The sequence below is a fragment of the Clostridium neonatale genome, from assembly GCF_001458595.1.
Lineage (GTDB): Bacteria > Bacillota > Clostridia > Clostridiales > Clostridiaceae > Clostridium > Clostridium neonatale.
Window position 1 is genome coordinate 1 of the sequence record NZ_LN890328.1, and the last position, 115,343, is coordinate 115,343.

Annotated in this window: 108 protein-coding genes, 2 rRNA genes, 1 pseudogene, 1 riboswitch and 2 other annotated features (1 of these 114 running past the window's edge); of the genes and pseudogenes, 77 read left to right on the forward strand and 34 right to left on the reverse strand. The window is 28.3% G+C overall.

Annotated elements, in window-relative coordinates; genetic code table 11:
• Positions 1 to 107, forward strand: a 23S ribosomal RNA gene (locus tag BN2920_RS07060); the annotation flags it as partial.
• 241 nt (positions 108 to 348) lie between these two features.
• Positions 349 to 465 (forward strand): 5S ribosomal RNA (rrf, locus tag BN2920_RS07065).
• Between the two features lie 266 nt (positions 466 to 731).
• Here rrf and BN2920_RS07070 read toward each other — a convergent pair.
• A complete protein-coding gene (locus BN2920_RS07070; RefSeq protein WP_058294331.1) occupies positions 732 to 1,196 on the reverse strand; it encodes a peroxiredoxin in 465 nt (154 codons plus the stop codon).
• Between the two features lie 300 nt (positions 1,197 to 1,496).
• Between BN2920_RS07070 and BN2920_RS07075 the strand changes: the two genes are divergently transcribed.
• Positions 1,497 to 2,432 carry a ComEC/Rec2 family competence protein gene (locus tag BN2920_RS07075; protein ID WP_058294332.1) on the forward strand — a complete coding sequence of 312 codons (936 nt, stop codon included), beginning with the start codon at positions 1,497 to 1,499 and terminating at the stop codon, positions 2,430 to 2,432.
• Positions 2,433 to 2,731: 299 nt separating this feature from the next.
• Positions 2,732 to 3,997 carry an Nramp family divalent metal transporter gene (locus BN2920_RS07080; RefSeq protein ID WP_058294333.1) on the forward strand — a complete coding sequence of 422 codons (1,266 nt, stop codon included), beginning with the start codon at positions 2,732 to 2,734 and terminating at the stop codon, positions 3,995 to 3,997.
• Between the two features lie 158 nt (positions 3,998 to 4,155).
• Here the strand turns inward: BN2920_RS07080 and BN2920_RS22580 are convergent, their stop codons facing one another.
• Entirely contained in the window at positions 4,156 to 4,356 is a 201-nt protein-coding gene (locus BN2920_RS22580) for a multicopper oxidase domain-containing protein (RefSeq protein WP_083498892.1), read from the reverse strand.
• 51 nt (positions 4,357 to 4,407) lie between these two features.
• A riboswitch (SAM riboswitch) is annotated at positions 4,408 to 4,524 on the forward strand.
• Positions 4,525 to 4,746: 222 nt separating this feature from the next.
• On the opposite strand from BN2920_RS22580, the gene BN2920_RS07085 reads away from it, so the two are divergent.
• The 4 genes from BN2920_RS07085 (at position 4,747) to BN2920_RS07100 (ending at position 8,786) form a co-directional block, all read left to right on the forward strand.
• Positions 4,747 to 6,045, forward strand: coding sequence for an O-acetylhomoserine aminocarboxypropyltransferase/cysteine synthase family protein (locus BN2920_RS07085; RefSeq protein WP_058294334.1), 1,299 nt, complete (start codon positions 4,747 to 4,749; stop codon positions 6,043 to 6,045).
• A 531-nt stretch (positions 6,046 to 6,576) separates the two neighbouring features.
• Positions 6,577 to 6,903 carry an ArsR/SmtB family transcription factor gene (locus BN2920_RS07090; RefSeq protein ID WP_242868332.1) on the forward strand — a complete coding sequence of 109 codons (327 nt, stop codon included), beginning with the start codon at positions 6,577 to 6,579 and terminating at the stop codon, positions 6,901 to 6,903.
• 95 nt (positions 6,904 to 6,998) lie between these two features.
• On the forward strand, positions 6,999 to 7,769 hold the full coding sequence (locus BN2920_RS07095; protein WP_058294336.1) for an SDR family NAD(P)-dependent oxidoreductase: 771 nt from the start codon (positions 6,999 to 7,001) through the stop codon (positions 7,767 to 7,769).
• Between the two features lie 258 nt (positions 7,770 to 8,027).
• Entirely contained in the window at positions 8,028 to 8,786 is a 759-nt protein-coding gene (locus BN2920_RS07100) for an EFR1 family ferrodoxin (protein WP_058294337.1), read from the forward strand.
• Between the two features lie 180 nt (positions 8,787 to 8,966).
• Here BN2920_RS07100 and BN2920_RS07105 read toward each other — a convergent pair whose 3' ends face one another.
• Genes BN2920_RS07105 through BN2920_RS07115 form a run of 3 tightly spaced genes read right to left on the reverse strand, consistent with a single transcriptional unit; the run spans position 8,967 to position 12,999 of the window.
• Complete coding sequence (locus BN2920_RS07105; protein ID WP_058294338.1) at positions 8,967 to 9,656, reverse strand: DUF624 domain-containing protein; 690 nt, start codon at positions 9,654 to 9,656, stop codon at positions 8,967 to 8,969.
• Between the two features lie 17 nt (positions 9,657 to 9,673).
• Entirely contained in the window at positions 9,674 to 11,464 is a 1,791-nt protein-coding gene (locus tag BN2920_RS07110) for a sensor histidine kinase (RefSeq protein ID WP_058294339.1), read from the reverse strand.
• Positions 11,461 to 12,999: a response regulator transcription factor gene (locus BN2920_RS07115; RefSeq protein WP_058294340.1), complete on the reverse strand. Its 1,539-nt coding sequence runs from the start codon at positions 12,997 to 12,999 to the stop codon at positions 11,461 to 11,463. Before BN2920_RS07115 ends, BN2920_RS07110 begins: the two co-directional genes overlap by 4 nt.
• 243 nt (positions 13,000 to 13,242) lie before the next feature.
• Between BN2920_RS07115 and BN2920_RS07120 the strand changes: the two genes are divergently transcribed.
• From BN2920_RS07120 to BN2920_RS07135, 4 genes are all read left to right on the forward strand, one after another.
• Positions 13,243 to 14,223 carry an ABC transporter permease gene (locus tag BN2920_RS07120; RefSeq protein WP_083498742.1) on the forward strand — a complete coding sequence of 327 codons (981 nt, stop codon included), beginning with the start codon at positions 13,243 to 13,245 and terminating at the stop codon, positions 14,221 to 14,223.
• Between the two features lie 16 nt (positions 14,224 to 14,239).
• Positions 14,240 to 15,130: a carbohydrate ABC transporter permease gene (locus BN2920_RS07125; protein WP_058294341.1), complete on the forward strand. Its 891-nt coding sequence runs from the start codon at positions 14,240 to 14,242 to the stop codon at positions 15,128 to 15,130.
• 235 nt (positions 15,131 to 15,365) lie between these two features.
• On the forward strand, positions 15,366 to 16,910 hold the full coding sequence (locus BN2920_RS07130) for an ABC transporter substrate-binding protein (protein WP_058294342.1): 1,545 nt from the start codon (positions 15,366 to 15,368) through the stop codon (positions 16,908 to 16,910).
• A gap of 122 nt (positions 16,911 to 17,032) precedes the next feature.
• Positions 17,033 to 19,105 carry a beta-galactosidase gene (locus tag BN2920_RS07135; protein WP_058294343.1) on the forward strand — a complete coding sequence of 691 codons (2,073 nt, stop codon included), beginning with the start codon at positions 17,033 to 17,035 and terminating at the stop codon, positions 19,103 to 19,105.
• 197 nt (positions 19,106 to 19,302) lie between these two features.
• Here BN2920_RS07135 and BN2920_RS07140 read toward each other — a convergent pair whose 3' ends face one another.
• The gene (locus BN2920_RS07140; protein ID WP_058296869.1) at positions 19,303 to 19,716 is read right to left on the reverse strand and encodes an EamA family transporter; all 414 of its coding nucleotides are present in this window, start codon (positions 19,714 to 19,716) and stop codon (positions 19,303 to 19,305) included.
• A gap of 255 nt (positions 19,717 to 19,971) precedes the next feature.
• Here BN2920_RS07140 and BN2920_RS07145 point away from each other — a divergent pair, with 255 nt between their 5' ends.
• The 5 genes from BN2920_RS07145 to BN2920_RS07165 all read left to right on the forward strand — a co-directional run bounded on the left by BN2920_RS07145 (position 19,972) and on the right by BN2920_RS07165 (position 24,117).
• Positions 19,972 to 20,724: a hypothetical protein gene (locus tag BN2920_RS07145; protein WP_058294344.1), complete on the forward strand. Its 753-nt coding sequence runs from the start codon at positions 19,972 to 19,974 to the stop codon at positions 20,722 to 20,724.
• Between the two features lie 395 nt (positions 20,725 to 21,119).
• Positions 21,120 to 21,431 carry a thioredoxin gene (gene trxA / locus BN2920_RS07150; RefSeq protein WP_058294345.1) on the forward strand — a complete coding sequence of 104 codons (312 nt, stop codon included), beginning with the start codon at positions 21,120 to 21,122 and terminating at the stop codon, positions 21,429 to 21,431.
• Positions 21,432 to 21,742: 311 nt separating this feature from the next.
• Positions 21,743 to 22,606 (forward strand): NAD(P)/FAD-dependent oxidoreductase, encoded by an 864-nt coding sequence (locus BN2920_RS07155; protein ID WP_058294346.1) that lies wholly within the window; start codon positions 21,743 to 21,745, stop codon positions 22,604 to 22,606.
• A gap of 18 nt (positions 22,607 to 22,624) precedes the next feature.
• Positions 22,625 to 23,056: a MarR family winged helix-turn-helix transcriptional regulator gene (locus BN2920_RS07160; protein WP_058294347.1), complete on the forward strand. Its 432-nt coding sequence runs from the start codon at positions 22,625 to 22,627 to the stop codon at positions 23,054 to 23,056.
• A 170-nt stretch (positions 23,057 to 23,226) separates the two neighbouring features.
• A complete protein-coding gene (locus BN2920_RS07165) occupies positions 23,227 to 24,117 on the forward strand; it encodes a hypothetical protein (RefSeq protein ID WP_058294348.1) in 891 nt (296 codons plus the stop codon).
• 208 nt (positions 24,118 to 24,325) lie between these two features.
• Here the strand turns inward: BN2920_RS07165 and BN2920_RS07170 are convergent, their stop codons facing one another.
• Both BN2920_RS07170 and ade read right to left on the reverse strand, forming a co-directional pair.
• Positions 24,326 to 25,525 (reverse strand): IS110 family RNA-guided transposase, encoded by a 1,200-nt coding sequence (locus BN2920_RS07170; RefSeq protein ID WP_058293047.1) that lies wholly within the window; start codon positions 25,523 to 25,525, stop codon positions 24,326 to 24,328.
• A 1,099-nt stretch (positions 25,526 to 26,624) separates the two neighbouring features.
• A complete protein-coding gene (gene ade, locus BN2920_RS07175; protein ID WP_058294349.1) occupies positions 26,625 to 28,379 on the reverse strand; it encodes an adenine deaminase in 1,755 nt (584 codons plus the stop codon).
• 248 nt (positions 28,380 to 28,627) lie between these two features.
• Between ade and gpmA the strand changes: the two genes are divergently transcribed.
• Positions 28,628 to 29,362: a 2,3-diphosphoglycerate-dependent phosphoglycerate mutase gene (gene gpmA, locus BN2920_RS07180; protein WP_058294350.1), complete on the forward strand. Its 735-nt coding sequence runs from the start codon at positions 28,628 to 28,630 to the stop codon at positions 29,360 to 29,362.
• 20 nt (positions 29,363 to 29,382) lie between these two features.
• Here the strand turns inward: gpmA and BN2920_RS07185 are convergent, their stop codons facing one another.
• Positions 29,383 to 30,162, reverse strand: a complete 780-nt coding sequence (locus tag BN2920_RS07185) for a DeoR/GlpR family DNA-binding transcription regulator (RefSeq protein WP_058294351.1) — start codon at positions 30,160 to 30,162, stop codon at positions 29,383 to 29,385.
• A 313-nt stretch (positions 30,163 to 30,475) separates the two neighbouring features.
• On the opposite strand from BN2920_RS07185, the gene deoC reads away from it, so the two are divergent.
• Both deoC and BN2920_RS07195 read left to right on the forward strand, forming a co-directional pair.
• Complete coding sequence (deoC, locus tag BN2920_RS07190; RefSeq protein ID WP_058294352.1) at positions 30,476 to 31,138, forward strand: deoxyribose-phosphate aldolase; 663 nt, start codon at positions 30,476 to 30,478, stop codon at positions 31,136 to 31,138.
• Between the two features lie 324 nt (positions 31,139 to 31,462).
• The gene (locus tag BN2920_RS07195; protein WP_058294353.1) at positions 31,463 to 32,764 is read left to right on the forward strand and encodes a pyrimidine-nucleoside phosphorylase; all 1,302 of its coding nucleotides are present in this window, start codon (positions 31,463 to 31,465) and stop codon (positions 32,762 to 32,764) included.
• Positions 32,765 to 32,901: 137 nt separating this feature from the next.
• On the opposite strand, the gene BN2920_RS07200 is transcribed toward BN2920_RS07195, so the two are convergent.
• Entirely contained in the window at positions 32,902 to 33,441 is a 540-nt protein-coding gene (locus BN2920_RS07200) for a 50S ribosomal protein L25 (RefSeq protein ID WP_058294354.1), read from the reverse strand.
• Between the two features lie 655 nt (positions 33,442 to 34,096).
• Between BN2920_RS07200 and BN2920_RS07205 the strand changes: the two genes are divergently transcribed.
• From BN2920_RS07205 to tyrS, 10 genes are all read left to right on the forward strand, one after another.
• Positions 34,097 to 35,032 (forward strand): AAA family ATPase, encoded by a 936-nt coding sequence (locus BN2920_RS07205; protein WP_058294355.1) that lies wholly within the window; start codon positions 34,097 to 34,099, stop codon positions 35,030 to 35,032.
• 23 nt (positions 35,033 to 35,055) lie between these two features.
• On the forward strand, positions 35,056 to 36,216 hold the full coding sequence (locus BN2920_RS07210) for a DUF58 domain-containing protein (protein ID WP_058294356.1): 1,161 nt from the start codon (positions 35,056 to 35,058) through the stop codon (positions 36,214 to 36,216).
• 2 nt (positions 36,217 to 36,218) lie between these two features.
• The gene (locus tag BN2920_RS07215; protein WP_058294357.1) at positions 36,219 to 38,540 is read left to right on the forward strand and encodes a transglutaminase domain-containing protein; all 2,322 of its coding nucleotides are present in this window, start codon (positions 36,219 to 36,221) and stop codon (positions 38,538 to 38,540) included.
• Positions 38,541 to 38,798: 258 nt separating this feature from the next.
• A complete protein-coding gene (locus BN2920_RS07220) occupies positions 38,799 to 39,575 on the forward strand; it encodes an FAD-binding oxidoreductase (protein ID WP_242868334.1) in 777 nt (258 codons plus the stop codon).
• A gap of 71 nt (positions 39,576 to 39,646) precedes the next feature.
• Entirely contained in the window at positions 39,647 to 41,104 is a 1,458-nt protein-coding gene (locus tag BN2920_RS07225; RefSeq protein WP_058294359.1) for an NADP-dependent glyceraldehyde-3-phosphate dehydrogenase, read from the forward strand.
• Positions 41,105 to 41,434: 330 nt separating this feature from the next.
• Complete coding sequence (locus tag BN2920_RS07230; protein ID WP_058294360.1) at positions 41,435 to 41,983, forward strand: hemerythrin domain-containing protein; 549 nt, start codon at positions 41,435 to 41,437, stop codon at positions 41,981 to 41,983.
• 96 nt (positions 41,984 to 42,079) lie between these two features.
• A complete protein-coding gene (locus BN2920_RS07235) occupies positions 42,080 to 42,781 on the forward strand; it encodes a Crp/Fnr family transcriptional regulator (protein ID WP_058294361.1) in 702 nt (233 codons plus the stop codon).
• Between the two features lie 169 nt (positions 42,782 to 42,950).
• Positions 42,951 to 43,301 carry a DUF805 domain-containing protein gene (locus BN2920_RS07240; RefSeq protein WP_058294362.1) on the forward strand — a complete coding sequence of 117 codons (351 nt, stop codon included), beginning with the start codon at positions 42,951 to 42,953 and terminating at the stop codon, positions 43,299 to 43,301.
• A 271-nt stretch (positions 43,302 to 43,572) separates the two neighbouring features.
• Positions 43,573 to 44,211 (forward strand): hypothetical protein, encoded by a 639-nt coding sequence (locus tag BN2920_RS07245; RefSeq protein ID WP_058294363.1) that lies wholly within the window; start codon positions 43,573 to 43,575, stop codon positions 44,209 to 44,211.
• Positions 44,212 to 44,313: 102 nt separating this feature from the next.
• Positions 44,314 to 44,576: a binding site (T-box leader), on the forward strand.
• A gap of 217 nt (positions 44,577 to 44,793) precedes the next feature.
• Complete coding sequence (gene tyrS, locus BN2920_RS07250) at positions 44,794 to 46,002, forward strand: tyrosine--tRNA ligase (protein WP_058294364.1); 1,209 nt, start codon at positions 44,794 to 44,796, stop codon at positions 46,000 to 46,002.
• Positions 46,003 to 46,110: 108 nt separating this feature from the next.
• On the opposite strand, the gene BN2920_RS07255 is transcribed toward tyrS, so the two are convergent.
• The 4 genes from BN2920_RS07255 to BN2920_RS07270 form a co-directional block, all read right to left on the reverse strand.
• Positions 46,111 to 46,416, reverse strand: a complete 306-nt coding sequence (locus BN2920_RS07255; protein ID WP_058294365.1) for a hypothetical protein — start codon at positions 46,414 to 46,416, stop codon at positions 46,111 to 46,113.
• A gap of 92 nt (positions 46,417 to 46,508) precedes the next feature.
• Positions 46,509 to 47,321 carry a hypothetical protein gene (locus BN2920_RS07260; RefSeq protein WP_058294366.1) on the reverse strand — a complete coding sequence of 271 codons (813 nt, stop codon included), beginning with the start codon at positions 47,319 to 47,321 and terminating at the stop codon, positions 46,509 to 46,511.
• Positions 47,315 to 48,064, reverse strand: coding sequence for an ABC transporter ATP-binding protein (locus BN2920_RS07265; RefSeq protein WP_058294367.1), 750 nt, complete (start codon positions 48,062 to 48,064; stop codon positions 47,315 to 47,317). Before BN2920_RS07265 ends, BN2920_RS07260 begins: the two co-directional genes overlap by 7 nt.
• 2 nt (positions 48,065 to 48,066) lie before the next feature.
• On the reverse strand, positions 48,067 to 48,435 hold the full coding sequence (locus tag BN2920_RS07270) for a GntR family transcriptional regulator (protein WP_058294368.1): 369 nt from the start codon (positions 48,433 to 48,435) through the stop codon (positions 48,067 to 48,069).
• 380 nt (positions 48,436 to 48,815) lie between these two features.
• Here BN2920_RS07270 and BN2920_RS07275 point away from each other — a divergent pair, with 380 nt between their 5' ends.
• From BN2920_RS07275 to clpA, 5 genes are all read left to right on the forward strand, one after another.
• Positions 48,816 to 49,193 carry a RidA family protein gene (locus BN2920_RS07275; RefSeq protein ID WP_058294369.1) on the forward strand — a complete coding sequence of 126 codons (378 nt, stop codon included), beginning with the start codon at positions 48,816 to 48,818 and terminating at the stop codon, positions 49,191 to 49,193.
• A 346-nt stretch (positions 49,194 to 49,539) separates the two neighbouring features.
• Positions 49,540 to 50,391 (forward strand): transposase-like zinc-binding domain-containing protein, encoded by an 852-nt coding sequence (locus BN2920_RS07280; protein ID WP_058294370.1) that lies wholly within the window; start codon positions 49,540 to 49,542, stop codon positions 50,389 to 50,391.
• Positions 50,392 to 50,852: 461 nt separating this feature from the next.
• Positions 50,853 to 52,190, forward strand: coding sequence for a CoA-disulfide reductase (locus BN2920_RS07285; protein WP_058294371.1), 1,338 nt, complete (start codon positions 50,853 to 50,855; stop codon positions 52,188 to 52,190).
• Between the two features lie 296 nt (positions 52,191 to 52,486).
• Positions 52,487 to 52,792 (forward strand): ATP-dependent Clp protease adaptor ClpS, encoded by a 306-nt coding sequence (locus BN2920_RS07290; RefSeq protein WP_058294372.1) that lies wholly within the window; start codon positions 52,487 to 52,489, stop codon positions 52,790 to 52,792.
• A 2-nt stretch (positions 52,793 to 52,794) separates the two neighbouring features.
• Positions 52,795 to 55,056, forward strand: coding sequence for an ATP-dependent Clp protease ATP-binding subunit ClpA (clpA, locus tag BN2920_RS07295; RefSeq protein WP_058294373.1), 2,262 nt, complete (start codon positions 52,795 to 52,797; stop codon positions 55,054 to 55,056).
• A gap of 58 nt (positions 55,057 to 55,114) precedes the next feature.
• On the opposite strand, the gene BN2920_RS07300 is transcribed toward clpA, so the two are convergent.
• The gene (locus BN2920_RS07300; RefSeq protein ID WP_058294374.1) at positions 55,115 to 57,094 is read right to left on the reverse strand and encodes a DUF342 domain-containing protein; all 1,980 of its coding nucleotides are present in this window, start codon (positions 57,092 to 57,094) and stop codon (positions 55,115 to 55,117) included.
• A gap of 212 nt (positions 57,095 to 57,306) precedes the next feature.
• On the opposite strand from BN2920_RS07300, the gene BN2920_RS07305 reads away from it, so the two are divergent.
• The 3 genes from BN2920_RS07305 (at position 57,307) to BN2920_RS07315 (ending at position 60,109) form a co-directional block, all read left to right on the forward strand.
• On the forward strand, positions 57,307 to 57,852 hold the full coding sequence (locus tag BN2920_RS07305; RefSeq protein ID WP_058294375.1) for a late competence development ComFB family protein: 546 nt from the start codon (positions 57,307 to 57,309) through the stop codon (positions 57,850 to 57,852).
• A 301-nt stretch (positions 57,853 to 58,153) separates the two neighbouring features.
• Positions 58,154 to 58,406 (forward strand) — a binding site (T-box leader).
• 54 nt (positions 58,407 to 58,460) lie between these two features.
• Complete coding sequence (locus BN2920_RS07310; RefSeq protein WP_058294376.1) at positions 58,461 to 58,940, forward strand: Lrp/AsnC family transcriptional regulator; 480 nt, start codon at positions 58,461 to 58,463, stop codon at positions 58,938 to 58,940.
• Complete coding sequence (locus tag BN2920_RS07315) at positions 58,937 to 60,109, forward strand: aminotransferase class I/II-fold pyridoxal phosphate-dependent enzyme (RefSeq protein ID WP_058294377.1); 1,173 nt, start codon at positions 58,937 to 58,939, stop codon at positions 60,107 to 60,109. The genes BN2920_RS07310 and BN2920_RS07315 overlap by 4 nt, the downstream gene beginning before the upstream one ends.
• A gap of 340 nt (positions 60,110 to 60,449) precedes the next feature.
• Here the strand turns inward: BN2920_RS07315 and BN2920_RS07320 are convergent, their stop codons facing one another.
• On the reverse strand, positions 60,450 to 61,268 hold the full coding sequence (locus BN2920_RS07320) for a Cof-type HAD-IIB family hydrolase (protein WP_058294378.1): 819 nt from the start codon (positions 61,266 to 61,268) through the stop codon (positions 60,450 to 60,452).
• A 344-nt stretch (positions 61,269 to 61,612) separates the two neighbouring features.
• Here BN2920_RS07320 and BN2920_RS07325 point away from each other — a divergent pair, with 344 nt between their 5' ends.
• The 10 genes from BN2920_RS07325 (at position 61,613) to deoD (ending at position 72,759) form a co-directional block, all read left to right on the forward strand.
• Positions 61,613 to 62,338 (forward strand): GntR family transcriptional regulator, encoded by a 726-nt coding sequence (locus tag BN2920_RS07325; protein WP_058294379.1) that lies wholly within the window; start codon positions 61,613 to 61,615, stop codon positions 62,336 to 62,338.
• 291 nt (positions 62,339 to 62,629) lie between these two features.
• Positions 62,630 to 63,718 carry a BMP family lipoprotein gene (locus tag BN2920_RS07330; RefSeq protein WP_058294380.1) on the forward strand — a complete coding sequence of 363 codons (1,089 nt, stop codon included), beginning with the start codon at positions 62,630 to 62,632 and terminating at the stop codon, positions 63,716 to 63,718.
• A gap of 77 nt (positions 63,719 to 63,795) precedes the next feature.
• Positions 63,796 to 64,884, forward strand: a complete 1,089-nt coding sequence (locus BN2920_RS07335) for a BMP family lipoprotein (protein ID WP_058294381.1) — start codon at positions 63,796 to 63,798, stop codon at positions 64,882 to 64,884.
• 268 nt (positions 64,885 to 65,152) lie between these two features.
• The gene (locus tag BN2920_RS07340) at positions 65,153 to 66,166 is read left to right on the forward strand and encodes a LacI family DNA-binding transcriptional regulator (protein ID WP_058294382.1); all 1,014 of its coding nucleotides are present in this window, start codon (positions 65,153 to 65,155) and stop codon (positions 66,164 to 66,166) included.
• A gap of 180 nt (positions 66,167 to 66,346) precedes the next feature.
• Entirely contained in the window at positions 66,347 to 67,459 is a 1,113-nt protein-coding gene (locus BN2920_RS07345) for a BMP family lipoprotein (RefSeq protein ID WP_058294383.1), read from the forward strand.
• Positions 67,460 to 67,864: 405 nt separating this feature from the next.
• On the forward strand, positions 67,865 to 69,391 hold the full coding sequence (locus tag BN2920_RS07350; protein WP_058294384.1) for an ABC transporter ATP-binding protein: 1,527 nt from the start codon (positions 67,865 to 67,867) through the stop codon (positions 69,389 to 69,391).
• Entirely contained in the window at positions 69,384 to 70,532 is a 1,149-nt protein-coding gene (locus BN2920_RS07355; protein ID WP_058294385.1) for an ABC transporter permease, read from the forward strand. The genes BN2920_RS07350 and BN2920_RS07355 overlap by 8 nt, the downstream gene beginning before the upstream one ends.
• Before the next feature lies 1 nt (position 70,533).
• A complete protein-coding gene (locus BN2920_RS07360) occupies positions 70,534 to 71,487 on the forward strand; it encodes an ABC transporter permease (RefSeq protein ID WP_058294386.1) in 954 nt (317 codons plus the stop codon).
• A gap of 132 nt (positions 71,488 to 71,619) precedes the next feature.
• The gene (locus BN2920_RS07365) at positions 71,620 to 72,015 is read left to right on the forward strand and encodes a cytidine deaminase (RefSeq protein WP_058296870.1); all 396 of its coding nucleotides are present in this window, start codon (positions 71,620 to 71,622) and stop codon (positions 72,013 to 72,015) included.
• A 30-nt stretch (positions 72,016 to 72,045) separates the two neighbouring features.
• Entirely contained in the window at positions 72,046 to 72,759 is a 714-nt protein-coding gene (gene deoD, locus BN2920_RS07370) for a purine-nucleoside phosphorylase (RefSeq protein WP_058294387.1), read from the forward strand.
• 97 nt (positions 72,760 to 72,856) lie between these two features.
• Here deoD and BN2920_RS07375 read toward each other — a convergent pair whose 3' ends face one another.
• A complete protein-coding gene (locus tag BN2920_RS07375; protein WP_058294388.1) occupies positions 72,857 to 73,210 on the reverse strand; it encodes a hypothetical protein in 354 nt (117 codons plus the stop codon).
• Between the two features lie 20 nt (positions 73,211 to 73,230).
• Entirely contained in the window at positions 73,231 to 73,461 is a 231-nt protein-coding gene (locus tag BN2920_RS07380; protein WP_058294389.1) for a hypothetical protein, read from the reverse strand.
• Between the two features lie 90 nt (positions 73,462 to 73,551).
• Between BN2920_RS07380 and BN2920_RS21680 the strand changes: the two genes are divergently transcribed.
• Positions 73,552 to 73,803, forward strand: a complete 252-nt coding sequence (locus BN2920_RS21680) for a hypothetical protein (protein WP_141443173.1) — start codon at positions 73,552 to 73,554, stop codon at positions 73,801 to 73,803.
• Between the two features lie 261 nt (positions 73,804 to 74,064).
• Positions 74,065 to 74,760: a membrane-attack complex/perforin family protein gene (locus tag BN2920_RS07385; RefSeq protein WP_058294390.1), complete on the forward strand. Its 696-nt coding sequence runs from the start codon at positions 74,065 to 74,067 to the stop codon at positions 74,758 to 74,760.
• Between the two features lie 112 nt (positions 74,761 to 74,872).
• Here the strand turns inward: BN2920_RS07385 and BN2920_RS07390 are convergent, their stop codons facing one another.
• The 3 genes from BN2920_RS07390 to BN2920_RS07400 form a co-directional block, all read right to left on the reverse strand.
• On the reverse strand, positions 74,873 to 75,751 hold the full coding sequence (locus tag BN2920_RS07390; protein WP_058294391.1) for a C40 family peptidase: 879 nt from the start codon (positions 75,749 to 75,751) through the stop codon (positions 74,873 to 74,875).
• A 119-nt stretch (positions 75,752 to 75,870) separates the two neighbouring features.
• Positions 75,871 to 76,092: a BhlA/UviB family holin-like peptide gene (locus tag BN2920_RS07395; protein WP_058294392.1), complete on the reverse strand. Its 222-nt coding sequence runs from the start codon at positions 76,090 to 76,092 to the stop codon at positions 75,871 to 75,873.
• Between the two features lie 17 nt (positions 76,093 to 76,109).
• On the reverse strand, positions 76,110 to 76,631 hold the full coding sequence (locus BN2920_RS07400; protein WP_058294393.1) for a sigma-70 family RNA polymerase sigma factor: 522 nt from the start codon (positions 76,629 to 76,631) through the stop codon (positions 76,110 to 76,112).
• A gap of 1,291 nt (positions 76,632 to 77,922) precedes the next feature.
• On the opposite strand from BN2920_RS07400, the gene BN2920_RS07405 reads away from it, so the two are divergent.
• Positions 77,923 to 78,549: a helix-turn-helix domain-containing protein gene (locus BN2920_RS07405; protein ID WP_058294394.1), complete on the forward strand. Its 627-nt coding sequence runs from the start codon at positions 77,923 to 77,925 to the stop codon at positions 78,547 to 78,549.
• A gap of 250 nt (positions 78,550 to 78,799) precedes the next feature.
• Complete coding sequence (locus BN2920_RS07410) at positions 78,800 to 80,791, forward strand: M13 family metallopeptidase (protein WP_058294395.1); 1,992 nt, start codon at positions 78,800 to 78,802, stop codon at positions 80,789 to 80,791.
• Positions 80,792 to 81,036: 245 nt separating this feature from the next.
• Here BN2920_RS07410 and BN2920_RS07415 read toward each other — a convergent pair whose 3' ends face one another.
• Entirely contained in the window at positions 81,037 to 81,678 is a 642-nt protein-coding gene (locus BN2920_RS07415) for a hypothetical protein (protein ID WP_058294396.1), read from the reverse strand.
• Between the two features lie 249 nt (positions 81,679 to 81,927).
• Here BN2920_RS07415 and BN2920_RS07420 point away from each other — a divergent pair, with 249 nt between their 5' ends.
• From BN2920_RS07420 to BN2920_RS07465, 12 genes are all read left to right on the forward strand, one after another.
• On the forward strand, positions 81,928 to 82,551 hold the full coding sequence (locus BN2920_RS07420) for a DUF5052 family protein (protein ID WP_230142187.1): 624 nt from the start codon (positions 81,928 to 81,930) through the stop codon (positions 82,549 to 82,551).
• A 22-nt stretch (positions 82,552 to 82,573) separates the two neighbouring features.
• Entirely contained in the window at positions 82,574 to 83,275 is a 702-nt protein-coding gene (locus BN2920_RS07425; RefSeq protein WP_058294397.1) for a histidine phosphatase family protein, read from the forward strand.
• Between the two features lie 23 nt (positions 83,276 to 83,298).
• Complete coding sequence (locus BN2920_RS21280; protein ID WP_157065765.1) at positions 83,299 to 83,439, forward strand: hypothetical protein; 141 nt, start codon at positions 83,299 to 83,301, stop codon at positions 83,437 to 83,439.
• A gap of 53 nt (positions 83,440 to 83,492) precedes the next feature.
• A complete protein-coding gene (locus tag BN2920_RS07430; RefSeq protein ID WP_058294398.1) occupies positions 83,493 to 83,783 on the forward strand; it encodes an aminoglycoside phosphotransferase family protein in 291 nt (96 codons plus the stop codon).
• 107 nt (positions 83,784 to 83,890) lie between these two features.
• The gene (locus BN2920_RS07435; RefSeq protein WP_058294399.1) at positions 83,891 to 84,475 is read left to right on the forward strand and encodes a DJ-1/PfpI family protein; all 585 of its coding nucleotides are present in this window, start codon (positions 83,891 to 83,893) and stop codon (positions 84,473 to 84,475) included.
• Between the two features lie 311 nt (positions 84,476 to 84,786).
• Positions 84,787 to 86,208, forward strand: coding sequence for an alpha/beta hydrolase-fold protein (locus tag BN2920_RS07440; RefSeq protein WP_058294400.1), 1,422 nt, complete (start codon positions 84,787 to 84,789; stop codon positions 86,206 to 86,208).
• A 110-nt stretch (positions 86,209 to 86,318) separates the two neighbouring features.
• Positions 86,319 to 86,792 carry a DUF2798 domain-containing protein gene (locus BN2920_RS07445; protein WP_058294401.1) on the forward strand — a complete coding sequence of 158 codons (474 nt, stop codon included), beginning with the start codon at positions 86,319 to 86,321 and terminating at the stop codon, positions 86,790 to 86,792.
• A gap of 5 nt (positions 86,793 to 86,797) precedes the next feature.
• Positions 86,798 to 87,016, forward strand: coding sequence for a DUF2798 domain-containing protein (locus tag BN2920_RS20925; protein ID WP_479680405.1), 219 nt, complete (start codon positions 86,798 to 86,800; stop codon positions 87,014 to 87,016).
• A 154-nt stretch (positions 87,017 to 87,170) separates the two neighbouring features.
• Positions 87,171 to 88,208 (forward strand): amidohydrolase family protein, encoded by a 1,038-nt coding sequence (locus tag BN2920_RS07450; RefSeq protein WP_058294402.1) that lies wholly within the window; start codon positions 87,171 to 87,173, stop codon positions 88,206 to 88,208.
• A 91-nt stretch (positions 88,209 to 88,299) separates the two neighbouring features.
• A complete protein-coding gene (locus tag BN2920_RS07455) occupies positions 88,300 to 89,580 on the forward strand; it encodes a neutral/alkaline non-lysosomal ceramidase N-terminal domain-containing protein (RefSeq protein WP_058294403.1) in 1,281 nt (426 codons plus the stop codon).
• 2 nt (positions 89,581 to 89,582) lie between these two features.
• The gene (locus BN2920_RS07460) at positions 89,583 to 90,815 is read left to right on the forward strand and encodes a neutral/alkaline non-lysosomal ceramidase N-terminal domain-containing protein (protein ID WP_058294404.1); all 1,233 of its coding nucleotides are present in this window, start codon (positions 89,583 to 89,585) and stop codon (positions 90,813 to 90,815) included.
• A 30-nt stretch (positions 90,816 to 90,845) separates the two neighbouring features.
• A complete protein-coding gene (locus BN2920_RS07465; protein ID WP_083498745.1) occupies positions 90,846 to 92,756 on the forward strand; it encodes a PTS sugar transporter subunit IIABC in 1,911 nt (636 codons plus the stop codon).
• Positions 92,757 to 92,860: 104 nt separating this feature from the next.
• On the opposite strand, the gene BN2920_RS07470 is transcribed toward BN2920_RS07465, so the two are convergent.
• The 3 genes from BN2920_RS07470 to BN2920_RS20930 form a co-directional block, all read right to left on the reverse strand.
• Positions 92,861 to 93,739, reverse strand: a complete 879-nt coding sequence (locus BN2920_RS07470) for a LysR family transcriptional regulator (protein WP_058294405.1) — start codon at positions 93,737 to 93,739, stop codon at positions 92,861 to 92,863.
• Positions 93,740 to 94,168: 429 nt separating this feature from the next.
• Positions 94,169 to 94,819 (reverse strand): ImmA/IrrE family metallo-endopeptidase, encoded by a 651-nt coding sequence (locus BN2920_RS07475; RefSeq protein ID WP_058294406.1) that lies wholly within the window; start codon positions 94,817 to 94,819, stop codon positions 94,169 to 94,171.
• A complete protein-coding gene (locus BN2920_RS20930; protein ID WP_083498746.1) occupies positions 94,800 to 95,174 on the reverse strand; it encodes a helix-turn-helix transcriptional regulator in 375 nt (124 codons plus the stop codon). The genes BN2920_RS07475 and BN2920_RS20930 overlap by 20 nt, the downstream gene beginning before the upstream one ends.
• Before the next feature lie 245 nt (positions 95,175 to 95,419).
• On the opposite strand from BN2920_RS20930, the gene BN2920_RS21285 reads away from it, so the two are divergent.
• Together BN2920_RS21285 and BN2920_RS07485 are read left to right on the forward strand one after the other, a co-directional pair.
• On the forward strand, positions 95,420 to 95,596 hold the full coding sequence (locus tag BN2920_RS21285; protein ID WP_157065766.1) for a hypothetical protein: 177 nt from the start codon (positions 95,420 to 95,422) through the stop codon (positions 95,594 to 95,596).
• A 33-nt stretch (positions 95,597 to 95,629) separates the two neighbouring features.
• The gene (locus BN2920_RS07485) at positions 95,630 to 96,178 is read left to right on the forward strand and encodes an ERCC4 domain-containing protein (protein WP_058294407.1); all 549 of its coding nucleotides are present in this window, start codon (positions 95,630 to 95,632) and stop codon (positions 96,176 to 96,178) included.
• 84 nt (positions 96,179 to 96,262) lie between these two features.
• Here BN2920_RS07485 and BN2920_RS07490 read toward each other — a convergent pair whose 3' ends face one another.
• Both BN2920_RS07490 and BN2920_RS07495 read right to left on the reverse strand, forming a co-directional pair.
• A complete protein-coding gene (locus tag BN2920_RS07490; RefSeq protein ID WP_058294408.1) occupies positions 96,263 to 96,481 on the reverse strand; it encodes a DUF2922 domain-containing protein in 219 nt (72 codons plus the stop codon).
• Between the two features lie 37 nt (positions 96,482 to 96,518).
• Positions 96,519 to 96,743 carry a DUF1659 domain-containing protein gene (locus BN2920_RS07495; RefSeq protein WP_058294409.1) on the reverse strand — a complete coding sequence of 75 codons (225 nt, stop codon included), beginning with the start codon at positions 96,741 to 96,743 and terminating at the stop codon, positions 96,519 to 96,521.
• A 210-nt stretch (positions 96,744 to 96,953) separates the two neighbouring features.
• Between BN2920_RS07495 and BN2920_RS07500 the strand changes: the two genes are divergently transcribed.
• From BN2920_RS07500 to BN2920_RS07510, 3 genes are all read left to right on the forward strand, one after another.
• Entirely contained in the window at positions 96,954 to 97,793 is an 840-nt protein-coding gene (locus BN2920_RS07500) for a glycosyltransferase family 8 protein (protein WP_058294410.1), read from the forward strand.
• A gap of 296 nt (positions 97,794 to 98,089) precedes the next feature.
• On the forward strand, positions 98,090 to 98,443 hold the full coding sequence (locus BN2920_RS20935) for a cytochrome b5 domain-containing protein (RefSeq protein ID WP_083498747.1): 354 nt from the start codon (positions 98,090 to 98,092) through the stop codon (positions 98,441 to 98,443).
• Positions 98,444 to 98,474: 31 nt separating this feature from the next.
• Complete coding sequence (locus BN2920_RS07510) at positions 98,475 to 99,002, forward strand: hypothetical protein (RefSeq protein ID WP_058294411.1); 528 nt, start codon at positions 98,475 to 98,477, stop codon at positions 99,000 to 99,002.
• Between the two features lie 146 nt (positions 99,003 to 99,148).
• Here BN2920_RS07510 and BN2920_RS07515 read toward each other — a convergent pair whose 3' ends face one another.
• Positions 99,149 to 99,547, reverse strand: coding sequence for a hypothetical protein (locus tag BN2920_RS07515; protein ID WP_058294412.1), 399 nt, complete (start codon positions 99,545 to 99,547; stop codon positions 99,149 to 99,151).
• Positions 99,548 to 99,951: 404 nt separating this feature from the next.
• Here BN2920_RS07515 and BN2920_RS07520 point away from each other — a divergent pair, with 404 nt between their 5' ends.
• Entirely contained in the window at positions 99,952 to 100,557 is a 606-nt protein-coding gene (locus BN2920_RS07520) for a 50S ribosomal protein L25 (protein WP_058294413.1), read from the forward strand.
• A gap of 109 nt (positions 100,558 to 100,666) precedes the next feature.
• Here the strand turns inward: BN2920_RS07520 and BN2920_RS07525 are convergent, their stop codons facing one another.
• Both BN2920_RS07525 and BN2920_RS07530 read right to left on the reverse strand, forming a co-directional pair.
• Positions 100,667 to 101,395, reverse strand: a complete 729-nt coding sequence (locus BN2920_RS07525; RefSeq protein WP_058294414.1) for a 3'-5' exonuclease — start codon at positions 101,393 to 101,395, stop codon at positions 100,667 to 100,669.
• Positions 101,396 to 101,706: 311 nt separating this feature from the next.
• Positions 101,707 to 102,057, reverse strand: coding sequence for a hypothetical protein (locus BN2920_RS07530; protein WP_058294415.1), 351 nt, complete (start codon positions 102,055 to 102,057; stop codon positions 101,707 to 101,709).
• 314 nt (positions 102,058 to 102,371) lie between these two features.
• Between BN2920_RS07530 and BN2920_RS07535 the strand changes: the two genes are divergently transcribed.
• The 4 genes from BN2920_RS07535 to BN2920_RS07550 all read left to right on the forward strand — a co-directional run bounded on the left by BN2920_RS07535 (position 102,372) and on the right by BN2920_RS07550 (position 106,832).
• Entirely contained in the window at positions 102,372 to 102,719 is a 348-nt protein-coding gene (locus BN2920_RS07535; RefSeq protein ID WP_058294416.1) for a TIGR04076 family protein, read from the forward strand.
• 310 nt (positions 102,720 to 103,029) lie between these two features.
• Positions 103,030 to 103,317, forward strand: a complete 288-nt coding sequence (locus BN2920_RS07540) for a YciI family protein (RefSeq protein WP_058294417.1) — start codon at positions 103,030 to 103,032, stop codon at positions 103,315 to 103,317.
• 325 nt (positions 103,318 to 103,642) lie between these two features.
• On the forward strand, positions 103,643 to 104,329 hold the full coding sequence (locus BN2920_RS07545; protein ID WP_058294418.1) for a YjjG family noncanonical pyrimidine nucleotidase: 687 nt from the start codon (positions 103,643 to 103,645) through the stop codon (positions 104,327 to 104,329).
• 409 nt (positions 104,330 to 104,738) lie between these two features.
• Entirely contained in the window at positions 104,739 to 106,832 is a 2,094-nt protein-coding gene (locus BN2920_RS07550) for a glutamine synthetase III family protein (RefSeq protein ID WP_058294419.1), read from the forward strand.
• A 60-nt stretch (positions 106,833 to 106,892) separates the two neighbouring features.
• Here the strand turns inward: BN2920_RS07550 and gltS are convergent, their stop codons facing one another.
• Both gltS and pknB read right to left on the reverse strand, forming a co-directional pair.
• Positions 106,893 to 108,095, reverse strand: a complete 1,203-nt coding sequence (gene gltS, locus BN2920_RS07555) for a sodium/glutamate symporter (protein WP_058294420.1) — start codon at positions 108,093 to 108,095, stop codon at positions 106,893 to 106,895.
• 152 nt (positions 108,096 to 108,247) lie between these two features.
• Positions 108,248 to 109,864, reverse strand: a complete 1,617-nt coding sequence (pknB, locus tag BN2920_RS07560) for a Stk1 family PASTA domain-containing Ser/Thr kinase (RefSeq protein WP_058294421.1) — start codon at positions 109,862 to 109,864, stop codon at positions 108,248 to 108,250.
• 252 nt (positions 109,865 to 110,116) lie between these two features.
• Between pknB and BN2920_RS07565 the strand changes: the two genes are divergently transcribed.
• The 3 genes from BN2920_RS07565 (at position 110,117) to BN2920_RS22015 (ending at position 113,592) form a co-directional block, all read left to right on the forward strand.
• Positions 110,117 to 111,685 carry a family 20 glycosylhydrolase gene (locus tag BN2920_RS07565; protein ID WP_058294422.1) on the forward strand — a complete coding sequence of 523 codons (1,569 nt, stop codon included), beginning with the start codon at positions 110,117 to 110,119 and terminating at the stop codon, positions 111,683 to 111,685.
• Positions 111,686 to 111,941: 256 nt separating this feature from the next.
• Positions 111,942 to 112,871 carry an exonuclease domain-containing protein gene (locus BN2920_RS07570; protein ID WP_058294423.1) on the forward strand — a complete coding sequence of 310 codons (930 nt, stop codon included), beginning with the start codon at positions 111,942 to 111,944 and terminating at the stop codon, positions 112,869 to 112,871.
• 424 nt (positions 112,872 to 113,295) lie between these two features.
• Positions 113,296 to 113,592 carry a hypothetical protein gene (locus BN2920_RS22015; RefSeq protein ID WP_230142281.1) on the forward strand — a complete coding sequence of 99 codons (297 nt, stop codon included), beginning with the start codon at positions 113,296 to 113,298 and terminating at the stop codon, positions 113,590 to 113,592.
• Between the two features lie 237 nt (positions 113,593 to 113,829).
• On the opposite strand, the pseudogene BN2920_RS22585 reads toward BN2920_RS22015, so the two are convergent.
• Both BN2920_RS22585 and BN2920_RS07590 read right to left on the reverse strand, forming a co-directional pair.
• Positions 113,830 to 114,607 (reverse strand): annotated as a pseudogene (locus BN2920_RS22585) (IS256 family transposase); the annotation flags it as partial.
• 408 nt (positions 114,608 to 115,015) lie between these two features.
• Positions 115,016 to 115,343 carry the 3' end of a LacI family DNA-binding transcriptional regulator gene (locus BN2920_RS07590; RefSeq protein ID WP_326998572.1) on the reverse strand. It continues 668 nt past the right edge of the window, so only the last 328 of its 996 coding nucleotides appear in the window; its start codon lies beyond the right edge, outside the window — the gene reads right to left on this strand; its stop codon occupies positions 115,016 to 115,018.

Below are 115,343 nucleotides of genomic sequence, written 5' to 3' on the forward strand. Positions count from 1 at the left end.
GCATAAGCTAGTAAGACCCCTTGAAGACTACAAGGTTGATAGGTCAGAGGTGTAAGTGCGGTAACGTATTTAGCTGACTGATACTAATAGGTCGAGGGCTTGACCAATAATTAAGTTGTAATACATTAGGAACTATGTGCAATTTTGAAAGAACATTAAGTTCTTTTATAGGAATTTGTTAAATCAAGATTTTAAGCAGATTAGATTTTCAAAAGGAAACTCGACTCGCGTTCGCTCGCTGAGTGCTAATTTGCAACAAAATCGAGATTTTGGGATTAAGGAAACTCAATCAGGCAAGCTGATGAGTACTAAATTTCAACGAAATCATAGATTTCGGAAATTTATGTATCTAGTGATGATGGCATAGAGGTAACACTCCTTCCCATTCCGAACAGGAAAGTTAAGGTCTATAGCGCCGATGGTACTGCATGGGAGACTGTGTGGGAGAGTAGGACGTTGCTAGGTAAGTTTAAGAGATAGTTAGAAATAACTATCTCTTTTTAGATTGCAAATAATTTTTATTTATTATTCTTTAGGTATGTTATATATAATATATAACTATACTTATCTAAACACTATCTATGTATTATCTACAAATATAATTTCATAAGCAAAATTGAGTCGCGTTTACTAGCTAGGTGCTAATTATGGGAAATTATGAATAAAGAATAAATTTATGCATAAAGAATAAAAAAGTTATCTTATGATATTAACATAAGATAACTTTTTTATTATAGTGAACATACAAGACCTTCAACATGTCCAGCAACTTTTACTTTTCTATATATTTTTTCAATAGTCATATCTTTTCCGATTACAAAAGTACTTCTTTCTATGCCGAAACATTTTTTACCAAACATGGTTTTTTCTTTTAATACTCCATATAGATTACAAACAACTTCTTCAGTATCAGAAAGTAATAAGAAAGGTAAATCATATTTTTCTATAAATTTATCATGAGATTTTAATGTGTCTCTACTTATACCTATTACTACAGCATCTTTTTCATTAATTTCATCTATATGAGCTTTGAAGTTTTGTGCTTCAAGTGAACATCCAGGAGTATTGTCTTTTGGATAGAAATATAATATAACTTTTTTGCCTGTATAATCACTTAACTTATGTTCCTTTTTATCAGATCCCATTAAAGTAAAATCAGGAGCCTTCATTCCTTCTTCTAAAATTATATTTTCCATAAATATTACCTCCATTCGTATACAATTATTATCTAACAATAATTTATATTTGTAAAGAGCTTTGCAAATTTAATGTTAAATAATGATGTTATGTGGAAATTCTATAGAATAGTTAATTTTCTGATTTTTATGATGTAAAGTAAGAAATTTAGATTAGTTTGTATAAATATAAATTATATAGAAGAAAAAGATTTATTTAATAGAAAAAATAAAGTATAATAAAATAGACACGAACACATGTTTTCATAAATATTACTAAACTTCTATTTAAAGTATATATTTGTGAGTAAGGGGGACTAGATGAGTAAAAATAACAAAAACTTAGAGAACGCTTTTAAGAAGACAATGAAAAAGCATAAAGGAAATAGAAAAGCACAAGTTATAACAATAATAGTGTTTGGCTTAATTGCTTTAGGAAGCTATTTATTTGGAAATGATTTTATAAGTAACAAAGAAATAGGACCAGTTACAGGACAGCTAGAGGTATCATATTTAGATGTTGGTCAAGGTGATGCAATTTATGTTAAAGTAAATGATTATGATATTTTAATAGATGCTGGTCCAAGAAGTGATGTAGAAAAGTTAATGTCACAACTTGAAGAAAAGAATATTGATGATTTTGAAATTGTAATAGCAACTCATCCACATGAAGATCATATAGGTGGAATGACGGATGTATTAAAGAAATATAATGTGGAAAACTTTTATATGCCTAAAGTAAGTAATACAACTAAGACATTCGAATATATGATAAATGCAATTTCTAATCAAGGGCTAAAAATAAAAACTATAAAAGATGGAACTAGCATTGATTTAGGAAGTGGGGCGCGAATAGATGTGTATTCGCCAATAGATGATGCTTATGATGATTTTAATGATTATTCTCCTATTATGAAATTGACTTATGGAGAAACAAAATTAATGTTCACAGGTGATGCGGAAGAATTAGCTGAAAAACAAGTTCTAGAGAAATATACTTCTTCTGAATTGAAATCTGATGTATTAAAATTTGGCCATCATGGTTCAAGTACATCATCAAGTGAGGAGTTTCTAAATGCTGTATCTCCAACATATGGAGTCATAAGTTGTGGTTTAGATAATAAATATGGACATCCACATAAAGAAACTTTAGAAAAAATAAAAAACCATAATATAGAAACATATAGAACTGACACTCAAGGGCAAATACAATTAACATCAGATGGTAAAAATATAGTTTTCAAGACTAAAAAATAATTTTTATTTATTGCTGTATAATAGAAAAATAATATTTTTTTGACCTCGTATATTAATAAATTTAACAATATACGAGGTCATTTACGTACAAAGTAATTGAATCACATAGTTGCATTTCGTTGCTAGAGTACTATAATAATAATGACTATAAAAATTGTTAATTAATAAAGATAATTGCATAATATAAATGAATTGCTAGTTAAACTATTAGTTAATTATCTTGTTAGATTAAATGGCTTTAATATTATTTTAAATAAATTGAAAAGAATATATTTAAGTAGTAAAGAAAGGAGGACTATATGGAGAAGAATATGAAGAATATAGAAAAAAAAATTTTTAATAAGAATGCTTCAAAATTTAATGGAAAGGAATTTTTAAAATATGTAGGACCAGGAATTTTGGTTACAGTTGGATTTATAGATCCAGGAAATTGGGCATCTAATATTGCAGCTGGATCTGATTACGGATATAAACTATTATGGATGATAACACTATCAACTATAATGTTAATAGTATTGCAACATAATGCTGCACATTTGGGAATAGTTACAGGCTTATGTATTTCAGAAGCAATAAGTGAGTATATAAGACCTACCATAGGTAAAATAATAACATCAACAGCAATACTAGCTGCAATTGGGACTGCAATGGCAGAAATTTTAGGGGTTGCTATAGCTTTAAAAATGCTTTTTAGTATTCCTATAAAATTTGGAGCTTTAATAGCAACAATTTTAATAATATATATGCTATTTTCAAATTCATATAGAAAAATAGAAAAAGTAATAATTGGTTTTGTATCAATAGTTGGAATTGCCTTTATATTTGAGGTGGCTTTAGTTAATGTTGATTGGGGAGAAGCTGCTAGAGGCTGGATAATTCCATCTATACCAAGTGGATCTATACCAGTAATAATGAGTGTGTTAGGTGCAGTGGTTATGCCACATAACTTGTTTTTACATTCAGAAGTAATTCAAAGTAGAAAATGGAATCTTCAAGATAAATCCATAATGGAGAGACAATTAAAATATGAATTTATGGATACATTGTTATCTATGATAATAGGATTTATTATAAATAGTGCAATGGTACTTTTATCAATAACATTTTTCAAAAATAATATTTCAGTAACAGAACTTGAACAAGCACAAGAATTATTGAAACCGCTACTAGGAAATTCTGCGGCAATAATATTTGCGATAGCATTACTTTTTTCAGGAATAGCATCAACTGTTACAGCTGGAATGGCAGGAGGATCAATATTTGCTGGAATGTTCAAAAAATCTTATGATATAGATGATAGAAATACAAAAATGGGTGTATTGATTACAGTTATTTCAGCTTTAATAATAATATTTTTTGTTAACAATCCATTTAATGGTTTATTATATTCACAAATGTTATTAAGCGTACAATTACCAATAACTATTTTTACACAAATTTATTTAACCTCATCTAAAAAAGTTATGGGAGAATATAAAAATACTTTAATTGAAAATATTATTTTATGGACTATTGGTTTGATAGTTACATTTTTAAATATTATGCTAATATTCAGTTATTTATAGAATATATATAACTGAATATTAGCATAATAGTGATATTTTAAGAATTATTATTATAAAAATAGATGAATATAGAAATTAGATTCATATGCAAATAAAATAATAAATGACTGATATTGGTTATACATCAATCAGTCATTTATTTTTTTAAATTTATAGTTTTATTCTACTGGAACAGAATTCTCGATAACTTTAAATGGTCTCATCATATCATTATCTTCATGCTCAAGTATATGACAATGATAAACTTTTAATATATTATATGTAGTAACATATAATATTGTGTTTTTGTAAAAAACATATAATGAGTAAAAAAATGAATAATATAGAAAAAAGTATTGACATATATGAATAAAGAATATATACTCATGTCATAGTAATTCAATAAGAATACTTTAATCGAATATTTAATTATTTTATCAAGAAAGACTGAGGGACTGGCCCTATGAAGTCTGGCAACCTGAATTATATATCATTAGTATAGTTTAAGGTGCTAAATCCTGCAGATATTTTTATCTGAGAGATAAGATTGTATAATAATAGAATTTATGCTACTTTCTTATCTTTGAAAGTAGCTTTTTATTATGCGATAAAGATCAGCTTAGTTTTACAAAAGACCATTGAAGATGAAGTTTCTGATTCGATAAAATTTAAATATAGTAGATATTAATTAACTTTTAAATGGATATCTTTATTGTAATAAATCATATTTATGTGGTTTAAAATATATTATTAAAACGGGGGTTATATCAATGAGTAGAGAAGAAAGAAAATTAAAATTTGAAACATTACAACTTCATGTAGGACAGGAAAATCCAGATCCAGCAACAGATTCAAGAGCAGTACCAATATATCAAACAACATCATATGTATTTAAAAATAGTGCACATGCAGCAGCAAGATTTGGACTAGCTGATGCTGGAAATATATATGGAAGATTAACTAATTCAACACAAGATGTATTTGAAAGCAGAGTAGCAGCACTTGAAGGAGGAATTGCAGGACTTGCAGTGGCATCAGGGGCAGCCGCAATAACTTATTCAATTCAAAATATAACAAAGGCAGGGGATCATGTAGTTGCAGCTAAAACTATATATGGAGGATCTTATAATTTACTAGCACATACACTTCCAGACTATGGAGTAACAACAACTTTTGTAGATGCAGATGAAGTAGAAAACTTTGAAAAAGCTATACAAGATAATACAAAAGCAATATTCATAGAAACACTAGGAAATCCAAATTCAAGTCTTATAGATGTGGATGCAGTAGCAGAAATTGCACATAAACATAAAATACCATTAATTGTTGATAATACATTTGCAACACCATATCTTTTCAGACCAATAGAACACGGTGCAGATATTGTTGTTCATTCAGCAACTAAATTTATTGGTGGACATGGAACATCATTAGGTGGAGTAATTGTAGATTCAGGAAAGTTTGACTGGATTGGATCAGGAAAATTCCCACAATTAACAGAAGCAGATCCAAGCTATCATGGAATAAAATTTGCAGAAGCTGTAGGTGCAGCAGCATATGTAACTAGAATAAGAGCAATTATATTAAGAGATACAGGTGCATGCATAAGCCCATTTAATGCATTCTTATTATTACAGGGGTTAGAAACACTATCGTTAAGAGTTGAAAGGCATGTTGAAAATACATTAAAAGTTGTAGAATTCTTAAAAGATCATCCACAAGTTGAAAGTGTTAATCATCCAGCATTAGAAGATAGTAAATATAATAAATTATATAAAGAATATTTCCCAAATGGAGCAGGTTCAATCTTCACTTTTGAAATTAAAGGTGGTGTAAAAGAAGCTCAAGAATTTATTGATAAATTGGAGATCTTCTCATTACTTGCTAATGTTGCAGATGTTAAATCTCTTGTAATTCATCCAGCAAGTACTACACATTCACAAATGAACGAAGAAGAATTAAGAGAAAGTGGAATTAAACCAAACACAATAAGATTATCAATTGGAACAGAACATATTGATGATATAATTTATGATTTAGAACAAGCGTTTAATAAAGATATTGTGTAGAATCAGAGTTTAGTGAGAAATAACCGAAATTCAATATATGATATGCTCGATTGTAGGGAAATTCCAGCTAAAAATTCTAATGGCAGAGGCTGCGCCCAAAAATGTTTGCTCCAAAAAGCAGGTTTTCGGACAAACAATTTTGGAACAGCCTCTGCCAAAGAATTTAAAAGCTGAAATTTCCAATACAATACTACGCATATTCATATATTGAATTTCTTTGTTTTCTCTAAAACCATAGATACCTAATTTATTTTTGTTATAATTTATGCTTGACTCAAAAAACAAATGTGTTTTTGACAGAATTAAGATGTTAATGTACGTTTATTACATTCTAAAAAAATTCTTGCTTCATTTTTTAAGCAAGCGAGCCCAATTTGAGAACTTTATTTCGGTTATTTCACTATAAACTTACTACATCCCTTATTTATGTTGTGCAATACATCTTTAAAGATTATTGACAGAGATAAAATAAAAGAATATTATAAAAATAACAATTCGATAAGTATCAAACTGTTATGCAAAGATAGAATTATGATGTACAATTTTTATGGAGGAACTATGGATTCAAAGGAATTAGCAAAAATATTTAAAGCATTGTCTAATGAAAATAGATTAGAAATATATTTAGAAATTTTGAAATGTAATGAAAAATCTTTTGAAGATGATGAATGTTGTGGGTGTTTTATTACAGATATAATTAATAAATTTAATATTGGTGCACCTACTATTTCGCATCATTTAAAAGAGCTTACAAATGCCGGACTTATTTTCACAGAAAAAAAAGGGAAATACCTTATTGCCAGGATAAATGAAGAGCTAGTAAATGAAGCTTGCAGTATGCTTAAAATAGACAAATAAGTAGGCCGAATTTTATTTAATATAAGGACAAATATAAATATATGATTCGATATATATAAAACTATAGAAATATATTCACAAGAGGTGAAAAGTAAATGAAAGAATATGTTTTAATAACAGGAGCAACTAGTGGAATAGGTTATGAATTTGCTAAAATATTTGCTGAGAATAAGTATAATCTTATACTTTCAGGAAGAAATATCAAAGTACTGGAAAACATGAAAGAAGACATGGAAGAAAAATATAAAATTATGGTCTATATTTTTGAGAAAGATTTAAGTAAAAAAGGTACTGCTGAAGAATTATATCAAGAAATAAAGAATAATAATATTAACGTAGACATCCTAATTAATAATGCAGGGTTTGGATATGTAAATGAATTTATTAATGAAGAAATAACAAAAGATTATGAGATGATGAATTTAAATATGAGTAGTTTAACCATATTAACTAAGCTTTGTGGAAGAGAAATGGCTAAAAGAAAACACGGGAAAATTTTAAATGTAGCATCAACAGGAGCTTATCATCCAGGACCATATACTGCTGTATATTATGCTAGCAAAGCATATGTACTATCATTAACTGAAGCGATTGCACACGAATTAAAGACATATAATGTTACTGTTACAGCACTTTGTCCAGGGGCTACTAAAACTAATTTTTGCAAACGTGAAGGTAAGGAGGATAATCCTAAAGCAAAAGATCCAGCCTTTGTTGCTAAAAAGGGATATGATGCTCTTATGAAAGGAAAAGGGAATGTAATACCTGGCATTGAAAATAAATTACTTGTTATGATTCCAAGAAAAATAGCTGCACCATTTATAGGTAAGTACCAAATGGGATTAAAAAAGAAAAGTAAGCAATAAACATTTCAGAATATATTTTTGAAAGAAACATATATAGTAAATAAAAGAGTTAACTTTGAGAGCAAATAGTATATTAGAAGCTCCTAGATTTAATTCTTAAAAATACAATTCGATGATTATCAAAATATAAAATTAAGTAGAGAAAGAAAATGAGTGAAAAGTACTGATTACAATTGCAACTAGTCGAATAGGAAATGAATATACAAAATTATTTTTAAATATAACAGAAAATATGATGAGATAAATCAAGGAGGAATTATGAAGATATTATATAATACAGCAACAGGAAATAGCTTATATGTAGCTAAAAAAATAAAATATGCATTTGAAAATTGTGAACTTATATCTATTCCAAAAGCTTTAAGAGAAGAAAGTTTTGAAATTGAAGATAAAATTATAGGATTCATTTATCCAATACACTATGCTGGTGTGCCAATAGTAATGTATGATTTTCTTTCAAAAGTAAAAATAAATTCAGATGCATATGTTTTTGCTATTGGAGTTTCCGGAGGAGGTGGTGCTAATACAAGCTTTTATCAAATTAATAAATTATTAGGAAGGAATATAAATAATTATCTTACAGTTAAATATATCTCAAATTATACAAAAATGGGAACCAATCCTACAGAAAAACGTGCAAAGAATGCAATAGCAAATTATGATAGTAAGATAGAAGAATTTATACAGTCTATATCAAAAAGAGAAGAAAAAGAAGCAGCATTTAAGTATGGAATAGGTTGCTTTGAATATAAAATTTTTAAAGATGTATTAAAAAATAAAGATAAGAATTTTAATGTGAATGAAAATTGTATTGGATGTAATATGTGTGAAAAAATATGCCCTGTAAATAATATTACAATTGAAAGCAATAAGGCAAAATGGAATGGAAAATGTGTAGATTGTATGGCATGTATAAATATATGTCCTAAAAAAGCTATTAATATTGGAAAAAGTACAATTAAGAAAAATAGATATAGAAATCCATATATAGAAGCTAGTGAGCTCATAAGTGATTAAATAAGTTACATTATAAAAGAATATGTAAAAAATGTATAAAGGGCTATTGTAAAATGTTTATGTATAAATTTTTATAAATAAAAACCATGCATATATTGATAATTTGCTCTATTTATGCATGATTTTTAGTTTATACAGGACTTTCATGCATTTGCAATGCCCACTATTTAAGTATATTGACTAAATAGATTTAATATTTGTTATGCTACGATTTTCAAGTTCTAAAATCATATTTTTATCATAATAAGAAAATATAAAACAAAGAATTACTGGAACAAATAATAAAAATATGACAGAAACATTTTTAAATAAATAGTATGTTAGAAATATTAATACGGCTTTTAATATTGTTGTTGGAAATTTTTTAATCATATAATAAAGAGAGGTTATAAGTAAATCTTTTATTTTAACTTCAAAGCGACAATTAATAGGAAAAACATATAAGCTTATTAAGCCTAAAAAGATTAGAAGTATTAAAAAAATTATATGTAGTCCACTATTAGGTTTTTGAAAATAGAAGAACTGAAAGTCCATAAATAAAATTATAAATAGTGATAGTAGGATTGTCCAAAGCTTCAAATTATTTAAAAAATTATTTTTATAAACTTTAAAATACTGAGAAGAAAAAAACATGTCTTTTTCTCTAAGTGATTTATTTATAACAGAATAAAGAGCACCTATTGAAGGTCCAAGTGGTATTAATGCAACAAATAGAAGCAGAATTGAAAAAGTATTTGGATTAATTGCAGTTAATATAAAATATAATATAAGTAACAGATTGCATATTGCAAAATGAATACTAGTCTGAACAAAACTAATTATATAATTTGAAATTGTGTAAATTGGTTTATCGTAGAATTCTTTTTTCATAATAAGACTCCTTAGTTTTATAAAATTTCATCATTTTCAGTTTTATTTATCAATGGAAGCTTTATTGTTACAGTAGTACCATAACCATAAGTGCTGTTAAAAGAAAGACCATAGGATTCCCCGTATAAAAGAGTTAAACGCTGATTTATATTTTTTAATCCATAACCACTACCATTAGTTTCTATTTCTTCAGATGATAAAAGCAATGGTAATTTTTCTTTCTCAATACCAATTCCATCATCATAAACATTTAAGTAGATTTCATCATTGAGTATGTCGCCAGATATGGTTATTTTACCATTAACATTTCCCTTAGCTAAAATACCATGACTTATTGAATTTTCCACTATAGGTTGAAGTGTTATTTTAGGAATTAAGTAGTTATTTATTTCTTCACTAATATTAATTTCTAAAGAAATTCTATTTCTATATCTCATGTTTTGAATTTTTACATATAGTGATACATGATCTAATTCATCGCCAATATAAGTAAGATCATTTCCTTTATTTAAAGATAGTTTGTAGAATTTTGCTAAACTTTTTACAGCAGTGCTGATTTCAGAATTCATATTTTTATATGACATCCAGTTTATCATATCTAATGTATTATATAAAAAATGAGGATTTATTTGTGATTGAAGAGCTTTAAGCTCGGCATTTTTTACTGCTTTACCATATTTATATTGATCTGAAACCAATTTAGACATTTTAGAAATCATATAATTATAGTTATTAATTAACTCACCTAATTCATCATCCTTATTATCTTCATCACTTTTTATAAAATTATCTAAATTATCTGCATGAACATCTCTCATTCCATTTATAACTTTTGATAAACGCTTAGTTATTGAACCAAAAAATTTATATCCAACAAAGAGTGCAGTACCTCCAAATATCAATACAATAAAAATAAGATAGATCCTCTGATTAGTAATTTTAGAGTTTATTGTGCTATATGGAACAATATTTATAATGCGCCAATCCGTTTTATCTATATAAGTACTTTGAATATAGATATCATTAAATTTTAAATTCAGCTTTTTTAAGGATGTATTATCACTAGGATATGTTGAATTTATAATATTTTTATATTTTAAACATAAATCCATATTAGATGTAGCAATAACATCATTAAATGAATTAACTATACAACTAAAACTTTGAGGGTTAGAATTAATTTTATTCAGAATATCTTCTAAATCACTTTTATTAAATTTTATAAACAAATATCCTATTATATCAGTATAGTCTCCAGGATTTATAATTGATTTACCTAGTGCAACAAAATTAGTATCATTACTAGAAATGTAACTATAAGGCGTCCAAAAATAGCGCATGTTACGATCTTTAATAGTAGCAAGCCATTTTGAATTATCAAGGGCGCTTATAGGATAAATATTTTTTTTATCATTAGAATAAATAAAATCATCATTTAAATATATTTCAATATCAGAAATATCTATATTATGTTGATAAGAATAAGCATATGTTCTTAAAATCTCCATGTCCTGAATTTGATTAGGCAACGGATAATTGTCTGGATCTTTTAAAAGTATTGAAGTTAAATTGTTATCTATTACTAATGAATTTGAGGTATTATATAATCTGCCAATTTTATAAGAAATAAAAGAAGTAGATTGATTAAAAGCTTGTTCAGTAGATGCAAGTATATTTTCTCGTATCATTGAAGACATTTTTGTATAAGTATATCCAAAAAGAATTATAAGCGGTATCAGTATTAAAATTGAAAATATCAAAAAGAATTGAGTTACTAATTTTAACTTTAATTTTAATTTCAATTTCATCTTGTAAAAAGCCTCCTATATTCAGAAGGTGTATAGTTAGTTGCTTTTCTAAAGATTTTAGAAAAATAATTTGGATCATTATAACCAACTTTTTCAGCAACATCACTCATTTTTATATTAGTATCCTTAAGAAAGCTTTTTGCTTTTTCAGTTCTATATTCTGTTATATATTTATTAACTGTTTTTGATGTATGCTCTTTAAAGATAACACATATATATGTTGGTGTTAAAAAAGTATTTTTGCTTATTTCTTCAAGGCATAAGCTTGGACTAGAATAGTTTTGGTGTATATAATCTAAAACAGCAACAACAGGAGCACTTTTTTTAGAAGTATCTTCTAATGCTGCAAATATTTCTTCTATAAAATCTATAAATAGTTTTTCTAAAACAAATATATTAGGGCACTCTAAAATTAATTCAAATATATCTCCATGATTTGTATGCTTGGTAAACGATATATTTCGCGTGTTTGCAAAATTAGATACAAGCAGAATTAATTTATAATAAGTATCTTTAACTGATGATATAGGAGTAGATCTATATTTGTTAAATTCTAATGTTAATTGCTTTATAAATAAAATTAGATTATATTTGTCTTCTTTTAAAAGATATCCATTAAACTTAGAAGAAAAATCTGAACCTATAGAATAATCATCAGTATTATTTGATGATGGAAATATGACAGAATTGTAATTATAAAAGAATGTATAGTTCGTAACTTCATTAGCACTCATAAATGAATCATAAATTTCATTTATAGAATGTACTATTTTTCCAACACAAATAAAATAATCAGTATAATTTGATAAATGCTCACCAAAAGAATCAAATAAAGAAGTAAATACGCTATTAGAAAAATTAGAGGTAGCATTATTTTTGGAAAAAAATAATTGTATTATAATAAGATTATCCCCTTTTTTAGATATAAAACAATTAAAGTTATATAGTCTACATACATTTCTTAATTCAGAAAGTATTTTATTATCTGTAATTGAAATATTAATGGGTATTAATATAGTTAAAAATGATGACTCATATATTAAGTTACTCATTGTTTTTGAAACACAAGAACTAAGGATATCTTCAATTCTTGAAATATCCCAAGGTTTTGTCATTTCTAAGGCTAGAGTATCTTCTATATTATAATTTATTGTTTTGGATTTTGAATTTTCTAAGATAGCATTCTTAATAGCAATTTCTAGTTCTTCAAGTTCAATAGGCTTTTCTACATAGGTTATTGCTTTTAATTGTATAGCAGATTTCAAATATTCTTTATCAGAATATCCGCTCATAAATATTATTGAACAGTCTGGATAAAGTTTTCTTATTTCAAAGGCTAAATCTATACCATTCATTCTGGGCATTTTTACATCTGTTAAAAGTATGTCAGGTTTAAAATCTTTAACTATTTCTAAAGCATTTACTCCATCAAAGGCTTGTTTTGTGTTTGTTATGCCTAAAGTTTTTAATGGTAATATATCAACTAACCCCTCAAGTGTAAAGATTTCATCATCTACAATTAATAAATTTATCATCGGTTTATCCCCCAATCTCAATGATTTTAATGTGTTCATGAAATACGTATTAGAAAATTATCAAGAAAGGAATGTTTTTAAGATAACATTTACATTTATCATAATCAGTATACAATAAAAATTTTAAATTTCAAATAAAAATTAAATATATTACCTAAAGTAAAATATTTTACTAAAAAAATATCTTCTTAGGATGATATCCTTAATATAGTGAAAACGTATAAAAGAAAAGGGGGATAACTTATGGAACATAAATTAGATATGTCAATTGATGATGTATGTGTTACACCAGAGACTGATAAAAGCAAATTAACTAGTTTTTTATTGACTTTAAAGAAAAATAGAATCTTATTATTAATGTTGTTACCTGCGATACTTTATTTCTTTATTTTCAATTATATACCAATGGGAGGAACTATTCTGGCATTTAAAAATTATAATTTCAGAGATGGAATATTAGGTAGCCCGTGGGTAGGATTTGACAACTTTAAGTATTTTTTTATTTCTGGGCAAGCTTGGATTGTTACAAGAAATACTATACTTTATAATTTAGGTTTTATAACAGTAAATACAATACTACAAATGGGACTAGCGATATTGATTGCTGAAATTGGTGGAAAGTATTTCAAAAAGCTTACACAAACAGCAATGTTTTTACCATATTTTATATCATGGGTAGTAGTTGGAATTATAGCATATAATATGCTGAATTTAGAAAATGGAACTATAAATTCATTAATAGTTAAATTAGGTGGAGAAAAGTTTAATTTCTATACTAGCACAGCTGTATGGCCATTTATATTGATATTTGTATCAGCATGGAAAAATGTTGGATATGGTACTGTTTTATATTTAGCTGCAATAATGGGAATTGATACAGAAACATATGAAGCAGCAAAGATAGATGGAGCCAATATATTTCAAAGAATTTTTAAGGTTACAATTCCAAGTTTAGTACCAACAATGATAATACTTACATTACTTGCAATAGGAAATATTTTTAGAGGCGATTTTCAAATGTTTTATCAAATCATAGGAAATAATGGACCTTTATTTAATGCAACTGATGTTATAGATACATTTACATTTAGGTCACTTATACAATCTGGAGAAGTTGGGATGTCAGCAGCATCTTGTTTATATCAGTCAGTCTTCTGCTTTGTGACTATAATGATAACTAACTATTTAGTTAAACGCTATGATAATGACTATTCATTATTTTAATTAGGAGGGCAGATATATGAAGAAAGGTAATGATGTCAAGATATTTAATACTATCAGCTATACAATAATAGCATTGATTGCATTAATCTGTTTAATACCATTTTTATTAGTTTTAATGGGGTCTTTAACAGATGAACAGGAAATTATAAAAAATGGATTCACATTATTTCCTAAAAGCTTTTCATTAGAGGCATATAAAACAGCGCTAAAAGATCCAATGGCAATCATAAGAGCTTATGGTGTAACAATTAGTTTAACAGTACTTGGTACTGGAGTAGGATTGTTTGTAGTAGCAATGACTGGATATGTACTTCAAAGAAAAGACTTTAAATGGAGGAATAAATTTTCATTCTATTTCTATTTTACAACTTTATTTAGTGGTGGGCTTGTACCGTGGTATATATTGATGGTAAGATATTTAGGATTAAAAGACAGTTATTTAGCAATGCTTCTGCCACCACTTTTAAGTGTATTTAATATTATACTTATGAAAAGTTATTTGAACAGTATTCCACAAGCGTTGATAGAAGCAGCAAAAATTGATGGTGCTGGTGATTTTGAAATATTTATAAAAGTAATATTGCCATTAGCAAAACCAGCACTTGCAACAGTTGGATTATTTATAGCTATTGGTTATTGGAATGACTGGTATAATTGCATGCTTTTTATAAATAATGAGAATTTATATTCACTTCAATATTACTTATATAAAATAGTGAATAATGTAGAAGCATATAAAACGATACTATCTCAAACAGGCGGAAGTATTGGAGCAGCAATTGATATGCCAAGTGAATCTTTAAAAATGGCACTTACAATTATAGTTACAGGACCTATTATATTATTATATCCATTTATACAAAAATATTTTGTCCAAGGAGTAACAATAGGCGCTGTAAAAGAGTAATAATAAATAGATTATGTAGTGACAGATTATTTTAAAGATAACTGTCACTATTACAGTAAGAATAAAATAAAAGTAAGAAAATTTCCTTATTGGTATTTATATGAATATAAATAATTAGAGAATAATATTCTACTAAATTTAAAGGATTTTACTCATTATTTTAAAAGTAAGAATGATATTATAAATATGTTCAATGAAAACGTATAACGGATTAGTAAAATTAGGGGGAGTAGAAATGATAAGAAAAATTCTTAAAAGAATGGTCTCTATTGGATTAACTACAGTAATTGCAAGCTCATTAATGCTTGGCTGTGGTAGTAAAGCTAGTACAGGAAGTGCTGATTCAGCAGATCCTAGCAAATTAGAAGAAGTTAAACTAAAAATGTATCTTATAGGAGATAAACCAAAAGATTTTGATGAAGTATATGGTAAAGTTAATGAAATAATGAAAGAAAAAATAAATGCAACATTAGATGTTAGCTTTTTACCTTGGTCAGATATGACTACTAAATATCAATTGTTATTTCAATCAGGCGAAAATTTTGACATAATATTCACAGCATCAAGTTGGGGATACTATAGTCAGGTTGCTACTAAAAATGGATTTTATGAAATAACAGAAGATATGCTTAAAGAGTATGCACCAAATATATATGCAAATGAACCAAAAGAAGCATGGCAACAAGCTAAAGTTAATGGGAAAATCTATATGATTCCTAGTGACCAAATAGAATATGGTACAAGAGTATTTGGTGTAAGAGGGGATTTAATGAAGAAGTATGGTATAGAAAAGGTTGAAAATTATGAAGAGCTAGAAACTTATATGGATGCAGTTGCCTCTGATAAAGAAAGTGGAATTAAAGTAATTGCAAATGGTGGAGGTCAAAATCTTCAATATCCATATATGATGGAGAAATATGGATTCGGTGGAATAGCAGGTGCTCCACTACCAAGCATAGGTTTTGATGTTAATGATCAGAGTGGAAAAATATTTAGCTATTTTGATACTCCAGAGTATTTAGAATATGCTAAAAAAATGAAGGAATTTGCGGATAAAGGTTATTGGTCAAGCGATTCAATTTCAAGTAAAGCAACGCGAGATGAAGATTTTATGGCAGGAAAAACTGCAACAATGGTATGGAATATTGGCTCTGTTGCAGATAGAGTACAAAGAATGAATAAGACAAATCCAGAGTGGAATGCACAAGTAGCGGATCAAACAACAGGAATTAATAGAATGATTAATACATTTACTAATAATGGTATTGCAATTAATTCAATTTCAAAGAACCCAGAAAGAGCTTTAATGGCAATAGATTTATTAAGATACGATAAAGATATTTATGATTTGACTTGGTTTGGTACTGAAGGAAAGCACTGGGAGGCAGATGGAGATGATAAATATACTAGTTTAGATGCTAGTGAAGGATTTCCAACAGCTAATGTTTGTCCATGGGGATGGTACAGCCAAAAATGCGCTCGTACTCCAAAAGATGAGCCTGCTATAGTTCAAGAAGTAAAAGACAAGTGGGCAAAAGAATATACAGTAACAAACCCACTTGCAGCATTCTCTTTCGATGACAGCAATGTGAAAAATGAAATGGCAGCTGTAGGTAATGTTATTACTCAATATGGAGTTCCTATTGATTTAGGTATGTGTGATGATGTAGACGCAGCAGTAAAAGAATATAAAGAAAAATTAAATCAGGCTGGATTTGATAAAATATATGCAGAATGTGAGAAACAAGTAAAAGAATATATGTCACAATATAAAGGATAATTGGTTGTTAATATACAATAAAATTGAGAGCAGCTGCACTAATTATGCTTATTGTTAAGTATCAGTGAGTGGTTCAAAAATGGTGTATCTGTTCTTCATTAAAGAAAAGAGTGAGGAAGAATATGAATAAGAATTATGATTTATTTAATGAGAATATAAAGAATTTTTTACATGGAGGTGATTACAATCCTGACCAATGGCTTAAATATCCAGAGATATTAAAAGAAGACGTAAGATTAATGAAACTTGCACATTGCAATACTGTTTCAATAAATATATTTGGATGGAGTGCAATTGAGCCAGAAGAAGGGAAGTACACATTTGAATGGCTTGATGAGCTTATGGATAACATGAATAAAAATAATATTAATGTAATACTGGCTACACCAAGTGGTGCAAGACCTGCGTGGATGTCTAAAAAATATCCTGAAGTACTTAGAGTCAATATGGATAGAAGTAAGAATTTACATGGACAAAGACATAACCATTGTTTCACATCACCAGTTTATAGAGAAAAAACTTATAAAATAAACAAGATGTTAGCTGAGAGATATAAAGATAATAAGGCACTTATAATGTGGCATATTTCTAATGAATATGGCGGGGAGTGTCATTGTGATAAATGCCAAGAAGCATTTAGAGATTATCTAAGAAGAAAGTATGATAATGATATAGAAAAATTAAATGATGCCTGGTGGACTGGATTCTGGAGTCATAAATTTAATGACTTCACACAAATAGAAAGTCCATCTGAAAAGGGAGAAATCTTTGTACATGCACATAATCTTGATTGGAGAAGATTTGTGACAGAACAGACAATAGATTTTTATAAGAACGAAATAGCACCAATAAGAGAATTTACTCCTAACATTCCAATAACAACTAACTTTATGGGAACATATGCTGGACTAGATTATTGGAAATTTGCAAAAGAAGTAGATATTGTATCTTGGGATACATATCCTAAATGGCATTCAAAAAGAGATGGAAATTATAATGTGGGTTTAGATACTGGCTTCATGCATGATATTAATAGATCCTTAAAAGAAGGGCAACCTTTTCTTGTTATGGAGAATACCCCAAGTCTTGTTAACTGGCATGAAGTTAATAAACTTAAAAAACCTAAAATGCACTTGCTATCTTCAATACAAAGCATAGCTCATGGAGCAGATTCAGTTTTGTATTTTCAATGGAGAAAAGGCAGAGGTTCATCAGAAAAATTTCATGGTGCAGTAGTTGACCATTGCGGGCATGAGAATACCAGAGTATTCAAAGAAGTAACGGAAGTTGGCGAAATATTAGAGAAAATTAAAGAAGTAAAGGGAGCAATAACAAAAAGTGAAGTTGCAGTTATATATGATTGGGAAAATAAATGGGCAATTGATGATTTGCAGGGTTTAAAGCCTAATAAGAAAAATTATCAAGAAACATGTGAAGACATGTATAAAACTTTTTTTGATAATGGTATTTCTGTTGATGTAATAAATATGGATTGTGATTTTTCTAAATATAAATTAATTGTTGCACCTATGTTATATATGATTAAACCTAATGTGGCTGAAAGAATAAGTGAATTTGTGAAAAATGGAGGCACTCTTGTAACAACATACTTTAGTGGTATAGTAGATGAAAATGATTTATGCTTCCTTAATGGCTTTCCAGGACCTCTTAGAGAAGTTACTGGAATATGGGCTGAAGAAATTGATTCATTATATGATGATGAGACAAATTGTATAGAGTTTAACGATGATGCAGTAAAAGGAATGAATGGAGCATATGAGGTAATAGATTATTGTGATTTAATTCATGCAGAAACTGCTGAAGTGCTTGCACGATATAAAGATGATTTTTACAAAAATATGCCTGCTCTAACAGTAAACTCTTATGGAAAAGGAAAATGCTACTATATAGCAGCTAGAACTAAAGAAAAATTTAATACAGATTTTTATAATAGAATAATTAATGACTTAGATATTTCTAGAGTGATTGAAATTGATCTTCCTACAGGAGTTACAGCACAAGCAAGATATAAGGATAATAATAAGTATGTATTTATTATGAATTTTAGCGATGAAGATAAAATGGTAAATTTGGGAGATTTAGAATATCGTGATTTAGTTTTAGATAAAAATATAAGTAAAGAAATTGTTTTGAAAAAATATGGAGTAAGAGTGATGAAGAGGGAAGAGTTATAACGATATAGAATAAAATCTTACTACAATAAAAATATTATATTTTAATTATAATGGTTTCTTAGTAATACTATTTAAATACAACTATAAAAATGTATTAATCAAATGGTAGTAGACAAAGGATGTATTAATTTTCAAAATAATAATAGCAAATAGACAGTTTTTTATTACAATTATAAATAATAAAAAACTGTCTATTTTTATAATATCATAACAAAAGTACCAATAGTTATAAATATACCACCTATTATAGTTTTAGCAGTAATTGTTTCTTTTAGTATTACAAATGCTAAAACCATGCTTATAACAACACTGAATTTGTCTATTGGAACAACTTTAGAAGCTTCTCCTATTTGAAGTGCTTTATAATAAAAAAGCCATGAAAGTCCTGTGGCTAGTCCAGATAATATAAGAAATATCCAGCTTTTTATTCCGATATTTGAAATTTCATTTTGTGTCCCGCTTAAAAATACAAGGCCCCATGCCATAACTAGAACTACTACTGTACGTATTGCTGTTGCGAGATTGGAGTTAATACCTTCTATACCTATTTTTGCTAAAATTGATGTAAGTGCAGCAAAAAGTGCAGATAGTAATGCAAAAACAACCCACATATTATGTCCTCCTTTTAATTTTTTTAATAATATCAAATTAAAAGCCTCCTCAATAATAGTATTATATTTATGTACAGTATATATATTTTTTTGTGTTTAATCAATAAATAAAACTAAAATTAATTTCTGAATATAATCTATTAATAATATGTATATTAAATTTTTAAAATATATTAGAAATAGTGCTGTTAAAAAATGTTAAAGAATGTTAATATATAAATAATTACGAATTGATTAGAAAGTGAGGTTATTAATATGGGGTTTTTTAAAAAGGAATCTATTACAGAAGATGAAAATATAAGTATATCTAATGAAATTAATAATACTACTTGCGATACTTACCAAACAAGTCATAAGAATTCTTTTAGAAGAGATGATTTATCGCTATTTCATACAAATGATATTGAATATGTAATTAATAATTTCCCATCAATGTCTATTGAAATACGAAATTCATTAAATAATTTGGCGGAAACTTTAGAAGATACTATTAATTTTATTGAAGACAAGTCAAGTGAAATAATAAAAGATAGTAGAGATTTTAAATTAAGCCAAGCTCATAGAGATACATCTATAGCTATATATGATGTCGTTGAGAATATAAGAGAATATATTGATTGGATGAAAGATGAATATGAAAAAAAAATTAACAAAGCAGATGAAAATAGTGAGAAAAACAATGTAGAATTAGAAAAAATTGTTGATAAAGAATTAGTTGATGAAGATAATAATGTAGAAATTGAGATTTTTAAAGATTTGACTTTAATTGAACCAAAAGGATTTAGGTTAAAAGAAAATCTGGTTAAAGTTGATGATTGGAATGATTTGTTAGTAAAGACTGCTGAAATTTTGAACAGGCAGTATAAAAATAATAAAAACAGCAATAAAAAATTAGGATATTTTATAATTGATGATAAAAAGTCAGAACAGAATTCCTTTAGGGATACAGCTATTGAAATGCTTAATGAATATAAGATTGGATTAGATGAATTCATAATAATATCTTAGTATTTAAAAGTTTGATAGGAAAATATAAAGATTTTAGCACTATAAAGCTAATAATATAAATGATGAAAAGTTAAAAGAGAAGAGGGAAAAGTTAAGAATTAAAGAAAAACAGCAAATCTATTAATATAAATATAATTAAAGAGAATTTATGTTTTTATCAAAAACTTTTAATTTTTCCCACTACTCAACTTTTATTTAAGCAAGCATGACAATAGTGGACTTGTTTTAAAAAAATATTTGACAATAATCACAAAACACAGTACAATGTAATAAAATATATTGTACACAATTAAATTTTCTAAAATACTATTTATATAAACGTATACTAATATAAAACTAGTTAAAAATATTAAATATAAATACATTAATATTTATATGAAGTGGAGGAATTATAAATGGCAAAGATAGTAAGTACAGAAGAATTTAGAGAAGAAATAAAAAATGGGGTGACTCTTGTTGACTTTTTTGCAACTTGGTGTGGACCTTGTAAAATGTTAGCTCCTGTTTTAGAGGAATTAGCAACTGAAATGGAAGGAAAAGCAAAGATAATAAAAGTTGATATTGATGAAAGTGCAGAACTTGCAGATGAATTTAGAATTTCAAGTGTACCAACAATGATGATTTTCAAAGATGGAAAGCAAGAAGATATGATGGTAGGATTCTTACCTAAAGACAGAATTAAAGAAACATTAGAAGCTCATGTATAATAATATGAAAAATGATTAAGAATATCTTTAATCTTTTTATATTAAACAAGAAATATAGAGCTTAAAATGAATTGAAATAAGATAGTATAACTTTCTATAGATATAAATTGTACGGTTCTAATATTCTTAAATTTTTAAGAATTTTAGAACTTTTATTCTAATATTCCCAAATTCTTAAGAATCTAAGAATTTTAGAACTTAAGAATTTTCGGATAGATATTTTTATTCGTAGTAAAAATGATAAACGTAGATAGTGATAATTTTTTCTTTTTAATAAATCATAATTAAGGTAAAAAATTATGGAGGAAATCATGGAAAACAGATATGATATTGCAATTATAGGGAGCGGTCCAGCTGGATTATCAGCAGCACTGAATGCGAAAATAAGAAAAAAGAATTTTATTTTATTTGGTAACAAGGATTTAACAAGTAAACTTGTGAAAGCTCATAAAATAAATAATTATTTAGGATTTTATAATAGAAGTGGAAAAGAAATAGCAGATGAATTTTCAAGGCACATTGATGAGATGGGGATAGAAATCACAGAGGAAAGAGTAAATAATATTTATGCCATGGGTGATTATTTTGGGATAATGGTAAATGATAAAATATATGAAGCTACAAGCGTAATATTAGCTACTGGAGTTCAATATGGGAGATTATTAGACGGTGAAGAAAGATTTCTTGGAAAAGGAGTAGGTTATTGTGCAACTTGTGATGCGCCCCTTTATAAAAACAAAGTAGTAACAATAATAGCATATAATAAACATGATGAGGAAGAAGCTAATTTTATAGCATCAATAGCATCAAAGGTATATTATGTTCCAATGTATGATGAAGAAGTAGAAGTTGATGATTCAATTGAAATAGTTAAAGGAATACCAGTAGAAGTTATTGGAGAAGAAAAAGTAAAAAAATTAAAGTTAAAAGATAGAGAAATAGAAACTGACGGCATATTTATATTAAGAGATAGTGTATCACCAGGACAATTAGTTCCTGGAATAAAAATTGTTGATAATCATATTGATGTTACTAGATCTATGGAAACAAGTATAAAAGGTTGTTTTGCAGCAGGGGATGTCGTTGGAAAGCCATATCAATATATAAAATCAGCTGGAGAGGGAAATATTGCAGCATTATCTGCTGTCAGCTATTTAGACTCTTTAAAAAGGTAAGATTAGGAGACTTAGTTTATGGGGAAATATGATGATATAAAACTAGAAAATCAACTTTGTTTTTCTTTGTATGCCGCATCAAGAGAAGTAATTAAATTATATAAGCCTTGCCTAGATAAATTTAATTTAACATATACTCAATATGTTGCTATGCTGGTTTTGTGGGAAGAAGAAAAAACAACAGTTAAAGGAATGGGAGAAAGACTACATTTAGATTCTGGAACACTTACACCATTATTAAAAAAAATGGAGAAGAGTGGATTGATTTCACGATATAGAGATATTAATGATGATAGAGTTGTTGTTGTTGAACTTACTGAAGAAGGAATGGAACTGAAAGAGAAGATAACATGTGTCCCATGCGAAATTAAAGGAAAACTTCACTTATCGAAAGAGCAGGCGGAGACACTTAAGAAATCTTTGGATAACCTTCTTAAAGTGCTAAGATAAAATCAAAAATATATAGAATAATATAAAAAACGAGTAGAGATTAAAAATAACTGCTCGTTTTTTTTGTATTTACATAAATTACCAAATGATGTAAAATATATACAGGATTTGTTAAAAAGAAAATATATTTTAGATTAATGATTGCTTTGATGACGAAAGGGAGTAAGGGAATGAAGAGAAAGTTTATAAAAATGATTGGTTTAATAATAATGTATATGCCACAAGCATTTAGTGAAAATAAAATATTAAAAGATGAAGAATCATATATTAAATTAAGTAAAAATGAAATAATTGAAAAAATAAAAAGAGGAAAAGCCACAGTTGAAGAATATAAAGAAGTTGGAATTAATAAGATTACAGAAGAATATTTAAGTGATATAAATAATTTGCTTAAAGAAATAAATTTAACAAGCCTAAGTGAGATAAAGAAACAATGTAAATCTATAATTACTTCTTTAGTAAGAATTAATGAAGGTAATGGAACAATATTTAATTATAAAATGATAGGAATAGAAATTACAGCATCTAATTTAGAAATTATAAATAATTCAATATTTTTAGAAAGGAAAGGAAGTTATGTTAATTTTGATACTAAATTAATTAAGGAAATAGTACTTAAAGCAAATAGAAGAATTTATTGTAGTATTGCAGCTATAAACGAAGGAAATGGGACAAAGTATGATTACTTAAATTTAGAAATATCAAATGCAAATTGCGAAAATTTATATGACTTTAATATGTTCTTAAAAAATAAAAATATTCAGACACCTAATAAGATGAAAAATGAGATTAACAGGTTGATGAAAGCATTAGAAAAAATATTTGATGGAAATGGAACTTTAAGCAATTACAAAACTATAGGAATTAATATAAGCAGATCTAAGATTAAGGCAGTTAATAGTGCCATAAATGCAGTTTATGAAAGGAACAAGCAATACCTAAATATAGAAGAAATTGCGGAAATAGTTGAGACTATATCAATAGTTTACTTTGGTGACAATGAAAAGAATAAGAAAGATATAACATCTCATTCTAAGCATGAGGTACCTTGTTTGGCATAGCATTGCCAAATAAATATATTGTGTAGAATCAGAGTTTAGTGCATAACAACCGAAATTCAATATATGATATGCTCGATTGTAGGGAATTTTCAGCTAAAACCTGCTAAGAAAAATCAAGTTTTTTTTAGCAGGTTTTTTATATATTTTTTGCATGACAAATAAATTAAACAGAAATTCTGTTTAATTTAGATATAGATACTATCTAAATTTAAGTATTATAGACTTCTTTTACTCTAGCGTAGTATATTCTTAGAAACTTATTTAATGCAGCAATTTTAGCAACTTTTTTAGGTTTTCCTTCTGCTTCTTTTTTTAACATATATAAAAATATAGGATCATCCTTTGGTTTGGCACTTTTGATACATTTCATAATTTCATATCCAGTTTTTCGTAATAATGCAGAACCTCTTTTAGAAATACGACGTTTGTTTGCAACAAACTGTCCCGACTCAAAAGGAGGTGAATCAATACCCGTATAAGCTATCAAAGCCTTTTTATTATAAAAGCGTTTTAAATCACCGATTTCAGCAATTAAGCGTGGAGCCAATGTATCTCCAACTCCAGGCATATTTCTAACAACATTGTATTCCTTTAAACTACTTGCTAATTCTTGCATTTGTGATAATATCATAGATAGAGTTCTATCTATTTCGCTAAGAACTCGAACAGCTTCTAATACTAACATTTTGGTTGATGGGGTACTAGAAGATAGTGTAGGGATGCCTTCTTGTGCTAAAGCATATATCTGTTTTGCTTTTGTTTCACTTTGATGGTATCCTTTATTTTTTGCCCATTTAAAATAACTATTTATAAATTGCTTTTCATTTTTCTTGGTAATATTATCGTAATGCCAGTATTCTTTAACAAAATCATTTAATTTATCTTTCTCTGGCTTATCGGATCTATTTTTTAATAGATTTTTAATTCCTGGCATTGTTCTATCTAATAGATTACTTAGTACAAGTTTGCTCTCTATTCTCATAGCTATATAATGAGAATATTGCCTACCTAATAATTTTAATTCAGAATACACCTCATCTGTTGCTTCATAGTCAGTTAATTTAAACCAATTATCAATTCCATAATTAGCTATTTTGATAGAATCTAATTTATCAGTTTTACCTTTCCTTAATCCTATAGCAGAATATTTTTTCATAATTAATGGATTTATTACGGCTACAAATATACCATGATTTTTAAGATAAGTAAGTAGTGGCAAATGGTATGCACCGGTCGCTTCCATAACAACTCTAGTTTCTTCATTTAATTCAGAAATAGATTCAACTAATGCTTTTAAATCAGCTTCAGTATGATTTATTTCATGTGGTTCACTAATAACCTCACCATATTCTTTCAATATACATACTGTACTTTTTCCTTTTGAAACATCAATTCCAACACTAATCATGTTAATCCTCCTAAAAAATTATTGTAATTTTAATCCACCCACACTTATTACAATTCATTTTGGTTAGTTACACGAAAGCCGTACGGTTTCAACCTGCTTAATCGAATCTTTATAATAAGGGATGGCTGACAGTTTTAGCTACGGATGTTAAAACCCAATTCTAAAGTCGTCATACCAAATTACTCCCTTTATTATAAATTAAAATAAGTGCAGATGTTAAATCATATATTTATGATTTGTATCTACACTTATAGAGTACCAAAATTCTAATGGCAGAGGCTGCACCCAAAAATGTTTGCTCCATAAAGCAAGTTTCTGGACAAACAATTTTGGAACAACCTCTACCAAAGAATTTAAAAGCTGAAATTTCCAATACAATGCTACGCATATTCATATATTGAATTTCTTTGTTTTTCCATAAAATCATAGATACCAAATATATTTATTGTAGCTTTTATAAGTGCATATTCTTAAGCAGAGAACCTAAATCTTGCATTTTGTGTGAATTTGTACACAAGCATATAATGTTTGGTGAGGCACGAACTTAACAATATAGAAACAGCTTCATCTAATGATGAGGCTGTTTCTATAAAATGTATATTAGTAGGTGTTTGCTGATATTTATAAATTAATACCTTTTAAAAAATTATAAAATATTAACCTTTATATCTATATAATTATGTTTTAAATAAATGTTGTTATTTATCTTATACCTCAGAAATATTTATTAATATTTTTAATAACAACATTTTATTAAAACATCTATATATGTATTAAAAAATATATTTATTTTAGAGAAATAGTTATAAATACTATTAATTTAGATGAAACAAAGAAATAAAGCTCTTATGTGATGCTCGCTTGCTACAAAAATGAAGCTAAGAATTCAAACATGCAGACTTGCATCCAAAAATGTTTGCTCCAATGTAAAATTAGACAAACAATTCTGGAACAAGTCTACATGAAGAATTCTAAAGCTTCATTTTTTTATGCAAGACACCGCACACATAAGAGCTTTATTTCGGTTATTCACCCTAAACTCAGTATGTCCGATATTTATGTTGTGCCACATATAATTTGTTTCTTAAGTTGATGTAAGTTATTCTGCTACATCTATAAATTTAAATTCTTTAACATTGAATAATCCCTTATCTGTAATCTTTAAGTCTGGAATTACAGGCAATGATAAAAATGAAAGTGTCAAAAACAAATTAAAATCAAGATTAGACGTAACCTTATTAAGTGCCTTATCAAGATTTTCTATGTCTTTTATAGCTTCTATATAATTTTTGTTAGTCATAAGGCCAGCTATTTCAAGTGAAATTGAAGCTAAAACAGTTTCCTTCTGAACTATAACTATTCCACCTTGCATTTTTTCTAATTCATTAGCGGCAAAAATCATATCTTTATCATTAGTACCAGCGATTATTAAATTATGCGAATCGTGGGCTATTGTAGTTGCTACAGCTCCACTATTTAGTTTAAGCCCTTTTAATATACCTAATCCGATATTTCCGGTGTTTTTGTGTCTTTCAATTACGGCTATTTTTAATAAATCTTTATTTACACATTGTTTAAATAAAATATGATTTTTATATTTTTCTTTTATATCATCTGTAATATCAATTTTTAGATGATTTGTTTCCAATTTATTTGGTATTATCTCCATAACATTAAGAATAGACTTATTTGTTATATCTATATTAAAACTATCTTCTTTAAGAGTTGGCAAATGTATAGAATTTTTAATATTAAAGTCTGATGAATTTTCCTTGCAAACTGAATCTAGAAGTTTACCATCACTAACTACCAGTTTTCCGTTCTTATAGACTTTATTAATTTTAAAGTTATCTAAATCATCTAATATAATGAAATCAGCTACATATCCAGGGGCTATAGCGCCTTTATTGTTTAATTTATATAAAACTGATGGATTGAGTGTAGCCATTTGAATTGCTGTTTCAGGTTTTAAACCTTGTTTTATGCATTTAACAATTGATGAATTTATTGAACTATTTCTAAGCATGTCATCAATATGCTTATCATCAGTACAAAGGCAGAAACGAGTACTGTTATTTTCCTTTACCGCTGGAAGAAGATCGTTTAAGTTTTTAGCCGCAGTACCTTCACGAATTAGTACATACATTCCGCGCCTTACTTTTTCAAGAGCTTCTTTAGCACTTATACATTCATGATCTGTTGAAATATTTGCAGTTCTATATGTATTAGTCATCATACTTGAAAGACCAGCACCATGTCCATCAATAACTTTAGAATTTCCAATACAGTCATAAAGCTTATCTATCATAGAATCATGGCAGTTTACAACAGCTGGGAAATTCATAACCTCAGCAAGACCAAGGATTCTATCACTTTTATAGTATTTTTTTAAATCTCTAGCTTCTAAAGTTGCACCAGAGTTTTCAAAATCTGTTCCAGGTACACATGATGGAAGCATAAAGTACATATCAAATGGAATATCATTAGATGAATTTATCATAAAATCTATGCCTTCTGTTCCCAGAACATTAGCAATTTCATGTGGATCTGCAACTACGGAGGTTATACCGTTTATTAGGGCTGCTTTATAATATTCAGATGGAGTAACTAAGCTGGACTCTATATGACAATGAGCATCCATTAATCCAGAACAAATGAATTTTCCTGTACCATCTATTACTTCAGTGCCTTCATAATCACCAATTCCTACGATGAAGCCATCTTTAATTCCTACTGTATCAGTAAATTTATCTTTATTAAATACATCTATAATTGTTATGTTTTTTATTACTAAATCGCATTTTATAGCTTTTGTAGAAGCTTTAATTGTATTTATAAATAATTCTTTTTTCAAAATCTCATCTCCTTGCACTAATATATTATTGTTATTTTTAGATTACGATTTTAATTAAATTATATCTATTATAAAAGTCATCTATATAAATTGCAATAATAGAATTTCTTTAAAATATAAAATTTTTAAATAACATTATTTTAAGAAAAATATAGAAATAATTAAGATAAGCTATAATTAAACTTTATAATATTAAGAATATATAACATGAAAACAATAAATAATATTCTATAGGAAGGAGTGATTTTATGAAAAAAATTGTTTTTATAAGACATGGACAAAGTGAATGGAATTTAGAAAATAGATTTACAGGATGGACAGATGTAGAGTTATCTGAAAATGGACTGATTGAAGCTAGGAAGGCAGGAAGAATTTTAAAGGAAAATAATTTTTCTTTTGATGTAGCTTATTCATCGGTTCTTAAAAGGTCAATAAGGACTTTATGGATAGTTCTCCATGAAATGGACTTAATGTATATACCAGTTCATAAGTGCTGGAAATTTAATGAAAGACATTATGGAGCACTTCAAGGGCTTAATAAAGAAGAAACAGCTAAAAAGTATGGTGATGAACAAGTTCATATATGGAGAAGATCAATTAACACTTCACCACCAGCATTAACTGAAGATGATCCAAGATATGCAGGAAAAGAAGAAAAGTATAAAGAATTAAAGAAGGAAAAAATACCATTAACAGAAAACCTCGAAGATACTAAAAGAAGAGTACTTGAGGAATGGGAAGAAGTTATAGTTCCAAAGTTAAAAGAAAATAAAAATATTATAATATCTGCACATGGTAACACTTTAAGAGCGTTAGTATGGCATTTAGATAAACTAGATAGTGATGGAGTAGTTAACTTAAACATACCAACAGGCACACCACTTGTTTATGAACTTGATGATGATTTGAATCTAATAAGACATTATTATTTATCATTAGATGGTGTCATGCCAGATTATACCGTACCAAAATATATTTTATAAAAGAAAAATACAACTTATTTCTATACAATAATAAGTTGTATTTTCATTTCTTTAATTCTAGCTTTCCATTCATCACTTACTCCGCTATCAGTAATAATAGTAGTAAATGTATTTAAGTCAGCAAAGTAAGCAGATTTTACAATTCCAAATTTTTCAGAATCAACTAAAAGAATTTTTTCAACTGAAGAAGATAATATTGCATTCTTAGTTAGTACTTCATAATTATTTGAACATGTAACACCTAAAGTTTCGTGGACACCAGCTGCTGAAACAAATGCTTTTGTTGCTCTTGTCTTTCTTATTAAATCTATACCTTCAGGGCTTTCAAACATCTGCGTATTTGGATGAAAATATCCTCCAGAAAATATTAAGTTAATATTTTTTTTATTACTTAGTGCATTTAGAATATTAGTATTATAGATAAGAGCAGTAATTGATATATCAGAAGATATGTTTTCTGCTAATTTTTCAGTTGTTGTTCCAGTATCTATTATTATTATGTCATTATCAGTAACAAGCTTGGCACCAGATATTCCAATTTTAATTTTTTCATTTTCATGCTTTATGGTTTCATTTTCAATTTCATAAAAAGACTCAAGTCTATCTATATTATTTGATGGATTGTAAATTGTTGCACCATAAACATTGTTAACTATATTATTTGATTTTAATATTTTAAGGTCGCGCCTTATGGTCATTTCTGAGACATTTAACATAGATGCTAATTCTTTTACGGTAGCACCATTTTTTTCTTTTAAAATCTCTATAATCTTATTTGTTCTATTTAGTTTTTTATTCATAAATACTCATCCTTATTTACTATATTTATGTTATTATTAAAGATTATTTTACATAATAGTATGAGTTAATTTTAACATTTTGTGTTTAGAATTCAACATTTATTTAAAATAAATATCTTTTTAAACATTAATATTTATATAAAAAGCATCAATATGTATATAAAATGTTTGAACTTTAACATTTTATGTTGACATTAAAACACTTGAAGAATATCATATAGATATAAATTATATGCATAGTATAAAACTCTAGTTAAAGCAAGATAATAAGTGCATATATTATAAATTAATAATTAAGAAGTGAGGAAAATAAATGAATACTGCAGAAATTTTAAAACATGTAGATCATACTTTATTAAAACCAGTAGCAACTTGGGAAGACATTCAAGTAATTTGCGATGAAGCAATTGAGTATAAGACAGCATCAGTATGTATACCAGCATGCTATATAACTCGTATACATGAAAAATACCCAGAACTTAATATTTGTACTGTAGTAGGATTCCCTTTAGGATATTCATCAACTGAGGGAAAGGTAGCTGAAACTAAAAAAGCTATTGAAGATGGAGCAAATGAAATTGACATGGTTATAAACATAACTGATGTTAAAAATAAATTATATGATAAGGTAACAGAAGAAATTAAAGCATTAAAAGAAGCTTGTGGTGATAAAATATTAAAGGTTATAATTGAAACTTGTTATTTAACAGAAGAAGAAAAAATAGCAATGTGCAAATGCGTTACAGATGCAGGTGCAGATTATATTAAGACATCTACTGGATTTGGAACAGGCGGAGCAACTCTTGAAGATGTGAAATTATTCAAGAAGCATATTGGACCAAATGTAAAGATCAAGGCAGCTGGCGGAGTAAGCACTGTTGAAGATCTTGAGATGTTTATAAATGAAGGCTGTGACAGAATCGGAACTAGTAGAGCTGTAGGTCTTTTAAAAGGTGAAGAAACACAAGGATATTAATCAATTCAAAATTCACAGTTCAAAATTCACAATTAATTGCATTTTAGAAATCGAAGCAGGTAAATTAGTATGAAGCTCTAAGGAGAATGTTTAAGTAACAAAATGTGAAAATTACTTTAACTTTTCATTAGATGGTCTATAAAATTTTTATATTCCATAAAAATTTATTATTGAAATTTGATCTGTTAATTATAAATTATGCATTAAATTGTAAATTATAAATTGAGTTGTGAATTGCACATTAAATTGTGAGTTATAAATTGAATTGTGAATTGCATATTAAACTGTGAATTATGAATTGTGAATTGAAAAGGGGTTGGTTATATGCATTTTGTAGATATAATAAATAAGAAAAAAGATAAAAAAGCATTAACTCATGAAGAAATACAATTTTGGATTGATGGTGTTGTAAGCGGATCAATACCAGACTATCAAACAAGTTCCCTTCTTATGGCAATAGTTTTAAATGGAATGAATGAAGATGAAACTGCATATTTAGCTAAAGCAATGATGAACAGCGGTGATGTGATAGATTTAACATCAATTCCAGGAATCAAGGCAGATAAACATTCAACAGGCGGAGTTGGAGATAAAACTTCTATGGCACTTGGACCAATGGTTGCAGCATGTGGACTTAAGGTTGCTAAAATGTCAGGAAGAGGCCTTGGCCATACAGGAGGAACTTTAGATAAGTTAGAATCTATAGAAGGATTTAATTGTTTCTTATCAGAAGAACAATTTAAAAAGCAGGTTGAAGAGGTTGGAATAGCTATAATTGGTCAAACAGGAGATTTAGTTCCTGCTGATAAAAAATTATATGCTCTTAGAGATGTTACAGGAACAGTAAATTCTATACCACTAATAGCTTCATCTATTATGTCTAAAAAATTAGCATCTGGATCAGATACTATACTTTTAGATGTTAAGTATGGTGAAGGTGCATTTATGCATAATGTTGAAGATGCAACAGAACTTGCAAATGAAATGATAAAAATAGGTAATAATCTAGGAAGAAATACAATGGCTATGATAACTGATATGAATCAGCCACTTGGAAATGCTATTGGTAATTCTTTAGAAATAATAGAAGCAATTGAAACATTAAAAGGTAATGGACCTAAAGATTTTACAGAGCTTTGTATGCAGGCTGGAGAAATAATGCTTATTCAGGGTAAAATTACACAAACTAAGGAAGAAGCAAGAAAAATGCTTATGGATGCAGTAAACTCAGGCAGAGCTTTTGAAAAATTTAAAGAAATGGTTAAAGCACAAGGCGGTAATACAGCTATGCTTGATGACACTTCCTTATTACCTAAGTCTAAATTTATTACAGAAATAAAAGCAGAAAGAGAAGGTAATGTAGAAGTACTTCATTCAGAAAAATTAGGAATACTTGCAATGCATCTTGGTGCAGGAAGAGCAACTAAAGAAGATTTAATAAATCATGGAGTGGGATTAAAAATCAACTGTAAAAGAGGAGATAAGATAAATATAGGGGATACTATATGCTATGTTTATCATGATGAGGATTTAAAAGAAGAGTGGATAAAAGAATTACATGAAGCTTTTGTAATTACTAATGAAGATGTAAAGGTGAATCCTTTAATTGAAAAAATTTTAAAATAGATATCTCATTAACTAATATTATTAATATATAATTTATAAAAGAAGCAAAAGTGTTTTAAACCAACACTTTTGCTTCTTTTATATTTAAGTAAATATCTAAACTACAAGAATAATATAAAACTACTATATTCATAAAATTAACTGTTTACAACGGCTAAAAGAGTTTTAGGATCAGTTACTATTGTTACTTCTTTTGGAAAGTCAATATCTTCAACCAATATTTTATCTTCAAACTTCAAGTTAGCTACATTAACTTCAATTGATTCAGGGATTTGTTCAACATCACCTTGGAAATCTATAAAAGGATTAAAAGTTTCTAGAAGCAATTTTCTGGATTCTAGATTTGATTGCCCAATAAATTTTACAGGAATTCTCATTTTTATTACTTCATTTGGTTTAACATATTGTAAATCTATGTGTAATGGTTCTTGACGATGATTTCCTTGAATTTCTTTAACTACACAATTCATGTTTTTACCATCTAAATCAATTTGGATGATAGATCCACTATTATTTTCACGGACCATTTTTTTAAATTCTGCATTAGATATTTTTATTGAGATTGTATTATCAAGGAATTCTCCATAAATTATCCCAGGAATTTGGCCAGTTTTTCTAAGTTTATTTGTATTTTCTTTTATATTTCTTTCGTATACCTTAAATGCTACATTTGACATAATAAATACCTCTTTCATTAATTTTATAGTTTTGCTATTTTATTAAGCCCTATATATGCTAAGGTCTACCCATATGAGATACCTAACTAACGACAATAGAGCTTAAATTAAAAGCTCCACATATGCATCAGCCTCCTTAATTCTTATTGTTACTTAAGTATAAGTGATAAATTATTTAAAAGCAAAAGAGAAAATTATCAGTTTAATAATAAAATGGTTATTTTATATGGAAGCCTTAAATAAAGAATGGTTAAATTATAATAAGTTAATAAAAAATAATATATATTATTAAACTATGAAATATATACAAAATTTTACTGTAGCTTAGTGAGCTTTTTAATATGACATATATTGAAAATAGATAAATTATAATGGAAAATTCAATAGTACTAAGAGCATATAACCAAAGAACTGATTTTTTGATTTTAATTTTTATATATAGGTTTTAACAAAATATTTATCCCGAAGTTGTTTTGGTGAGAAGATATTTTTCTAAAGTCTTTTTTTTATATTTTTCAACTCAAATGTTACTACAAGTAAATATGGATATATTAAACTTTGTAATTTTTTACTAAAGTATAAGCAGATATGTTATGGTATAATATTGAATATATAGGAAATATCTCAAATTGTATAGTTTTAAGGGGATGGAAATATGGAAGGGTATAGTAACGTTGAAAAGATAATTACAAACATGGAGAAGGTTATAGTTGGAAAGTATAAAGTGATAAACATGGCTGTAATATCTATTTTATGCGAAGGTCATATATTGATTGAAGACGTTCCAGGGACAGGCAAGACTACTTTTGCTAAAACATTGGCTAAAACATTGGGGTGTGGGTTTAATAGAATTCAATTTACACCAGACACACTGCCAAGTGATGTGACAGGAGTTTCTGTATATAATATGCAGAAAGGAATATTCGAATATATGAAAGGCGGCATTATGAGCAATGTTGTTTTGGTAGATGAGATAAACAGAGCTTCACCAAAAACACAAGCAAGTTTATTAGAGGCGATGGAAGAACAACAGGTAACAGTTGATGGTAATACATATTCTTTGCCTAGACCATTTATGGTTATTGCAACTCAGAATCCAGTTGATTATATTGGAACATATAATCTTCCAGAAGCTGAGCTTGATAGATTTTTCATGAAGCTTTCTATGGGATATCCAAGTAAAGAAGAAGAAAGAGACATGGTAAATAGATTTATTAATAATAGAAAATGGAGGGAAATTGATGCTGTAATTGGACAAGATGAAATTGTTGAAATGCAGCAAGAGATTACAAACATAGAAGTTAATGAAGATATTATTGATTATATACTAAATATTACAGAAAAGACTAGAAATAATGAACATATAGAATTGGGTATTAGTCCAAGAGCTACATTAGACTGGATAAAAGGCTCTCAGGCAATGGCGTATTGCAATAAAAGAGAATATGTCATTCCCGATGATGTTATAGAAATATTCAAGCCAATTATAGAACATAGGATTATTCTTTCATCAGAGGCAAAAATGAATCAGATGTCATGTGAAAAGGTTTTAGAAAGTATAAGATACAGTGTTAAAGTACCAATATTTTAGTGCAAGGGGAGATTAAAGGAATAATGAAGCGAAATGCGATTATTTTAATTATAGTGATAATTTGTACTGGGATTTTTGCAAGTAATTACGGGGGAACTATTCCTTATGCACTATTTTATTTTTCATTATTGGTGCCATTAATGTCATTTATATATATTCTTATAGTTTTAAATTTCTTTAGATTCCATCAGGAAGCTGCAAAAAAAACATTTGTGAAGGGAGAAACAGTAGATTATTTTTTTTCATTATCAAATGATAGTTTTATTTTATATAGTGGCATTAAGGTTAATTTCATTCATAAAAAATCATATATTATTGGAGTAGATGAAGAAAAGGAATATTGTCTTATGCCTGGGGAAAGAGAGGCTATTTATACAAAATTATGCTGCAAATATAGAGGACAGTATTTTGCAGGAATCGAGTATTTTACAGTAACTGATTACTTAAACTTATTTAATATAAAATATGAGGTAACTTCACAACTGCCAGTTACAGTTCTTCCAAGAATAGTAGAGTGGAAAGATGCTGACGTTATTGAAGAAGATAAAGATGAGAAGAAGGTAATGTTTTCACAAAGACAAGAAGAAAGACTTGATGTACAAGTAAGAAAGTATAGTAATGGTGATCCTATGCGTCATATTCATTGGAAGGCGTCAGCTAGAACAGGTCAATTGATGACAAGGATGCATTATGCTACATTAAAAATGCAGGTAATGATATTAATAGATTTAAGTACAGTCGGAAGTGAAGAGATGGAAAAAATTTTACTTGAAGATGCAATTCTTGAAGAAACGCTATCAGTAGGTAATTATTGCAATAAGAAGAAGATACCAGCATTTGTATGCTTTGATTATTATGGTTATAAAAAGCTTTCAATAAATACATATAATGAATGGAATGAGTTTTATATGCTATGTGGTAAGATTCCATTTGAATCAAAGTTAAATAATCATGAGTTATGTACTGAAAGTAAAATATGGATAAAGGATGTAAGCAATGTCATTATAATAACTAATAACTTAAATACAAATTTATATAATGAACTAAAATATGGATATAAAGAAAGTGATGTATGTGTGCTTCTAGTAGTTAATAAATGGGAAGATGAAGATAAGAGCAAGATGTCTTTATTTATTGAAAGTGGAATCAATGTTAGAGTAATTATGGCTACGGAGGAAAAGTAATTATGAAAAATGAAGTAAAATCAGAAGCATATAAATTTACTCGAGAAACTTTTATTACCTTTTCAATTGTATATGGAATTTTGAAATGTTTTAATTGTGAACTACCATTACTTCTTTTATTTATAGCATCGATCTTAGTAGGAAGTATAATAGAAATAAGTAGTAATTACAAAGTAAAAAATGGATTATTTATAATACTTAGTATTTTTTTCTCATTAGTCATTATACTTGGAGTATTTTTCCATCAAAATATTTTTATATTTATAAAAAATGCGTTTTTATGGAGTTACGAATATATATTTAAGGAGCAAAGTTTCAGCCTTCTATATTGCATATTTATTTCATGTACATTGTTACTAGTTTTAATGAAAATGATATCATTTATAGAAAAAAACAAGATAGTATTTTTTTTATTACTACTAGGACTAATGGCATTTATGATTATAAGCAGCTTTTATAACATTCAATGGAATCCTATACCTGTTGGTATGAGTATATTTTATTTTTTTGATGGAATAATTCAAATATATCAGGTAGAAATACTAAAAAGAATAAATTATTCTTCAATGTTTTTATTACCATTTATATGCATAACAGTATTACTTTCTGTATGCATACCTTCTAATGATGAGCCTATTAAATGGACGTTTATAAAAAATACTGTCTATAATGTGAAAGATAGTATGCAGGGACTTGTATATTACTGTATTTATGGAAACAATGATGAAAAATATAGATTTGATGTTAATAGGGCAGGATTTTCTGATGAAGGTGGAGGATTTTTAGGAACATTAATAGATGATAAAGAACGTAATATGTTTACAGTAGATGTTTCTGATAGCGTTAAAACAAGATATTTATATGGAATAACACGTAGTACATATACACGTGATGGATGGCAAACCGATGACGAATACGTATCAGAAGATGAATATAAGATGGAATTAAATGAGAAACTATACAATCTATATTATTCTGATTTAAGCAATCTTCAGGATGAATATTTTTCAAGAAGAGTAAGATATAAAATAAGTTTTAACAAGCTTGCTACCAATACAGTTTTTAGACCAGAAAACTGTATTTCAATTGATAAATATTCAGATAATGCAGATTTAAAGACAATAGGTGATAATATTTACTTTAAAAATAAGCATACAAAAGGATATTCTTATTATGCATCATCGCTTATTATGAATATGAACAATGATGAAATAAAAGCATATTTAGAAAGACTCAATTCAAAGAAAAACTATTATGCAAAAGAAAATAAAAAAGAAATAGACATAGAGGGAAGTTTATTTGAACAAACAGCTAAAGAACTTAATTTTAATGATGAAAAAATAAAGAATATTATTTCTGATAATTTTAGAAAGCAGCTTTTAGAAAGAAGTAAAAGAATAGAAGAAAAATATCTTCAATTACCTAAAGATAATTCTAAAAAAATAAAGGATCTAGCAGAAGAAATAACAAAAGGATGTACCAATCAATATGACAAAGCAGAAGCTATATGTAATTATTTAAAAGAGAATTATAAGTATTCAACTAAATTAGATGAACTTCCAGATGGAAAGGATCCTGTAGAATATTTTTTATTTGAAGAGAAAAAGGGATACTGCACATATTTTGCCAGCTCAATGGCGATATTATGTAGGGATGTTGGTATTCCAACTAGATATGTAGAAGGGGCATTTATTAATTACAGACAAAAAAAGGATGATGCTTTTGTTGTTAAGTCAGGTGCATCACATGCATGGACAGAAATTTATTTAGAAGGATTTGGCTGGGTTAGGATGGATTCCACACCTGGGTATGGGGTGGATAGTATTAGTTGGAGAATTATTAACTATTCAAATAGAAATGAAAATGGATATGAGGTACCTGTTACTGAACAAACTGATTCAACTCAAATAATTAGTTCATTGCAAAGTCAATCTAATAATAATGTGCTTGTATGGATAAAATACATTATTATTTTAGTTAGCATAATTGTATTCTTAATACTTTGTGTATTATTATTGTACAAATGGAATGAAAGAAGGCTATATAAAAAAGCCACTAATAAAGAGAAGGCATTTATATGTATGAAAAAGATATTTTCTTCTTTGAATAAATTAGGTTATCCTATAATATATGGAGAAACTATTAAGGAATATCTTGAAAGGCTGAAAAGTAATGAAAATTTTGAATATGATGATATTATTGATTTGTTAGAATGGTTTCAATATGTAAGATACAGTAATAAGTCAGTTGCCCAAGAAGAAGTTAAGAAAATAGAAAATGCTGCTTCAAAAAAATATAGGCAAAAATCTAAAATTGAAGCTTAAATCTTAAGTGTAAAAAATTAAAAATATAAATTGGTTTTAAGACGTTAGAGATGAAAATAGATGAATCTAATATAAAAAATGTAAAGATTGCAGGAATATAGCTATATATTTAAGGTGCTAGAAAATAGTCTTAAAATTTTGTGCTTAAAAGTGTGATTTAAATTATTAAAATGTGATTTAAATCACATTTTTTTTAGTATATTAACATTATAATATACTTACAGACTTTAAATACAAATGATAAATAACGAGGAACAAATGATGAACATTAATTATAAAGAACAAACGGAAAAATGGCGAGGATTTAAAGAGATAAAAGTTACAAAAATAGTTGAAGAAGATGATTTAGTAAAATCATTTTATTTAGAAAATGAAGACAAAAGCAGATTGCCATCATTTATAGCAGGGCAATATATTGCTGTAAAAATTAAAAATGAAGATGGAAGCTTTACAATTCCAAGACAATATACACTATCACTAAATTCCAATGGAGAATTTTATAGAATAAGTGTAAAAAGAGAAGACGAAGGACTTATAAGTAAAAATTTATGTGATGACATTAAAGTAAATGACACATTATATATCACAGCGCCTATTGGAAACTTTGTGCTTAAGGACAGCGAAAAACCTTTAGTTCTTATAGGTGGAGGTATAGGAATAACGCCTATGCTTACTATGGCATATGAGGCTGTACAAACTAATAGAAAGATTTACTTGATTTATAGTACGCCTAACTCAAAGTATCATAGTTTTAAAGAAGAAATTAAAGAATTAGAAAAGAATAATAATAATTTAGAAGTAACTACTATCTATACACGGCCTTTAGATTGTGATAAGATAGGTGAGACTTTTGAGATTAGTGGAAGAATATCAAAAGAATATATGGAGAATAATCTGCCTAGAAATGGAGAATTCTATTTCTGTGGACCAGTTCAATTTATGAGAAATTTATATCATAATTTAATAGATATGAATATTAATAAAGAAGATATAAATTATGAATTATTTGCAGCTGGTGAAGATATAACAAAATAATATATTCATCTTAGAATTTGATAATAATACCACTAAAATTAACACTTATATTAAGAGAGAAGGTAAAAGAAATGTTTAGTGTGACAAACGACGGAAATAAGAATTTTAAAAATTTAGTAAATGGGAAATGGGTATCCAGTGAAAGTAATAATTTTATAGATATAAATTCACCAATAGATAACTCTTTGGTAGGAAGAGTTCCAGCTATGACTAAAGATGAAGTTGATTTTATAATAAAAGGTGCTAAAGAAGCACAAAAGGAATGGGGAAAAATTACTTTAAACGAAAGAGCTGAGATTTTATATAAAGCTGCAGATCTTTTTGTTGAATATTCAGAAGAAATAGCTGAAATAATGATTAGGGAAATAGCAAAAGACAGAAAAAGTTCTATTTCAGAAGTGGTTAGAACTGCTGATTTTATAAGATTTACAGCAGATACAGCTAAAAATATGTCAGGAGAAAGCATACCAGGTGATACATTTCCAGGGTATAAAAGAAATAAAATATCAGTTGTAAATAGAGTGCCTCTTGGAGTGGTACTTGCAATATCACCATTTAACTATCCGGTAAATCTTGCAGCATCTAAAATAGCACCAGCAATAATCGCTGGTAATTCAGTTGTATTAAAGCCAGCGACACAAGGAAGTCTTTGTGGAATATATTTAGCAAGAATATTTGAAGCAGCTGGAGTTCCAAAAGGAGTAATAAATACAATAACTGGTAGAGGAAGCGAAATAGGAGATTATATTACTACTCATAAGGGGATTGACTTTATAAACTTCACAGGAAGCAGTGCAGTTGGTGAAAGAATTTCTAAAATTACAACTATGGTGCCTCTTTTAATGGAACTTGGTGGAAAGGATGCAGCAATAATATTAAAAGATGCTGATTTAGAACTTGCAGCAAGTAATATTATAGCTGGAGCATATTCATATTCAGGTCAAAGATGTACTGCAGTTAAGAGAGTTTTAGTAGAAGAAGAAATTGCAGATGCTTTAGTAGAAAAATTAAAAGAAAAGGTAGCTAAATTAAAAGTTGTTAATCCGTTAGAAGAACAAGGGGATGTTGTACCTCTTATAAACACTAAAAGCGCAGATTTTGTTTGTGAATTGATGGAAGATGCAAAAGAAAAAGGTGCTGAGTTACTTTTTGGAGGAAAAAGAGAAGGAAATGTTATTTATCCAACACTATTTGATAAGGTGACAGAAGATATGAGACTTGCATGGGAAGAACCATTTGGACCAGTTCTTCCAATAATGAGAGTTAAAGATAGAGATGAAGCTATACGTATATCAAACGAATCAGAATATGGTCTTCAAGGAGCTGTATTTACAGAAAATATAGATAATGCATTTTATGTTGCTGATAAATTAGAGGTTGGTACAGTTCAAATTAATAACAAGACTGAAAGAGGTCCAGATCATTTCCCATTCTTAGGAGTTAAATCTTCTGGAATTGGAACTCAAGGAATAAGATATTCTATTGAGGCTATGACTAGATTAAAAGGTACTGTTATTAACTTAAGATAATAGCATTAGAGTATAATAATTTAAAAAGAAATTAAAATATTATATGAGAGGGCATGAAATTATAAATTACTAATATGTAAATATAATTTCATGCTTTTTATATTTTTTATAAAACATTTGATATAGATAATGTAAAAAAGCAACTTATAAAAAGAAATGATTATGTAACAGGTGTTACAGAAGTATTTCTTTTTATAAGTTAAAATTAATTCAACAAAATAATTTATAAGTTACAGTAAGTATGAAAATAATAATATGAGCTCATGATTGGTTAAAATAGCAGAATAAAAGAAAAATATTTTTAAAGAAAAATAAAGCGAGGTATGTTATATGAATGCAATAGATATAATGGTAAAAGAACATGAAGTGATTACAAGAATGCTTAAAATTATTAGAAAGATTTCGTTAAATATTTTAAATAATAAAGAAATAAATTATGAAGAATTTGAAACAATAATAGATTTTATAAGAAATTATGCTGATGGACACCATCATAATAAAGAAGAAATAAAGCTTTTTAACAAAATGGTTGAGAATTTAGGCGCAGTTGGTGAGAAAATAATAAAACATGGAATGTTAGTTGAACATGATATGGGAAGAATGTATGTAAGAGACTTAGAAGAAGCTCTATCTAAAGTTAAAAAAGGATATGAAGAAGCTAAGCTTGATGTAATAGCAAATGCCATATCATATACACATCTTTTAGAAAGACACATTGAAAAAGAAAACAATGTTATATATAAATTTGCACAAAGAGAGCTAAAAGATGAGATACTTAAAGAAATAGATATAGAATGTTTTAAATATGAAGAAGAGAATAAAGATGTTAAAAATAAGTATATAAGAATAGTTGAAAGCTTAGAAGAGAAATATAGATAAGTTTATAATTTATAGAGTATTTAACCAGAATATATATTGTACATTAAATAAATTTAATGTTAATCTAGATATAAAAGATTATAAAGGATGATATATATGAATACAGCTGGAAACTCTAATATGTGTAAGGGTCATTGTGCAAGTGGAATTCCTTTATTTTATAATCTAGATTGCACTGAGCTATTGGAAGTAGTAAAAGCAATTGGAAGCAGAGAAGTAAAAAAAGGTGATGTGATATTTCAAGAAGGCGGTATATCAAATTCACTATGCTTTATAAATGAAGGAAAAGTTAAATTATATAAATATACAAAAGATGGGAAAGAACAGATACTTAGCATTCTATCAAAAAATGATTTTGTGGGAGATTTGGAGTTATTAAAAGAATCTCCTCATAAATTTAATGCAGAAGCTATAGAAGATTGTAAGTTATGCATTATAACTAAAGATGAGATGAAAACACTGATGATGAATAATCCTGAAATGGGCATTAAAATTTTAGAAAGTGTTGCAGAAAAATTATCTCAAATGGAAGAATTAATCCAAAATTTAGCTACTAATGATATAGATGCAAGAGTGGCATATTTATTAATAGAACTCATTGAAAAATATGGACATAGAAAAGATGACAATATAATTATAGAACTATCTATAACACGAGAAGACATGGCAAATTATATAGGCGTTACGAGGGAAACAATGAGTAGGAAGCTTAGGAAATTTGAAGATGATGGAATAATACAATTAGATGGAATGAAAAGGATAATTGTATTAAATGAAGAGAAATTAAAATTGATGTAATAATTAAATTGCTTTTATTTTCAATAGCCCTAGATTAAATATAGTATATGATTAAATTATTTATTGATAATTTGAAGTGTATTAGATGTTTATAAATATTTGTAATTTATAAACATCTGTAATAATATAATAATTGTATAGTATATTATTATAAGAAGGGAGGATGAAAATGAGTTGGTATTTAAATGTACTTAAAAATTATGTGAATTTTAATGGAAGAGCTAGAAGAAAAGAATATTGGATGTTTGTATTATTTAATGTTATTTTCGCAATTATATTGAATGTTATTGACTATTTACTTGGAACATCTCCAATAATTTCTTTAATTTACAGCTTAGGAGTACTTATTCCTGGTATAGCAGTTTGTGTTAGGAGACTACATGACATTGGAAAAAGTGGATGGTGGTATTTTATAAGTTTTATTCCGATTATAGGTGGTATATGGTTGCTTATATTACTTTGCAGGGATAGCCAATTAGAAAAAAATATTTATGGATTAAATCCTAAAGAAATCTTATAAATAAAGAAGCAGTAATAGTAGTTATATGCTCCTTTTTTGGTAGACATGTAAAACAATAAAAATGTCTATATAGAGGAGAAGTTAATATTGAGCTATTACTGCTTTTTATTATATTTTAGTAACAAATGTTACATACAAAAACAAGTTAAAAAGATATAATAATTTTAACAAAAATTTAATTATAAGAAGTTTTTATTACATATAAGTATGAAAATCGTAGATATTAATTAGAATAATTTTTATACTAGATTTTAATTTAGGAGGAATACATATGAGCGCTTTTTTAGGAAAAATCCATTATTGGTTATTTAATAAAATATTATGGTTTGAAAATCTAGAGGATGAGATAGTGAACCTTGCAAAAGATGAAGGTTTAAATATAGAAAAGTTGAAAATGCATGCCGAAGAAAGATATGGTGAGAAATTACCACATAAATCACTTGAAGAATTAATAGATCACAGCAATATACATGGATGGTTACAAAATAAGATTCATAATGCAGAAGGAAGAATGGCTTTTTATACTAAAACAATTTTAGAAAATGATAATCTATCTTTGACTAAAATTGAAAATATATATAAAGAACAAGGTATAAAAGCAGCTGATGAAGTTAAAAATGAAGAGCAAGATATAAAAAATGCACAAGATATATTTACAGAAGTTAATAATTATATTTTAGATGGTATGCCATGTGATAGAGTTAATGAATTTATAGAGCTTAGTGACGAAAAGGTAACATGGAAAAGAAGAGTATGTGTCCATAAAGAAACATGGGAAAAAGAAGGAGTGGATGTTAGTATATTCTATAGTTTAAGAAACTTATGGATTGAAGCATTCGTGAAGAATTTAAATAATAACTTTAGATATATATTTAGTGAGGATGAAACTTTTTCTATAGAAAGAATATAAGTAAGTATTGACTTTTTAGAAAAATAATAGTAGTATTAAAATAATTTAATATGGCATAACGAAAACTTATAGTACAAAATCTATATTTTGGAGTATAAGATATGAAAAGCTATGATAAGAATAAGTAGTAATATATAATCCAAACAGAAAGTAACCGGTTGATGAGAGGTGCATGGTAGTTTATTATGAATACATCTTTGAGCTTCACACCAAACGATTTTTTATCTAGTAGGCTGTGACGTAACCTGCACACGTTATAGTGCTAGAGTATAACCCATGTAAAGCAATGGAGTACTCGAAGAGGTAGACAATGTGAGTTGTCTATAAACTAAGGTGGTAACACGAGATATTCTCTCGTCCTTTTGATATTCAAGAGGACGGGAGTTTTTTATTTTCTCAGAATTTATAGTGAATCTGAAACTGTTAAAATAGTACTATTTAAGGATATAATAGATTTTAATAATTTTTTTAAATAGCTGTAAAATTTACATTATCACTTTAAGAAGAGAACTTATGCAAGCATTTCATGAATCTTATAGAACTTGCTTATATTAAAAAATATAATATAAGGAGAGTTTTGAAATGAACAAAACAATTGATGAACAATTAAGGATTATAATGAAGGGAGTAGATACTATTGTAAGCGAAGAAAGCTTAAGAAAAAAATTAGAAAAATGCGAAAAAGAAAATAAAAAGCTTACAATAAAACTTGGCCTTGATCCAAGTGCACCAGATATACATTTAGGCCATGCAGTTGTATTACGTAAAATTAAACAAATGCAGGATTTGGGGCATAAGGCAGTAATTATAATTGGAGATTTTACAGGAAAGATAGGAGATCCAACAGGAAAAGCTAAAGGAAGAAAAGCGTTAACAGATGAACAAGTAAAAGCTAATGCAGAAACTTATAAAGAGCAAATATTTAAAGTTTTAGACAAAGATAAGACTGAGATTAGATTTAATAGTGAATGGCTTTCAAAATTAGCCTTTGATGATGTATTAAATCTTGCAGCGACAACTACTGTAGCGCGTATGATGGAAAGAGATGATTTTCAAAAAAGATTTAAGAATAATGTGCCAATAGGGATTCATGAATTCTTTTACCCATTGATGCAAGCCTACGATTCAGTAGCATTAGAGGCAGATATAGAGCTCGGTGGAACTGATCAGACTTTTAATATCTTAATGGGAAGAACACTTCAAAAGGCAAAAGGACAGGAAGAGCAAGTGGCAATGTTTATGCCTATTCTTGAAGGATTAGATGGAATAGAAAAAATGAGTAAGAGCCTTGGAAATTATATCGGAGTTAGTGAACCAGCAAATGTAATGTTTAAAAAGGTTATGGAGATACCAGATAATCTTATAATTAAATACTTTGAACTTGCAACTGATGAACATCCAGATATTGTAGATAAAATAAAGGAGCAATTGAAGAATGGAAAAAACCCAAGAGATGTTAAATTTGAGTTAGCTAAAATTATAACAGGACTATATCACTCAGATGAAGAAGTAAAAGAGTCAATTAAATTTTATGATGCAGCATTTAGTAAAAAATCAATTCCAGAAAATATTCCAGAAATAAAAATGAATGATAGCATAAAGCATTTAGAAGATATTATACAATTGCTTATTGATGATAATTTTATTCAAAGTAAAAGTGAAATAAGAAGGCTTATAAGTCAAGGTGGAGTCCAAATAAATGGTGAAAAAATAAATGAAATCAGTGCAATATTAAACAATGGTGATGTTATTAAAATTGGAAAGAAAAAGTTCGTTAAGATAGTTCTATAGGCTGAAAGTAATTTTAGAGTTGCTATGTAGGCCATTAATAGTATATAAAAAATTAAATAAATAAGGATACAGTATTTTAGGCTGTATCCTTAAATTTTTAGATAAAAACTACTTTATAGGCAGAAATTTAGATCTTATACATCGACTAGTGTTTTGGATTAGCTTTCTGATTTCTCTAGAAGAAGATCTATCATTATGTTCTTCATTATTTTTATCTGATAATAATAAAGATCCTATATGCTTAAAAGAATCAGATGACTTTGAATCATTATTATTGTTTATAGTATACTGATCGAATGAAGATAAATTAGATGTCATATAATTCTTATCATTAAAAATAAATGTTTGAAAACATATAAATATACCTATAAAAATTATAAGTGGTATTGATAGCTTCAATAATAATTTAATCAAAATCAACTCCTTTTCTATTATCATACAAAGTATTGAAAATATTACATATTTAATTATCGATATTTTGTTAAATACTTTATATATTTTTACTGTTATTCCAAATTAAGTTTATTTTTCAATATATATCTAGTGATTAAGAAGAATATAGTAAACCAAAGGGCATTTATAAAGGCAGCTCCTAAGCCTATAAGATGTACAAGTGCTGTCATATTAGATTGGAACACTAAACTCATATATTCACTAAAACTATTAGGAATTAAAAGCATAATTGATGAGAAAATTGTATTCATAATTATATTTAAAACTATGAAGGCACCAAATGATCCAAGAATCTTCATTTTAGGCAATAAGTGTCCGATTGAAATTGAAGTATATATTAAAGTGATATTTAAAGCAAGTTGTAGTAAACCAGCTACTAAGAATTCTATACCTACAAGTATAAGCAATCTACCAAATTCAGAGTAAGCTTTAGAAAATGCTTCAGGTATTATTGAAAAGAAGTTACCAAATGCTTCTCTGTTATACATCATGATTATTATTGATAATATAGCAACAAAAATACTAACTAAACTCCAAATTATAGCAGAAATAAGTTTTGAAGATATATTTGAAGTTGTAGAAACAGGAAGTGTATTCATTAAATAACCTTCATCACCAAGTAAGTTTTTATAAAAACGCTGTATTATTATAAATATTGTTACTATAAATACGGCTGCCATTGTAGCACCATAGGTAAATATGCTAACTACAGCAGGTATTCCGCCAAGAAAGTCCATGTTTACGCCATCTAATTTAGTCCCAATAAATATTTTTACGATAAAAGCAAAGATTAAAAGAGCACCATAAAGGGGTAATAATATTCTACTTGTTGCTTTAAATTCATATTTTAATAACTTTCCTAACATTTGAACACCTCCCTAAATAAAGAATCAACACTTTTTCCTTCATCTTCTCTAATTTCATCAACAGTCTTTTCAAGAGCTATCTCACCGTGTGAAATGAAGATGACATCATCTAGTATTCGCTCTATATCTGAAATAAGATGAGTAGTTATTATAATAGTAGCATCTTCATTATAGTTAGTTAATATTGTGTTTAATATATAATCTCTTGCAGCAGGATCAACACCGGCTATTGGTTCATCTAGAAAATAAAGTTTTGCTTCTCTGCTCATCACTAGAATAAGCTGAACCTTTTCTTTGGTACCCTTTGACATAGTTTTTAATTTATCATTAGGATTAATATTTAGCTTTTTTAGCATATCATAAGCTTTTTCAGAGTTAAAATTTTCATAAAAATCTCTAAAGAAGCTTATGATATCAGAAACTTTCATCCAATCATTTAAATAGGTTCTTTCAGGCAAGTATGAAACCATCTTTTTAGTTTCAATTCCAGGATGCATTCCATTTATTAAAATTTCACCACTTGTAGGAGTTAAAAGGCCATTAGCAATTTTGGTTAATGTACTTTTCCCGCTACCATTTGGTCCAAGAAGACCAACAATTCTACCTCTTTTTATTGAAAGGTTTATTCCTTTCAAAGCTTGTTTGTTAGAAAAGGTCTTAACTAAGTTTTTACATTCAAGTATAGGATTATCATTTAATATTTCATCATTAGTAGGAGAAGTAGTTAAATTATTAGTGTTCATTATTATTTCATCTCCTTTGCAATATTTTCCATAAGCGCAATAGCTTCTTTTCTGCCAAAGCCTATCTTTTCCATGTTATTTAAAAATTTTTCAATTTGCTCTCTTGCTAAATCTTTTCTCATATTTTCAACCATATTACTATCCTCCGTAATAAATCTACCACTTGTTCTCTGGCTAAAAACCAAACCGATTCTTTCAAGCTCTGAAAGAGCTTTTTGCATTGTATTTGGATTGACAGCAGCCTCACTTGCTAAGTCTCTAACTGATGGAAGTTTTTCTCCAACTTTATATTGGCCACATATTATTTTTAGTTGAATCTGTTCCATAAGTTGCAAATATATTGGTCTATCATCTGTGAATTGCCATGTCATAATCTCACTCCTTTTGTATTATTATATTATTGTACTAAGTTCTTAATACAATAATATAATAGCAAGAAAAAAATGTCAATATATTTTTATGTGCTTATCAATAAAATTTAAATCATCTAGATAAAATTGAAGTATACTATGAAGTTTTTAGTAGTTCATATATCTTAAATTATCATATATTTAAGACGTACAATTGGTTGAATGGCATTAAGGAATTGTGATATAATTGAGATAAGTTATGAAGCAATGATGTATAAATTTCTGTTTTCATAACTTTTTTTATTACGATTTTAGTTGTAAAATATAATATAAGTTGATAAAAGATAAATTTTAATTAACTATTATTAAACAATTAATATGAAAAATCAGGAGGAATTATTATGTTAAAAATCACAAATACAGATAAAGCACCAGCTGCTATAGGACCATATTCACAAGCAGTTTCAGTTGGAGACTTATTATTTACATCAGGACAAATTGCTTTATGCCCAAAATCAGGTGAGGTTGTTGGAACAACTATTGAAGAACAAACAACTCAAGTTATGAAAAACATTAGTGCGATATTAGAAGCAAATAATGTAAAATTTGAAAATGTAGTTAAGACTACTTGCTTCCTTGCTAATATGTCTGACTTTGGAAAGTTTAATGAAATATATGGAGAGTATTTTATAAGTAAGCCTGCACGTTCTTGCGTTGCAGTTAAAGAACTTCCTAAAAATGTTTTATGTGAAGTTGAAGTTATAGCGTATAAAGGCTAATTAATTAACAGTCTAAAACACCCAAATAATATATGATTTGGGTGTTTAATTTTTACTTATTCTTCATTTTAAAATTTTTCTTTATAACCTTAGTTTTTTAAACTTTCTTTCTTAAAATCAACCAACAATAATACTCTAAATAGCTCTTTCTATTTCCAAAACTATCGATTCTAATATTTTTGAGTATGCAGATACATAAAAATCAATAACTTGAGGAATGAATAAGCATTATTGATATTATTGCTTAAACATATATATATGTTTTAATAAAATGTTGTTATGTTTAGAAATGCTGTTTTGTGGAAAGTATCAAAATAATAGTTTTATTTTGATATAGGAGATTATTATGGTACAAGAAGATAGTAATTTTGAAAAATTGGGAAAACATACAGGAAATCTTTTGAAATATGATATCTATAAAAATAGATGTATTAAAGAATGTCCAAATTGTAATGGAAAAAGTTATATTAAGTTTGGAAAATATAAAGGAATTCAGAGATATAAATGCAAAGAATGCGAAAAAACTTTTTCTAAAACTACAAAAGCTTTATGGCGTTATTCAAAAAAAGACCCAGAAAAATGGATTGAATTTATGGAATTAATGCTTCAAAAGATTTCTTTAAGAGCATGTTCAAAAATATTAGAAATAAACATAAGAACAGCGTTCATATGGAGACATAAAGTTATGCATGGGATGCTTCAGGAGATAATGGCTGATAAATTAGAAGGGAAAGTTTTTATAACAAAAGCAATTGAAAAGGAAAATTTTAAAGGATGCAGAAATATTACTACCTCAGAAAGAAAAAATATATGGATTGTAGCAGCAAGAGATCGACACGATTCAATGATTATAGTTCCAATATGCAAGGATTATTGGAGTGAAGATAGTTTTAAAAATTTAGTATATTCAAAAATAGAAGAAAATTCATACATAGTGTCAGACTACGACAGATATATGATGAATGTTGCAAAGAAACACAATAAAGGAATAACTTTAAATGCATATAGAGAAGAATGTATAAAAAAATTTAGAGGTAATTTGAAAAGATGGATAGGTGGATTTAAAGGAGTAGCGACTAAATATTTAGAAGGATATCTTTCATATTTTATTATTTTTAATGTTTACAAGAAATTTAATAGTCTTGATTTTACATATGATTTATCTAAAAATTATTTTGTTAATAATGTATTAAATTGAGATCAACAACTTGATTTAATACATTATTTATCTAAAAAATGTAATGCTTTAAAATGAAATTTTAATTAGATAGTATGTAAGAATTGTTTTATATATTATATAAAAAATAATGTTAACAACATTATTTTAAAACATAGGCTTATAGCGTTAACAGATTATATTTCTACTGAATGTCTTTATGAGTGTTGAATATTTTTTGTACTATAAGAATTTTATATAGTATATACCATATTGCTGTAATATAAAATATTCGTGCTAACGCACTTTTTTCTGAATTATAAATTTGAAATTAATAAGAGTAAACTGATAGGATATATTGACAACTCGTATCAAAATAATTATGATTTAACCATAAATTATATTATAAAATATTAAATTTAAACTTAAACTACTAAAGATAAATAGAAAAATAAATATACTTTATATCATATAATGTATATAAAAATATAGGAGGAAAACAAATGAAAGTTATAATAATTGGAGGTATTGCAGCAGGGACAAGTGCAGCAGCTAAACTTAGAAGAATCCATAAAGATGCTGAAATAATAATGTATGAAAAATCTAAAATAGTTTCTTTTGGAGCATGTGGATTACCTTACTTTGTTGGAAACTTTTTTAATGATTCAGAAAACATGATTGCAAGAACTCCAGAAGCATTTATTAAAAGTGGAGTAGATGTTAAGCTTGAACATGAAGTAATAAATATAGATTTTGATAATAAAAAAGTTACTGTTAAAGATATAAAAAGTAATGAAACTTTTGATGATAGCTATGATAAGCTTATGATTGCTACAGGTTCAAGTAGCATAATTCCACCAATAAAAAATTTAGAGCTTGAAAATGTATATACATTGAAAAGCATGGAAGATGGGAAGATGTTAAAGCATCTTATAAGCGATGAGAAAAACAAAAAAATCGCAATAATTGGTGCAGGATTTATTGGACTTGAAGCTGTAGAAGCTGCTAAGCATAATAATAAAGAAGTGTCTGTTTTCCAATTGGAAGATAGAATATTAAAAGATGTATTTGATAAAGAAATAACAGATTTATTAGAAGAGGAATTAAGAAGTAAAGGTGTAGACCTATATCTTAATGAAACTGTTAAAGAACTTGTAGGTGAAGATAATAGAGTTAAAAAGGTTATAAGCAGTAATAGAGAAATAGAAGCAGACATAGTAATTGTAGCAACTGGAGTTAGACCTAATACTGGATTTATAAAAAGTGATAAGCTTAAAATGCTTAAGAATGGAGCAATCATAGTAGATGAATATGGAAGAACATCAATTGAAGATGTTTATGCAGCAGGAGATTGCGCAACTATTAAGCAAATAGTAACAAACGAAGATGCTTATGTACCACTTGCAACAGGGGCTAATAAACTTGGACGTATAGTAGGTGAAAATATAGGTGGAAATGATATTGCGTTCCAAGGTTCTTTATCATCAAGCTGTATTAAGGTTTTAGATATGGAAGCCGGAAGAACTGGTATAACTGAAAGTAAAGCAGAAGCGCTTGGATTAAACTACAAGACTACATTTATATCAGATATGAATCAAACAAGTTATTATCCAGGACAAAACAAAATTTATATAAAATTAATTTATGATGCAGATACAAAAGTGATTTTAGGTGGGCAGGTTGCCGGATACAAGGATGCAGTGCAGAGAGTCAATGTAATTGCTGCATGTATTTATGGTAAACTTACAACTAGAGAACTTGGAATGCTTGACTTATGTTATGCACCACCATTTGCTAGAACTTGGGATGCGCTTAATGTAGCAGGAAATGTAGCTAAGTAATTAAAATTTAGAATATAATAAAACTAATGAAGATAAGCGTAATTATATACAAATTTAATGTGAAAATCAGAAATATTATTAACGTAAAGATAAACTTATATAATTTAGAGAGAGAGGATTCAGGATTTTGAATCCTTTTTTTGAAATGAGTTATAATTAATTGTATAAATTAGAAATCTTGATAATAACTTTGATTAATTAAACTAATTATTGTATATTAAAAGTAAGAAAAGTTTATAGAAAATTAGTATATAATATAGAGTTCTATAAGACTACCCAGGAGGGAATAGAGATAGATGAGTGTAGGGACTATTACTAAGGTAAAAAGCGAAGGGAAAATAAAAATAAAAAAGCCAAAAGATTATAAAGTGATAATGTATAATGATGATTATACTACTATGGAATTTGTTATACATGTTCTTATGTCAATATTTAATAAAAATATAGTTGAAGCAGAAAAAATAATGCTTGATGTACATGAAAAAGGAATAGGGGTAGCAGGAATATATAGTTATGATATTGCTGTTACAAAAGCTACTACAGCAATGTCACTCGCAAAGGAACAAGATTTTCCTTTCAAACTTACAGTTGAGGAGGTATAGTTATGAAGGTTACAAGTGAAGTAAACAATATACTTGTAAAAGCATACGAAGAAGCAAAAGAGAGAAATAGTGAATATATTACACCAGAACATTTGCTGTATGCAGCTACATTTGATGACACTATTATGAATGCAATCGAAGAATTAGGTGGAGATATAGGTGGATTAAGATATAACTTAGCAACATATATAAAGACATATATAAGTAGAAAAACTGGAGAACCTCAAGAAAGTATAGATTTTCAAAAGGTTATACTTAGAGCGAATGAACAAGTTAGATATAGTCAGAGAGATGCTATTGATGTAGAACATATAATGGCGGCATTTTTTGATTTGGAAGAGAGTTATGCGCTGTATTATCTACAACAGGAAGGAATAATAAAAGGAGAATTATTATATAAACTTTGCCATAGATCTGATACGGATGAGTTTATTTCAGAAGATAAAGAAGATAATTCTGATGATAATAATAGAGATGAGTTAGAACTTAGTGAAGAAGCTAAAACTAAAAAGAGAGAAGATGCTTTTCTTCATAAATTTACTATTGATTTAACAGAAAAAGCTAAAGAGGAAAACTTAGATCCACTTATAGGGAGAAAAGATATACTAGATAGAACAATTCAAATTCTTTGTAGAAGAAATAAAAATAATCCAATCCATATAGGAGAATCTGGAGTTGGTAAAACTGCTATTACTCTTGGACTTGCAAAGCTTATAGTGGATGGAAATGTTCCAGATAAACTTAAAGACAGTAAGATATTTTCTTTAGATATTGGATCTGTTATTGCTGGAACAAAGTATAGAGGAGATTTTGAAGAAAGAATTAAGAAGATACTTGATTTAATAAGCAAAATTAAAAATCCAATTGTATATATTGATGAAATTCATAGTATTGTTGGGGCTGGAGCATTAAATGGTGGAGCTTTAGATGCATCAAATTTACTTAAGCCATATCTTACAGATGGAAAAATAAAATTCATTGGAGCCACTACATTTGATGAATATAAAAAGCATTTTGAAAAGGATAAAGCTTTAAGCAGAAGATTTCAGACTATAGATGTTAAGCAACCATCAATTAAGGAAGCTATTGAAATACTAAATGGAATAAGGACTAGCTATGAAGAATACCATAATGTTGAATATACAGATGAGGCTATTAAAAGTTCAGTTATATTAAGTGATAAATTTATTAAGGATAAGTTTTTACCAGATAAAGCTATTGATATTATCGATGAAGCAGGAGCTTACGCACGTAATACTATTGAAAGTACTGATGAAAAAATAACTGTTGATGAAAAGATAATTGAGAGTGTAATATCAAAAGTATGTAGTATTCCAAAGCAAAGTGTTGAGACTAATGAGATCAATAGTTTGGAACATTTGGAAGAAAATTTAAAGACAAGAATATTTAATCAAGATATAGCTATTGAAGAAATAGTAAGATGTATAAAGATGTCTAGAGCAGGACTTACAGATGATGAAAAACCAATAGCTTCAATGCTTTTTGTTGGACCAACTGGTGTTGGTAAGACTGAAATAGCAAAAACATTAGCATCTTCTTTAGGAATAGAACTTGTACGTTTCGATATGAGTGAATATACTGAAAAGCATGCAGCAGCTAAGCTTATAGGATCACCTCCAGGATATGTTGGGTATGAGGAAGGTGGACTTTTAACTGATACAATAAGAAAGACTCCGCATTGTGTATTGCTTTTAGATGAAGTTGAAAAAGCACATGAAGATATAGTGAGCGTTTTATTACAAGTTATGGATTATGCGACACTGACTGATAATAAAGGCAGAAAAGCAGATTTTAAAAATACTATCATAATAATGACATCAAACGCAGGAGCTAAAAATATAGGAAAGCAACTTATTGGCTTTGGAAATCGTGAAGTTAAAGGAGAAGCTATTATGGAGGAAGTTAAACGCTATTTTACTCCTGAATTTAGAAATAGACTTGATAAAATTGTAGTGTTTAATCATATTAATGATAAAATGGCTGTTGATATTGCTACTAAGCAGTTGAATGACTTTAAGATAAAACTTGCGGCTAAGAAAATAGAAATTGAATTTTCACAAAAATGTATTGAACGTGTAGCTAAAATTGGCACATCTCATGAGTTCGGTGCAAGAGAAATTTCAAGAGTTATTAATGGACAAATAAAAAATATTCTAGTTGATGAAATTTTGTTTGGAAAATTAAAAGACGGTGGAAAATGCAGTATTGATGTAGTTGATGATAAATTTGTATTGAATATTTAAGTTGGATAAAAATAAAGTGATGTGTAGGGTTATAAAATCTTCACATCACTTTTAATTGTTAAAGAACGAATTTTTCAATTATGATTTCGCCATCCTTGTCCATAAAAGCTTTGACGTTTCTCCCGGAAACTTCCAATGTTTTTTTCTTATTACCAAAACAGAAAACTGTATTATTGTAAGCTATGTCAGCGGTTATAATACCATCTTTTTCAACTTCTAATGTAGTAAAGACACCTGCATCACTTCCAACTGTTTTTAATTTTATACATTTTCTTGCATTTAATACTCCACCTCTAGCAACAGCTTTTTCCTGAGTAAATTCAATGGTATCAAAAGCCTTAATTTTAGAAGTAAATTGACCTTTACCAGTGATGAAAATGCTACCTGTAGATACTATATTACTATTTTGACAATAAGATAAAGTTACATCTATAGGAATCTCTAAAGAATCATTTGTTATTTCTATTTCTTCTTCAATTAGTTCTTTAAAATATTTAAGCTCATCAATTGATTTAATATTAAAAGTGTTTAAACCCATAAGTTTGTTTCTTATAAAGTCTAATATTTCACTTTTTTGAATTCCTGCGGAAATATTAAAAGTTAAAACACTCATAGAAAGTTTTGTTATATTTTTAAACCTTTTATCCATAAGAACATTTATTAGTTCACCAATATTTCTTTCAGGTGATTTTTCAAGAAGAAGTTCAATTGCATCAATTAGACCAGTTAAATCTGAATAATATTTATTTAGATTTTCTAAGTAAATTTTTCTTTCAACATCATACCCACCGGCTAATATACTAGAATTTATTACACTTCCCATTATAGATATAGGACCATTTGCGGAAGCAGTTGCGGATGTGATATTTTTTCTGACTAAAAGGCGGCCTTTTGCATGAACCTTCATTCCATCATTAATACTATTATTGACTTCAACATCTCCAACAAAGTTAATGTTACCAGTATTTAAATCAACATCGTTGACAGAATAGACATCATTAACTATGAAAACACCATTTTGTTCACTAGGTCGTCCAGATTTAGTAGCAATAATTTTATTTTCTGAGATAGTGCATCCTTTTGTGGCTTTGAATGGCTTACTGCGTGAAGTTTTTTTGGGAAGAACTGACCCAAAAACATCAGATCCATTTTTTCCGATGACACCAGGAATTTTAACCGCAAGAACTTCACCTTTTTTTACATTAGATAAATTATTTAGATTTCTATAATCAATTTTTTCTTTAGAATCAACATCAAAATGATTTTTTTCTTCTTGTTTAAATAAAATCTTAATTTCATCTTCTTTGTCATTTACTTGAGGTGTACCTTTTGCAACTAAGATTTCTGCACCAAGTGTACCCTCGCATACTTCATTTAATACTTCATCAATTATTCCATTACGTACTTTTAAGTTATATAAAGCAGTTTTTAGTTCATTTGGCGTATATTTTTTAGGATATGATCCGGGTCTTTTTCTTGCTCTTAAAACTAAATTTTTAGATAAAGATGTGTCTTTAAGATAATAAGTGTATTCTGGAGTGTATTCAATGATTGAATATACGTTCATTTTATCTTCAGAAATTCTAATATCCATTTTTCTATGGGATTCAACTGTGGAAGCTGTATAACTTAAGATATCGTTTTCGTAAACTGGGTATGGAATTTTGGATTGACAGAGAACATCATTTATTTTTAAATTTATTCCATCACAGGCTCTTATGGTGAATTTCTCGTTATTAGTATTATTAGGATCTGAAATTATAATAATTTCTCCATTTTCAACTTTGATACCAGATTCAAAGCTATCATTTGCATTATTATCTAATGTAAAATTATCGTTATCATTTAAGGTTTGATTGGTGATTTCCTCTGAAACAGTGTTAAATTTATCTAAAGTTACTTTTATTTCTGTTGTTCGATTAAATAAACCAGAAGTTTTAAGTACTTTATACTTAATATTTTCTACAGGAATATTTAATTCTTTGGAAGCTTGATTTAAGCAATCATTTATATCTTTTCCATAAAATAATAAATCCATTTTTATTTACCTCCCTTTTTAAGAAGATGAAATACGATTTTATACTATAATTATATCATCAAACTATAAATTTGTTTAATATATAAATTTATTTACATCTATAAAAATATATAGGATTAAATCTATTTTTAAATGAAAAAGCAATAGAAATATTATATAATTATATTAAATCATGGAAATATAAAAATCTATAGTGTAAAGAAGGGAATTTTATGTTACATGTTATTAATACCATGGAATTTTGGGTAGAAAAATGCATGGCAGAAGTAATTGCGAAAAGTGATGTCTGTACTTGTGATAAATGTTTAAAGGATATTTATGCATTAACATTAAATAGGCTAAAACCAAATTATATAATATCAACAAAAGGCATTAATAGTAAGGAATTGGATTCTAAGTTTGAAATAGTGAAAGATACTATCATTGATCAAATAAAGATATCAATAGATAAAATAAAAAACAATCCGAGCCATAATAAAGATCATATAGAAAGTGTAGCTAATTGTGCAGAAATTTATGTAGAAGAATATGTACCTAAAATAATTGAAGAAAGTGATATGTGTAAGTATGATGAATGCATAAATGAAGTATATAAATTTATTTTAAATAATATTAGGCCATGTTATTACGTTTCAAAAGAAGGATCCATAATTCTTAATTTAAAAAGAGAAGAATATAAGACTAATATAGTTATAGAAACAGAAAAAGCAATAGAGTATGTTAAAAATAATAATATTCATGTAGGATTTAAATTATGAATAGATTATTATGAGTGATAAATTGAAACCACGCTATAAAGTTTCTGTTCCATTTATATTTAAGATATTATTGAAATTTTCTGATTCCGTAAAGGAATTTATTTTATTAAGATACCAGAATTGAACATAGAATAGATTTATGTAGGTGATTTTTGTTTTGTTCAATTATAAAATTATTTAAGTATTTTTTATTATAGATAGTATATGTCTGAAAAATATTTATCATTAATTATGAAAAAAGTTTATAAAACTATTGTATTTCTCATATCATTGAGGTTATAATTATAAAAAACAAAGATATTTAAAAATGTTGATAAGGAAGAGTATATTATAATCATGCTTTTAAGAGAGCTAGAAGTTGGTGAGAATCTAGTAAAGCATCATAATAGAAGCAGCCTTTGAATTTCATTACTGAAAAATAAGATAACTTCTTAATTAGGTAATGACGTAGACTTCACGTTATAGAAGGAGAATATTAATTGATATTCTAACTAAGAGAACAATATTTATTGTTTATTAGGGTGGTACCGCGGAGAATAGCTTTCGTCCCTTGTTTTGGGGATGGAGGTTTTTTTATTTGTAATTATAGAATGGAAGGGTGATTTTTAATGGAAGAAATCTTAGAAATTTTAGAGAAGAATAGCAGATATACTGATGAACAAATAGCAGTAATGTGTGGAAAGACTGTAGAGGAAGTTAGAGAAGCCATAACAAAGTATGAAGAAGAGAGTATAATCGCAGGATATACAACTCTTATAAATTGGGAAAACACAGGAAGTGAGACTGTAACTGCTCTTATTGAAGTTAAGATAACACCTCAAAGAGGAGAAGGATTTGATAAGGTAGCAGAAAGAATATATAAGTTCTCACAAGTTAAGGCATGTTATTTAATGTCTGGAGGATTTGACTTAACTGTTATTGTTGAAGGAAAAACAATGAAGGAAGTTGCTATGTTTGTATCAGAAAAATTAGCAGTTCAAGAATATGTACTTAGTACAGCAACTCACTTTGTATTAAAGAAATATAAAGATCATGGAACAATATTTAAAGAAAAGAAACTTGATGATAGGGAGGCTATATTCATATGATAATAGAAAATATGATAAAAGATAATGTTAAAAATATGCCTCCATCAGGAATAAGAAAGTACTTTGACATAGTAAATGAAATGGAAGGGGTAATATCTCTTGGGGTTGGAGAACCGGACTTTGTTACTCCATGGAATGTAAGAGAAGCAGGTATTTATTCTATAGAACAAGGACATACCCATTATTCGTCTAATGCAGGTTTCATTGAATTAAGAAATGAAATATGCAAGTATTTAAAAAGAAGATTTGATCTAGTTTATAATCCTGATGATGAAGTTATTGTAACTGTTGGAGGTAGTGAAGGAATTGATATTGCTCTTAGAGCCTTAGTTGGACCTGGTGATGAAGTTATAGTTCCTGAGCCAAGCTTTGTTGCTTATAAAGGATGTACAGCCTTCACTGGTGCTACTGCAAAAGTACTTGAACTCAAGGAAAGCGATGAATTTAAACTTATGCCAGAAGATTTAGAAAAAGCTATTACTCCTAAAACAAAAGTAGTTATAATTCCATTTCCTAACAATCCTACAGGTGCAATAATGACGAGAGAAGAACTTCAAGGAATTGTTAATGTGTTAAAAGACAAAGATGTTATAATTATTTCTGATGAAATATATTCAGAGCTTTGTTATGGTGAGAAGCATGTATCAATAGCATCATTCCCTGAAGTAAAAGATAAAACTCTAGTTATAAATGGATTTTCTAAATCATATGCAATGACTGGATGGAGATTAGGTTATCTGTGTGGGCATAAAGCGTTGATATCCCAAATGAAAAAGATACATCAATATGCAATAATGTGTTCACCAACAACTGCTCAATTTGCTGCGGTTGAAGCTTTAAAAAAAGGCGATGACAGTGTTGAAGAAATGAGAAAAGAATATAATAGAAGAAGAAGAGTACTAGTTGATGGATTTAGAAAAATGGGATTAGATTGTTTTGAACCTCTTGGAGCATTTTATGTATTCCCTAATATACAATCTTTAGGAATGTCGTCTGATGAATTCTGTGAAAAGCTATTAAGACAAGAAAAAGTTCTTGTTGTACCAGGTAATGCTTTTGGGGATTGCGGAGAAGGTTTTATAAGAGCTTGCTATGCTTCATCAATGGAAAATATAATGGAAGCATTAAAGAGAATCGAAAGATTTATTAAGACTATTAAAAATAAATAATTATAAAAAAGAATTGAGAATTATAGCTCAGTTCCTTCTTACAAATTTGCTTATTTTGTGAGGGTTGGAAGGAATTCTTTTAGAGGAAACACCTACTCATATTAGTAGGAACGTATTTTCCTTGTAGAAAAATGAGGGCTATAGATATAAGCTCATACCTCGCTAAGTGGTAAATGCCGGCAATTTACATCAAATACAAGATTTGGGATCTCTGCTTAAGAATAAAGCATATAGTCTATGCGAGGAGCAGAGACTATATGCTTTATTTTATATATTAATTATGAGAGATTATGGGTTATGGAAAGTATAGTTTATTTAAGCACATAAATACTTAGATAAACTAATTAAAAATAAATTTTTCTATTGCTTCTGCAACTGCTCCTTCGTTATTGTTACATTCACATACGTAGTCAACAATTTCCTTTATTGGTGGAACTGCATTATTAACAGCAATACTTAGCCCGGCAGCATTTAGCATGGACAAATCATTAAAATTATCACCAATAGCAATAATCTCTTCTTTTTTTATTCCAAGCATTTCGCCTAGCTCAATTACAGCAATTCCTTTATTAACTCCAATTGAGTTGAATTCTATATATCTATTTGATGAATAAGTAACAGTAACTTTATCATTTGTTATATGTTGAATTTTATTTTCTATATTGTTTAAGTAAGTTCTATCTAAATTTTGGAACAGCACTTTAGATATAGGTGTATCTTTTAAAAAATCTATTGAGGTATCTTCTTTGATTATAAAACCTTTAAGTCTATTTGAAATATAGTCTTTTTCATCATCATTAATATTAAAAACAAAAACATCATTTTCAGTGTATACATGAATGCATACATTATTTTCAAGCCCGGATTTGAATAATGCATCTGCTAAATCAAAGCTCAATCCATGAAATTTTAGAATTTTATAATTATTATTTTCCACTATTGCTCCACCATTAAAAGAAATAGTGTATTCATTTTCTTTATTTAATAAATTTAATTCTTTCAAAGTTGGTTTTATTGATCTATGTCCTCTTCCAGTAGCAGGTACAAACTTAATACCCAATTTACTTGCTTTTTTTATTGCTTCTATATTTTTATTAGGGACTTTTGAATTATCTCCAAGTAAAGTTTCATCTAAATCGCATGCTATTAATTTATACATATTTTATCTCCGATGTTATGAGTTTAGATTTATGATATAGTTATATTAAAATAAATCTCATGATTAAATAATAGTATAAATTGTAAGAAAAATCTTCAAAGTTTCTGAATTAGTTATATTTAACAAAGAATGTGATTTGTATCATTAATAAAACGTAGTGTTTTATTTAAAGGCTAATTTCATTTGTAGAGTATATAATTATTGAAGGAGAGCAAATTTGAGTAAGCTCTATTTACTACTCATTGATATTAAATTATAATTAAAAAAGTATAAAAAATAATTTGAAAATAAATATAATGAACGGTTGATATATGGATATAAGTTGTGAAAAGAGGGAAGGTAAGATGAGTATAATAAATAAGGAATCTAAGACTCCTTTATATGTACAGTTAATGAATATATTAATAAATAAAATTGACAATTATATGGAAGAAAATGAACAGTTGGAATCTGAAAGAGATATATGTGTAAAATATGGAGTAAGCAGAACAACAGTTAGGCAAGCACTTGATGAATTAGAGAAAAACAAATACATATATAAAATCCAAGGCAAAGGAAATTTTGTTGCAAGCAGAGTTGTGGAGCAGCATTTAACAAAAGTAAGTTCTTTTACTCAGGACATGAAAAAAGCAGGAAAGACCCCAACTTCCAAATTATTAAATTTTGAAATACAAGAAGCTGATTATTCAATTAGTAAAAAATTAAAAATAGAAGAAAAGGAACTTGTATTTAAAATGGTAAGATTAAGACTTGCTGATGAAATACCAATGATATATGAAATAACATATTTGCCATATGAAAGGTTTAAAGAATTAAATGAAAAAATAATACAAGAGATTCCTCTATATGAAGCTTTTGAAAAAAAGTTTAACATAAAAATAACTTCTGCTGAAGAGAGTATAGAAAGTGTATTAACAAGTAAGCTGGAAAGTGTTTATTTAGGAGTAGATGTTGGAAGTCCAGCATTAAAATTTAAAAGGATAACTTATGAAAATAAAAATATAATCGAATATACTATTACAATTGCCAGAGGCGATAAGTATAAATATAGAGTTACACTAACTAATTAAATTTGATATACAATATATTAAATAGCATATATAAAATATATGCTATTTATTTATTGACACAGTATTATTAATATAATATATTATATGCGTGAGTGCTTTCTATAAGGGCATTTACGAAATAATACATAATTAATAAAAATAGTACAATACTATAGCTAAGGAATTTTTATAGTAAATGGACAAATACACATATAGTTTTAGCAAATGAAGAAGAAATTGTAAAAAATTTTAATCATAGATAAATATATCTGTGCTTTAAAATTTATAAATATCCAATTTAGGAGGTAACAAATGAAAAAGAAATTATTATCTTTATTAACAGTTTCAGTAATATCATTAGGATTATTTGCAGGATGTGGAAACACATCACCTGGCACGTCATCTAAAGGTGATGTATTAAAAGTAGGTATGTCAACAGATTCAGGTACTATTGATGATAAATCATTTAACCAAGGATGTTGGGAAGGAATACTTAAGAGTCAAAAAGAATTAGGAACTGATGTTAAGTATCTTCAACCAGCAGGGGAAACAGAAGCTGATTATTTAAAGGAAATAGGAAATCTTTATGATGCAGGATATAAATTCATAGTTTTACCAGGTTTTAAATTTGAAAGTGCAGTGCACAAAGCACAAGATAAATATAAGGATGCTAACTTTATTATAATTGATGGTGAACCAAGAGATGACTCTGGAAATACATCAGTTGCTGATAATACAATTGCAATATATTTTGCTGAAGAGCAAGCAGGATTTCTTGTTGGTGTAGCAGCATCTGTAGAGCTTAAAGAAGGAGAACTTGGTTTTATAGGTGGTATGGAAAGTAGCGCCGTTCAAAAATTTAACTGGGGATTCCAACAAGGTGTAGCATATGCTAATGAAAATTTAGGAACTAATATGTCTTTAAAAGCAGAAAATATAGTATACCAAGGAACATTTAGTGATTCAGCAGCTGGTCAGCAATTAGCAGCTCATATGTATGATAGAGGTGTTAAAGCTATATTCTGTGCAGCTGGTGGAGTTGGTAATGGTGTTATAACAGAAGCTAAAACAAGATCTTCACAAGGAGAAGAAGCTTGGGTTATAGGTGTTGATAGCGATCAATACGCAGATGGTATATATAGCGATAATAAATCAGTAATCCTAACTTCTGCAATAAAAAAGATAGAAACTGCAAGTTATAATACGATTAAAGAGTTTAAAGAAGGCAAATTTGACGGAGGAAAGATATTAACTTTTGATATTACAAGTGATAGTGTTGGGCTTCCAGCAGAAAATCCAAATCTAAGTGCAGAAACAATATCTTCTGTACAAAAAGTTTATGATGAACTTAAGCAAGGTAATATCACAGTCTCAGCAGAACAAGGTAATTTAATTAGATAATTAAAATTTAACATATAAAAATTAATGCTATTGTGGTATGGGCATATATTATCCATACACAAAATAGGAGGTAACAAATGAAAAAGAAATTATTATCTTTATTAACAGTTTCAGTAGTATCATTAGGATTATTTGCAGGATGTGGAGGTACTTCTTCAAATAATGCAGCAAATGGTGAAAAATTAAAAGTAGGTATGGTAACAGACTCAGGAACAATTGACGATAAATCATTTAATCAAGGTTCTTGGGAAGGAATATCTAGAAGTAAAGAAGAGTTAGGAACAGATGCAAAATTTCTTCAACCAGCAGGGGAAACAGAAGCTGACTACTTAAAAGAAATTGGAAATCTTTATGATGCAGGATATAAATTTATAGTTACTCCAGGATACAAGTTTGAAAGTTCAGTATATAAAGCACAAGATAAATATAAAGATGCAAACTTCGTTATACTTGATGGAGAACCAAGAAGTGAAGCAGGAGAAGCTTTAGTAGGAGAAAATACAGTAGCTATATACTTTGCTGAAGAACAAGCAGGATTTGTTGCAGCAGTTGCAGCAAGTGTAGAGATTAAAGAAGGAGACTTTGGTTTTATTGGTGGTATGGAAATTCCAGCAGTTCAAAGATTTAACTACGGATTCCAACAAGGTGTAGCTTATGCTAATGAAAACTTAGGAACTAAAATATCTTTAAAAGCCGAAAATATAGTATACCAAGGAACTTTTACTGATTCAGCTGCTGGTCAACAATTAGCAGCGCAAATGTATGACAGAGGAGTTGATGCTATTTTCTGTGCAGGTGGTGCAGTTGGAAATGGTGTTATAACTGAAGCTAAAAATAGAGTTTCTTCAGGAGAAAAAGTTTGGATGATTGGTGTTGATAGCGATCAATACGCAGATGGTATTTACGAAGGCAATAAGTCAGTAGTATTAACTTCGGCAATTAAAAGAATAGATACTGCAACTTATGATATGATTAAAGACTTTAAAGAAGGCAAATTCCAAGGTGGTAAAGTATTAAATTTCGATGTACAAAATGATGGTGTTGGTATTCCTAAAGAAAATCCAAATTTAAGTTCAGGTACAATGGCTGCTGTTGAAAAGTTATATGCAGAACTTAAAGCAGGAAATATTACTGTATCAAGTGAAAAAGGTGATTTAATTAAATAGTTATAATATAAATAAGGATACTAAAATTATTTTAGTATCCTTAAATTTAATAATTAATAAAAGAATAATGGATAAAAAAATGAATTATATAATAATATTAAGAATATTATAAAAAAATATAATATTCTTAATTGACATGTAATACGTAGATATATTATTATTAAATATGAAAGCGCTACCACTTATGATAAATTCTATGTATCTGTGGGAGAAAATTACAATTATATAATGTTAAAATGTCACAATAAAAATACTGGGGTGAATTAAAATGGCGGTAACAATAAGCGATATTGCAAAGAAGGCAGGCGTTTCATCTGCTACAGTTTCTAGGGTTTTAAATGATTCTGGATATGTTAAACAATCTACGAGAGAGAAAATAGAAGCTGCAATAAAAGAGATGAATTTTACTCCTAGTGCAATAGCGCGGAGCTTGTCTAAAAATGAGACTAATACAATCGGTGTTATTGTACCGGATATAACAAATAGTTACTTTGGGGAAGTAATAAAAGGAATTAGTGAAGTCGCAGAAGCAAATAACTTAAACATTATATTGTTTAATACAGATAACTATTTAGAAAAAGAAGTACGAGCTTTAAATGTACTTAAGGAGCAAAGAATAAAAGGAATAATAATGACTCCTGGCTTTGGTGAAGAAAATAACAAAGAATACATAGAAACTATAAATAATCTTAATATTCCAATTGTTTTGGTTTCAGCAGATTTAAAATTTAAAGAATTAAGTGGAATATTTGTTGATAATGTATTAGGTGGATTTAATGCTACAAACCTTCTTATTAGCGAAGGACATACGAAAATAGGAATCATGACAGGAATATTGAGTTCAGAGCCTGCAGCTGAAAGAGTGGTAGGATATAAAAAAGCATTAAAAGAAGCAAATATAGAAATAAATGATAAATATATACTAGATGGGCAGTTTAGTATGGAAAAAGCATATGAACTAACTAAGAAGCTTCTAGATAGTAAAGACAAGCCAACTGCATTAATTACATCAAGTAATAGAATGACAATGGGAGCTATTAAAGCATTAAAAGAAAATAATAAAAATATACCTGAAGATTTAGCAATAGTGGCCTTTGATAAGGTAGATCTTTTAGATGTTCTTGGTATTAGAATAACATATATTGATGAATGCCCTATGGAACTTGGAAGAAATTCGATGAATTTGCTTTGCGATATTTTTAATGATTCTGATAAAAATTTTAAAAGAAGGGTAATTATAGTACCTAAATTAATCATAAAAGGCTCAGAAAAGAAGCGTTAAATATATTACATATAATTAGTAAAAAAATAGAATACTAATAATAATGTGCTGTGACATAAAACTTTTCTTCATAAATATTAGGATAAGTATATTGTTATTAGAAATAATTAATTAGCATTAAGATCATATTATTATGATTTTAAATAATATACGATTTAATATTTATTAGGAGGAAGGTACATGAAAAAGAAATTATTATCAGCACTAGCTATCGCAACTTTAACAATGTCATTATTTGTAGGTTGCGGAAGTTCTTCAAACACAAGCGATGCAGCTTCAGGGGATAAAGCAGCTACAGAAGAGAAAATAAAAGTAGGGATGGTTACAGACTCTGGTACAATTGATGACAAATCATTTAATCAAGGTACTTGGGAAGGCTTAAAGCAAACTGAACAAGATCTCGGAACTGAAATTAAATACTTACAACCAGCAGGAGAGACAGAATCAGATTACTTAAAGGAAATTGGTAACCTTTATGATGCAGGATACAAATTCATAGTTACTCCAGGATACAAGTTTGAAACAGCAATAGGTAAAGCACAAGATAAGTACAAAGATGCAAAATTTGTAATCATAGATGGTGAAGCTAGAGATGATCAAGGTAATGGAATAACTGGTGAAAATACAATAGCTATATACTTTGCAGAACAACAATCAGGATTTATAGCAGCAATTGCAACAGCAATGCAACTTAAAGAAGGAGAACTAGGATTCATTGGTGGTATGGAAATACCAGCAGTTCAAAAGTTTAACTGGGGATTCCAACAAGGTATTAAATATGCTAATGAAAACTTAGGAACTAAAATGACTTTAAATAAAGATAATATAGTATATCAAGGAACATTTAATGATACTGCTGCAGGACAACAATTAGCAGCTCAAATGTATGACAGAGGCGTTAAAGCTATATTCTGTGCAGCTGGTGGTGTTGGTACAGGTGCTATAACTGAAGCTAAGACTAGAGTTACTCAAGGTCAGGAAGTATGGGTTATTGGTGTTGATAGTGACCAATACAATGATGGTGTTATAGACAGTGGAAAATCAGTAGTTCTTACTTCGGCTGTAAAGAAGGTTAATTCAGCAAGTTATAATATGGTAAAAGAATTTAAAGAAGGTAAATTCCAAGGTGGTAAAGTATTAACATTTGATATTGCTACTGATGGTGTTGGTATTCCAGAAGAAAATCCAAACTTAACTGGAGAAGATGTTATGCCAGCAGTTAATGATGTAATTTCAAAACTTAAAGATGGTTCAATAAAAGTTTCTGATGAACAAGGAGATTTAATAAAATAATAAAATCACTATATTTTAAGTTAAATCTGAGAATATTTATAAATTATAGAAATTAATAAATTGACAATGGGGGACTGATTTATTTAATAAAATTAGAAAAAATATCTTTATTTTGTTTATGTTTATTACAAAAATACAGAATTATTTTTCTTAAAGAATTTAAAAAAATTTTTCTCTCATTGTTAATTTTGTATGTAGAAAAAAATAAAATTATAAATAATTTTAGTTATTAATTGAGAATATATAATATTAACTGCACACTTCTTAAAAGGATGGTTAAAATTACTTATTTTCATACCTTTTAAAATATGATAAAACATAATAGTTAAACTATATTCGTGTATATTGTGTATTGTCAATTGGCAATTATTTTATTGTTAATTATTAAGTAAGGAGGACTATGTTGTGGAATATGTAGTTGAAATGCTAAATATCCGTAAAGAATTTCCGGGAATAGTAGCAAACGATAATATTACGCTTAGACTTAAAAAAGGTGAAGTTCATGCTCTACTTGGTGAAAATGGAGCTGGTAAATCCACTTTAATGTCAATTTTATTCGGTATGTATGTGCCAGAACAAGGAATCATAAAAGTAAGAGGTAAAGAAGTGAAAATTTCAAATCCTAATGTAGCTAATGAATTAGGAATAGGAATGGTACATCAACATTTTAAATTAGTTCATAACTTTACTGTAACCCAAAATATAATACTAGGATCAGAACCCAAAAAGGGTTTAGTAGTAGATGTTAAAAGTGCTGCAAAAAAAATTGAAGAATTATCTAAGAAATATGGCTTAAATGTTGATCCATATGCAAAGATTGAAGATATATCAGTTGGTATGCAGCAAAGAGTTGAGATATTAAAGATGCTTTACAGAGATGCAGAAGTTTTAATACTTGATGAACCAACAGCCGTGCTTACACCTCAAGAAATAGATGAACTTATGAAGATTATAAAAAATCTTATAGTTGAAGGAAAATCAATTATAATAATTACCCATAAATTAAAAGAAATAAAAGCTGTTGCAGATAAGTGTACGGTCATAAGACGTGGTAAATACATAGGAACAGTTGATGTAAAAGAAACATCAGAAGCTAAAATGGCTGAAATGATGGTTGGCAGACCTGTAAGCTTTGAAGTTAAAAAAGAAGATAAAAAGCCTGGAAACGTGATATTAAAACTTGAGAATGTTTCTGTTATGAACAACAAGAAGGTGCTTGGACTTAAAGATTTTTCACTTGAAGTTAAAAGTGGGGAAGTACTTGGTATTGCCGGAGTTGAAGGTAATGGTCAAACAGAACTTGTAGAAGCTATCACAGGTATGAGAAGCATTGCTTCTGGTAAGATTTTCTTTAAAAATGAAGATATAACGAATATATCAATACGTAAGCGTATAAACAGTGGTATTGCACATATTCCAGAAGACCGTCAAAAAAGAGGTCTAGTGCTTGATTATACTATGGAAAACAACATGGTACTTGAAATTTATAATAGAGAGCCATTTTCTAAGAGAGGTTTATTAAATAAGAAAGCTATACATGAATATGCAGAGAAAATTATAAATGAATTTGATGTAAGAAGTGGTCAAGGTGGAGCATCAATTGCAAGAGGTCTTTCAGGTGGTAACCAACAAAAAGCCATAATAGGCCGTGAAATTGAACTTGATCCAGAACTTTTAATTGCTGTTCAGCCAACAAGAGGTCTTGACGTAGGTTCAATCGAATATATTCATAAGAGACTTATAGAACAAAGGGATGCAGGTAAAGCGGTGTTACTTGTTTCGCTAGAACTTAGCGAAATTTTAAATTTATCAGATAGAATAGCTATTGTTAACAATGGAGAACTTATAGGTATAGTTAATGCTAAAGAAACAAATGAAAATGAAGTTGGATTAATGATGGCTGGGGTTAAAGGAGGCGAAAAGAGTGAATAAGAAGGAAATTTTCAATTCCATACTTGCAGTTGTACTTGGATTAATTGCAGGTGCACTTCTAATGTTATTAATAGGAGATAGTCCAATTGTAGGATATTCATATCTATTTAAAGGCGGACTTATGAATATTTCAAGAATTGGTGACACATTAGCAACAGCAACTCCTTTAATTCTTACTGGTCTTTCAGTAGGGTTTGCATTTAAAACTGGACTTTTTAATATTGGAACTCCAGGACAAATGTTATTTGGTGGTTTTGTTGCAACAAGCATAGCTTTAACTTATGGAAGCAGTATGCCAAGACCAGTGCTTTTAGTAGTTCTTGTTTTATCAGGATTACTTGCAGGGGCAGCATGGGCATTTGTACCAGGATTTTTAAAAGCTAAATTCAATGTTAATGAAGTTGTTTCATCAATCATGATGAACTGGACTTGTTACTGGATTGTTTATTATGCAGTACCTAAATATTTTAAAGGTACAAGTGAAACTGAATCAAAAATAATTCCAGAAGTTGCATCTTTAAAGATGTCATGGCTTACTGAAATGTTCGATTATTCGTATATTAATTTAGGTATATTACTTGCAGTTGTTGCTGTAATAATTATTGCATTCATTTTAAATAAAACAGTACTTGGATATGAATTAAAGGCTGTTGGTTTTAACAGATATGCTGCTGAATATGGTGGTATGAGTGTTAATAAAAATATTATTTTATCTATGATGATAGCTGGTGCACTTTCAGGTCTTGCAGGAGTTACTCAGTACTTAGGAAATGCATCAAGTATTCAAATAGGTGTTATGCCTTCGCAAGGTTTTGATGGTATCGCAGTATCTCTTCTTGGTGCTAACAATCCATTTGGTATATTAGTATCAGCTATATTCTTTGGAGTACTATATTCAGGAAAAGGATTCATGACTGCAAATACAAGTATTCCACCTGAAATTGCAGATACAATTATTGCAATTATAATTTACTTTGCAGCTATTAGTGCCGCTGTGCCAATGATAGCTAATAAAATTAAGCATAGAAAAGCAATGCTTGCAAATAAAAAAGGTGTTGGCGATGATGGAGAAGGAATATTGCCGCCACAAGATGAAATAATCGAAGAAAATATATCAGATGAAAATAAGGAGGAGAAATAATATGTGGGAAACAATTGTACAAATCTTTCCATATGCTATTACATACACAATTCCTCTACTTATAACAGCACTTGGAGCATTGTATTGTGAGCGTAGTGGGGTAATAAATATCGGACTTGATGGATTTATGATTATAGGTTCATTTGCAGGAGCTTTAACTATATATGAACTTCAAGCATCTATGCCAGGAAGTTCATTACCACTTTGGATAGGACTTATAGTAGCAACAGTAGTTGGAGGATTATTTTCATTACTACATGCATTTGCAAGTATTAACTTAAATGCAGATCAAACTATAAGTGGTACTGCTATAAACATGATAGCAGGGGCTTTAACAATATTTTTATCAAGAACAATTTCAGGTAGTGGACGTATAAGAATTACTTCAGGATTTTATCCTAAGAATATTCCTGTACTTTCAGAAATACCTATAATAGGACCACTATTTTTTACAAAGACTTATATCACAACATGGATTTCACTTGCAATACTTTTAATAAGCGCATTTGTAATATATAAGACTAGATTTGGATTAAGGCTTAGAGCATGTGGTGAAAACCCGCAAGCAGCAGATGCAGCAGGTATCAATGTTTATAAAATGAGATATATAGGAGTAATTTTATCTGGAGCACTTTCATCACTAGGTGGAGCAATAATTCTTGTTACATATAGTGGAGAGTTTACAGGTAGCGTTGCTGGTCTTGGATTCTTAGCATTGGCTGCACTTATATTTGGTCAATGGAAACCACTTGGAATATTAGCTGCTACATTATTCTTTGGATTTGCAACTACTATTGCAAATGTATCACAAGTTATTCCATCTTTAGGATCAATACCACCAGTAGTGTTAAAAACATTCCCATATATAGTGACATTAATTGCACTTGTATTATTCTCAAAATCTTCTCAAGCTCCAAAGGCTTCAGGAGAACCATTTGATAAAGGTAAGAGATAGTTGAATCAATTCACGATGCACAATTCACAATGCATAATTGAGGATAAAATCCTTTTAGGATTTTTTCAAAATTGATTGTGAATTGTGAATTATGAATTATGAATTGTAAAGGGGTGTTTATTTATGAGTGATATTGATCACAAAAATCTTATGAAAATTGCTTTAGAATACAGAGAAAGAGCTTATGTTCCTTACTCTAAATTTAAAGTAGGTGCAGCTGTGCTTTTTGAAAGTGGAAAGATATATGGAGGATGCAATGTTGAAAATGCATCTTTTGGAGCTACAAATTGTGCAGAAAGAACTGCTATATTTAAAGGTGTAAGTGAAGGAGAAACTAAAATCAAGGCTATTGCTGAAGTTGGAAGTTTAGAAGAAATTACTTATCCTTGTGGAATCTGTCGTCAGGTTCTTTGTGAATTTGGAGATGAAGATATGGTGGTTATACTTGGTAAGAGTGAAGATGATTATATTGTTACAGACATTAAGAGCTTAATGCCAGGTGCTTTTAGAAAAGAAAATATAAGATAATAGAATATATATATCAATGGAGGTATAAAGATGAGCGTTCATATTAATGCTAAGCAAGGAGATATTGCAGAAAGCGTATTATTACCAGGAGATCCTTTAAGAGCAAAGTTTATTGCTGAAACATTTCTTGAAAATCCAGTTTGTTATAATGATGTTAGAGGAATGTATGGATATACAGGAACATATAAAGGAAAGAGAATATCAGTTCAAGGAACAGGAATGGGTATCCCTTCAATTTCAATATATGCTAATGAGTTAATTAACGAATATGGAGTTAAAAATCTTATAAGAGTTGGTACTTGTGGTGGATATCATGAAGATGTTAAAGTTAGAGATTTAGTTATAGCTATGTCAGCTTGTACAGATTCAAATCTTAACTTAACAAGATTCCAAGGAAGAACTTATGCTCCAACAGCTAACTTTGATTTATTAAAGAAAGCTTATGATGTTGCTGTAGAAAAAGGAATAGATCCAAAGGTTGGACCAATCTATAGTTCAGATATTTTTTATGGTGATGATAATGAAGATTGGAAGAAATGGGCTAAGTTCGGATGCTTAGGTGTTGAAATGGAAGCTGCAGGTCTTTATACAATAGCAGCAAAGTATCATGTAAAAGCTCTAGCAATCATGACAGTAAGTGATCACTTCATTACTGGTGAAGTTACAACTGCTGAAGAAAGACAAACAACTTTCACTAACATGATGGAAGTAGCTTTAGAAGCAATAGCTTCATTAGATGCTTAATATGATATAATGAAAAGCAGCTATCGTTATTAGTTAATAATGATAGCTGCTTTTTAGCTTATACTTTAATAGTAAAATTGCAAGTTAACAATCTATACTAATTGATTTTATCTTTGTAGAAATGGTTTTCTACAAGCATAGTTTTTATTGATTCAAACTTACATTTACATAGCTTTTCACAAAGGGCAAGAACCTCATCATTTTTGTAGTTATAGACCTCATACTTTCTGATTCCATCTTGTAAGTGAAACAAAAAAACTACATTATTATCTGCTATGTATTCATTCCAATATTCAAGTTCTAAGTGTTTTGATATATACTTTTCCCAAACTATTGCTTTATTTTCTGGAAAAGATATCATGTAATTATTTCCATCGGGTTCTATAACGAACCCATCTTTTTTTAATTCATTTATCGAATTGTCTATACCCATTACATAACTATAATACATAAAATACTTCCTCCTTAATATTAAACATCTCTACAAATTTCAATTTGTGTGTTCGTTGCACATATGAAATATTTTAATATATGGCAAATAAATTCGTCAGCCCATTTAGATATATATTTTAAAGGTGGGTAGCTTGGATTATTATTTGAAATGTCTTTACGTTTTTTTATTAGTTCACAGATTTCTTTATCAATTTCATAAATTTTCTCATCATAATGTGTTGTTGGCCTATTAAAGGAACTAACTTCCATAACTTTTTACCTTCTGAAAAATATTTATTAATTACAATTATAGCATATTATGTAATATATATTATAATAAGTATATAAATTATAATTGGTATGGTAGTAGCCCTTGTCACGCTAGTGGACAATGCATATACACCAATAGCTATATTTAATGTTTTGTTTGTTCAATATAAATTAGATAAATCAGCGTATGTTAGATACGTTAACTTCCTTAATGAAAAGGAAGATAACCAGCTGTTTGTTGGAAAGAGAATAGAAAGTGCAAAAGGAGATATTACGATTTCCAATCTCGGTTTCCAATATGATAATCGCATTATATTCAAGGAACTTTTGATTCACTTATAAGTTCTAATAAATATTTTAATGAATTATATAATGCAAATATTGTAAGCGGATAGATTATTAGAATAATACGAAGTTCTACAAATTCAAATTTAGGGAGAAGCGACAAATAGCAGATACAAATGATTATGCAATTATGAAGTGATAGATCTCAAAAAAATATGTTTATTGTATTTATGTAATTTAAAGTTTAATCATTTGCAAAAGGAATTATTTTGTATGTTATAATATTAAGATAACTATTAAATCAGAGAGGGTTAAATTGTGAAAAAGAAATTAATTTCAATATTATGTATAAGTATGATTTTTATTTTGGCTGGCTGCAGCATTAGTGATAAAAAAGCAGATACACAAAAGAATGATACAGACAAGAGCCAAAATGTAAAAGATGATTCAGAAAATTATAGTAGTGGAACAAAAGAGAATGATGAGATAATGCAGACCCATGATAATAAAAGTGATGTCGATGATAAAAAAAACAAATCTTCAGATGATGCCAATGAAAAATATACACAGCAATCTAACACAGTTAATAATAAACAAACAGAAGAGAATGCAGCCAATGACTCACAGAAGCAAAAAGATAGTGTAAAGAGCAAAGTTAAATTACACGAAGGAATATATTTTGATGATAAGTGTTTTGGAGAAAATGCATTAAAAGACTATTGTGAAATTGAGATTTCAAATGTAACTGATACTTCTTTTGATTTTACAGTTTATGAAGTAAATGTGACAGATGAGAAAGAAGACAGAAAGATGATCTTCCTCAAAAACACGGCTGTCTTTACAGGTACTGGAACAGAAGCAGCTTTTTATGGAAAAGATTATACTCTTAGTTTCACATTTCCTGATAATCATCGTGCATATCCTGTTGTAACAGACATGCAGGTATCTGGATTTAAGAAATTAGAAGGTAAAACTTACGTTAATAACAGTATTCCAGGACATGAATTTGGCTAAACAATAGAGTAAAATCCAGATTTATAATACAAATAGAAAAGGGGATCGCAGATTATTTACTGCGATACCCCCTTTTTACAATTAAATTATTAAGTTAAATAAGCTAGGTTCATTATTTTATTAATGCAAGAAATGTATTGCTATCACATATTCCATTTGCAGATAAACCATGAGCTGTTTTATATGAATTTACTGCTGATTTTAAGCCATCTCCAAATATTCCTGGATATTCTACACCATTTGTATTATATCCATTTAACATTAGAAGAATTTCAGCTGCAGTAACCATATATTGTGTTTCGCCACTTTTTACATAATGACTACCTAGAGCAGTGTTTGATGCAGTTCCCCATATACCATCAATAGTAAGCCCAGCATTATAATCTGAGTTCATAGCCTTTTGTAAAACTTTAATACCAGCCTTTTTAGTTTCGCTACCTCTGATACCATCGGTATCAATACTAGTTCCTAAATACTTGTTTGCTTGAACTTGTCCAGCTCTAATGATACTATTGCCAGTACTAGGAGTGCTGCCACCATTTTCATTATACCTTAGAACATAGTTCCAAGGGTAATTATAATAGCTTCTGATGCATATTTCTTTACCAGTTTGGTCACCTGGTTTTCCTCCAGTAGTACTACCATTTTCATTTATGCTGGCATGAACAATCTGCCCATTTCCAATATACATTGCAGTATGGCTAGATGTATTAAGCAATACATCACCACGGTTTAATCCACTTCCACTTGATAACCCTATTGATGATGTTATATCAGAGAAACCACAGTTTAGAAAAACACTTTTCATATTACCAGTATAAGTTGCGCCGTTACTCTTTACTGAAACACCAGCAGTTTGCCATGCTGTAATAACTGCAGAAGAGCAGTCATAATCACCTTTTTCTCCCCATCTGTATGTTTGATCATATCCATGAGTGTTATCGTTTGCTAAGTTAATCATCCATTGTGTTGCTGTTTCAATTTTTCCCATAATTAGACCTCCTAAATATTTGTATAAATAATGAAATTTTATTTTAAAACTAATTGATCAATTTGTTTTACACTAATATAAAGAGAAATAATATAGGGAATGTAAACATGATTTTTAAATTATTTTTTTAATTCGTCTTTTATTTCTTGAATAGATGTGTTTAATGAATCTAAGATACTTAATTTAGATGTTAATGTTTCAATAATATCCTGATATTTTTGTTCTCTTTCATCCTGCATGTGATCTCTTGATTCCTGCTTTTTTAATATATATACAATTAGAGTACAGCTTAACAGGGCCCATATGCCTTGAGCTGTAGCAGCGTTTAATAGTTCATCCATTAATATACCTCCTTCTTTTATAAATTTACCTTTAATAAATTCAAAGCTTGCCTTTTGCTCTTATTTACAGCTTGGCGGGAAATTTTTAATATATCTGCAATTTCTATATCAGAGTATTGAAGATAGAAGCGTAAGTATAAAATTATTTGTTGCTTCTTTTGTAGCTTTGAGATTAGATCATAAAATGTTGTATCTGAAAAATAATTAATATCATCTTCAATATTAAAATCAACTGAATCTAAATTTAGTGCATTATAGTCTGGTTTTATATAAACAGATTTATATAATTGATTGCATTTGTTGTTTAAGCAAACATGAATATATTTAGAAGCTTCAGCATCTGTTTCAAATTTATCCAAATCAATTTTTTTAAGAAGTTCATAAAGATAAATTATAAGATCTGTGTATGCTTCTGGATATTTTAATTTATAACTGCAATAATTCAGTTTAGAATGAAAATAATTAATTATATCTGGATAGTTTTCAGAATCGTATTTAAATAAAGTTAATAGGTCTAATAGACTTAAATTTAGTGACATATAATCAACTCCTTTAAAAATATAAAATTATAAATTGAAAACTAAGATAAAGAATTAAATATTGTTAACGATACAATCTTACCTATAGCTATATTTTATAAATTTAAAGAAGGAGAAAATTGACCAAAAACTGTAATGTTTTTGGTCAAGATTAGAACTATTTATTTAATAGCTGGATCATACTGAGTAAATTTATTTTATGAAGAAAAGATGATGTGGTTTAATATTTTTTATTCCTTTTAAAGATCATATTAATATTTAAAAAGCGTAAAGAGCAGCTTTAGGGGAAGCTGCTCTTTACATTTAATTTATATTTATTTAATAAGGGATAATAATGAAAAACTTTAAATCACTTTATGCTTACATTATATATATTCAGTATGGCAAGTTTGTGTCAAATATAAAATATCTGAATAAATAATTAAAAAGGTTAAACTAGTTACTAGTATAAATTATACATAACCTTTATAATTCCAATATAGTATAAAAAATAATAAATAATGTAACTGGAATTAAAAATATATTTCCAAATTAAAATTTCTTTATATCAATAATCTTTTAATGTTTGAAAATTTAAATATTTATCTTTTTGAGGATCTGTAACAAAAACTATAACAAAATTATATATAGTTTTGTTACAGCTGTAACCTATATATATAGGGAAATTAGTATAGATTTATACTATCTGTAACAAAAAAATAAATATAATGTGCTCATCTTTAACTTAGTATAAATCTTTATTAAATATATTTCTTATACTGATATTATTTTTTTATTTTTGTTACAAAGTATATATTTTTATATTAAAAGCCCCAATATATGAGGGCTTAGGCTTGTAACAAAAGTGTAACAAAAAAATTTTTATGTAATTTTTAAAATGTAGCCTGTCTCTTATATGGAGAGGGTTTAAGGATGTAACAAGATTTGTAACAAAATTAAGAGATTTTTGTTACACGAATATTTAGAAAATGTAAAGAGCAGCTTTAGGGGGAGCTGCTCTTTACATTTAATTTATATTTATTTAATAAGGGATAATAATGAAAAACTTTTAAATCACTTTATGTTTACATTATATATATTTAATATGACGAAGCTGTGTCAAATATAAAATATTAAAATAAATGCTTAATATTAATTTAAGTCAGATTATAGTAGTTTTATTGAACATCTTGATGAGTTGGAAATCTACAAGTAAAAGGTATAGAATTTAAAAAGTAATATATGTATAATCTACTATCAGTAGATTGATTTTATCCATAACATACCATATATTTGATATGGAGGTGTTTAGATGGATAAAGAGAAATTTGGTGAATTTATTTGCTATCTTAGGAAAGAAAAAGGCATGACACAAAAAGAATTAGGTGATAAATTGCACTTAACCAATAAAGCAATTTCTAAATGGGAACGTGGCTTGAGCCTTCCAGATATATGTATTATAGAGGAGATTGCTAAGAATTTAGATATTAGTGTTCTTGAATTATTAAATGGAGAGAAGAATTCAGAAAGTGATATATCTAATGAAAAGGCTAATAAAATTATTGAAGATACAGTAAAACATTCAGGGGAAACAATCAAGAGATTAAAAAGAAAAGTAACAATTTTAATAGGGATAATTATAGGATTACTTCCTGTAGCTTTAACTATATTTGCAGTTGCATGTTTTTATTTAATAAAAGATGAAAAAACATTGGATGATGCTTTACTTACACTTGGATTCATTATTTTTGCCGCAATTATATTATTTATAGAGTATGGAATACCTATATTAGGGATTTCTTTAACAAAGGTATTGTATAATTCAAAAGTATTAAATTATAATATTAAAGCGAAAAAAAATATATGTACTATTCTTTATGTTACATTTGTTATATGGTTAATGGCTAGTATAAGTCTACTTATTAGCAATATTATATAAAAAATAATATTTATAACACCAGTCATAAGCTAGATAAATGTCTATTTGAAGTCATTGGATGACTTCTTTTTTTTCTTTAGAAAATTATATAAGATTAGTGTATTTTATTGAATTTGCATTTTATATAGGATCACATCATAGTCACCTTGGCGATTTTGTTTATGTGATTTAGTCTTAGAATACAAAAATTTACAATGTGTTTTATATATGTTAAGATTCTATTAAATGATTAATCAAAGTGAGGGACTTTATGAGAAAGCAAATTAGTATTTTATTATGTTTGCTTATAATTTTTAGCAGCATTAATATTGGCTGTAAACAAAATTTATTAACAGACAATAATAAACCAAGGTTAGAAGATGATTATTATGAGAATATTAATTATAAAACTCTGAAGAAAAAAGAAATTCCACCAGAAGATCCATGCTGGAATTACTATTATTATCTTCAGAAAACAGCGAATACTCAGGTTAATTCAATTCTTAATGATATTGTAAGTAGCGGTGATAAGAATGAAGAAGGTAGTATTAATAGAAAGATATCAGATTTATATTCTTGTGCAGTTGATTTAGATGAAAGAAATAAAACAGGGCTAGGACCATTGAAAGATACAATTAATTCTATTGAATCTGCAAAGAATATACAAGAATACGTAGAAACTATTTCAAAAATAGCAGGTGAAACAGGAGATATGAGTTTGTTATGCTATTACATTTCACCTGATTTAAAAGAATCTAATAAAAATATAGTATATATTGAGATACCAGATTTAATATTAGGTAAAGAATATTTAGAAAATGATATATATAAAGCAAGCTGGACAGAATATAAAGAATATATATCAAAAATGTTTATGCTTACTGGAAAAGATGAAAAAGAAGCAGAGAAAATAGCGGAAGATATTTTTGCATTTCAAAAAGATTTAGCAAGTGTAACCATGACTATGGATGAAGGTCAAAATCCTTCAAATGTTTATAACAAATACACAAAAGAAGATTTAGCTAATTTATTTACAAATATTAATTTTGAAAGAGTACTGGAGAATATGAAAGTATCTAAGTGTAATGAATTTGTTGTAAATGAGGTAAACGTGGAAAAAAAGATAAACGAGTATTTAAGTGAAAAAAATTTGGAGCTATTAAAGAAATTTTCTGAATTTATTATACTTAATGATTATGCTGAATACCTTTCTGTAGATATAAGGAATGCTAAATTGGATTTTAACAATTCATTAAATGGAGTAGAAGAAAGATATTCTGACGATGTATTATCTAATATGCTGGTGCAAAGCTTGGCTGGATTTGATTTGGGAAAAATTTATGTAAAAGAACATTTTCCAGAAGAAAATAAAGAAGCTATAGAAAAGATGGTTAAAGATATAATTTCTGTATATAAGAAGAGGATAGATAATTTAGATTGGATGTGCGAAAAAACAAAAGAAAATGCTAAGAAGAAGTTAGATAATATGACAATAAAAATCGGTTGTCCAGATGAATGGTCTAGTTATTTTGAAAATGTAGATATAATTCCGAAGAAAGATGGAGGAAACTTAATATCTAATATACTAAATTGTGATAAAGAAAATAATAAACGTGGTTTAGAAAAGTTAGATAAACCAGTGAATAAGAAAGAGTGGTCAATGACGCCACAAACTCTTAATGCATATTATAATCCAAGTGCTAATGAGATAGTATTTCCAGCTGCGATTCTGCAAGCACCTTTTTATGATAAAAAAGCAGATTATGAAACAAACTTAGGTGGAATTGGATTAATAATTGCTCATGAAATAACACATGCATTTGATAATAATGGTGCCTTATATGATGAAGAAGGAAATTTTAATCAGTGGTGGACCAAAGAAGATTATGAAAATTTTAATAACCTTTCAAAGAATATAATTGAATACTATGATCAATTTGAAGTGCTTCCAGGTAATAAGGTAAACGGAAAACTTACTTTGTCTGAGAATATTGCAGATCTTGGAGCTATGTCATGTATAACGGAACTTGCAGGAGAAGATAAGAAAGGACTAGAAAAATTATTTAAGAATTATGCAAATATTTGGGCTATGAAAGAAAATGAGAAATATACACTACTAAAATTAAATACAGATACACATGCACCTGATAAGATAAGAGTTAATGCAGTACTTAGTTCAAATGATAAATTTTATGATGTATATAATATAAAAGAAACTGATAAGATGTATATAAGTCCTGAAAAGAGAGTTGGCGTTTGGTAAGAGCATGATTAGAGGGGGTTATTTAAAAATTATAGAAATAATTTTATGAATTTAAAGAGCAGTCTGCGGGGACAGACTGCTCTTTAATCTATTTTATATTTATTTAATAAGGGATAATAATGAAAAACTTTTAAATCACTTTATGTTTATATTATATATATGCTATGTGGCGAATTTGTGTCAATAATATAAAATTTTTATTAAGACTTTAAAATCTATATTAATTAATATTTTCTAATCACGTATTATGGGAATTGTTTCATTATACCGTCAGTAAGCATATCAGCAAACATAATCATATGATCTTCACCTTTATCGTAAGCTTCAATATCTGCTTTCCAGTCTTTATTTAATCGTGCCACGGCTTGATCAGTAACAAATTGTAAATGCTTATGTAACATATCTCTTAAATCTTTCTTTGAATAGTTTGGATTAAGAGAACTTAGAAAATCAGCTATTTCATCTGCATTTTTATACCATAATTTATTGTATTTTTCTAGGTCTGATTTGTTGTTACTTTTAGCTGAACCAACAACTTTACCTGCAAGATTTATATGTTCTCTTAATAGAGCAGCAAGTTTATTCCCTGCTTCTTTACCATAATAGGGCTTAATTGAATTTCCAATGTCATCTTGATTTTTAAGAAGTCTTTCAAGGGCTAGAGGTGTATCTTCAAGTGAAGCTAAATCGCTCATAATAACGCTTCTAGTCCATGAAACATGATCTATCCAAAGTCTTCTTTCGTCCATCTTTAGATTACATCTAGCATTATTAGAGGCAGAAGTATTATCATAAGATTTGTTTTGGATAGCATGAATTTTCATTGGTACTAAGACTAATGTTAATAGTGATAATATTATTAATGAGTTTCTAAAAAATTTTTTCATTTGTATATACTCCTTTTGTATTAAAGTTAATTTTAGTGTGTTCAAAGTTATACATAAGTATGCACAATGCTTATTATAAAAACATAAAGGAAAAATATAATGCTTTAGATCAATGAATTTAAAGATATCAAAATAAAACTTAGCTAACGTATGAATAATTATTTGTGATAATAAATAATTATATTGAGAAATATAAACTTAAAGATGGTATTATATTATATATATTAAATTGAGAGTAAGGTGATGTTAATGAGAATCAAATTGAAAATGAAACCAATAATATGTATCGGTCTAGTATGCCTTTTAGGTGTTTCTGTTTTAGGATGTGCTAAGTTAAAGGATTGGATTGGAAAAATAAAAGGAGAGTTAGTAGGTCAGCATTTTACAATAACTACATATGATGATTATGCAAACAAAACTTTAAGTATAGAAGGCAAAAAAGTGACAGTTGGACTTTTAGAAAATAGTGCGAATTTTGATGCGGAATCAACAGATTTTAAATCAGAAGTTCTTGAAATCACTATTAATGGAAAGCAGATGTTTCAAGTTGGGAATACTGTAATTTTTGAAGAAGATGGATTAAATGTTGTTGAGCATTATGATATAAAAGATGAAATTAAAGCAAATTCTGGTGGGGGATATGTTCCTTTTGATAGAGCTGTAAATAAATTAAAAAATGAATTAGGTAAGAAGAAAACAATAATAATAAGTTCACAGCAAGGAGTACCAATAGGAGTATATCAAGGTGATGATGTTTATGTTACAATTCCAGAGGATTTACCTAAGATGACAAGACTCAATATTGATGGAAAGGCCTTATATATACACAGAGCTAATTATGTTATTATTGATACAGAGATGATCGAAGGATAATAGAAAAATTGGGGGAGTTATAATGATCAGTAAAGAAGTAAAGATATTTTTAATGAGGCATGGTGAGACTATTTTAAATAAAGCTGGAAGAACACAAGGATGGTGTGATGGTATTTTGACTAAAGAAGGAATAGAAGTGGCTGTAAATGTTGGCTTTGGTCTAAGAGATATTAAATTCAAAAGTGTTTATAGCAGTGATTTAGGAAGAGCAAGAAAGACTGCACAAATTGTTATAAAAGAAAATAAAGCAAGTAAGGATTTAAAATTACAAGAACGTGAAGGCTTAAGAGAAGTTTACTTTGGAAAATATGAAGGTGAGATTGATAAGATGATGTTTAATGACATATTGAACTATCTTAATGTAACTTCTATTGAAGAAGCAGAAAAGAAATATGAATTTCAAAGGGCCTATTGTGATACATGTGCTGCTTTAGACGAAACTAAAGAAGCAGAAGATTATAATACTGCGATAACAAGAGTTATGAATGAGCTTAAGCAAATCTGCAAGGAGAATTCACAGGAAGGAGGAAATATACTTGTAGTAGCTCATGGAGGAATTATAAGACTTATTATAGATTATCTTGATAAAAGCTTTAATATAAGAAATATAGATAATTCAAGCATATCAATGATTTCTTATAGAGATGGAGAATTTAAAGTTGAATCTGTAAATGATAATAGCTATAGTGAAAAAGGGGAAGAAATAAGCAAACAGAATTTATAGATAGACTTGATGGACAATCAGTATTGGAAAAATTATTTCATGGTGAAGATGTTAACTTTTTAGTTAATCAAATTGCTGACCTGCATAAAAAAATACTAGAATATAATACTTGTGAAGTAATGTCATATAAAGAATTTCTTCAATTATGTATTGGTGAAAAATAAATCTTAATGCTGATATATATAATGAAATAGCAGCTTTATCAAATGGAAATTGTTTGTGCCATGGAGATTATCATCCAGGAAATGTTTTGGTAGATACAAATGGGAAAGTTTTGGTGATTGATTTTATGAATGTATGTCATGGACCATGGCAATATGATGTGGCCCGTACATATGTATTAATTTCAGAAGGTGATATATCAAAAGAGATACACAACAGAGAAGAGCTTGTATATATGCAGAAACAGATATCTGATATTTATTTGAAGAAACTTAATGTTTCATATAATGAGATTAGAGAATATGTATCAATAATACAAAAATGCCGTCAATATGAATTGAAGTAATTGGTTACGTTAATAAATTACATTTGAAAACTAGATAATATGGTATTTATAAAGTGAGTTATAATTTACTCATGGAAATTCTTATCAACAAGAATATGGAGGTATAAATGAAAATATTACTCTTTTTAGCTAAAGGATTTGAAACTATGGAGTTTAGTGTATTTGTAGATGTTATGGGGTGGGCCAGAAATGATTATGGAAATGATATTCAAGTAGTAACTTGTGGATTTAAAAAACAAGTTATGAGTACATTTAATATTCCTGTAATAATAGATAAAACAATTGATGAAATTAATGTAGATGATTATGATGCACTTGCTATTCCAGGGGGATTCGAAGAATTTGGATTTTATGAAGAAGCTTATGATGAGCGTTTTTTGAATTTAATAAGAGAATTTGATTTAAGAGGAAAAATTATTGCTACTATTTGCGTTGCAGCTTTACCAGTAGGTAAAAGTGGAGTGTTAAAGAATCGTAAAGCAACTACATATCATTTAAGAGATGCATATAGACAAAAACAACTGAAAGAATTTGGTGTTAATGTAGTAAATGAACCAATTGTAGTGGATAGAAATATCATTACGTCATATTGCCCAGAGACAGCACCTTATGTTGCATTTAAACTTTTGGAAATGCTAACATCTGAGAAACAAATGGAAATTGTAAAAGTTGCTATGGGCTTTAAGAAATAGTAGTTTTAAAAGAAAAATTTTTAGATATTTAAAATTATAAGAAACTTCAGAATATAGGCAACTAATTTTTCATAGAAAAGTTAGTTGTCTGTTTTATTAATATTACCTTGTTGAGTGAATATAAAATTATCTGCTACTAATTATGGAAGTAATATGGTTAAACTAAAAAATATTTTGAGTGTATTTATATTAATACAAGCAAAAATAATATTTATATGGGTTGTTTATGTAATATATGAATACAGCTTATATTAAGGATAAGATGATATGATTTATATCAAAAGAATTAAAAAGATTACGGAGGAGGAAAAATGAGATTAAAGAAACTTATTTCAATAATAGTTGTATCAGTTACAGTATGTACGCTTGTAGCATGTTCATCTACGTCAAAAACAGTATCAGCAAAAGATGATATAAAAAGTATAACCTCAATAAGCGATGTGTATGCTACAGGTGAACAGGTTTCAGCAGTAGCGGTCCAATATTCACAAAACATAGATCCAGCAAGCATTTCAGCAGATGATTTTACGGTTGAGGATAGAGAAATTGAATCAGTATACGTAAATAATTCCCCAGAAAAACTTAAAGACACAAGCAAAACCGTGGAAGGAAGTTATATAATAATTGAATTAAAGAAGAAAGAAGAATCAAGTGATATGGGACGCGGAGGCGGAAACAGAGATAATGGTGGAAAGGTAGAAGGTCAAAGTAGTAAGGATAGTACAAAAAATGAAAATACTGAAATTAGTAGTACTGCTAGCACATTAGATTCTGTTAATTACAGTGTAGGAGATACAGGCAATGGTGCAGGAACATTTGATAAAACTCCTGACACATCAGTTTCAATAACACAGTTAGGTGAAATAAAGACAGAATCAGGAAATACTATAAGTGCAAGCAATGAAGCAATGAATAATACAAAAAGTGTAGAAAACATTGTTGATGATTTTATTCAACTTACATTTAAGGATCCTGATAATGGAGTAGTTCTTGGATACAATTTGTATATTCCAAAGAATTATGATGCATCAAAAAGTTATCCTCTTATAACATTTATACATGATGCAAGTGTTGTAGGAAGTGATACAAAGCTTACATTAACACAGGGAAATGGTGCTACAGTATGGGCATCTGAAGAGGAACAATCAAAGCATGAAGCTTTTGTTCTTGCACCACAATATGAATATCAGATTGTAAATGATAATTTTGAAGCTTCAATAGCGTTAGATACTACAGCAAAACTTATAAATTCTATTTCTAATGAATACAGTATAGATACAAATAGATTATACTTAACTGGACAATCAATGGGATGTATGTCATCAATTTACTTAAATACTAAGTATCCTGATATGTTTGCAGCATCACTTCTTGTAGCAGGACAATGGGATACATCACAGCTTGCTGATATGAGTAATGATAATTTATGGATTATTGTTTCAGAAGGAGACAGTAAAGCTTATCCAGCTATGAATGAAGCAACATCACTTTGGAAAAGTACAGGAGCAGTAGTAGACAGTACAGTGTTAGATGCTAAATTAGATGCAGATGCAATAAATATGAAAGCAGAAGAAGTTAAGAATCAGAGTGGTAATATAAAATATACAACTCTTGCTTTAGGAAGTACTCTTTCAGACTCATCATCAGGTGGAAGTGAACATTTAACTACATGGAAGACAGTAGGGTATACTATAGAACCATCTCATGACTGGTTATTTGAACAGTCTAAATAATTGAAGTTATAATTTATTCCTAAGAGGAATAAATAGAAGGCAGAAAGAGAATTGTTTAGGTGTGAATACTGAATTTATAATATATATATTAATTCAGAGGGGGAATGTTTATGCCAAAGACAAAATTCCAAGGATTTATTTTTACAATTATGATGGTTTTTGCAATGGTTTATGTTATGACTGTTTATAACATATCAATGGAAACGGGAGGACTTACAAACAGTGTATTTAAAGAATCAATATTAAATATGTGGATTCCATATTGTTTTGCTTTTATTATAGAAAAATTTTTAATAGCTGATGTGGCAAAAAGACTGGTTTTTAGAATACTATCACCAGAAAAAGATAATCCGATTTTTATGATAATAGCAACTTCAGCATTTATGGTAAGCTTTATGGCACCAATAATGAGCCTGTTTATGACTATTTTACATAATGGAATAACCAATAATCTTATTTCAATATGGCTTACAACTGTATTTAAAAATTTTCCCATGGCATTATGCAGTCAGATTTTCTTTATTGGCCCATTAGTCAGATTTATATTTAGAAATATTTTTAGAAAACAATTATTAGAAACATAAAAANAATAGCAACTTCAGCATTTATGGTAAGCTTTATGGCACCAATAATGAGCCTGTTTATGACTATTTTACATAATGGAATAACCAATAATCTTATTTCAATATGGCTTACAACTGTATTTAAAAATTTTCCCATGGCATTATGCAGTCAGATTTTCTTTATTGGCCCATTAGTCAGATTTATATTTAGAAATATTTTTAGAAAACAATTATTAGAAACATAAAAATGACTACTGCATTTTATTATGCAGTAGTCATTTTTACATTATAAACAATATTATTTATTCCATAAGGGAATAAATATAAAGCTTAAACGGAATTGTTTACATGAGGCGTGTCGCTTAGTATATAAGTATAGAAAATATAGGAGGTGCATACATGATAATTGATGCAAATATGTATTGGTTTCCAGAAGAAATATTTGAAGATGAGAAAGAAGCTTCACGTTTTCTATCAGAGATTCCAAGACAATATGGAATAGACGGATATATGAAAATAAATGAAGAAACTGGGCTAAAGCAGATAGTAATTGAAAAGCCTGCAGGTTCTCAGGGACTTAATTATGTTCAACATGAATATCTTTTAGAAAAACAACTTGAAGATATGAATGCAGCAGGTGTAGAAAAAGCCATATTAAAAATACCAGGATGTCATGAATGGATGTCAATAGACATGTGCAGAACTTTTAATACTGGAATGGCAGAGTATGCAAAAAGAAGTAATGGTAAATTAATACCACTAGCTGTATTACCTCCATATGGTACAAAAGAATGTTTTAAAGAGCTTGAAAGATGTAGAGAGGAACTTGGAATAAAAGGAATTCAGTTGTGTGCACATTATGGAAATCATTATCTTGATTCTGAAATATTTGCAGACTTCTTTGAAAAACTTAATGAAGAGGAAACAACAGTTTACATTCATCATACTCCAGTACCTGTCCATTATGAAGATATTTATGAATATAACAATCTTAGAAGGTTTTATGGAAGATGTACAGATCAAACTATTGCCATAGGAAGAGAAATTTTTAGTGGATTTTTTGAAAAATACAGTAATTTAAAATTTGTTCATTCAATGCTTGGCGGAGGATTCTTTGGAATAGCAAACATGTTATTTCCTCATAAAGCAAAAAATGAAGAAGAAGTTAGTAGATTTGATACAAATAGTACTAGTGTTGAAGAAATATTTAAAAAGCATATATTCTTTGAGATGTCACATGCTCAGCCATGGGGAAAAGAACAATTACAATGTGCAGTATCAGTGCTTGGTGCAGATCACATAATATTTGGTACATCATATCCGGTAAGGAAAGAATGGCTTACTGAAGGACCAGAATTTATTAACAATCTAGATATTTCTGATGATGATAAAGAAAAGATACTATATAAAAATGCAGAGAGAATCTATCATATATGATAAGAGAGATTTTGAATAATACAAAATCTAATTTATAATATCTATGTTATGTTTTAAATATAATGTATATTTGTCAAAAGGAGCATGCTATATGAATTATAAAAATATAAAAGCTGGTACAGGAAAGGCTGTTATTAATATTATGTCTAATGTGTTTCCAATTGATAATTTTAATGGAATTCATGATGCACTTCATGCACGTGTGCTTTATTTAGAAGGTAATATATCAGCAACAATTGTTTCTCTGGAATTAACATCTATAAGAGAATATGAAATCATTAAGTTAAAGCAGATAGTTAATGATATATTAAATGTGCCAGAAGAAAATATATGGATCTGCGTTACACATACATTTTCAGCTCCTCATACAAGATCTGTAAATGCATTGAAAGACAAAGAAGTAGCAAAGAAGAATGAATTATTTTGTACAGCAATAGAAGAAGCTGTAATTAAAGCTTCAGAACAGGCGAAGGAAAATCTTTGCGATGTAAATATAGGTACAGATACAGGAAAATGTTCTATTAATGTAAACCGTGATATGCTAACACCGGAAGGATGGTGGCTTGGAAGCAATGAAGACGGTTTTGCAGATAAAACAGTTACAGTTATCCGCTTTGAAGATATTAATGGAAAATTAAAAGCAGTACTTTATGGATATGATGTCCAGTCTTCAATTATGGATGGAGTTATTATGGAAGATGGTTATAAACTTGTAAGCAGTGATTTAACTGGTGCTGCATCATCTTATATTGAAAAGGAACTTGATGATTCTGTAACTGCAATTTATTGCCTTGGTGCTGCAGGAGATGTAGCCCCATTATTAAAAGCAAAATATTCTGAAATATCAGTATCAGGAAAAATTTGCGATGTTGATATGAAGAAAGATGGATTTGTTTTAGTAGAATCATTGGGCAGAAAGCTTGGAAACAAAGTGATAAGTATTTCTAATCATATTAAATGCAATAATGTTGATGGTAGTATTAATATAAATAAAAAAATAATCAACTGTCCAGGTCAGATGATTCCAAAAGATATACATGCTATACATCCAGTTCATGAATATAAGTATGTTAAAGATGAGAAAAGAAAAACACCTCTCCAAGTTATGACATTTGCCAATATTGCAGTTTTGGGAGTTCAGCCTGAAATAGCAAGTATTACAGCATCAGAAATAAGAAAAAAATCGCCGTTTGATACTACGCTGATTCTTACAATGGTAAATGGCGGTGCCAAATACATGATGAATAAGGAAGCCTATTCACGTATAACATATGGATCAATGAATTCATGTTTTGCAGAAGGCTCAGCAGAAATTTTAAGAGATAATTCATTAAAAATATTAAATGAAATGAAAGAAAGAGAGGAGAGATAAAAATGAAGATAGGAAATGCAAGATTCTGCCTTTCACCTAAAAAAGAGTTTTATCTTATAGGATTTAGAAGCGACAATCGTAATTACCCTGCAAGTGGTATACATGATGATATTTACTGTAATTCACTTCTTTTTGAAGATGAAGGTAAAAAAGTGTTTATATTCTCAGCGGATTTTCTTGAATTTGAAGAAGAGATGGCAGAAGAGGTAAAAACATTATTAAACGAGCGATTTGGTATAGAGAGAGATCTTGTTCTTCTTTGTGCCACACATGATCATTCATCAATAGTATCTTATCATAAAGGTTGGTATACAAATAAATTTGATAAAGAATATTATGACTTTTTAATTGATAGTATAATAAAAAGTTATGAAGAGTGTCAGAAAAATTTACAAGATGCATATGTACGTTACGGAAAACAAAAAGTATTTGGATATTATGGTAATAGAAATCATCCAGGTCAGCCTGCAGATAATGAAGTAATTGTAGTAAAATTTTATAACAAAGATAACAAAGCATTTGCAGGAATCGTTAATTGGGCAGTGCATTCAACAGTAATTAGTGCTGAAAATACATACCTTTCAAGTGATCTTGCTGGAGAGGTAAGCAAAAAACTTTATAAATCATTTGGCTTTTATCCTGCAATGTTAGTTGGTGCGGCAGGTGACTGCAGTAACAGAAATGAAAGACACGGCAATGGGTTTGAAGAACTTGAACGTGTATCATCAGCTCTAGCAGAAATAATAGGAAATATTAAAGATGATACTGAAGTAAAATGCAAGGATATAGATTATGCTACATTTTATCATACAGTTCATCATAATATGGAATTTGTTCATGAAAATATTAAAAAAGAGATTTCAAAACTTGAAGATAAGATGAATAATGAGCAGGATTCTAAAAAGAAAGAGATGTTAGCTACAAGAATTCACAATATGTCTCAAGATCTTAAAATTAATAAGTTTCACCTTGATATAAAGGCTGAAGTTATAAGCCTTGGAGAAATTCAATTGTTTGTTTTTCCAGGTGAACTTGGTTCAAAATTCGGTATAGAAATGAAGGATCAGTATAAAGGACTTGGACTTATATTAGGATATACAAATGGATATAATGAGTATTTTATGCCGGAAGAAGAATATGGACTTTCATTTGAGACTATAGGAAGTAGAATTCCAAAAGGTGAACCTGAAAAAATTGTAAATAAATTTATTAAATACTCACAGTATTTAATATAAATATGTTTAAAGCTGAGGGGGAGAAAAACTATGTCTGTAAAATCTGAAATGATTATGGCACCTGTAAGTGGAAAGTGTGTCGATATAAAAGAAGTACCAGATAAGATGTTTGCAGAAAAAATAATGGGAGAAGGAGTTGCATTCCGATATGATGGAGATGTAATTTACTCTCCTTGCAATGGAACTATTGCTGTTATCGCAGAAACAAAACATGCAATAGGTATAAAAAGTGAAAATGGTGTGGAGCTTCTTATCCATGTTGGTGTTGAAACAGTAAGTCTTAAAGGTGATGGGTTTGAAGCCCTGGTACAACAGGATGAGAAAGTAGAAATTGGGACACCTATATTAAAAATAGACAGAAAATTTATGAGTGATAAGAACATAGATCTTATTACGCCTATGGTTATAACAAATGGAGAAGAATTTGATTTAGATTTTTTTAATATTAATTCTTTAGTTAAAAAGGGTGAAAGTCAGATTGCTGTATGTAAAGTTAAAAGGCAGGTAGAAGATAATAAAAGAAATGAGAGAAATAATATGAGATATGAGAAGTTATGCAAAGACATAATAAAAAATGTTGGGGGGAAAGAAAACGTTATATCTGTGATACATTGCATTACTCGTCTAAGATTTTCACTAAAGGATGAAGGACAAGCTAATACAAATGTTCTTAAAAATATGGATGGGGTAATGGATGTAATCAAGGCAAATGGACAGTATCAAGTTGTCATTGGTACACATGTTGAAGACGTTTATAATGATCTTATAAAGATAGGAAATTTTACTTCAGAATCAGATACTAAAAAAGAATCAATAGGGGATAAAAAAGGAGTTATCTCAGCTTTTTTAAAACTTATAAGCGAAATTTTTCAGCCAGTTCTTGGTGCAATGACTGCAGCTGGTATGATAAAAGGTGTATTAGCATTGCTTACAATAACTAATGTTTTAAATAAAGAAGATGGAACATATATATTATTAAGTGTAGTTGGTGACAGTTTATTTTATTTCCTTCCAATAATACTTGGATACACAGCAGCAAAAAGATTTAAGGTTAAAGAAGTTATCGGTATGACTCTTGGCGGTGTTTTAGTATATCCTACAGTTGTTTCATTAATGTCAGGAAAAGAATTATATTCTTTATTCAGCGGTACCATGTTTGAATCACATGTATACACTACTTTTTTAGGGATACCTGTAATTCTTCAAAGCTATGCATCTACAGTTATTCCGGTTATATTAATAGTTTACGTAGCATCTCATATTCAGAAACTATTAGATAAAGTATTACCTAGTATGATCAGATCTTTCTTTGTACCGTTTTTAACATTATTAATTGCAGCACCTTTAGGATTATTAGTAATCGGACCGGTTGCAGGATTATTACAGAATATGCTTGGTGCAGCAGTTACTGGATTAATCGCATTAAATGCTGGAATAGCAGGATTATTCTTAGGAGCATTTTGGACCATTTTGGTTATGTTTGGATTACACTGGGGTGTTATCCCATTCTTTGCAATAGACGTTGCAACTTATGGATATGATGTAATAAATCCTCTTATTTTCTCTGGAGCACTTGCTTCTATGGGTTCAGTATTAGCAGTAATAATAAGGACAAAGAGCAGTAAGGAAAGAAATATTGCAATACCTGCTTTCTTATCTACAATATTCGGAATCAATGAACCAGCATTATATGGTGTACTTATTCCAAGAAAGAAGATATTTATATCAACATTAGTAGCTTCAGGTATTGGTGGAGCAATTTCAGGATTCGCAGGTTCAAAATTATATGCATTTGGTGCATCGGGAATTTTAGGTTTACCTTGTTTTATAAATCCAAATGGAATTGATGCAGGATTTATAGGATTAATTATAAGCGGTGTTGCTTCATTTGTACTTGCTTTTGTTGCTGCATTTATAATAGGTGATAAAAAAGAAGCCTAAGTAATAACCATAATTGAAAAGATTAGTTATAAATAAAGTTTAGTTTTTCTCAAATAAATAAGATAGATCTTTAAATGTTGTAAAAGATCTATCTTATTTTTTATTTAATCAGGAAGCTGAATACAGTTAATAAAATGTTTTGCAGCTAAAGAAAGCGATTTTTCTTTTTTATAATATATTTTTATTGGAGTTGAAATTTTTGGAGTTATATCTACAATTGATACCCTTGAATTAGCCATGTATTGGATAGGCTTTTTTGTTAAAATGGAAACTCCCATTCCTTTACCAATTAAATCTATAATATTTTCCGCATTTTTAGCAGTAAAAGTAATTTTAGGGGTGAAACCAGCACGTTTACATGCATTTATACTTAAATTATATAAAATAGATTGAGGTTGAAGTAAAAGAAAATCCTCATCTTTTAATTGATCAAGCTTTATTTCAGATTCATGTGCTAATGGGTGATATGATGGAAGTATAGCGCATAATTTATCTGAAGTATATGGAATTTTGGCAAACTCATTATCATCATCGTTTTCTTCTCTTATAAATGCAAGCTCGCATTTATTTTCTCTAAGTAATTCCTTAAGATTAGAAGATTCGTTTTCAATGAGGTTAATAGAAAAATTTTTATTTTCAAGTTTAAATTTAATAAGTGCATCTGTAATTTTGTATGGAGTCATTATTGGAATTGATCCGATGGTTAGAGTATGTTTTATATTTTCAGTTTTATTTATTAGTGCAGTTGTATATTGATATTGAAGATTTGCAATTTGCTTTGCATATTCTAAGAATGTAACGCCATAATCACTTAATGAGACTTTACGAGTGGTTCTTTCAAAAAGAGGAACCCCTAATTCTTTTTCTAAGGTTTTTATGTGTTTTGAAAGAGAAGACTGCGAGATAAAAAGAGATTCAGAGGCTTCTAAAAAGTTCATTGTTTCAGCTGTTACAACAAATTCTTTTATATAATCTATATCCAATAGGCTCTCTCCTTTACGGTTATACTAAAATATTATTTATTATAATTATATTAAAAGGAAATCTCTAATTCAATAGAAGTGCTGTAAAAATTAGTACTTTAGATAGCCACAGTTTTTATAAAAAGTAAAGAAAACTATCATATTTATAGATTCCGAATATTTTATAAATCCTTCTCCAAGAGAATTAATCCAGTATGTTATATCTAATCAATAAGTTTCAATTTGTAGATTAGTATAAATTGCAAATTGATTTATGAACTGCACTCTGGTCAAATAGACAGAGTGCAGTTTACTTTGCTTTAATTTTTCAACTAATATTAATGGATAGTACAGTTTATTATTAAATCAAATAGTTATAGAAAATACATATAAAGCATGTTTTTAACACGAAAAATCTACATTATTTTAAAGCAATGAATAAATTTTACATCAATATAGCTGAAAAGCACGTAAAAAAGCCATATGCTCTTCATAATCTTGATTTTTAGAATCAATGAATGATTTGAAGTTTCTTAAAATACATCTATCAGAGCTTGTTGAATAGATAGAGGATTTTTTATAGTTATCAAATCTAAATTTTGCAGCAGAACTAGATAAATCACAGTAGAATTCTATGTCTCTTGATGATATTAAATTAAGTTCATTTAAAATAGTTGAATGAGCAAGAAGCATACTTGCAAAATGATTTGCTTCACGTTCTTTAAAAGCATATATTTCATCATTAGTAAAGTTGTCCATATTTAGTGAATGGTGTCTGCATAATATATGCCCTAACTCGTGAGTGGCTGTCCATCGCATTCTTTGCTTTGAATTATCAATAAAATCATTAAAGAATATAATATATTTATTTTTAGATTTAGAAAAAACGCTGAATCCATCATCAGAAGTAAAACACTCTAGGAATTCTTCTTTTGTTAGATTAAGATCTTTGGCATAAGTACTATATGAAACAATCTTAATATTTTTAAAAGAGTCAATTATAGAAAGTATATCAACAGGAAATTGAGTGATGTTTGCATTAATATAAATATCATTAACAATCTGGTGTATGAACTTATATCTAATCATCAAAGTATTCATCAAAGGCTGCCTTTAACATATTCATCATTTTTTCTTTGTCTTTTTCACTCATTTTCTTTCTAGCACGCTCTATAATAACTAAGTCATCATCCATAAAATTATTTCCTTCACTAATATTATCATCAGCATCAGAATATTTTAAGTTTAAAAGTTCAGATTCATCAATTTCAAATATCTTAGCTAATTTATGTATAATTTCATCGCTAGCAGGAGTTCTTCCGCTTTCTATGTCTCCTAAATATGATCTAGATATACTTAGCTTATCTGCAAGATCTTTTTGAGTAATTTTATTTCCAGTTTTAAAACCATATTCACTTCTTAATTGTTTTATCTTTAAACCTAATTTTTTACTCATAACCATGCTCCTTATCTAAAGTTCCTTCCTTTAGTATAATATTATGTTTTTTACGTCAATATGTCAATAAATTGAAGAGAATAAAAGTAAAGAATAGATAATATATCATAATAGATGGATAGTTTGTATGCCTGACGTTATATGACGTGAATATGAAATTGAATTTTACAAACAGAAGACGTAAAAAATATATGTAAGCAAAAAAGATGCAATTAAACTTATTTATGGTAATAAGGGGGAGGAATATGATTGTTTATTGCAGTGCGTGTACATGTGTATCTAATTCCAAAGGTAAATGTACTAAAGAAAGTATTAGATTAGAAGATTTTGAGTATTATGAAGATACAGAAGGAAAAAGACGTGATTATCTTGAGGATGATATGAAATGTGTATCATATGAAAGCATATATAAAAAGAAGTAAATATAAAATCTTAGTTTTAGGAGATGAGTGATAATGTATAAACTTACGAATACAGAAATAACAAGATTATTAAAAGAAAACTTGAAAATTCTTTTTGATACTAGAGAAACTGTAAATGGTCATATTTTAGAGTACTTTGATAAAGAAAACATTTCTTACAAAAGGCAAAAACTCGATGTGGGGGATTATACTGCAATAATTACAGTAAGACCTGAAATTGGCATATATAGAGATTTGGCTTTTAAGGTTGGAGTTATAAGAAAAACTTCAATTGATGAAATAGCAGAAAATTTAATTGAAAAAAGGGACTATAGAGAAGAAATGAAATTAGAAAGGCAGCTTATGAGAGGAAAGGTCAATGGTATTAAGATGTCTATGATAATTGAAGATCCTGATGGACTAGAAAACATAAGAAATGGAATATATAGAAGCTCGCTTAATCCTAAGGCATTTATGGGCAAGCTTTCATCACTTCAAGATAAATATATTCAAAATACAGTATTTACATCTAATGAAAATACTGGATACCACATTCATAGAATTTTGTATTATTCAGTAAGAAATTTTTTGAAGGAAATCTAAAAGCCATGTGTAAAAGTCACTTAGGGTTTTAAAAAAGAAGTCTGCATGTTTTGCAGACTTCTTTTTAATTTAGAAATAATAAAATTAAGCAACTTGGTATTTTGTGATTTCTCTTTTAGTAAGCTTGGCACTACCTTTACCAACTAGTGCACCAGAATCAGTAATGAAAATGTTCTTAGAGATTATTAAATCCATAAGAGTTAATACTTCAGATTGAGTTATATCTTGCTTTATTTTATTTATACTTAAAGTAGTGCTTTTACCACCTTCTGTAGTGAAAATCATTGTTAAAATATACTCCATAATCGTAGCCTCCTTTCATAAAATTTTTGATTAAGAGTTATGCATTTACTAAGTTAGAAGTAACATTTACAAATGTATCTCTAGTACTAGCATCCATAACATCTTTTATAGCTTCTGCAACTTCATAAAGAGAATCAGGAGAAGCATCATTTCTGATGTTTGCAAAATTCTTTTTAGAATAAATTGCATCGCCAGCCTTATCTACTCCATTTTGAACTTCAATAGTTAAAGAAGTAGAATCAATTATTGTACTTATTGCCATAAACTCACCTCCTTTTATTTGTAGTACATATTGAATATATGCATGAGTATGAGAGATTACGGAAAATTAATAAAAATTTTAATTAATTATTTATATATGAGAATAGAAGTTGTTGTAAATGCTCAACTTAAATAGGTATAATCATATTAATAGTAAAAAATTTTAGTGATAACAATATAAAATAGATAGGTATATGTAAGGAGAGTTTTCATGAATATATTAGTATCATTAGATTCAAATTATATAAAGCAAGTAAAGGTTATGCTTACTTCATTACAAATTGAAAATCATAATGAAGAGTTTTACGTATATGTGTTAAACTCAAAGCTGACTAGTGGTGATATAGAGAATATAAAGAGATGTGCAGATATAAATAGAACTAAAATTTTTGATATAAAAGTTCCTGACAGTATGTTCACTAATGTACCTATAACAGATAGATATCCAAGAGAAATGTATTTTAGAATATTTGCAGCTAAATTGCTTCCAGATAATTTAGACAGGATACTTTACTTAGATCCAGATTTAGTTATTATAAACTCGTTAAATGAATTTTATAATATGGATTTAAAAGATATGTATTATGCAGGGGCTACACATATTGGAAAGCCTATCACTAAGTTAAATGAAGTACGACTTAATATGCCTCCTGAATGTGAATATATTAATTCAGGTGTACTTCTTATGAATTTAAAAGCTTTAAGAAGAGAACAAAATGAAGAAGAAGTTACAGAATATATTAAGAAAAACAGTATAAGATTATATCTTCCAGATCAAGATGTTATTAATGGTTTATATGGAGATAAAATAATTTGTGTTAGTGAAAAAAAATATAATTTTGGTGAAAGAGATTTTATTAAAACTAAATATCTATCAATAAATGGTGAAAAGATAGATATGAAGTGGATAGTGAATAATGCCTGTATAATTCACTATTATGGAAGAAATAAGCCTTGGAAAGAAGACTATATTGGTGACTTGGATGTCTTTTATCATATTTATGAAAAAAGGCTAAGACAGTTTGAAGAAATTGGATGTCATATAATATAAATAAGGGCTATACTAAGTTTAGTGAGGAAAAACTGAGATAAACTCATAGTCTAACGTATACAAATAAATATATTTTAAAATTATTTATACCACAGTATTCAAATTGAATATGTGGTATTTTATTTATAATAATTTTTATTGGGGTTGTAATTAGGATTTTCTATTTTAAAAGTTAATGTAAATAAATGATAATAAAGATGACATATGATTGACATATATATTATGTATAATAAAATTATTAAATGATAATAGATATCAACTAATAATTTTATAAAATAAGGAGAGAAGCTATATTAATGAAGAAAATTTTAATTTCAGGATTATTACTTTTAGGATTACTAGCAGTAGGCTGCTCAAATACTGGAACAGGTGCAAGTGATTCAGCATCAAATAGTAATGCAAGTGTTGAAGCGGTTTCAAATAAAGAATTTACATTAGATGAACTTAAAGAATATGATGGTCAAAATGGAAACAAGGCTTATGTTGCAGTAGATGGAGTAGTTTATGATGTAACGGATGTAGGTGCATGGAAAAATGGAGAACATAAAAATGGTATAACAGCAGGGAAGGACTTATCAGAGGAAATAAATAAATCACCTCATGGAAAGGATGTTCTTAAAGATTTACCTGTAGTTGGGAAGTTAAAGTAATATTAATGAAATAATTTTAGGAGATATTAATATGAATAATAATAAATTAATTACCAACGAAAAAGAAAGAAAGCGCGTATTTTATTCACTGATAGTCTCTGTAATAATGATTCTATTTATAGGATTTCTTATATTGGAAAATTATCTTGGATTAAATATATTGAATTTTAAATCAATAAGAAGATATGCTGGATTAATTGGACAAGTCGCAGCTTATGGATTTGCAGTAGCAATTAGTATGTATGCTGTTAGAAGAATAGCAAAACTAACATTCTTAAATAATTTTAAGAAAAACATTTTAATGTTAGCTAAAATATTAAGAGAATGGCACGTTCCAATATCAATAATATCATTTTCTATAATATTATTTCACGCATACATTATGCTTTCTAGGGGCATATTTGTGAGTTTACGCTATATATCTGGAATCTTAGCTCTATTAATTTTAACAGTTCAGATTATATCAGGTATATTTAGATACAAAAGAATTGGCATTAAGTTTCATAAGATAGCAGGAATTTTATTCACTATAATGATGATTATTCATATTTTAGCTTAATGCAGATAACAAAAATATGACATTTACCTTTCTGCAAATACATTATGTTCATATTAATGAAGGATGTATCTATAATAAGGCTTGTATTCATATAAAGTTAATAATGTGATGAATAATGAGGGATGTGCATTTAATTTGCACATCCTTTATTGAGTTCCACCTTCTTTTGTTATATATGTGTAATAATGATCAAGAGCAGAATCTACAATTGTACTTACGCATATATTAAGAACTGGGTGAAGACTTTTTAGCTCATTTAATTTTCTTATTGTGGAAGCTCTTAAAGTATAACTCCTTTTAATTGTTGGTATTTCATCATTTAAAATAGGAGTAGCACCATTAGATAAAGGTTTTATCCTTGAACTTATTTTAGATGTATCAAAAATAATATCCGCTGTAGAGTTTTTAGAAGGGGAATCATTATTGTCAAAAGAAAAAACAGAAACACATTCCCCGAGAGAACTTTCATCTACGTCAAAATTACATATATATTCATTTTCCTCAACTTCAAAGTCATTTGGTATAGCTTTTTTATTTTTACTCATTTAAGTGACCTCCATTAAATTTTCTATATTATGTTTATTTGCATGAAGAATTGGAAATACGGAATTTTAGAAGAAAAATTCTAAGATTCTTAAGAATTTTAGAACTTAGGAATTTTAGAATTTAAGAATATTAGAATACTAGAATTTAAGAAATTTTGAATGGGATCTTTGGTGTTAATATATCTTTATGGATATATTTTAAAAATAAATTGTTCTAAATGTACAATGGTATAAATTTCAATAAAGTACTTGCTTAGTATGAATTAACTAGGAATTTAAGCTAATTATCCATAAAAATAAACTTAGAGGAGATAGATGCTTTCAATTAGATAATATGGTGCTATATGGTAGAATATTATAAAAAATGGACAATGAATTAATAGAATTAGAGGACTATAATAGAGATGAATTCAATAAATGAAAAATTGAAAGAAGGCTTTATAATGGAAAGTATAGCATTTAATATTAGTGAAAGAAATGAAAAAGGCAAAAAAGTAAGAAGAAATGGAGAAATACCATGCATAGTTTATGGTGAAGATATACATAAATCTACATCTGCAAAAATGTCTAAACGTGATGTAAATGAACTTTTAACTTACCCTAAGAGTTCTATGTTTTCTCTAAATTTAAATGGAAAAGTTGAAAATTGTGTTGTTAAAGAATTACAAAAAGATAATTTCGGAAAGGTAATACATATAGATTTTCAAAATGTAAGAAAAGATGAAAAGATAAAATTAAAGATTCCAGTAACATTTCTTGGTGAAGGAATGCTTGAGTCTAAGCAATTATTACTAGAAACATTCTTAAATGAAATAGAATTACATGGAGAAGTAGATAAACTTCCAGCAGAAATAGAATTTGATGCATCAAATTTGGAATATGGTAACAAGGTATGTGCTAAAGATTTGACTCTTCCAGAAGGAATAGAATTAGGGGTTGATGAAGATCTTGTGATAGCTAAAGTAGAAGGAAATGTTACAGTAACAGAAGATGAAGAAGAAGAAAAATAAAAGCTTAATTAAAAAAGCAAAGTGCTAAAAGTTATGTTAATATAGCTTTTAGCACTTTGTTTTGACAGTATATTTTATTCGCTATTTAATTATAATATTAACGATTTTTTTATCTTAAAAATTGATGTGTTCTACCCATATTATAAGCAAGCTTTATTAATGACTTCTCTTCATCAGACAATGACCTGTCATACATTTTTTCAATTTGAGCAAAAAGCCTTAAGGTATCAAGTTTACGTTTAGGAAGATCAACTCTTTTGGATGGTTTATTTTCATAAATACTAAATTTGATTTCTGGATTATAAAGCTTTTTAAATACTTCAGCAGTATAGTATGCATCATTAAAAGCATCATGAAATTCTTTGGTAACAGAAATATTAAAAAATTCAACAGCTGATCCAAGACCTATTTTTGTCCCCTTTGGAGTCTTTATATATTTAGACATAAGTTTTTGTACATCTATATATTTTTTAAAGTTATCTAATGTTTTTAATTTATGAAAATTTATATTTTTTATAAGTTCTTTTATATCACCAGCACCCCAAACACACATAACAAATTCATCATTTCCAATAAAATCTATAAATTCATTATATATATGTGGGAATTGTGCATGTGACATAACCATATCAGTTGAGATTTGTGTTAAATTTTCTATGTATGGATGAATTTCTAAATAAGCAGTTGGTTTAACTAATCTATTAAAAGTCGAAATTACTTCTAAATTCTCATTTAATTTTAATGCTCCAATTTGAATTATTTCAAAAGTAAGATCTGAAATATTATTATCTTTTGATAGTGGCTGATTAAATTCTAAATCATATATTATATAGTTCATTGCATTTACCGTCCTTTAGAATCAATATTCTAAATAATAGTATACCCCATATTAGCATGGAATTGCTATTTAATATATATATAAACTAGTATATTATTTCGCTTATAACATGACCATATATAGTAATTGTTGTCATTTAATATATATAAGCTAGCATTAGATATATTTTCTTTTATTTCATAACCTATATGAAAATAAGTAAGCGTAATGTAGTATAAACCTATAGAAAGACAAAGTACATAAATTTATAATAACACTGTAGCTGTCGCTAACGGATTTAGTCACCGTTAATGCGACAACCTCTATATTTTTTAATAAAAAAGATAAGGATGTGGAGGAATGTATGGTAATAATTGCAATGCAACTACATTAGCGAATGGAAAAAATCTACGTCTAAAACGTCTAAATCTTCTTCGTGGACGACGATTAAATCCAACATTCCCATGCTGCCTGTTTTCATCATAAGTATCTTCATTATCATCTAGATCCATTACGTCCTCACCAACCAACATCACAATACGATCTTGTTCTACATTTTCAATTATTCCATCAAATATACCGCCATCTGACATTATTAAAGTAACATTGTAGTGTAAGTATTTTTGGAATTCGCTTTGTGAATTTCGCATATTATTATTATAATCAATTCTATCCATTACCATTTTCTAAATCATCTCCTTTCAGATACATCATATTCATCTTTGAGGAAAATCGTGTTATATATTTAATGGATAAGATTTTATAAAATAAATAAGGAGTGATTATGCCAAATCCTACAACAGAAATAAAATCAGTACTGTTATAGTAGTACTGATTTTATTGAATTAAATTGCTAAAAGCGAAAGCATCGTTGATTGATTAAATCAAAGTTTATATGGAAAAATAAGAAGCGAGGTTCTTTGAAAATTGAACAGTGTAATATTTACAAAATATGCTATAATTAATTAAAAGATAAATTATAATTTGGAGGGTAATTATGAAAAAATGGTATGATGAGGAATACGAATTTGAGATTGAGGTAATAGGATTTCTTCGCAGTGATCATACAGAGTGGTATTGCCGAAATGGCGAGGAGGTTGGAGATAAGTATATCTATACCTATGGCTGTCCTGTAAATACAGAAGGACAGGGTATTTGCTCCAAAGTAATGATGATTATGTTTCCAATCATGGAGGCTGTCAGAAGTGGCGGAGATTTAGAGAACATCGGCGGCAATGGAAAATATAGCAAGGATATTGTATGTCCAGATGGTTGCGTTATGTTCAGGGTGATGGCAAAGAAACTTGGAAATGACAATTTTTATAAGGGGAAGTTTTTCGATTGATTTTGATTTTTATTGTGTTAAGTTTGAAGATAAGTTGAAATGGATAAATTCCAATTTGTAGAGTTGATTGTAGATGTTAATGTATTTAAAGATTTAATAGTAAATTAGAATATTGCACTATTCATAATTAAGAATAGATTTGCGATATTTTTTTGTTTAAAACACTGCAGAATACTTATATAGTATGTATGTCTTCTCACTAAATAATAAAGTGTTTTTTGAAAATTTAATAGCATAGGTATTACGCATGTGTCATAATTTACCAATAAATAAATAAATAAATTTTAATTTAGATTTGGAGGAAAAGGCAATGTTTATAGTAAATCTAACTTATGTTAAACCACTGGAAGAGGTTGAAAAGCATTTGGCAGAGCATATTAAATTCTTAAATAAATACTATACCATAAATAAATTTATCTGTTCAGGGCGAAAAAATCCTAGAACTGGTGGAGTCATTTTATGCAATGCAAAAAATATGGAAGAGGTAAACGAAATTATCAGTGAAGATCCATTTAATAAAAATAGTATTGCAAATTATGATGTAGTAGAATTTCAGCCAACAAAGTATACCGAAGATTTTAAGGTATTTGTTGAATAAATTTTAATTTAGCAGTAAGGCTATTATAATGTTTATTATATGAAATAATATATATTTAATAGTAAATCATAATATTGTACTAGTCATAATGATATGCTCTCTTTAAAGTAGACTGATTTAAAAAATAAAAATCTGTTACTCGAAAGAGAGATTTTTATGTTTAAAATTTAAATTTTAGGTAGTAACTCATAAAAATGCTCTTTAATTTTAAAGATAAAGTAAGTTAAAAATATTAATTGGAAAATACAAAGATAGTAAAATGAAAAAATATAAGATATTATTAATATAGCATATAAGATATTCAAATATTAGATAGGAGAAATACATGAAATACGATACATTATTATTTGACGTTGATAATACACTTCTTGATTTTGATGCAAATGAAAAAGAATCATTTAAGAGCATGATTTTAGATAAAGGTGAAGAATATTCAGAAGAACTATATGAAACTTACAAAAAAATGAATCACAGAATGTGGGAAGCAGTTGAAAGAGGAGAAATAACAATTGATGATGTTTTGTACACAAGATTTTCAAAGCTTATGAATATGTATGGAAAAGAGGTTGATGGTATAGAATACGAAAATACATATAGATTTTATTTAAATAGAGGTATACAAGAGATGCCTAATGTACATGAGGTACTGTCTGAATTAAAGAAAAATCATAGATTATATGTTATAACAAATGGTATTAAGGAAACTCAGGACTCAAGAATGAATAGGTCAGGACTTGTTAAATACTTTGAAGAACGATTTATATCAGAATCTATCGGTGCCAATAAGCCCTCAAGTGAATTTTTTGATTATGTGAAGAATAATATTGATGATTTTAATCCTTCAAATACTTTAATAATTGGGGATTCACTTACTTCAGACATAAAAGGTGGAAATCTTGCAGGAATAGATACATGTTGGTTTTGTAAAGAAGGAACTGTAAATAACACAGGAATAATTCCAACTTATGAAATACATGCTTTAGATGAATTATTTGAAATAATAGAAAGCTAAACGCATTTATAATTTTAAAATATGAAAAAATTCCTAGAAAAAAATTTTTTTATTAAAGTGCCGAGTTTTTGGGATTTTTTTATCTTTTGCAGATTTAAAACTAAAAAAATGAAAAAATAATTTAATTTGCATATTGAACAATTCTTACCTACATAGTATAATGTGGTTATTGAATAAGTAAAAACTATGGCAGTTTTATTTGAAATTATAAAAAAATGATCTATTTTGTAGATTATTTATTAATTGAATACGAATTTTAGCAATGGAGCTAAAGAAATATAAGAATATTTCTTTGGCTCCTTTTTAATTTGAATTCTATGAAAAAAATTTAACTTTGCCTAAATTTGATTAAATAAGAAATATAAATAAATATCGCATATACGCATATAATTGAAAGGGGATTTTATTAATGAGCAAAATCAATGAAATTTTTGGATCAAATGTATTTAATGATTCAGTTATGAAGGAACGTCTTCCAAAGGCTACTTATAAAGCTTTAAAAAAGACAATTGAACAAGGAACAAGTTTAGAGGCTGAAGTGGCTGATGTTGTTGCAGCTGCAATGAGAGATTGGGCAGTTGAAAAAGGTGCAACACATTTTACTCATTGGTTCCAACCAATGACTGGAATTACAGCTGAAAAGCATGATGCTTTTATTAACCCAACATCTGATGGAAAAGTTATATTAGAATTCTCAGGTAAAGAATTAATTAAAGGTGAGCCAGATGCATCTTCATTCCCATCAGGTGGACTTAGAGCTACATTTGAAGCAAGAGGATATACTGCTTGGGATTGTACTTCACCAGCGTTTATAAAAGATGGTTCATTATGTATTCCAACAGCTTTTTGTTCTTACAATGGAGAAGCATTAGATAAGAAAACTCCACTATTACGTTCAATGGAAGCTTTAAATAAACAAGCATTACGTGTTTTAAGAGCATTGGGTAATACTACAACTCAAAAAGTTATTACAACTGTAGGGCCAGAACAAGAATATTTCTTAATTGATAAGAAAATGTATGATGCTCGTAAAGATATAATATTAACTGGAAGAACATTATTTGGTGCAAAACCTTCAAAAGGACAAGAACTTGAAGACCATTATTTTGGAGTAATTAAACCAAGAGTTTCTGAGTTTATGAAAGAGCTTGATGAAGAACTTTGGAAACTTGGAATTACAGCTAAAACTAAGCATAACGAAGTTGCTCCAGCTCAACACGAGTTAGCTCCAATATTTAATACAACAAATATAGCTACTGACAATAACCAACTTACAATGGAAGTTATGAAGAAAGTAGCAGAAAAACATGGATTATACTGCTTACTTCATGAAAAACCATTTGCAGGAGTAAACGGATCAGGTAAGCATAACAACTGGTCAATGGGTACTGATGATGGAATGAACCTTCTTGAACCAGGTACATCTCCACATGAAAATAAACAATTCCTTTTATTCCTTTGTGCAGTAATAAAAGCTGTTGATGAATATCCAGATTTATTAAGAGTATCAGCTGCTAATGCAGGAAATGATCATAGACTTGGAGCTAATGAAGCGCCACCAGCTATAATTTCAATATTCTTAGGAGATCAATTAGAAGATATATTAGAACAAATTGAAAAAGGACCAGCTACAAGCAGTAAGTGTTCAAGTGCATTAACAATTGGTGTTAATACATTGCCAGCACTTCCAAAGGATGCAACTGACAGAAATAGAACATCTCCATTTGCATTTACAGGAAACAAATTCGAATTTAGAATGGTTCCATCTTCAGCTTCAATCTCTGGATGTAACTTTGTATTAAATACAATTGTTGCTGAAACTTTATCTGAAATAGCTGATAAACTTGAAAAAGCTAGTGACTTAAATGGTGAAATTCAAGCTATATTAACAGATATAGTTAAAAATCATAAGAAAGTTATCTTTAATGGTAACGGATATTCTGATGAATGGGTTGAAGAAGCTGCAAGAAGAGGACTTCCAAATATCAAGTCTACTGTTGAAGCTGCTAAAGCTATGATTTCAGAAAAGAACCAAGCTGTTCTTGAAAAGCATGGAGTTTTAACAAAAGTGGAAGCAGAATCACGTTATGAAATTACTCTTGAAAATTACAATAAGATTATAAATATAGAAGCTTTAACAACACTTGAAATGGCAAAACGTCAAATATTACCTGCAGTAATTAAATTTGCTACAAGTCTTGCAGGATCAATTAACACAATAAATGCTACAGGATTAGGCGTTGACGTATCAGCTCAAGCTGATTTATTAAAAGAAGTATCAACTTTAACAGCTTCATTAAAGAAGAATATTGGAATTCTTGAAGAAGTAGTTGCAAAAGCTGATAGCTTTGATGGTGATATCTTCGATTTAGGTATGATGTACAGATACGAAGTATTTGAACAAATGAGTACTTTAAGAGAAGATGCTGACAAGCTTGAAACTTTAGTTGATAAAGAATTCTGGCCAATGCCAACATACGAAGATATGTTATTCAATGTTTAATATATAATTAGAAAAGATGTCCTAAGACTGATTAACTAAGTCTTAAGACATCTTTTTATATTATCTAATAAAGTTTATAAATATTGTGATAATAGCTGAATTTACAAAATCAATAAAAAGGCAGCCGACAATTGGGACTACAAAGTATGGTGTGTGAACAAATCCATATCTATTTGTTAATTCATCCATATTAGCAATGGCATTTGGAGTAGCACCCATTCCAAAACCACATATTGCAGATGAAAATACTGCAGATTCATAATTTTTGCCCATTACCCTATAAGTTATAAAATAAGCAAACAATCCAACTAAAAGAACTTGAGCAAATAGCATGATTAGAAGTGGTAGAGCTAAATCAGCTAGTTGCCAAAGCTTAAGGCCCATTAAAGCCATTGTTAAGAAGAATGATAAGCTTAATCCTCCTAAGGTTTCAATTTCCTTTTCTACAATTTGTTTTCCACTAAAGTCATAGATGTTTCTTATAATAGCAGCAACTAGCATTGCACCTATATATGAAGGAAACGTCAAGCCTAAATCTTGAATTAACTTAGAGACAATAGATCCAAGTCCCATTGCAATAAATAAGAAGCATGCACCATTCATCAGCTTTTTAAAAGAAAGAATATTATGATTTTCTTCATTATAATCTCCAAATTCCTCTACAGGCTCTTTTGAATCTTCATCATGTGGAGTTCTTATCTTATGATTATGTATTAGGCTTCTAGCAACTAAGCCACCAATTATGCTACCCATTATAAGACCAAATGTTGCAGAAGCAATAGAAACTGTAGTAGCACCATTAATGCCCATTTCTTCAAGCATAGGTCCAAATGAACCAGCAGTTCCATGGCCGCCTATCATAGGGATTGATGCTGTACAAAGTCCAAGTAATGGTGGCAGTTTAAAAATAAATGCAAAAATTACTCCAACAACATTCTGCGCGATAACAAGGAGCACTGCAAGAATAAGAAATGTTACTACTTTTATGCCGCCTTCTTTTAAGACCTTAAAGCTTGCTGTAAAACCTATACTGGTGAAAAATGCTGTCATAAATATATTCTGCAAAGTTGTATCTAAATTTATTGAAGCTATGCCAGTAATATAAAATATAAGTATTAGCAGAGCAAATACAAAGCCGCCAACAACAGATGGAGGTATGCAGTACTTTGAAAGTAATGAAATTTTATTTCTTATATATTTACCGATATAAAATACAATAGAAACTAAAGCCATTGTAAGATAGATGTCTAAATTAAATTCCATATAGAATATTGTCCTTCCTTTAGTAAATTATTTCTATAACTTAGTATGTATAAAATAATATAAAAATATTAATTTACATTAAAACTTCTACATTATTATAAATTTTATAAGCTCTTTTTAGAATTATTAATGTAATATAACTTAAAAATATGCTATTTGTCTTTTTCTTTTTTATTGGATTTTTCGTTACCTTTGCCGTTGGAATTTCCATTACCATTATTATTACTATTGCCATTATTATTATTACCATTGCCGTTTCCATTGTTTCCTGTATTACTATTATTTATAACATCGGTAACTTTCTCATATTCGTTTACTTCTACTACTGGCTCAGTAATTTTTTCACCAAGGCTTATAACCAAATTAACTTTGGTATTTTTCTCATATAACGTATTTGATAAAGGTGACTGACTAATAATTATACCTTTAGGAATAGTATCACTATATTCTTGTGTTATATTACCAAGTAAAAATCCATTACTGATTATAATCTTTTCTGCAATATCTTGAGTATTTCCGATAAGCGAAGGTACAGGTATATTGTTTTCTTCTAGTGAATCATTATTCTCTTCAGATATTTCATTAACTATAATTTCAGAATCAGGTATGTCTGTATTTTCAAAACTTGGTACATCTACATTTTTAGAAGATTCTTTTAAAGTATATCTACATAAAGCACCTATAAATATTGCAGAAACAAGCATCGTTGATATTAAGATTATCTTTTTATTTTTCTTAGAATTGCTATTTAGAGCTTTATTATTTTTATCATTCTTTAATAGTAATGTTTCTTGGTCACATGCTTTAGTCGTAATATCAGTAGAATCAATCTTACTATCACATAATAATGTATCAGATTCCAGCATAATATTCGAATCATTAAATGATTTATTTTCCATAACAATAGTTGTATCATTAAATGATTTATTTTTAAATGAGAATTTGTATTTTGAATTTTCCTTAATTAAATTTAAAATATGCGAAAGCTCTTTGGCAGTTTGAAATCTATTAATAGGATCTTTTTCTAGAGTTTTTAAAATCACTTTATTTAGATTTTCAGGTATACTAGAAAATATTTCTATTGGTGGAGTAACAGGTTCTTGAATATGCATCATTGCTACAGAAATAGGGAGCTCTGCCTTAAAAGGAACTTTACCAGTAATCATTTCATACATGACAATTCCAAGAGAATATATATCAGTCCTGTAGTCAACCAGCTTGCCTTTAGCCTGCTCTGGAGAAAAATAATGTACAGACCCTATAATCTTATTTGGATAAGTCAGAGTAACTGAATCAGTTATTTTAGCAATTCCAAAGTCTGTAAGCTTTACTATATTATCTTTAGTAATTAAAATATTATCTGGTTTTATATCACGATGAATTATATTATGTTTATGGGCGCACTCAAGGGCTTTAGATATTTGAAAAGCTATATCTAAAGATTCTGAAAAGCTAAGCTTAATATTTTCTTTTATTATTTGTTTTAATGTTTTTCCATTTATATATTCCATAACTATAAAATTAATATCATTTTCTGAGCCTGCATCATAAACATTAACTATATTTGAATGTGATAACTTTGCAATTGAATTAGCTTCAAGTTTAAACCTGTGTATAAACTCTTTGGAATTATTTAATTCTGTTTTTAATATTTTTATGGCTACAAGTCTATCTAATATGGTACAACGTGCTTTATAAACAATGCCCATACCACCTTCACCGATTTTCTCTAATAACTCATATCTGTTTAAAAGTAATGTCTTTGCCATGGTGTCCTCCTAAAAAAATATTAGTATGTGTATTATAACATATTAAATCTAGTGGAAAATTATTTGATATAAAACATGGAAGGCAAAGTAGCCTTCCTTTTTTGTATGCTTTTTTTATACTTCCAGTTAAACTTATGAGATTATAGCTGGAGTTATATTTATTTTTTATAGAAATTAAAGTAAAAAGAATATTAAACAGTATAATTGGGAAACAAAATATTAGGTGAATTTATAATTTATAGAGGTGAACTAATGACAAAGAAATATTATGTATTTATAAAAAGTATAGCAATAGCAATGTTAATAATAACTTTTTCTCTTATGATAAATAATGAAAATAGTGCAAATGCAGCTTCATTTTTTAACAATAAAAATAATATTATTCCAAAGCCTTTAAGTTATGAAAGTGGTAAGGGAGAGTTTGTAATTTCAAGTGATACTGTAATTTATGTAAAAGGAAGAACAAAGAAGGAAACTGAAGAAATAATTAAAATTGCTCAGTATATGAGAGACAAACTAAGCATACCTACTGGATTTCAATTAAAAATAATTGAAGGCGATAATGTACCTGATAATAGTATATTTCTAACAACATTAAATTCAAGTGAAGAGCAGGGAAATGAAGGTTATGAACTTGTAGTAACACCACAAAAGATAGAAATTATAGGATGTAAGCCAGAAGGAATATTTAGAGCAATTCAAAGTTTAATAGCTTTGCTTCCATCTGATATTGAAAAGAAAGCAGTAGTAAAAAATATAAAATGGATTGTTCCTGCATCTATAATAAATGATAAGCCAGAGCATGAACATAGAGGATTTATGATAGATGTGGCAAGAAGATTTTTTACTGTAGATGATATAAAACGCCAAATAGATTTTGCGTCACAATATAAAATAAATAGATTACATTTACATCTTAGTGATGATCAAGGATGGCGCCTTGAAATTAAGAAATATCCGGACTTAACACTAATAGGTGGAAGTACAGAAGTAGGTGGTGGTCCAGGAGGATATTATACTCAGGAACAATTTAAGGAAATAGTAAAATATGCAGCTGAAAGATATATAGAAATAATTCCAGAGTTTGATATGCCAGGCCATTGTAATGCAGCATTAGCTTCATATGGATTTTTAAATCCTGATGGCAAAAGAAAACCACTATATACTGGTACTCAAGTTGGATTTAGTTCATTTATGACCCATGATGAAAGAACATATGAGTTTATAGAAGATGTTATTAAGGAAACTGCTGCAATATCACCATCAAGATATTTTCATATAGGCGGGGATGAAGCAGATAGTACTCCAAAAGCTGATTATGATTATTTTGTAGGAAGAGTTGCTAAAATTGCAGAAAAGTATAATAAAACACCAATAGGATGGGACCCTATTGATACTTCTCCAGAAATAAACTCTAGTGTAATACTGCAAAACTGGAAGGATTCAAATGAAGCAGCTGTGAAAAAGCAGATGAAAATTATAATTTCTATTGCAAAGAAAACATATTTAGATATGAAATATAATAAAGATACTCCTTATGGAACAGATTGGGCAGGATATATTGATGTGAAAACTGCATATGATTTTGATCTTACAGATTTTGCACCTAAAAATCTTATACAAGGAATAGAAGCACCACTTTGGACTGAATTTATTCCAAATGTGCAGGCAATGGATTATATGATATATCCAAGATTATTAGGTTATGCTGAAATAGGGTGGACACCTAAAAGTAATAGAAATTGGAATGAATATAAAAATAGATTGAAAAAAGCAGAAGAAAGATTGAAAATTGATGGGGTTAATTATTATAAAGGATAAACATATGAATAAAAAATAGAATATAATGTAAACTTAGAAGTGCTGGTGCAGAGTGATATTATTATCATTTTGCACCAGCATTTTATGATAAATTTTATAAACTGATTATAATTTAAGAAGATATAGCTTGAATTTTAGACTATACCATTTATAATAAAGAAGTTATTTATATAATTAAAGATTAGATACTATAGTGTAGCTGAAAAGAAATAATAAATAACCAAGAATTAATTAAAATTATTGTGGGAGAAAACAAATGAATTTTATAGCTATAGATTTTGAGACAGCAAATGAAAAAAGAAATAGTCCATGTTCAATAGGTATTGTTGAAGTTAAAAATGGTAATGTAGTAGAAAAGGTACATCATTTAATAAAGCCTAAAGAAATGAGATTTATGCCAATTAATATCGGTATTCATGGGATACGTCCTAAGATGGTTGAAAATGAATTGGAATTTGATGAAGTTTGGAATAAGATAAAGCATTACTTTGATGATAATTTAGTAATAGCGCATAATGCTTCATTTGATATATCTGTACTTAGAAAGACACTAGAGCTTTATGAAATAGAAATGCCTAAATTTAATTACATATGTACAATGAAACTTTCAAGGAACTTTTATAGAAATATTGATAATGCAAAATTAAATACAGTAAATAAATTTTTGGGATATGAGTTCATACACCATGATGCTCTTTATGATGCTCTTGCTTGCAGTAATATACTTCTTAATATATCTGATGAGTTAGAATGTAAAGATATTAATGAAATATGTAAGCTTTTAGGTGTGACATTAGGAAACGTTGACAATGAAGGATATAAGCCATCTTCATCTAGAGGAAGAATATTCAGATTTTCTAATAGACAGCCTGCTAAAAATGACATAAGAGAACAACTTGATTATGATGCATTTAAAGATGAAGTTGTTGTATTTACAGGAGGACTTGCATCCATGGCAAGAGATGAAGCCATGAGATTTGTAAGAAGGCTTGGAGGAACTTGTGGAAGTTCTGTAACTAAGAAGACAACAATTCTTGTTACTAACATGCAAAATATAGATGACTTAAGCAGAGATGAAATGAGTAATAAACTTAGAAAAGCTGTGGATTTAAGAGTCAGGGGGCAAAATATACTTTTTTTAAGTGAAGAAGAGTTTTTAAATAGATTTAAAATTCATCAGGAATAAATTTATGGTTTAGTAATAGATAAGATGCAAGATGTAGAGTTCAAACCTGGTTTGAAAAAAGGTATTTACTATAACTTAATAATGTACCTAAGCAATGGATGAGAGCCAAGTTCAGACGGAGTAGGTTTATCTTTTTTTATATCAAGGGAAAGTTAATAAATTTACACATTAATGTTAATATAATTGAATATATAATAGAAATAAATAAGAAAATAAAGAAAGAAGAGTACATGATATGATGATCGAGGAATTGAGAATAGGTAGAAATTTTACAGAGAGTGAAAAAATTATTTCTGAATTTATATTAAATCATTCAAATGAATTTCAAAAAATGACTAGTGAGTAATTAGGGAGGGTAACTTTTACAAGTAAATCTACTGTTATTCGTTTGCGTAAAAAGCTGAATGTCCTAAGTTATCAAGAATTGAAAAAAGTGCTGTATTCGGAATGTAATGAGGAAAGAATACTTGGAAAAGAAGATACGTATCCAAATTTAAATAAGAAAAGTACAAATAGAGAGAGTGATAGCTTACTTCAGTATGTATACAAAAAAACTATTAATGAAGTTAATTTGCTGAATAATAAGATTATTATAAATCGAATTGTGAATCAAATCATTAAAATTGAGGAGATGGAGTTCTATTCTACAGGAATAGCATACTCCGTACTTGAAACAGTATCTCATAAATTTAATTCTATTGAAATGGAAATTAATGGTTGAAAAAAATACTTTCATTTATGAAAAACTCAATTTGGAGAGCCTCTTGATGCCATTTTAGAGCTTTTTAATGCTGCATAAGTCTCTCTTTGGTTATTTGGCTGGAAATATTTGTTTGCATTTTCGCTTGTTTATAGTTATAATGTTCTTATTTCATTAATTTCCATTGTAATCATGATGGAATGTATGCATTATTCAGAAAAACAAGATGCTTAATACAAATAACTGTTCGTAAGTCAGGGCTTTCATGTCTTTATAAGGAATATACTTCATACTAGATGTTATTTGATGTATTATGCATCTTTGTATTTTCGCAAATGGAAATGTAGCGACCATAGCTTCTTTGAAGCCATTTAAGCCATCAACAGAAAATATTAGCACATTTTGAATACCCCTATTTTTTAGGTCATTTAAAACAGATAATCAAAGCTTACTACTTTCATTAGCACTTATCTATATTCCTAAAACTTCTTTTTCACCATCCATATTTACTCCTATTACCACATAAGCAGCTTTAACTATAATTTGTTTATCTTCTCTTACTTTATAGTGTATAGCATCCATAATATAGATGAATATGTCTTTTCTAATGGTCTGTTTTGCCATTCTAAATTCTATTAGTTATATTTGACACAGTTTCTGCACTTATATCAACTCCATATAATTCTCTTATCTGCTCTGAAATATCTCTAGTTGTTATTCCTGTTGCAAAGGTCTAGAATTTTATCTTCTATTCCATTAACGGAACGTTGATGATTTGGTACTATTTTAGGTTCAAAATCACCATTTCTATCTCTTGGTATATTAATTTGTACAGGGCTAAGTTCTGTTTTTACAGTTTTTTTCGAATATCCATTTCGGCTATTATCATTATTTTTATCCATAGTATTATATTTTCCATAACCTAATGCCTCATCCATTTCAGCTTCCAATGATTCTTGCAATATATCCCTAAACATTTCTTTTAAACCTACTAATATATCATATTATCAGCACTGCTAAAATTCTGTTCTTTGATATATTATCTTAATAATTCTTTCGAGACGTTTCCCATATAAAAAAACTCCTTCTTGTAATAATTTGTTATCTCAATTATTGCCCAGAAAGAGTCGTTTTTATTCAGTTTACACAAAATTTTTTACAGAGCCACTTGTTAAAATGAAATTGAAGCAATAAAATCCATAGTGGATTATACTGTGTTATTATTTAAATGCCAATAAATGCAGGAATATAATCATCATAAATTTACTTAAAAGAGTTAACTTCTTATAGGACTTTTTAACTATCCAGTATTAATCAAATATCGTGTTTTCTTCTATGCATGTAAAATTTCATTAATCGATATTGTGATTGTTTTAGTGTTTAAATTTAATATGTCTACAGTATTATTTAGTTTTTATTTTAATTTGATCAATTCATTATAGATTTATAATGAATTGGTAGAATTTCGAATAAGCAAATCATTTTCTAAACATAGCATTTTGTCAACTTCTCTATTCTTAAGTATTTTTTTTAATTGTTTTGCTGTTTGACGTCCGGCTTCAATATAATGATATTTTACAGTTGTTAATGTAGGGTGGATAGCGTCACCTATTTCATCGCCACCAAATCCGGATATTGAAAAGTCTTTCGGTATATCTTTATTAAGTATTCTAATTGCTTTCATAACACCAACAGCAATTTGATCTGTAGCACAAACGATATATGTTGCTTTAGTAGTTGGAAGAACTTTCAATGCTGTTGCACAAGCATCT

Coding starts and splice junctions, on each gene's coding strand:
- BN2920_RS07070 (WP_058294331.1), bottom strand. CDS start 1,196: ATGGAAAATATAATTTTAGAAGAAGGAATGAAGGCTCCTGATTTTACT.
- BN2920_RS07075 (WP_058294332.1), top strand. CDS start 1,497: ATGAGTAAAAATAACAAAAACTTAGAGAACGCTTTTAAGAAGACAATG.
- BN2920_RS07080 (WP_058294333.1), top strand. CDS start 2,732: ATGGAGAAGAATATGAAGAATATAGAAAAAAAAATTTTTAATAAGAAT.
- BN2920_RS07085 (WP_058294334.1), top strand. CDS start 4,747: ATGAGTAGAGAAGAAAGAAAATTAAAATTTGAAACATTACAACTTCAT.
- BN2920_RS07090 (WP_242868332.1), top strand. CDS start 6,577: ATGATGTACAATTTTTATGGAGGAACTATGGATTCAAAGGAATTAGCA.
- BN2920_RS07095 (WP_058294336.1), top strand. CDS start 6,999: ATGAAAGAATATGTTTTAATAACAGGAGCAACTAGTGGAATAGGTTAT.
- BN2920_RS07100 (WP_058294337.1), top strand. CDS start 8,028: ATGAAGATATTATATAATACAGCAACAGGAAATAGCTTATATGTAGCT.
- BN2920_RS07105 (WP_058294338.1), bottom strand. CDS start 9,656: ATGAAAAAAGAATTCTACGATAAACCAATTTACACAATTTCAAATTAT.
- BN2920_RS07110 (WP_058294339.1), bottom strand. CDS start 11,464: ATGAAATTGAAATTAAAATTAAAGTTAAAATTAGTAACTCAATTCTTT.
- BN2920_RS07115 (WP_058294340.1), bottom strand. CDS start 12,999: ATGATAAATTTATTAATTGTAGATGATGAAATCTTTACACTTGAGGGG.
- BN2920_RS07120 (WP_083498742.1), top strand. CDS start 13,243: ATGGAACATAAATTAGATATGTCAATTGATGATGTATGTGTTACACCA.
- BN2920_RS07125 (WP_058294341.1), top strand. CDS start 14,240: ATGAAGAAAGGTAATGATGTCAAGATATTTAATACTATCAGCTATACA.
- BN2920_RS07130 (WP_058294342.1), top strand. CDS start 15,366: ATGATAAGAAAAATTCTTAAAAGAATGGTCTCTATTGGATTAACTACA.
- BN2920_RS07135 (WP_058294343.1), top strand. CDS start 17,033: ATGAATAAGAATTATGATTTATTTAATGAGAATATAAAGAATTTTTTA.
- BN2920_RS07140 (WP_058296869.1), bottom strand. CDS start 19,716: ATGTGGGTTGTTTTTGCATTACTATCTGCACTTTTTGCTGCACTTACA.
- BN2920_RS07145 (WP_058294344.1), top strand. CDS start 19,972: ATGGGGTTTTTTAAAAAGGAATCTATTACAGAAGATGAAAATATAAGT.
- trxA (WP_058294345.1), top strand. CDS start 21,120: ATGGCAAAGATAGTAAGTACAGAAGAATTTAGAGAAGAAATAAAAAAT.
- BN2920_RS07155 (WP_058294346.1), top strand. CDS start 21,743: ATGGAAAACAGATATGATATTGCAATTATAGGGAGCGGTCCAGCTGGA.
- BN2920_RS07160 (WP_058294347.1), top strand. CDS start 22,625: ATGGGGAAATATGATGATATAAAACTAGAAAATCAACTTTGTTTTTCT.
- BN2920_RS07165 (WP_058294348.1), top strand. CDS start 23,227: ATGAAGAGAAAGTTTATAAAAATGATTGGTTTAATAATAATGTATATG.
- BN2920_RS07170 (WP_058293047.1), bottom strand. CDS start 25,525: ATGATTAGTGTTGGAATTGATGTTTCAAAAGGAAAAAGTACAGTATGT.
- gpmA (WP_058294350.1), top strand. CDS start 28,628: ATGAAAAAAATTGTTTTTATAAGACATGGACAAAGTGAATGGAATTTA.
- BN2920_RS07185 (WP_058294351.1), bottom strand. CDS start 30,162: ATGAATAAAAAACTAAATAGAACAAATAAGATTATAGAGATTTTAAAA.
- deoC (WP_058294352.1), top strand. CDS start 30,476: ATGAATACTGCAGAAATTTTAAAACATGTAGATCATACTTTATTAAAA.
- BN2920_RS07195 (WP_058294353.1), top strand. CDS start 31,463: ATGCATTTTGTAGATATAATAAATAAGAAAAAAGATAAAAAAGCATTA.
- BN2920_RS07200 (WP_058294354.1), bottom strand. CDS start 33,441: ATGTCAAATGTAGCATTTAAGGTATACGAAAGAAATATAAAAGAAAAT.
- BN2920_RS07205 (WP_058294355.1), top strand. CDS start 34,097: ATGGAAGGGTATAGTAACGTTGAAAAGATAATTACAAACATGGAGAAG.
- BN2920_RS07210 (WP_058294356.1), top strand. CDS start 35,056: ATGAAGCGAAATGCGATTATTTTAATTATAGTGATAATTTGTACTGGG.
- BN2920_RS07215 (WP_058294357.1), top strand. CDS start 36,219: ATGAAAAATGAAGTAAAATCAGAAGCATATAAATTTACTCGAGAAACT.
- BN2920_RS07220 (WP_242868334.1), top strand. CDS start 38,799: ATGATGAACATTAATTATAAAGAACAAACGGAAAAATGGCGAGGATTT.
- BN2920_RS07225 (WP_058294359.1), top strand. CDS start 39,647: ATGTTTAGTGTGACAAACGACGGAAATAAGAATTTTAAAAATTTAGTA.
- BN2920_RS07230 (WP_058294360.1), top strand. CDS start 41,435: ATGAATGCAATAGATATAATGGTAAAAGAACATGAAGTGATTACAAGA.
- BN2920_RS07235 (WP_058294361.1), top strand. CDS start 42,080: ATGAATACAGCTGGAAACTCTAATATGTGTAAGGGTCATTGTGCAAGT.
- BN2920_RS07240 (WP_058294362.1), top strand. CDS start 42,951: ATGAGTTGGTATTTAAATGTACTTAAAAATTATGTGAATTTTAATGGA.
- BN2920_RS07245 (WP_058294363.1), top strand. CDS start 43,573: ATGAGCGCTTTTTTAGGAAAAATCCATTATTGGTTATTTAATAAAATA.
- tyrS (WP_058294364.1), top strand. CDS start 44,794: ATGAACAAAACAATTGATGAACAATTAAGGATTATAATGAAGGGAGTA.
- BN2920_RS07260 (WP_058294366.1), bottom strand. CDS start 47,321: ATGTTAGGAAAGTTATTAAAATATGAATTTAAAGCAACAAGTAGAATA.
- BN2920_RS07265 (WP_058294367.1), bottom strand. CDS start 48,064: ATGAACACTAATAATTTAACTACTTCTCCTACTAATGATGAAATATTA.
- BN2920_RS07270 (WP_058294368.1), bottom strand. CDS start 48,435: ATGACATGGCAATTCACAGATGATAGACCAATATATTTGCAACTTATG.
- BN2920_RS07275 (WP_058294369.1), top strand. CDS start 48,816: ATGTTAAAAATCACAAATACAGATAAAGCACCAGCTGCTATAGGACCA.
- BN2920_RS07280 (WP_058294370.1), top strand. CDS start 49,540: ATGGTACAAGAAGATAGTAATTTTGAAAAATTGGGAAAACATACAGGA.
- BN2920_RS07285 (WP_058294371.1), top strand. CDS start 50,853: ATGAAAGTTATAATAATTGGAGGTATTGCAGCAGGGACAAGTGCAGCA.
- BN2920_RS07290 (WP_058294372.1), top strand. CDS start 52,487: ATGAGTGTAGGGACTATTACTAAGGTAAAAAGCGAAGGGAAAATAAAA.
- clpA (WP_058294373.1), top strand. CDS start 52,795: ATGAAGGTTACAAGTGAAGTAAACAATATACTTGTAAAAGCATACGAA.
- BN2920_RS07300 (WP_058294374.1), bottom strand. CDS start 57,094: ATGGATTTATTATTTTATGGAAAAGATATAAATGATTGCTTAAATCAA.
- BN2920_RS07305 (WP_058294375.1), top strand. CDS start 57,307: ATGTTACATGTTATTAATACCATGGAATTTTGGGTAGAAAAATGCATG.
- BN2920_RS07310 (WP_058294376.1), top strand. CDS start 58,461: ATGGAAGAAATCTTAGAAATTTTAGAGAAGAATAGCAGATATACTGAT.
- BN2920_RS07315 (WP_058294377.1), top strand. CDS start 58,937: ATGATAATAGAAAATATGATAAAAGATAATGTTAAAAATATGCCTCCA.
- BN2920_RS07320 (WP_058294378.1), bottom strand. CDS start 61,268: ATGTATAAATTAATAGCATGCGATTTAGATGAAACTTTACTTGGAGAT.
- BN2920_RS07325 (WP_058294379.1), top strand. CDS start 61,613: ATGAGTATAATAAATAAGGAATCTAAGACTCCTTTATATGTACAGTTA.
- BN2920_RS07330 (WP_058294380.1), top strand. CDS start 62,630: ATGAAAAAGAAATTATTATCTTTATTAACAGTTTCAGTAATATCATTA.
- BN2920_RS07335 (WP_058294381.1), top strand. CDS start 63,796: ATGAAAAAGAAATTATTATCTTTATTAACAGTTTCAGTAGTATCATTA.
- BN2920_RS07340 (WP_058294382.1), top strand. CDS start 65,153: ATGGCGGTAACAATAAGCGATATTGCAAAGAAGGCAGGCGTTTCATCT.
- BN2920_RS07345 (WP_058294383.1), top strand. CDS start 66,347: ATGAAAAAGAAATTATTATCAGCACTAGCTATCGCAACTTTAACAATG.
- BN2920_RS07360 (WP_058294386.1), top strand. CDS start 70,534: ATGTGGGAAACAATTGTACAAATCTTTCCATATGCTATTACATACACA.
- deoD (WP_058294387.1), top strand. CDS start 72,046: ATGAGCGTTCATATTAATGCTAAGCAAGGAGATATTGCAGAAAGCGTA.
- BN2920_RS07375 (WP_058294388.1), bottom strand. CDS start 73,210: ATGTATTATAGTTATGTAATGGGTATAGACAATTCGATAAATGAATTA.
- BN2920_RS07380 (WP_058294389.1), bottom strand. CDS start 73,461: ATGGAAGTTAGTTCCTTTAATAGGCCAACAACACATTATGATGAGAAA.
- BN2920_RS21680 (WP_141443173.1), top strand. CDS start 73,552: ATGGTAGTAGCCCTTGTCACGCTAGTGGACAATGCATATACACCAATA.
- BN2920_RS07390 (WP_058294391.1), bottom strand. CDS start 75,751: ATGGGAAAAATTGAAACAGCAACACAATGGATGATTAACTTAGCAAAC.
- BN2920_RS07395 (WP_058294392.1), bottom strand. CDS start 76,092: ATGGATGAACTATTAAACGCTGCTACAGCTCAAGGCATATGGGCCCTG.
- BN2920_RS07400 (WP_058294393.1), bottom strand. CDS start 76,631: ATGTCACTAAATTTAAGTCTATTAGACCTATTAACTTTATTTAAATAC.
- BN2920_RS07405 (WP_058294394.1), top strand. CDS start 77,923: ATGGATAAAGAGAAATTTGGTGAATTTATTTGCTATCTTAGGAAAGAA.
- BN2920_RS07410 (WP_058294395.1), top strand. CDS start 78,800: ATGAGAAAGCAAATTAGTATTTTATTATGTTTGCTTATAATTTTTAGC.
- BN2920_RS07415 (WP_058294396.1), bottom strand. CDS start 81,678: ATGAAAAAATTTTTTAGAAACTCATTAATAATATTATCACTATTAACA.
- BN2920_RS07420 (WP_230142187.1), top strand. CDS start 81,928: ATGAGAATCAAATTGAAAATGAAACCAATAATATGTATCGGTCTAGTA.
- BN2920_RS07425 (WP_058294397.1), top strand. CDS start 82,574: ATGATCAGTAAAGAAGTAAAGATATTTTTAATGAGGCATGGTGAGACT.
- BN2920_RS07435 (WP_058294399.1), top strand. CDS start 83,891: ATGAAAATATTACTCTTTTTAGCTAAAGGATTTGAAACTATGGAGTTT.
- BN2920_RS07440 (WP_058294400.1), top strand. CDS start 84,787: ATGAGATTAAAGAAACTTATTTCAATAATAGTTGTATCAGTTACAGTA.
- BN2920_RS07445 (WP_058294401.1), top strand. CDS start 86,319: ATGCCAAAGACAAAATTCCAAGGATTTATTTTTACAATTATGATGGTT.
- BN2920_RS07450 (WP_058294402.1), top strand. CDS start 87,171: ATGATAATTGATGCAAATATGTATTGGTTTCCAGAAGAAATATTTGAA.
- BN2920_RS07455 (WP_058294403.1), top strand. CDS start 88,300: ATGAATTATAAAAATATAAAAGCTGGTACAGGAAAGGCTGTTATTAAT.
- BN2920_RS07460 (WP_058294404.1), top strand. CDS start 89,583: ATGAAGATAGGAAATGCAAGATTCTGCCTTTCACCTAAAAAAGAGTTT.
- BN2920_RS07465 (WP_083498745.1), top strand. CDS start 90,846: ATGTCTGTAAAATCTGAAATGATTATGGCACCTGTAAGTGGAAAGTGT.
- BN2920_RS07475 (WP_058294406.1), bottom strand. CDS start 94,819: ATGAATACTTTGATGATTAGATATAAGTTCATACACCAGATTGTTAAT.
- BN2920_RS20930 (WP_083498746.1), bottom strand. CDS start 95,174: ATGAGTAAAAAATTAGGTTTAAAGATAAAACAATTAAGAAGTGAATAT.
- BN2920_RS21285 (WP_157065766.1), top strand. CDS start 95,420: ATGATTGTTTATTGCAGTGCGTGTACATGTGTATCTAATTCCAAAGGT.
- BN2920_RS07485 (WP_058294407.1), top strand. CDS start 95,630: ATGTATAAACTTACGAATACAGAAATAACAAGATTATTAAAAGAAAAC.
- BN2920_RS07490 (WP_058294408.1), bottom strand. CDS start 96,481: ATGGAGTATATTTTAACAATGATTTTCACTACAGAAGGTGGTAAAAGC.
- BN2920_RS07495 (WP_058294409.1), bottom strand. CDS start 96,743: ATGGCAATAAGTACAATAATTGATTCTACTTCTTTAACTATTGAAGTT.
- BN2920_RS07500 (WP_058294410.1), top strand. CDS start 96,954: ATGAATATATTAGTATCATTAGATTCAAATTATATAAAGCAAGTAAAG.
- BN2920_RS20935 (WP_083498747.1), top strand. CDS start 98,090: ATGAAGAAAATTTTAATTTCAGGATTATTACTTTTAGGATTACTAGCA.
- BN2920_RS07510 (WP_058294411.1), top strand. CDS start 98,475: ATGAATAATAATAAATTAATTACCAACGAAAAAGAAAGAAAGCGCGTA.
- BN2920_RS07515 (WP_058294412.1), bottom strand. CDS start 99,547: ATGAGTAAAAATAAAAAAGCTATACCAAATGACTTTGAAGTTGAGGAA.
- BN2920_RS07520 (WP_058294413.1), top strand. CDS start 99,952: ATGAATTCAATAAATGAAAAATTGAAAGAAGGCTTTATAATGGAAAGT.
- BN2920_RS07525 (WP_058294414.1), bottom strand. CDS start 101,395: ATGAACTATATAATATATGATTTAGAATTTAATCAGCCACTATCAAAA.
- BN2920_RS07530 (WP_058294415.1), bottom strand. CDS start 102,057: ATGGTAATGGATAGAATTGATTATAATAATAATATGCGAAATTCACAA.
- BN2920_RS07535 (WP_058294416.1), top strand. CDS start 102,372: ATGAAAAAATGGTATGATGAGGAATACGAATTTGAGATTGAGGTAATA.
- BN2920_RS07540 (WP_058294417.1), top strand. CDS start 103,030: ATGTTTATAGTAAATCTAACTTATGTTAAACCACTGGAAGAGGTTGAA.
- BN2920_RS07545 (WP_058294418.1), top strand. CDS start 103,643: ATGAAATACGATACATTATTATTTGACGTTGATAATACACTTCTTGAT.
- BN2920_RS07550 (WP_058294419.1), top strand. CDS start 104,739: ATGAGCAAAATCAATGAAATTTTTGGATCAAATGTATTTAATGATTCA.
- gltS (WP_058294420.1), bottom strand. CDS start 108,095: ATGGAATTTAATTTAGACATCTATCTTACAATGGCTTTAGTTTCTATT.
- pknB (WP_058294421.1), bottom strand. CDS start 109,864: ATGGCAAAGACATTACTTTTAAACAGATATGAGTTATTAGAGAAAATC.
- BN2920_RS07565 (WP_058294422.1), top strand. CDS start 110,117: ATGACAAAGAAATATTATGTATTTATAAAAAGTATAGCAATAGCAATG.
- BN2920_RS07570 (WP_058294423.1), top strand. CDS start 111,942: ATGAATTTTATAGCTATAGATTTTGAGACAGCAAATGAAAAAAGAAAT.